Origin of the sequence: Chitinophaga vietnamensis, from assembly GCF_902167635.1 — a bacterium.
GTDB classification, from domain to species: Bacteria; Bacteroidota; Bacteroidia; order Chitinophagales; family Chitinophagaceae; genus Chitinophaga; species Chitinophaga vietnamensis.
Window position 1 is genome coordinate 461,372 of the sequence record NZ_CABHMS010000001.1, and the last position, 115,343, is coordinate 576,714.

The window sequence follows — 115,343 nt, forward strand, 5'->3', positions numbered from 1 at the left end:
ATCGGTCTCGTAGAACTGGGCGTGGGCCTCATTCCCGGCGGTGGCGGCACCAAAGAGATGACACTGCGCGCCAGCAATGAATTTAAAGAAGGTCGTATTGAAGAAGAACCGCTGAAAGACTACTTCATGGCCGTAGCCACCGCCAAAGTGGCCACTTCCGGCTTTGAAGGTTTTGATATGGGCGTGTTGCGTAAAGGGCATGATGAGATCACGATGAATAACAGCCGTTTGATCGCCGACGCCAAACGCAGCGTGATCGCTATGGCCGATGAAGGCTATACCCGTCCTGTAGAACGTACCGACATCAAAGTGTTGGGTCGCAGCGCACTCGGCGCCCTGCTGGCGGGCATCTACGCTATGAAGTTCGGTAACTACATCTCTGAACATGATCAGAAAGTAGCTAACAAACTCGCCTATGTGATGTGCGGTGGCGATCTCACCGAACCCTCGCTCGTTAGTGAACAATACCTCCTCGACCTGGAACGTGAGGCATTCCTCAGCCTTTGTGGCGAACGCAAAACGCTGGAAAGGCTGCAAAGCGTGATCAAAACCGGGAAACCGGTGAGGAACTAGGACTCATGGCTCGCTTCGCTCGCGTTAATTTTGGCTCAGGATTTAATGATTGAAAGGATTAGCAGGATTTTTTATCAGGATTAATAAGGATTTGCGAAGATATCCGCGTAAGAAGCCCTTGAAGCGTTAGGAGCGCTTCAAGGGCTGAACCGAGATAATCTTCGTAATCTTTTTTTAATCTTTATTAATTCTGATGAAAAATCCTGCTAATCCTTTCAATCATTAAATCCTGAGCAAGACAACCTTCGCATCATACTAAATTTTTCCTATGTCTATTCTCTCCCTGCACAACATTTCCAAAAGCTATGGCGCCGTGCAAGCCTTGTCGGACGTGAGTTTCGAGGTGCCGCGCGGCAGTGTGTTCGGCGTGCTTGGGCCTAACGGTAGCGGCAAAACGACGTTGTTGGGTATCGTTACTGATGTGCTCAAAGCCGACAGTGGCCATTTCCGGCTATTTGATCAGCCAGCTGGCGGAGCACAGCGCCGCCAGATAGGGACGCTGCTGGAAACGCCTAATTTTTATCATTATCTCAGCGGCCACAAAAACCTGGAAATATCTGCCAGCGTGAAACAGCATGGCCACGGCGATATCGGCCGTGTGCTGGACCTGGTGGGCCTCAGCGCCCGGCAGCACTCCGCTTTCAAAACCTATTCATTGGGGATGAAGCAACGCCTCGCCATCGGGGCAGCGCTGCTAGGTGATCCGGATGTGCTCATCCTCGATGAGCCTACCAACGGGCTGGATGCCGCTGGCATCGCGGAAGTGCGGCAACTGGTGCGTGAGCTGGCGCAAGGAGGTAAAACCATTATACTGGCCAGCCACCTGCTCGATGAAGTAGAAAAAGTATGTACGCACGTGGCGATATTGAGAGCCGGAAAGCTGCTACTGTCGGGCGCTGTAGACGAAGTGATCCCGCGAAGTGATTTTTTGGAACTTGCTGCGAATAATAATGAAGCGCTGGCAGACCTGCTGCGGCAATATCCTGGCTGTACCAGCGCCAATCTGCGGGATGGCCATGTAGTAGCGCTGTTCAGCCAACAGCCCGATGCTGCTGCCATCAACAGTTATTGCGCCGGAAAAGGCATCTGGCTCAAACGACTGCAGCTGCGCAAGAAAAGCCTGGAAACCGCATTCCTGGAAATCACTAATCCCTGAGTATCATGAAACAAATTATTTATACCGAGTGGCTGAAAGTGAAGAGCTACCGTACCTTTTGGGCAATGCTGGCATTGGCCGTGATCATACCTGTGGCCGGCAATTATGTGATCGCCTATAATTTGAATAATAACCTGAAGGCCGCCGCCAGGTTCATCGGCGAGCCTTTCAGTTTTCCGGAAGTTTGGCTTACTACGGCCAGCATCAGTAGTTATATTTCGTCGTTGTATGGCCTGTTGCTGATCATCCTGGTGACCAACGAATTTACTTTCCGCACGCACCGCCAGAATATTATTGATGGCTGGGAGCGGCGGCAGTTTGTGTTTTCCAAATTGTTCTGGCTGGTGGTTCTGGCGCTCCTTTCTTTGCTGGTGGCCACTTTGACGGGGTTGATCATAGGGAGCGTTTATGGAACGAAATCATTCAGCCTGGAGGGTTACGACAAGGTGCTGATATATTTTATGCAAATGGTGATGATGCTGTGTATTGCACTGGTGGTAGCTATCTTTGCCAGGCGCGCGGGTATTGGCATCGTGATCTTCCTGGCATATACGATGATGCTGGAACAGTTGCTGGTGGTGATCCTGCAAAAGAATTTCGGAAAGATAGGCGGCCTGTTACCCATGCAAACCGGCGATGAGCTGCTGCCTTTTCCGGTGTTCGGCAAACTGGCGCATATGGGTGAGCAATATGTGGATGGCGTTTATATCACCGTGATGCTGGCCTGGATCGCATTGGCCATCTTCATCGTGTTCAGGAAGGTATTGCGCTCAGATCTATAAGAAATACTATATATTTTACATTCTTTTAAAGCAGAATGTTTGGCAGACAACTTATTTTTGTTGTATCAAGTTAAACCGGGAAACATGGCAAAACAGGAGCGATTAATATTAGTAACGAATGATGACGGCATAACAGCACCAGGCATCAAGGCATTGATAGAGGCTGTGAGGCCATTGGGAAAAGTAGTGGTGGTGGCGCCAGACAGTCCGCAGTCCGGCAAAGGGCACGCCATTACGATCGGTATACCGCTCCGTTTGAACCAGGTGGAACTGTTCGAAGATGTGGAAGCCTGGCAGTGCTCCGGCACGCCGGTGGATTGCGTGAAGCTCGCGCGCGACAAAATACTGCACCGCAAGCCGGATATCTGTGTAAGCGGTATCAACCATGGCGCCAACCATTCCATCAACGTGATTTATTCCGGCACAATGTCTGCGGCAATGGAAGCAGCCATTGAAGGCATTCCTTCCGTTGGTTTTTCATTTTTAGAATATAGCTTTGATGCAGATTTTTCACTGCCGGTAAAAGTGGCGCGGGAAGTAACGCAGCGCATGCTGGAAAGCGACCTGCCCGCAGGTACCTTGTTCAATGTGAATATCCCGATAGTAGCAGAAAAGGATTTCAGAGGCGTGAAGATTTGTCGCCAGGCCGACGCCAAATGGGTAGAAGAATTTGATGAACGCCGCGACCCGCACGGGAAAAAATACTACTGGCTTACCGGTGAATTTAAAAACCGCGACACCGGTGAAGATACCGATGTATGGGCGCTTGAAAACAACTATGCATCACTGGTGCCTGTGCAATTCGATCTCACCAACTATGGGCTGAAGAAGCAGCTGGAAGAAGAATGGAAGGAATTGTGAGATACAAACCGGTAATCGTTATATCGCCATTATAAATTTCGTATGCTCAAAAAAGACAATCTTTCATTAGGGATTTTGCTCGGGCTTTTTACGCCCATATTTGCATTTTTCCTGTATTACCTGCTGGTGATGGCGCCTAATCATGTAGCATTCTGGAAATTCATGGATGAATTGAAAGAGAACCGCCACCTGATCCCTAAACTCACCAGTATTTGCCTGCTGCTGAATGGCCTGGTGTTCTATCTTTACACCCGTAACCGAAGGGATATTACCGCCAAAGGAATATTTCTCGTAACCATGCTGTATGCTATTGCCATACTGCTAATGAAACTGATCAGATAATACAGATACTTTGAAATATTACATTATTGCAGGAGAAGCCTCGGGAGATCTGCATGGAAGCAACCTTGTGAAACAATTGAAACAGCTGGATCCCGCTGCTGATATACGCAGCTGGGGCGGCGACCTGATGCAACAGGCAGGAGCCACCGTAGTAAAGCATTACAAGGAACTCGCCTTTATGGGATTTGTGGAAGTGCTGGCCAACCTGCGCACCATCCTGCGCAACCTCGATTTTTGCAAACAGGATATCAAATCCTTCCAGCCCGATGTGCTCGTGCTCGTAGACTACCCCGGCTTTAACCTCCGCATTGCCGAATGGGGAAAACAGCAAGGATTCAAGATCGTTTACTATATCTCTCCCCAGGTATGGGCCTGGAAAGAGAACCGCGTGAAAAAAATTCGCCAGTGTGTAGATAAAATGCTCTGCATCCTGCCCTTCGAGAAAGCGTTCTACCACAAATGGAACTATGAAGTGGAATATGTTGGCCATCCGCTGGTAGGAGTGATAAAGGCGGCGAAAGAAAAACCTGCCGACCCGCCACTGGCCGATAAGCCCATCATCGCCGTTTTGCCCGGCAGCCGCAAACAGGAAGTAAGCGTGAAATTGCCCATCATGCTCACCATGGCCAGGCACTTTCCAGACTACCAGTTTGTAGTGGCACAGGCCCCCAGCCTGGACGATCATTTCCTGCAAAGCCTCATCGGACAGCATTCCAATGTATCGATGGTGAAAAATAATACCTATGCATTGCTGCGCCAGGCAAAGGCAGCACTGGTTACTTCCGGCACCGCCACACTGGAAACAGCGCTCTTCGGCGTCCCCGAAGTAGTGTGCTACAAAGGCAATCCGCTATCTTATTTTCTCGCTAAAAAACTCATCAAAGTGAAATATATCTCACTGGTCAATCTCGTTATGGATAAACCAGTGGTGACAGAACTCATCCAACACGACCTCACGGAAGACAAGCTGCTGAAAGAACTCAGCGCCCTGTTGCAGGAAAATGGGAAACGCCAACAGGTGATGGCTGACTATGCCGACCTATGGCATAAACTGGGAGAGAAAGATGCATCCCGCCGCGCAGCGGAAGTGATCTATGATTACGCTGTTAATGGTGCCTGATCAATTTCACGATCAAAATAACCAACGCAATCAGGAACAACAGGATGGAAATACGGTTCATCCCGTGCATCATCGCTACAAACGTGGTTTTCGGCGCATTCGGATCTTTCTTTCCGATATACAGGTAGCGTAATATTTGTTGCCAGATACTTTTCATCTTACAAAGATCGTAAAATCTATTGCTCCCCAAAATCGGGGAGCAATGCTTATTTTTGGACCCACCGAAAAGGAAAGTCATGAAATATTTACTACCAGGTCGCGCGCTCGTTGTGATCTTTTTTTTAACGTGTATCACTAAATCGATTTATGCGCAGACCGATACCCTCAATAAGGGCTGGGAGTTTTCCCGTACCGATGAAAATAACTGGCGCAGCGCCACCGTACCCGGCACAGTACACACCGACCTGATGGCGCATCAGCTTATTCCAGATCCTTTCATCGGCACCAACGAAAAAGCCGTGCAATGGGTAGATAAAAAAGACTGGCAATACCGCCGCACGTTGCATATCAACGCCGCACAACTGCAACAGGATGTAGTGGAGCTCGACTTTCTCGGCCTGGATACTTACGCTAAAATTTATGTGAACAACCGCCTCGCTGCACAAGCAGCGAACATGTTCACCGAACATATCATCAATATCAAATCCTTGCTGAAAGCGGGCGACAACGAACTGCGCATCGTGTTCGAAAGCCCTGTCAAACATGATATGCCGCTGTTCCTCCGCGACAGCCTGATCTATCCCGCAGGTAATGATGCCAGCGATATTCCACTGAGCATCTATGCCCGCAAGGCGCCTTATCACTATGGCTGGGATTGGGGCCCGCGGCTCGTTACGTCCGGTATCTGGCGCCCGGTGATCCTGCGTGCCTGGAGCAAAGCCATGATGCGCAACATCTGGATCCAACAGCAGCAACTGGATGACAGCATTGCAAAAATGAATGCCGCCCTTACCATAGAAGCCACCACAGCAGGCACTTACAACGTGAATATCGACGTGATCGATCCCTGGGGCCTCCATAACAAGATAACGACAACGGCTACACTGAAACCCGGTAACAATCATATCGATGTGCCTTTCAAAATTGAGCATCCTGTACGTTGGTGGCCCCGCGGAATGGGCCAGCAGAACGGCTATCGCGTGAATGTGGAACTTGCGCAAAACAATGAAGCGCTTGCTGTGGGCGGCTATAAAGTAGGACTGCGTACCATAGAAGTGGTGAACAAACCAGATAGTGCAGGAGAAAGTTTTTATGTGAAAGTGAATGGCCAACCGGTGTTCATGAAAGGCGCCAACTACATTCCGCAGGATAATTTCCTGCCACGCGTAACCCGCCACACTTACCAGCAGCTGTTTGATGATATGGAGGAATCCAATTTCAACATGGTGCGCGTATGGGGCGGTGGCATCTACGAAGACAATGATTTCTATTCCCTTGCCGATCAGAAAGGTATCCTTGTTTGGCAGGATTTTATGTTTGCCTGCACGCTCTATCCCTGGGATAGCAGCTTCCTGCAAAATGTAAAGGCAGAAGCGGAGTACAATATCCGCCGCCTGCGCAATCACCCTTCGCTGGCGCTGTGGTGCGGCAATAACGAGATTGCCGTGGCCATCAAAAACTGGGGCTGGCAAAACGGTTACGCCTATACGGAAACACAATGGCAAAGCATGTTGCAGGGCTATGATAAACTGTTCAAAGAGCTATTGCCACAAGCCGTTACCAGCAATGATCCCGGACGTTTTTACTTTCATTCATCACCCATCAGCAACTGGGGAAAGAAAGAGGATTTCACTAAAGGCGATAACCATTACTGGGGCGTGTGGCATGGTATGGAATGGTTTGAAGCATTTAATACACATATTCCGCGGTTCATGAGCGAGTATGGCTTCCAGTCGTTTCCCGATATGGAAACCATCCGCCGTTTTGCCACGCCGGCGGATGAGGATATCTTTTCCAATGTGATGCAGGCCCACCAGAAAAGCCCTGCCAAAGGCAATACGGCTATCAAAACATACCTGCTGCATTACTATAAGGAACCAAAAGATTTTTCATCTTTTGTATATATGAGCCAGGTGTTACAGGCAGAGGGCATGAAAATGGCCATAGAAGCGCATCGCAGGGCCATGCCTTATTGCATGGGCACCTTGTACTGGCAGCTGAACGATTGCTGGCCGGGACCGTCCTGGTCGGGCCGCGATTATTTTGGTCATTGGAAAGCCCTGCAATACTATGTGAAGAAGGCTTTCCAGCCGGTGATCCTCTCCAACATCATCGAAGCTGATCATCTCAAAACATACATTATCTCGGATACTATCTTGCCCATACCCACTTTCAAAAAGCCGGTCAATACCCTGGTGTTGAAGGCCATGGACCTCAGCGGAAAAGTATTCTGGAAGAAAGAACTGAAAGATATCGACGTAAAAAGCAACCGTAGCGAGGTGTTTAGCAGCATCCCCGTAAAAGAGATTTTACAGGGAAGAAACCCCGCAACGGTAATATTCTACACACAATTGTCAAACGACAATAAGGAAACTGACCGGAAACTCTTTTACTTTGCCCATGCGAAAGAGATGCAGCTGGCGCAACCCAGGCTGGTACTGAATGTGAATGCGGTGGATGCATCAACGGTGGAAGTGACCATCAGTACAGACAAGTTTGCACGCAATGTTTGTTTGTCTTTAGACAAAACTTTATCCGGAGAACATTTTGAAGACAATTATTTCGATCTGTTGCCAGGGGAGAAGAGAACGGTGAGATTATCCACCGGCCGCTCCGCAGCAGCCGTCAAAAAGGGGTTGAAAGTAACCTCTTTGGTAGATGCTTATAAACGTTAACTATGAGAAAATTATTAATGGCTGCCGCCGTAGTGTTGATGGGCATCAACGCTGCACACGCGCAAAATGAAGAACCGCCCTACGTACCTGAAACCGACAAGGCGGTAGTGCAGAAGCTCGATGAATGGCAAGACTGGAAGTTTGGTCTGCTTATGCACTGGGGCCCTTACTCACAATGGGGAGTGGTGGAATCCTGGAGTATTTGCCCGGAAGATGAAGGCTGGACGCAGCGCAAGCCTACCGGCATTCCTTACTACGACTATCTGAAAAAATATGAAGCGCTGGGGAAATCATTCAACCCGGTGAAGTTCAATCCTGAGCATTGGGCCAAAGCCGCCAGGGATGCAGGTATGAAGTACCTCGTATTTACTACCAAGCACCACGATGGTTACTGCATGTTCGATACCAAACAAACCGATTACCGCGTAACCGCGCCGGACGTAGCTTTCAGCAAGAACCCGCGCGCCAACATCGCCAAAGAAGTATTTGAAGCCTTCCGCAAAGAAGGTATCCATGCAGGCGCATATTTCTCCAAGCCCGACTGGCACACGGAATACTACTGGTGGAGCTATTTTCCGCCGAAAGACAGGAATGTGAACTACGACCTGAAAAAATATCCGGAGAGATGGGAGCAATTCAAACAGTACACTTATAACCAGATTGAAGAGCTGATGACCGGTTACGGCAAGCTCGATATCCTTTGGCTGGATGGCGGCTGGGTGCGCCCGCTGAAGCAGCAGACCAAGGAATCGCTTTCCTGGAACCAGACCATGCCGCAGGATCAGGATATAGATATGGGCAAGATCGCGAAGATGGCGCGAAGCCATCAGCCTGGCCTGATCGTGGTAGACCGTAGTGTGCATGGCCCTTATGAAAACTACCGTACCCCTGAGCAGCAGATCCCCGACAAGCCGCTGAGCTATCCCTGGGAAACCTGCATGACCATGGCTAATTCCTGGTCTTATGTGCCGGACGATAAATACAAATCCGTTACGGTGATCATTCACAACCTGGTGGATATTGTGGCCAAGGGCGGTAACTACCTGCTGAACGTAGGTCCTGGTCCTGATGGAGAGCTGCACGAGGCTGCCTATACCACGATGAAGGGCATCGGAGAGTGGATGCATGTAAACGGCGATGCGATCTATGGCACCCGTGCGGTGGCGCCTTATAAAGATGGCAAGGTTTGTTTTACACAGAAGAAAGATGGCAGCGTGTATGCGATCTACCTGCTGGATGAAAATGAGCAGCTGCCTGCCAGTATCTCTTTCAAGGGTATGAAGCCTGCCAAAGGTGCAAAACTGCAACTGTTAGAAACTGCTTCGAAGCTGGTGTGGAAAACCACGGGCGACCTTACCGAAGTAAAGGTGCCTGAAATCCTGCGCCAGAAAGGATTTAAGCACGCCGTGGCTATACGTATTTCTGCTGTGGAAAAGCTGTGAATTGATGTGATTTAACTGTGTATAAAACAAAAAAGAGGCTTCACTACCCCGTGAAGCCTCTTTTTTTTGTTTTTAAAGCAGCGTTAGAAATAACAACACGACCATGTTTAGCTGAATAACAATTGAATAACCATTGATTAACTGATCCCGACTGGAATTTTACCAATCTTGCGAAATCTTAAACGAGAAAACGGAATTAATCATTAAGCACGAATAACTTATATCAGTAATCTGTATTCACTGACTGACAGATGAATAAGAATCCTAGAATTTTATTGGTAGAGGACGACAAGATCTTCGGGAGCGTCGTCAGGAAGCATCTGGAAGAAACCGGGTACCGGGTGGAGCACTGCATAAACGGAAAAGATGCCTGGGAGCAATTTCAGAAAACACGCTTTGATGTTTGTCTGCTCGATATTGTAGTGCCGGGAATGAACGGTTTTCAGCTGGCTAAGCACATCCGGGAGAAGAACACGCTGGTGCCGATCATCTTCTTTTCTTCCGAAAAAACGGAAGAGAAAGACCGTATTGAATGTTTCGATATTGGTGCGGATGCCTATCTTACCAAGCCTTTCAGCATCATGGAGCTGTTGCGGCGCATCCGTGTGTTCCTGAAATACTCGCGGCCCCTCCGCTCGGAGCTGCTGATCGCCCATAATATCGGTAACCTGACCTTCCATTACCGGAAGCTCAAAATAATTGATAATGCGGAAAAGATCACGGTGGGTAAGCTATCGCCGCTGGAAGCCCGCGTGATGCGCTATTTCTTCTCAAGGCCCAATACCGTTATCCGGCGGGAAGAGCTGCTGGTGAAGGTTTGGGGCAAGGTCGATTTTTCCAACGGCCGCAGCATGGACGTATTTGTGACCAAGCTACGCAAGCAGGTGAGGACCCACGTGCCTCAGATAGAGCTGGAAACCTTGCACAACATGGGTTTGCGCCTGAAAGTACCAGATGGCGTGGTGATCGAGAAGGTTACCGTGCCCTTGCAGAACGTCATTAAATAATTCCCCGGAAGGCAGGGCTTTGCCGCTTTCCTGCTTCTGCTCTTCTTTCAGATTATATTTAATCGTAACTTTAAGCCAATGGAAACAGTGGCAGTTCAAAAATATAATTTAGACGAAGAGCAGGAAAAGAAAGAGATCGTACGTCATTACCGTGCTTTGCTAAGGGCGCTGAAACCGCGTTTGAAAAAGGGCGACAGGGAATTGGTACGCACTGCTTTTGAAATGGCAGCAGATGCACATAAGGAGATGAGGCGCAAATCTGGCGAACCCTATATCCTGCACCCGCTGGCAGTGGCACAGATATGCGTGGAAGAGATCGGCCTCGGCGTACGCTCCGCCATCTGCGCACTGCTGCACGATACCGTGGAAGATACAGAGGTGACCCTGGAAGATGTGGAACGTGAATTTGGCACCGAGATCGCCCACATCGTTGACGGTCTCACCAAAATCAGCACCGTCATCGATTCCAGCACCAGCACCGCACAAGCCGAAAATTTCAAAAAGATCCTGCTTACCCTCGCAGACGATCCCCGGGTGATCCTCATCAAGCTGGCCGACAGGCTGCATAACATGCGTACGCTCGACAGCATGAGCCGGGAAAAGCAATTGAAGATATCTTCGGAAACCGTATTCATCTACGCCCCGCTGGCCCACCGTCTTGGCTTGTATAACATCAAGTCCGAGATGGAAGACCTGGCCATGAAATACACCGAACAACAGACCTACCGCGATATCGCACGCCGCCTCAAAGAAACGAAGCGCGAACGTACCCGCTATATCAACGAGTTCATCAAGCCTATCAAGGAAGTATTACAGGAAGAAGGCTTCCACTTTGAAATATTCGGCAGGCCCAAATCCATCCACTCGATCCACAACAAGATCAAAACCAAAGGCGTAGCCTTCGAAGAAGTGTATGATCTCTTCGCGATCCGTATCATCCTGGACTCCCCGCTGGAAAAGGAAAAGGCCGATTGCTGGAAAGTATATTCCATCATCACCGATTTCTATCATCCCAGCCCCGAGCGTACGCGCGACTGGCTCAGCAACCCCAAATCCAATGGCTATGAGGCTTTGCACGTAACCGTGATGGGCCCGCAAGGTAAATGGGTGGAAGTGCAGATACGCTCCAAACGCATGAACGACTACGCCGAAAAAGGCGTGGCCGCTCACTGGCGTTACAAGGAAGGCGCCCAGAACCCGCAACAGGAGTCGAAATTCGATCAGTGGTTCACGCAGATCCGGGAGATATTGAGCAATCCGGATTCCAATACACTCGACTTCCTCGCCGATTTCAAAAGTAACCTCTTCACCGAAGAGATATACGTATACACGCCAAAAGGCGACCTGAAAATATTGCCGGTCAACTCCACCGCACTGGATTTCGCTTACTCCATCCACAGCGCCGTGGGCAACAAATGTATCGGCGCAAAGGTGAACTACAAACTGGTGCCGCTCAGTCACAAGCTGCGCAGCGGCGACCAGGTGGAGATCATCACATCCAACAAGCAGAAGCCATCGGAAGACTGGCTCAATTTCGTGCTCACCGCCAAGGCCAAATCCAAGATCAAGGATGCGCTGAAAGAAGAGAAACGCAAAGTGGCCATGGACGGCAAAGCTGCGCTGGAACGCAAGCTCGATCATATGAAAGTGCCTGCCAGTCAGCATAACATCGCCGAACTGGTGCAGTTTTACAAGCAGCCATCCCCGCTCGATCTGTACTACCAGATCGCGGTGAAGAATATCGACCTGAAAGAGCTGAAGGAGTTTTCACTGTTGGGCGATAAACTGGAGCCACCCAAGCCGGTGAAAGCGCCGGAACATGTGCCGGAGGAAGCAGTGAAGCATCATGTCACCTCCAAGAAAGATGCAGAGCTCATCATCTTCGGCGAAAGCTCCGACCGTATTGCCTATAAACTTGCCAACTGCTGCCGGCCCATCCCTGGCGATGACGTATTTGGTTTCATCACAGCCAGTGAAGGGCTGAAGATACATCGCACCAACTGTCCCAACGCAGCCCAGCTGCTGGCCAATTACGGCCATCGCGTGGTGAAAACCAAGTGGGTGAAGAACCGCGAGATATCCTTCCTCACCGGCTTGCGTATCATAGGTATGGACGATGTTGGCGTGATCCACAAAATCACCAATATTATCTCCGGCGAGCTGAAAGTGAATATCTCCGCCCTCAGCATCGAATCCAAAGAGGGCCTGTTCGAAGGCCTGATCAAGGTGTACGTGCACGACAAAGAAGAGCTGGACGAGCTGGTAGACCGGCTCAAAAAGCTGGATGGTATTCAATCTGTACAACGACTCGAAGAATCCTGATAAAAATTTTTTGATTTATGGATTTACGGATTTATGGATTGTATTGTGTTTTATGATCAACAAAACACAATACAATCCATAAATCCGTAAATCCATAAATTCAAAAATTTCAATTATTCGCCTTAATTTTGCGTCTTCTTTTAAAGCAACAACCTCCGATAATTAATTAAATCATTATGGTAGACGTTTTGTTAGGCCTGCAATGGGGCGACGAAGGTAAAGGTAAAATTGTGGACTATTTTGCCGGCAAGTACGACGTGATCGCCCGTTTCCAGGGCGGCCCGAACGCTGGTCACACATTGTATGTGAACGGACAGAAAGTAGTATTGCGTACTATTCCTTCCGGTGTATTCCATGAAAATACCGTTAACCTGATCGGTAACGGCGTGGTGCTCGACCCCGTAGCTTTCAAAAAAGAAAGTGAAGACATCGCGGCACTGGGCATTGACCTGACAAAAAATCTTTTTATAGCAGAAAAAACGCATATCATTGTTCCTACGCATCGTGCGCTGGACAAGGCTTCCGAGCTGTCGAAAGGCACCGAGAAGATCGGTTCTACGCTGAAAGGCATCGGGCCTGCCTATATGGACAAAACCGGCAGAAATGGTTTGCGCGTAGGTGATGTGCTGTCTGCCAATTTCGAAGAACTTTACAGTAAGCTGAAACAGAAGCACCTGCAGCTGCTTTCGCACTACGATGTTACTGAGCTGAATGAAGATATTGCCAACTGGGAAGTTGAATTTTTCGACGCTGTGAAATTCCTCCGCACCATGAACGTGGTGAGCGGTGAATACTTCATCAACGAGAAACTGAAAGCCGGCAAGAAGATCCTGGCAGAAGGCGCTCAGGGCAGCATGCTGGACGTGGATTTCGGTACTTATCCTTTCGTTACTTCTTCCAACACTATATCTGCAGGGGTATGCACCGGTTTGGGTATCTCTCCTAAATGGATCAATGAAGTGATCGGTGTTACCAAAGCGTATTGCACCCGCGTGGGCAGCGGTCCTTTTCCTACCGAACTGCACGATGCTACAGGTGAAAAACTGCGCGCTGCAGGTCACGAATTTGGCGCTGTTACCGGCCGCCCGCGCCGTTGTGGCTGGATCGACCTGGTAGCCCTTAATTATACCTGCATGCTCAGCGGCGTTACCCAGCTGGTAATGACCAAGAGCGATGTGCTCGATGAGTTTGATGAAGTGCTGGCATGTACCGCCTACGAAATCGATGGAAAACAAACCAAAGAAATGCCATTCAATATTTGCAGCGCGAACATTACACCGGTATGGGAAACCTTCAAAGGATGGAGCGATAAAACTTCTACCTGCAAGCAGTTCAATGAGTTACCGTCTGAGATGAAAGCATTCGTTTCAGCTGTAGATAATTATCTGGGCGTTCCCGTGAAATTCGTTTCCAACGGCCCGGGACGTGATCAGATACTCGAAAAGTAAATCCAAAAAATTACGGAAAAAAAACGGCAAAAAAAATTTGGCGAATAAAAAAAACTATTAAAACTTTACGGCAAAGAAATAAGTGAACCTATTATGAAATCAAAATCTGATAAAGAGAAAGAGACCAAAAAAACTACTTCTCCTAAGACTGAAAAAGACGCTCCCAAAGCTGCAGGCAAGCCTAAGAAAGAGGTGGATGAGGATGATGAAGATGGGGATGATGAGGAAGAAACAACTTCCAAATCTACCGCTAAAAAATCAGATAAATCTTCTTCCAAATCCAAGCGTAAGGATGACGATGAAGATGATGACGATGAGGATGATTTCGAAGATGAAGAAGATGCATGGGAGAAAGGAGATGAAGAGGATTACGATCCAGACTTTGAAGAATTTGATATGCCCAAGTCTAAAGGTAAACGTGGCCGCCCTGCTGGCAGCGGCGGTAAAAAAACCGATGACGACGACGATCTGGGCTTTGACGATGAATTCAAAGATATGGATCTCTTTAACGATCGTTTCGACGACGACGATGATGATTTTTAAGCATTAAAACGATTATTATCAGGATATTTCACACATTCCCGGTTGATGATCAAAAAATATTTAAACAGCAAATGTTGAATTGGTGTTCCCAGTTCAACATTTGTTGTTTAATGGACAATAATAACTATCCCTCCCCTTATCATCAATACGAAGCTATTCTCGCAGCAGATGCAGTAGCCAACCTCGAAATGCCGGCCGGTAAAGCATTTCCTGCCTTGCAGCAGTTTTACGATCTACACCGCGACTGGTTGTTCGGACACCTGTCCTATGATCTCAAGAACGAGACGGCGCCAGGACTGTACTCCCGTCATCGCGATGGCATCGGCTTCCCTGACCTGTATTTCTTCCAGCCACGTTATGTGCTGCTGCTGGAAGCGGGGCGGGTAAGTATCGGCGGACTGGCGCTCACACGGGCTGCCGCCAGCGAAATTTACCAGACCTGTTTACGTATGCCCGTTACCGTTAGTGAGGCGGTAATTGCGCCGCAGCCTTTGCAGTCGCGCCTCGGTCACAGCGACTATATCGCAGCCGTAAAAGCCTTGCAGGCGCATATCCTGCGGGGCGATTGCTATGAAGTGAACTTCTGCCGCGAGAGCTATCTCGAAGGGGTGAGCGTAGACCCTGCAGCACTGTTCAAACGGCTCAATGCCTTGTCGCCCGCGCCTTTCGCGGCCTACTACCGCCTGCATCACCGGCATATGGCCTGCTCCAGCCCGGAACGATTCCTGCACAAGAACGGTCAGCAGCTGATATCACAGCCGATCAAAGGCACCAGCCGGAAAGATACTGACCCCGCTACCGACCGGCAGTTACAGGAATTGCTGCGCAACAATCCCAAGGAGCGTGCAGAGAATATCATGGTGGTAGATCTCGTACGTAACGACCTTTCACACACCGCCGTACGCGGCAGCGTGCAGGTGGCGGAGCTCTGCGGCATCTATTCATTTGCGCATGTACATCATATGATCTCCACGGTAACAGCCGAATTGTCGCCACAGCAACCGCTGTCGGCCGCCATCAGCCAGGCTTTCCCGATGGGCTCCATGACAGGCGCCCCCAAAATACGCGTCATGGAACTGATTGAAACATACGAGCAAACCCGCCGTGGGCTTTACTCCGGCGCCGTTGGCTACATCACGCCCGAAGGCAATTTCGATTTCAATGTAGTGATCCGCAGTATCCTGTACAACGCTGCCAGCCAATACCTCTCCTTCCAAACCGGCTCGGCCATCACCTTCTACAGCGATCCCGAAAAAGAATGGGAAGAATGCCTGCTCAAAGCAGACGCGCTGAAACGCGCGTTGCTCGCTTCGCTCGCGTAATTTGGGCTCAGGATTATAATGATTGAAAGGATTACCAGGATTTTTTTTACAGGATTAATAAAGATTAAAGGAGATTGGCGGGAAGATATTTGCGACGATAGCCCTTGAAGCGCTCAAAGCGCTTCAAGGGCTGAAACCTCGTTAATCTCCTCCATCAATCTCCTTTAATCTTTATTAATCCTGTAAAAAAAATCCTGGTAATCCTTTCAATCATTATAATCCTGAGCCCAAATTACGCGAGCGAAGCGAGCATCACGAGCATCACGAGCTTTGGCGGGGAAATAATTGTTCCATCGCCTCGTCAATAGTGGGGTAAGAGAAGAGGAAGCCGGTGTCTTGTATTTTTTGGGAAGATACTTTCACGCTTTTGAGCACTTCCACGCTCATCTCGCCCATGGCGGCTTTCAGGAGGAAGGCCGGTACATAGGTGGTGATGAAACTGCCTCCTTTGGCGGCGCGGGCCATGCTCAGGATGAGTTCACGGTTGGTAACGGGGTAGGGCGCTACGGCATTGTAGATGCCTTCCAGTCGGTCGTTGACGATGGCATTGAAGTAAAGGCGCACCAGGTCCTGCAGGTGTATCCAGCTGATGTATTGATCGCCGGAACCGAGGATGGTGGCCAGTCCGAAGCGGAGCGGCTTATAAAATTCTTTCAGGGCGCCGCCATCCCTGCTCAGGGCAAGGCCTGTACGAAATATGACCAGCTTCTTATCCAGCGTGGTTACCTGGCTGATACTGTCTTCCCAGTTACGGGTGATAGTGCCGAGATAATCAGTAGCGGCGGGATCTGTTTCAGTAAAGGTATGACCTGTAAAAGCGCCATAGTAGCCAGTTGCAGAGGCGCTGATCACTTTTTTTACCTTGTTGGGGGTGGTAGCCAGCGTTTTCACCAGCAGCTCGCTGCTACGGGTACGGCTCTTTTCCAGTTCTTCTTTGCGGGCGGCAGTCCAGCGTTTGTCGGCCACATTGGCGCCTGCCAGGTGTACAATATAATCGGCCTGCTGCAAGGCAGCAGTGTCAATGGTCTGGTTATTAATGTCCCATCGGGCGTAAGTTACCTGCTCGTTGTTGCCTTTCTCCGGCCTCCTGGTGAGGATGATCACCTTGTAACCCCGCTCCAGCAGGAGCCGGGTCAAAGCCGTGCCTACCAGCCCGGTTCCACCGGTAATGATAACGGTCTCCATTCAGTATTGTCTGCTTTTAAAATATTTTAATAAAATTACACAATAAATCATCCCTTTTGGTATTAATGTAGTCAGGAACACTTGTGTATCAGATATGTAAATTGCCATCTTATTTTCTAAATTTTAATGTAAGTTTGAAACTCACACCGTCAAACATTTGAAATATCCAAGAAGCATGCATACGCTATCCCGCATTCAACTTTTACTACTGCTGCTGCTTTTCGCCGGCACCACAGCAATGGCGCAGAAAATATCCTATTCGGAACCTGAAAAGGACGACTATAAAAGCACCGAGTTTGAAATCATTGGTAAAGTGGCTGGCAATATTCTCGTATACAAAACAGATCGTGGCGACTATGCCGTTTCCGTATACGATAATACCATGCAGCTGAAAGAAAGGGTGAAACTGGATTTCCTGCCCAGGAAAGTGATCAGCATGGACTTTGTAGCCTATCCCAACAAAGTACTGATGATATACCAGTTCCAGCGGAAAGACGCCGTGTACAGCTTCTGCGCCACCATGACCCCGGATGCGAAATTCCTCGATGCCCCCGTCATGATCGACTCCACCCGCATCGGCATGTATTCCAAGGAAAATAAAGTGTATTCGATGGAAGTGTCGGAAGATAAAAATCGTATCATGATCTACAAGATCAACCAGGACAAGGAAGATAACAACGTGTTCTATACTTTCCTGTACGACAGCACCATGGCGCTGGTGAACAACAGCCGCCTCTCGCTGCCCATGCATAACAAGAAATTCTTCCTCAGTAATTTCAACCTCACCAACGACGGCGATTTTATCTTCAATAAGCTGGAACGTACCAACAACCGCGATTACGTAGTGAGCGGCAACATGATCGTGAAACGCGCGCAGATAGACAGTTTCGATGTAACGCCCATGCAGTTCAGCAACCAGCTGCTTGATGAGGTGAAGATGAAACTCGATAACAACCACAATACTGCGCTGGTCACAGCTTTCTATTACAAACAGAAAAGAGGGAACGTAGAAGGAGTATACCTCTACAAATATGATTTCAAGAAGAACGAGAAATTATATGAGAAGACGATGGTCTTCTCCAACGACCTTAAACTGAACGCCCGCGGGGAATCCAGTACCAATGCGGCTTTCAACGATTACTTTATCCGCAAGATCATCAATACGGCGAATGGCGGTTTTCTGCTCACAGCAGAATCTTTTTCCACCTCTTCCCGCTACCAGCCCTGGAACCGCTGGAACTACATGTACGGCAGCCCGTACAGCGGCATCTATTCTCCCTATTATTTCTCTCCCTATTCTCCATGGTATTATAATCCCTGGTATTGGAACAATTCACAGGGCCTCCGTTATCATTATGATGATATCGTGATCCTCGCCTTCGATGAGGAAGGCAACCCGCAATGGAATAACCTGGTGCGCAAAAGCCAGTATGATGATAACGCCGATCTGTACCTCTCTTACCTGATGGTGAATGTGGGCAGTGAACTGCGCTTCCTCTATAATGAGCTGGACAGAAGGAACTATATCCTCACCGACAACAGCCTGGCGCCCGGCGGCAAGGTAAACCGCCTGCCCACGCTGCGCAATCTGGATAAGGGTTTTACCTTTATGCCCCGTTACGGTAAGCAGATCAGTGCACGCACTGTAGTAATACCATGCATATACAGGAATTATATTTGCTTTGCTAAAATTGACTTTTAATCACACCTTTGCACTGTGATAAGATTTTTCCGTTCAGGCAATCCGCTTACGGTATTGCTGTTGTTGATATACACGCTGATCATCAAGTTTTTTTACCTGATCCATCCGAAAACGTTTGTGGCAGATGGATCGGAAGGACTATTGTACGGACTGCTGACCCGCTGGCTGCATAGCCTGGTGGGCGATAGTCCTCTCTTTTTCACATCTGTTACGGTGCTGGTTTTATTGCTGCAATCGCTGCTGTTCACCCGCATCATCAATCACCATCGCCTGTTTGCCAAGCCTACCTATCTGCCGGCGATGTGTTTCCTGTTGTTTACTTCCATGTTGGAGTCGTGGAACGTGTTTTCGCCGGCCTTGCTGGTGAATATGATCATGCTCTGGGTATTTTCCAGTATAACGGAGCTGTATACACGTACTTCCGCCCGTGATGTGGTGTTCAATATTGGTTTTGCATTGGGTATCTGCGGCTTGTTCTATTTTCCGGCCATTATCTTTTGTGTGTTGCTGCTGGTGAGTATGCTGATCATGCGGGCTTTCCGGCTGGCGGAGTGGATCATTGCGCTGCTGGGGTTGATCTGTCCTTTGTACTTGCTGGGCACTTATCTGTTTTTGACGGGGCAGATGACGTTGCTGCGCAAGATCCCGAACATCGGCTTTTCCCTGCCGATGATCACTGATTATAAGGTATGGGGCGCCATGGTGGCTTGTTTGCTGTTCTTTGTGATTGGCTGGCTGCTGTTGCAGCGTCCTTTGAAGAAGATGCTGATACAGGTGCGCAAGATATGGGCGGCATTGATCATTTATGTGCTGGTGGCGGTGCTGGTGCCGTTTTTCAATGTGCATTTCTCTCCGGCCTACTGGGTGCTGGCAGTATTGCCGATATCCATGTTTGCCGGCAACGTGTTCTGGTCTGTTACCAATGAAACCTTCGCGAATATCATCCATTTTATTACGCTGGCCTATGTGATCGTGATGCAATACTTTAGCCGGTAGCATCATTTTAAAATACTGATTTACAGTAATTTGTTAAAACGGGACGAGCGGCACTGGAAAATTGCGAATGGCGAAGTAATTTTGTGCTTTCCAGGTATTTTTGTCATGATAGATAATTGTGATATGAAACGCCGGGAAGCGAATCATTTTTAAGCATTTTTTACTACATAAACACAAAACATTTTCAGATGAAATTTGGTGTTGTCACCTTTCCGGGTTCTAACTGTGATCATGATATGATTGATTCCCTGCGCTACGATCTGGGTCAGGAAGTTATAGAGCTGTGGCACAAGGATAAAGACCTGAGCGCATTTAGCACAAAAGATTGTATCGTATTGCCAGGCGGTTTCTCTTATGGGGATTACCTGCGTTGCGGCGCTATTGCGAGGTTCAGCCCGATGATGCAGAGCGTGATCGAGTTTGCCAATAAAGGTGGCCGTGTGATCGGCGTATGTAATGGTTTCCAGGTGCTGTGCGAAGCGGGCCTGCTGCCAGGCGTACTGCTGCAGAACCGTAACCAGCAGTTCATCTGCAAAAATATCTATCTGAAAAGCGAAAATACCACCGCTTCCCTCACTAAAGATGTAACCGGCCGCCCGCTGATGATACCCATCGCCCATGGCGAAGGACGTTTCTATGCTGATGAAGCAACGATCGACAGCCTTTTCAAAAATAACCAGGTACTCTTCCGCTATTGCGATGAGTTTGGCAATATCATTGATGAAGCCAACTACAATGGCGCGATCCATAATATCGCAGGCATCTGCAACAAAGAGAGAAATGTATTTGGAATGATGCCTCACCCGGAAAGAGCCACCAGCGCGATCTTAGGTAATACCGACGGTCAGCTGATCTTCCAGAGCTTAATCAACAACAACTGATAAAATCAACCAACCAACCAATTAAAAAGAAAAGCATGAAAAAATTATTAACAGTACTGGCTTTGTTTGCGCTGCCCATTCTGGCGAGCGCACAGATCGAGAACCCGGTGAAATGGAACTTCTCTTCCAAGAAAGTAAACGCCACTACCTACGAAGTGCACATGACCGCCAACATCGACGCTGGCTGGCACCTGTACGCACAGGAAGCAGGTGAAGGCCCGGTTCCTACCTCTTTCAAATTCACTAAAAACCCGCTGGCAGCTACCACCGGTAAAGTGAAAGAAAGCGGTAAACTGCACAAGGCTTTTGACAAAAACTTCAACTCCGAACTGAAATACTACGAAAACTCCGTGGATTTCGTTCAAACAGTAACCGTGAAAGGTAAAGCTGCCACCAAAGTAAAAGGTTCCGTGGAATTTATGGTATGCGATGACCACCAGTGCCTGCCTCCAAAAGAACTGGAATTTACGGTGAGTGTGGGAGGAAAATAAATTGCACCCGGTCATTACAGATAAAAATGATTATTCAAACGAGTTCCTCCATCAGGGAACTCGTTTGTAGTTTTCTTTCACCTATATTATTTAAAGCCTATTGACTTTATGAAGCACCTGCTTTCATTACTGATAATACCTGTTCTCGCTGTTTTTGCCTTGTCCGCAAAAGCGCAGGAACAGGGGCCTAAGCCTGTGAAATGGCAATACTCCGCAGAAAAAAAGAGCGACCAGGAATATGTGCTGCACCTGAAAGGCGCCATAGAAAAGGGTTGGCAGCTCTTTTCCACTACCATGGGTAACGATGATCCTAATACAAGGGTAGTGCTGGACAGCGCCACAGGCGCCATTACCGGCATCACGGAAAAGGGTATGCTTGAAAATAAGAAAGAACCACTCTTCGATAACCTCGAAGTAAAATACTTTGAAAACGAAGTGGAACTGCTGGCCGACGTGAAGCTGAAAGGCGCGACCGACAAGCTCTCCGGCACAATCAACTACATGGCGCTCAAAGGCCAGGATGCCATACCTGAAGAAGAAAAATTCAGCGTGGAGATACCCAAAGGCGCTACTGATGCTACTACTGCCGCTACTGCGCCAAAAAATGATATAGCGGAAGATGATGCTTCCAACAAATCGCTGTGGTGGATCTTCCTCGCCAGTTTTGGTGGTGGCTTCATTGCGCTGATCACGCCTTGCGTGTTCTCCATGATCCCGATCACGGTGAGCTTCTTCACCAAACGTAGCAAAACAAGGGCAGAAGGTATCAAAAATGCATTTACCTATTCCCTGTCTATCATTTTGATTTATACGTTCCTGGGTTTCCTGATCACCAGAATATTCGGCGCCAGCGCCCTGAACAGCCTTGCCAGCAACGGGGTCGCGAACATGATCTTCTTCGTGATCTTCCTCTTGTTCGGCTTTTCTTTCCTGGGTGCATTCGAGATTTCACTGCCGAGTTCCTGGGCAAGCGTATCGGATTCCAAAGCAGGCATGGGCAGCATGGTGGGCATCTTCTTTATGGCGCTTACACTGGCGATTGTATCTTTCTCCTGTACTGGTCCTATTCTCGGCAACCTGTTGGTGCTGGCGGCGAAAGGCGGTAACACCGGCCCGCTGGTAGGGATGTTTGGCTTCTCGCTGGCCCTGGCCATTCCGTTCTCGTTGTTTGCATTGTTCCCCAGTTTGTTGAACAAGATCGGCAAATCAGGTGGATGGCTCAACGCAGTGAAAGTGGTGCTGGGCTTCCTGGAACTGGCCCTGGCATTGAAGTTCCTGTCGAACGTAGATATGGCTTATCACTGGAACATGCTGGACCGCGAGATTTTCCTCGCATTGTGGATCGCCATCTTCAGCCTCCTGGGATTGTACCTGATTGGTAAGATAAAACTGAGCCACGACAGCGACGTGCCTTTCCTGACGGTTACCCGCCTGTGTTTCGCGATCATTACTTTCACCTTTGTGGTGTACATGCTCCCGGGCATGTGGGGCGCGCCTTTGAAAGGTATCAGCGGATTTTTGCCACATGAAGGTTCACAGGATTTTAATCTGAACAGATCATTGGTAGATATACAGGCAGCACTGGAAAGTGGTGCTGGTGGCGGATCTGGTAATAATAACGCCAATACCATCAAACCTAAAAAACTGGTGGGTATCCTGCATTCCGAAATTCCGGGTGTGGAAAATGTTTTCTTTGACTACGATGAAGCGCTGGCAGCAGCAAAGGCCGCTAACAAGCCACTGATGCTGGATTTCACGGGTCATACCTGTGTGAATTGCCGCAAATTCGAGAAGTCGGTGCTTTCCAATCCTAAAGTGATGAAAGTGCTCCGCAACGAATTTATCGTGGCATCACTGTATACAGATGAAAAAACATCATTGCCTGAAAACGAGCAATTTGTTTCAAAATTTGATGGAACAAAAGTGCAGAATGTAGGTCAGCGCAATCTCGACCTGGAAGCGATGCACTTCAACCGTAATTCGCAGCCATACTACATTCCCGTGGATCTGGAAGGTAAGGCCCTGGTGAACAAAGGTTATGGCTATGATCCGAAGGAAGATGTGGAAGAGTTTTTAAAATACCTCGACGCTGCCAAAGCAGAATTTGCTAAACGCACTGGTAAATAATCAATAAAAAACCCCGCGAAGAGCGGGGTTTTTTATTTTATGTTAGAATTGATAAGACGATAGACTATCTGCCGAAACCTTCTCCTGCTGGCCTGTTTGCAGGTTCTTCACACTGAGCATATTTTCCTGCAGCTCAGATTCTCCGATGATCACTACATAAGGGATGCCTCGTTTGTCGGCATACTTCATTTGTTTATCCATCTTGGCATTTTCGTGGAACAGTTCCGCTGCGATGCCTTTGGCGCGCAATGTGCCGAGGTGCCTGAAAGCCGCTCGGGTACTGGCTTCGCCAAGATTGAGAAATAATACTCGGGTAGATTGCTGTGCAGTTTCAGGGAAGAGTTGCAGTTCTTCCAGCACATCATAAATACGGTCTACACCGAAGGAGATGCCTACGCCGGAGATACCTTTGAGACCGAATAATCCGGTGAGGTCATCATAACGGCCACCGCCTCCGATGCTGCCCATTTTCACGGTGGGCGGTGCTTTCACTTCTACGATCATGCCGGTGTAGTAGTTGAGGCCGCGTGCAAGGGTGACATCGATGATGGGTGTAGTATTGAAATCCGTATAGCCTGCGTTGATCACGAAAGAAAGCTCTTCAATGCCTTTGAGGCCGGTGGGAGAGGCTTGCAGCAGGGTGCTGAGCTGTGCGAGTTTTTCATCGCTGCTGCCGGAGATGGCGAGGAACTTTTCGATGGTAGCGATGTCGCTGTCGCTAAGGCCTCGTTCCTGTAATTCTTTTCTCACGCCATCAGCCCCGATCTTATCCAATTTATCGATGGCGATGGTGATATCGGTGAGCAGGTCTTGTTTGCCGATCACTTCAGCGAGGCCGCTCAATATTTTACGGTTGTTGATGCGCAGTTCATAGCCTTGCAGGCCGAGTTTGGTGAATACGGTATCGTAAATCAGCAGTAATTCAATTTCATTGATGAGGGAATTGCTGCCTACCACATCGGCGTCGCATTGATAGAACTCGCGGTAGCGGCCTCTTTGCGGGTTATCTGCACGCCATACGGGCTGCATCTGGTAGCGTTTGAAAGGGAGCGCCAGTTCATTTTGGTTCATCACTACATAGCGTGCGAAGGGAATGGTGAGATCATAGCGCAAAGCTTTTTCACTGATGGCAGCTACCAGTTCGCGGGTATTGGTTGCCTTTTGTGCTTTGGGAAATATTTCGCCATTATTCAGCACTTTGAACATGAGTTTATCGCCTTCTTCGCCGTATTTACCGGTGAGGGTGGACATGTTCTCCATGGCGGGCGTTTCCAGCGGCTGGAAGCCGAATACCTCAAAGGTTTCGCGGATGGTCTGGAAAATATAGTTACGCTTTCTCACGATCACCGGGCCAAAATCACGGGTGCCTTTAGGAATGCCGGGTTTTATCATCTCAAAAAAATTAAAGTTTTATTGTTCATTGTTTACAATCCTTTCGCAGGCTTTGTAGATCATGTTATACACAGGTGCGAAGAGCGCATCATCGTACCAGGGGTCTGGCACTTCCTGTTGCGCTTCCAGCAGGAAATGGACTTTGGCTTTGTCGGCCTCATTGCGTGCTTTGCGCAGTACGTCTGTATAATTGCTGCGGTCCATCACATAGATGCGGTCGAAGTGATCGAAGTCGGCCTGCTGGAATTGCCGTCCTCTCAGGCCGGAGATATCGATGCCATGTCTGCGGGCTTCTTTCACGGAGCGGTGATCGGGCGGATCGCCTACGTGCCAGCCGCCGGTGCCGGCCGAATCAATTTCCCAGGAGGGATGCTGCTTTGCTGCCAGATGCCTCATGATCCCTTCTGCCAGTGGCGACCGGCAGATGTTTCCGAGGCATACCATCAAGATCTTCATGCGAAAAAATATGTTAATATCAGCCCGCAAACCTACAAGATATTATGGAAATGTTTACTCATTTGCATCTTGGTTTAAAGATTATCATAAAAAGTTATGATAAAATATAATGGGAAGATGGAGCAGATAAAAGGCTCGCCAGCAAGGGTTTAACAGTGATTTGTCTTTAATTTGCATATATATCCTGATTTTTATCTGTAAAAAAACTGCGAGATGAAAAAAGCTTCAAACAGCGGCTGGGGTTGCAAATGAGCGGGTCTTGAAAGGTTTTTTTTAACAATCTTCTAAACTTTTGAATGCCTGATTAAAAAATATTTTTTTGTATACTTGTAAATCGCAATCATGGAAATGCAGGACGAACAAACAAACAGACGCATCGAAAATAAATATCGGCCTTTGGGCGAATTGATCAGGGGTTTATTCTTTATTCTCTTTGGTCTGTTCGCAATATTTGCAGAGAAGCTGGGCTTGGGAGAGTTTCGATTATCTCCAACCTGGATGACTATTATCGGAGTAGTATTATTACTGTATGGTCTTTTCAGGATGTATAATGGAGCAAGAAAACTTTTTTTTAACAGGAACTAAGCGACTGGAGGAGCGTAATATGTTTTTCAGCTTTACAAAAACGAAAGCCGTATATTTAGCGTCAGTGGCGATGTTAATGGCGGCCTGCAGTAACCCGAATGCGAAGAAACTGGATACTGCGACGGAAGGGACGATCAAGATCAGTGTGGATGAGACTTACAAGCCTTTGCTTGATTCGGAAATCAAAGTATTTGAGTCCTTATATCCGAAGGCGCACGTTATTCCGACGTATAAGCCGGAGGCAGAATGTTTCAAAGATCTTTTAGACGATAGTGCCCGCCTGGTGATCGTTACCCGCGATTTCAACAGCCAGGAGAAAGATTACTTCAAGCAGATCAACATTACGCCAAGGAGCCTGTTGGTAGCCTGGGATGCGTTGGCGCTGGTAGTGAATCATGCAAATCCTGATTCCATCCTTACGATGGACCAGGTACGGGCGATCATGGCAGGGAATCCTGCTGCTGAAGACAGAAAATGGCAACTGGTGTTTGACAATGCCAACTCAAGCACCGTACGTTATATAAAGGATTCCATCAACCAGGGAAAACCTTTGCCAGCCAACACCATGGCGGCGAAAACAAATCCTGAAGTGATAGATTACGTAGCCAAGAACAAAGATGCTTTGGGTGTGATAGGTGTAAGCTGGATCTCCGACCCCGCTGATTCCCTGTCTTTATCTTTTACGAACAAGGTCACCGTAGTAAAGCTGCGTGCAGATGGTGGCTCGGAATTTGTTAGGCCGTATCAGGCTTATATCGGTATCGGTTCCTATCCATTGAAACGTGGGTTCTATTATTGTCTGAAAGAACCCTATCAGGGATTAGGTTCCGGCTTCGCCTCTTTCCTGGGCAGTTATGAAGGACAGCTTGTGATCAAGCAGTTCGGGCTATATCCGGCGAGATTGAATGTGGTTTTCAGGGAAGCCAATATCAAGTAAAAAAACAACACAACTAAAACTAAAATCAGATTGCAAATGAACAGAAGGACAAGCTTAATCGTAGCTCTGCTGTGCGCTTCCTCAGGTAGTGTGATGGCCCAATCTGTAGAGGATGGTTTGAAAGACCTGTATTATGGTAAAAACCTTTCTGCAAAACAGACCTTTGAGAAAGTAGTAGCTGCGAAACCTACTGACGACAAAGCCTATTACTACATGGGTATAGCGCAACTTGCCCTGGAAGACCAGGCTGCTGCTGCGGCCACTTTCCAGAAAGGGTTGCAGGCCGTTCCTACTTCTGCTTTACTGCAGGCAGGTATGGGCCGTATCGATCTGCTCAATGGTAATGCTGCTGCTGCCAAACAAAAATTTGAAGCTGCCAGCGCCGCTACACAGGGCCGTGATGGCGATGTTGCCCGCGCGATCGCTGATGCCAACACAGAAGTGAAAGGCGGTGACCGCGGTTACGCGCTCTCTGTGATGGAAAAACTCCTCAACAACGAAGGCCGCAAGAAAAAAGAACAATACACACCTACTGCTGCTGACTATATCGAGCTGGGTGATGCTTATCGTTACCTTGGCGGTGAAAACGGTGGTAAGGCGATCTCCACTTATGAGAAAGCGCTCGAGCTGGATCCCAAGAACGCCGAAGCCGTGATGAAAGAAGGGCTCGTAAACTACAACGCCCGCCTGAAAGCTGAAGCGGTGGCTGATTTCACCAAAGCTACCGAAATGGATCCCAACTATGCCCCCGCTTTCCACGAACTGTTCCTCTTCTACACCACACAGAAGAGAGACCAGCTGGACTGGAACAGGGCTGCTGACTATCTCCAGAAATACATGGCGGTAGCTGATCCTGCAGATAAACTGAAAAATGACTACTACGCTGCTTCTATCTCTTTCTTCAAGAAAGATTATGACGCTGCGATCGCTAAAGGCAAAGCCGCCCTTGCCGGTGCTGATGCTGCCTACAAAGGTAAATTCAGCCGCCTGATCGGCGACTCTTACCTCCAGAAAGGCGACTCCCTCAACGCTAAAAAAGTAATGGACGATTACGCAAAAAGCGTTGGCGACAGCAAACTGGGACCACTGGATTACAAACTGCTCAGCGAGATCTATGGCCGCGTGCGCGTATCTGACTCCGCTCAGGCTGCCGCTAACGATGCACTGGCTTCTACCTATCTCGAAAAATACGCCGCTTCCGATACCACTAAAGATGCTGATCTTTACCGTAACGTAGCGGAATCTTTCAAAAAGCTGCACGACTTCAAACGTTCTGCTGAATGGTATGGCAAACTGGTGAACGATTTCGATGAGAAAGCCAACACCAACAAGATCCAGGACTATTTCTGGAAAGGTACCATGGAAATGTATGCGCACGATTACAGCGCTGCTGATTCTACCTTCGGTTCCTTCATCTCCAAATATCCTGAACAGGAAGCATTTGGATTGTACTGGAGAGGCCGCGCCAACATGGCCCGCGACGCTGATGCAAAACAAGGACTGGCAGTGCCTTACTTCCAGAAATTCTTTGAAATAGATGGCCCTGAGAAAGCTAAGCTGAACAAGCCTTCCCAGCTCATGTACCCTTACCAGTACATGATGATCTACTACTATAACAAAGAAGACAAGGCTAACCTCCAGACTTACATGGACAAAGTACTGGCGATCGATCCTAACAACCCAACGGTTAAACAGATCAAAGATGTACAGCAGTCCAGCAACGCTAAACCAGCGGTGAAACCTGCTAAATCCAACAACCAGAACAAGAAATAAATTGCTTGTCTACATATTGAAAAGCGCTACTGTTAGTTCAGTAGCGCTTTTTTTGTAATATATAATTTGCAAAGAAAACCGCCGGGACACGGACAGGCTTCGGGGTTTCCGGTTGGTGAAAAAATATAATATTTTACTGCTTTATAGATTTGAATTTTGGTTTACTTGCAGTATTTTTGCGCATTCGGACATTTTTTTTATCGGGAAGCTTATGTACACAGACACTGTATTAATGTCAGCGACGACTACGCCCTTCAGCTATTTCCCTATCGTACTGCAATTAATTGCTGCTGTAGGTTTCGTTGGAATAACCATGCTTGCTACTCACTTTTTGGGGCCAAAGCGCAAAACAAGCGATAAGCTTATTAACTTTGAGAGTGGAATTGAACAGAAGGGAAATGCCCGCCAGCCAGTAGCCATCAAATACTTTCTTACCGCTATTCTCTTTGTGTTATTTGATGTGGAGGTGATCTTTTTCTACCCGTATGCTGTTAATTTCAAAGACCTTGGCTGGGAAGGCTTTACAGCTGTGCTGATGTTTGTTGGTTTCTTCCTGTGTGGTTTCATTTACATTGTGAAGAAAGGTGCATTGAAATGGGAAGACTAATTTTAAATTTAAAATCTTAAATAATGGCTCGTCCGGTTCAATATAATACAAAGGTGAAAGTGGTGGAGATCCCGGAGGGATATTCAGGAGAGGGGTTTTATGCTACTTCTTTTGATAAGGCGATTGGTTTGGCGCGCAAGAACTCTATCTGGCCGCTGCCTTTTGCTACTTCCTGCTGTGGTATTGAGTTTATGGCTACCATGGCTGCCACTTATGATTTGGCGCGCTTCGGCGCAGAGCGTATGGCTTTCACACCGCGCCAATGCGATCTGCTGATGGTAATGGGTACGATCTCCAAAAAAATGGGACCCATCGTACGCCAGGTATACCTGCAGATGGCAGAGCCCCGCTGGGTAATGGCCGTAGGCGCCTGCGCCAGCAGTGGTGGTATATTTGATACTTATTCCGTATTACAAGGCATCGACCAGGTAATACCGGTGGATGTATATGTACCTGGATGTCCTCCCAGGCCGGAAGGTATTATCGACGGCTTCATGAGGATACAGGACCTGGTAGGCAACGAAAGTTTGCGCCGCCGCAATTCAGACCGTTACAAGGAACTGATGGAATCCTACGGTATCAAGTAATCCGGTGAACAGTGATCGGAAAGTGTGAATGGTCCATCCATTATTTAATGTGTATCGTCGTCCTGCATTCTGATCCTATATCCGACAATTCGTAAATCCGAAATTTTTGTTAATGTCTTTAACAAACGAACGCATACAGCAACGCCTCACGGAGAAGTTTGGAGATGTGCTTACCGGCTTCGAAGAGCCGTTTGGCCTGCTCACCTTTACCGCTCAGAAGGACTATAACCTGAAAGTAATGCAATTCCTGTTTGATGACGAGGAGTTGCGTTTTCGTTTTCTGACGGATATCACCGCCGTACACTATCCTGAAAGAAAAGGAGAAGAACTGGCAGTGGTATATCACCTGCATAATTTCATTGATAATATAAGGCTTCGCCTGAAAGTGTTTGCACCCGTGGCTTCCCCGCAGGTGTTCACCGCCACCAGCCTTTACGAATCCGCAAACTGGATGGAGCGCGAAACCTATGATTTCTTCGGAATCAACTTTGTTGGGCATCCTAACCTTAAACGTATCCTGAACGTGGACGAAATGACCTATTTCCCCATGCGTAAGGAATTTCCGCTGGAAGACTCCATGCGTATTGATAAAGACGACGAGATGTTTGGTCGGGGTGGACACATTTAATACTACAAGGATATGTTAGAGCAGAAACAACATATAAAGCTGCCGGAAGGCTCCATAGAAAAAACAACCACCACGCTGAACCTGGGTCCTACGCATCCTGCCACCCACGGCGTGTTTCAGAATATTCTGGAAATCGATGGCGAACGCATTGTGAGCGCCGAATCCACGGTAGGTTATATCCACCGTGCATTTGAGAAGATCGCAGAACGCCGTCCTTACTACCAGATCACTCCTCTTACTGATCGTCTGAACTATTGCTCTTCTCCCATCAACAACATGGGATGGCATCTCACCGTAGAAAAACTGCTGGGCATCGAAACGCCCAAGCGTGTGGACTACCTGCGTGTGATCATCATGGAGCTGGCGCGCGTAGCAGATCACCTGATCTGTAACGCAGTAATTGGCGTGGACACCGGCGCGTTAACAGGTTTCGTATACCTGATGACCTACCGTGAACTCATATACGAAATTTACGAAGAGATATGCGGTTCCCGCCTGACGACCAACATCGGCCGTATTGGCGGATTTGAAAGGAATTTCAGCGATGCCGCCTTCCAGAAAATAGAACGTTTCCTGGAAGAATATCCGAAAGCGCTGAAAGAGTTTGAAACACTGCTGACCCGCAACCGCATCTTCATCGACCGTACGCAAGGAGTAGGAGGCATCAGCGCCGAAAGAGCCATGAGCTATGGTTTCACCGGACCTAACCTCCGTGCGGCCGGCATCGATTACGATGTGCGCGTAGCTAATCCTTACAGCTCTTACCAGGATTTCGATTTCACTATCCCGGTAGGTACTACCGGCGATTGCTACGACCGTTACCTGGTGCGCAATGCCGAAATGTGGGAAAGTATCAGCATCATCCGTCAGGCGATGGATAAACTGAAAGATCTGCCGAAAGATATCTATCACGCAGATGTACCAGCTTATTATCTCCCCGATAAAAAGGACGTATATACGAAAATGGAAGCGCTCATCTATCACTTCAAGATCGTGATGGGTGAAACAGAAATTTTACCGGGCGAAGTTTACAATGCCGTAGAAGGCGCTAACGGCGAGCTGGGCTTCTACCTCATCAGTGATGGCGGCCGTAGCCCGTACAGGCTGCATTTCCGTCGTCCTTGCTTCATCTATTACCAGGCCTATGCAGAAATGGTGAAAGGGGCAATGCTGAGCGATGCGATCATCTGTATGAGTAGTCTCAACCTGATTGCAGGTGAACTGGATGCCTAAAGGTATCCGGCAATTTTATTGAAGATAAAAGCTGATTAAAATAATGGCTGTGGTTCAATTTTCTGAAGAGAAACTGAATAAAGTAAAAGAGATCATCGCACGCTATCCGGAAGGAAAGCAGAAAAGTGCGTTGATACCTGTGCTGCACCTGGCACAGGAAACATTTGGCGGATGGCTGAGTGCAGAAACGATGGACTATGTAGCTAGCTTGCTGCAACTGGAGCCTATCGAAGTATATGAAGTAGCCACTTTCTACAGCATGTTCAATCTGAAACCGGTAGGTACTTATCTCTTCGAGGTATGCCAAACCGGGCCCTGCATGGTGAGCGGGTCAGACCAGATCATTGAATATATCAAAAACAAACTGGGCATCGGCGTGGGTGAAACCACCGCTGATGGTATGTTTACCCTGAAAACCGTGGAATGCCTCGGCGCCTGCGGTTATGCACCGATGATGCAGCTGGGCAAACATTACCGTGAACACCTGACACCGGCAAAAGTAGATGAGATCATCGCTGAATGCCGCGCAAAAGCAAATTGATGCATCGCATAAATTATATACCCATGCGTATACTCGAAATCTGTCAGAGAAATAAATTGATGATACTGGAAGCCATTCTGCTCGTGGGCACGCTCACCGTATTATGGCGCATTGACAATGTGCTGGTTTCTTTTGTTTGCGGCATCAGCTCCGGTTGGTTATTTTACCGCCTGGGCGAGCGCATTGCAAAGCACGGGATCCGCAATGCATGAGCTGGTGGCCCATTGCGGCCATCGGAATATATACATCACAAATCTGTTGATGGCCATCGACATCCGATAAGCCATTAAACCATAAGGAAGAAAATGGGACGCAAATTATTGTTAGACAAAGCACATATTGAAGGTATCCGGTACTACGACACTTACCGGGCCAATGGCGGTTATGCGGCGGCAGAGAAGGCGCTGAAGACCATGTCTCCGGAAGCTGTAGTGGAAGAGGTGAAGAAGAGCGGCCTGAGAGGCCGTGGTGGCGCAGGTTTCCCTACCGGCATGAAATGGAGCTTCATCGCCAAACCAGAAGGCGTGCCCCGCTACCTCGTGTGCAATGCCGATGAATCTGAGCCTGGTACCTTCAAAGACCGCTACCTCATGGAGTTCATCCCGCACCTGCTCATTGAAGGGTTGATCATCTCCAGCTTTGCGCTGGGCGCCAATAGTGCTTACATCTACATCCGTGGCGAATATGCCTGGATCCCCGATATCCTCGAACAGGCCATTGCTGAAGCTAAAAATAAAGGCTGGCTCGGCAAAAATATCCTCGGCACCGGTTACAATCTTGAAATATATGTTCAACGTGGCGCCGGCGCTTATATCTGCGGAGAAGAAACGGCCCTGATAGAATCGCTGGAAGGTAAACGCGGTAACCCGCGCATCAAGCCGCCATTCCCTGCTGTAAAGGGTTTGTGGCAATGCCCCACCGTGGTGAACAACGTAGAAACGCTTGCCGCTGTGGTGCCTATCATCAACATCGGCGGTGATGAATATATCAAATATGGCACCGGTAAATCTACCGGTACCAAACTGATCTCTGCCTGCGGCAATATCAACAAGCCTGGCGTATATGAGATCGAAATGAATATCTCTGTAGAAGAATTTATTTTTTCTGATGAATACTGCGGTGGCATCAAAAATGGCAAACGCCTGAAAGCCTGCATCCCCGGCGGTTCTTCCGTACCGGTGCTGCCAGCTAACCTGCTGCTGAAAACAGCGAAAGGCGAAACCCGTATGATGACCTACGAAAGTCTTGCTGATGGCGGTTTCGCTACAGGCTCTATGCTGGGCTCCGGCGGTTTCATCGTGATGGACGAAGACCAGTGCATTGTGCGTAACACGCTCACCTTTGCGCGCTTCTACCACCACGAAAGCTGCGGCCAGTGCAGCCCTTGCCGTGAAGGTACCGGCTGGATGAAAAAAGTATTGCACAATATCGAATATGGTAAAGGCAAGATGAGCGACATCGATCTGCTCTGGGATATACAGCGCAAGATCGAAGGTAATACCATCTGCCCGCTGGGCGATGCCGCCGCATGGCCGGTAGCCGCAGCGATCCGTCACTTCCGTGATGAATTTGAATGGCATGTGAAAAATCCTGATGAGGCCACCAAGCGCAACTTCGGGCTGGCGCACTATGCCGACCCGCTGCCCTTACCGGAAGTAGCGGCCGTGTGATCAAGGAACAATCTTTATAAATTATAAACTTTGCTTCTTTGCTTCCTCCGGAAGCGCTGCGAGCAAAAAACAGAATACAATGGCGGAGGAAAAAAAATTATTCAAGGTTAAGATCGACAATATCTCCGTAGAGGTCGAACCTGGAACAACGATACTCAATGCGGCCCGGTTGATCGGTGGAGATGTGGTGCCGCCGGCTATGTGCTACTATTCAAAGCTGCAGGGCAGCGGGGGTAAATGCCGTACCTGCCTCGTGAAAGTGACGAAAGGCTCTGAAGCAGATCCGCGCCCTATGCCCAAACTCGTGGCCAGCTGCCGTACTACCGTGATGGATGGTATGGAAGTAGCCAATATCACTTCTCCTGAAGTGATCGAAGCCCGCAAAGGCGTAGTAGAATTCCTGCTGCTCAATCACCCCCTCGATTGCCCCGTGTGCGACCAGGCCGGTGAATGCCACCTGCAGGACCTGAGCTATGAACATGGCGCCGACAGCACTCGCTACGAATTTAAACGCAGAACTTTTGACAAGGTAGACCTGGGCGATAAGATCAAACTGCACATGACGCGCTGCATCCTTTGCTACCGCTGCGTGTTCACCGCCGACCAGCTCACCGAGAAACGCGAACACGGCATCCTTGGCCGTGGCGACGCTTCCGAGATCAGCACCTATATCAAACAATCGCTCGATAACGATTTTATCGGTAACGTGATCGATGTTTGCCCGGTAGGCGCCCTCACAGACCAGACCTTCCGTTTCAAAAACCGTGTATGGTTCCTCAAACCGGTAGATGCACACCGTAATTGCGATAACCCGAAATGCTGCGGTAAAACTGTGCTCTGGATGCGTGGTGATGAGATCTTCCGTGTAACTGCCCGTAAAGATAAATACGGCGAAGTAGAAGCATTCATCTGCGATTCCTGTCGCTTTGATAAAAAAGATATTAAAGACTGGACCATCGAAGGACCCCGCAAGATCGACCGCCACAGCGTGATCTCACAGGGACACTACGTGAATACCGTGAAACCGAAAGATCCACTGGTAGAAGTACTCGACGGCAGAAAACCAAAACTGCTGTTTGATATACATACTACCAGCGAAGTGAACAGACCGGGCATAGACCTATCCAAGATAGACGGACCGGCACATTCCGATGACTTTGACCGCGTGAATCGTAATTCTTAATTCGTAATTAGATAAAATGACTTTATTAAGCATAGATTGGTTTTTTCTGATCGAAAAGATACTGCTGATATCAGGCGTATTGGTGCTTTCACTGGTAGTGGCCATGTACTCTACCTGGGGTGAGAGAAAGGTGGCAGCGTGGATACAGGACCGCCTGGGCCCTAACCGCGCGGGCCCGATGGGTTTATTGCAGCCGCTGGCCGATGGTGGTAAGCTCTTCTTCAAAGAAGAAATTATCCCGACCAATTCTAACAGATTCCTCTTTATTCTCGGCCCTTCCATCGCAATGATGGTGGCCTGTATGACAAGCGCCGTTATCCCCTGGGGCGATACCCTCACGATTGGCGGTCGCACTATTTCCTTGCAGGTGGCCGATGTGAACATCGGTATCCTCTTCATCTTCGGTGTAGTGAGCATGGGCGTTTATGGTATCATGATCGGCGGTTGGGCATCCAACAACAAATACTCGCTGCTGGCCTCTGTTCGTGCGGCTTCGCAGATCATCTCCTACGAGCTGCCGATGGGCCTTGCGCTGATCGCGCTGCTGATGCTCACCGGTACCTTGTCGCTGAAAGAGATCGTGGAGCAGCAACGTCATGGCTATTGGAACTTCGTATACCAGCCGCTTGGTTTCTTCATCTTCCTGGTATGTGCTTTCGCAGAGTGTAACCGTGCGCCTTTCGATCTTCCCGAAGCAGAAAACGAATTGAATGGCGGTTATCACCTGGAATATTCTTCCATGAAACTGGGTTTCTTCCTGTTTGCGGAATATATCAACATGTTCATCAGCTCTGCGCTGATGGCCACCATGTATTTTGGCGGTTATGCGTTCCCGTATATGGATCAACTGGGCCTTAGCCCGAATACCCTGACCCTGCTGGGTTTCCTGGCATTGTTCATCAAAACGCTGCTGTTCATATTCTTCTTTATGTGGGTGCGCTGGACCGTTCCGAGATTCCGTTACGACCAGCTGATGCGCCTGGGCTGGAGGATCATGATCCCGCTGGCATTGGCCAATATGCTGATCACCGGTGCGATCGTATTGTGGCGTCATCACTAATATCTGATTAAAAAATTCACCTGCTGTGTAACAACAGCATGGATCAAATAAGCATTCATTATGCAAGCATTAACTAACAGGTCGAAAGCGGTAGACCGCAGGCCGATGACTTTGATAGAGAAGATGTATATCCCAGCGATTGCCAGAGGGATGGGCATCACCTTCAAGCACATCTTCCAGCGCAAGGCTACGGTGAGCTTCCCCGACAAAAAACGTGCATTCAGCCCGGTATTCCGTGGCCTGCATGTACTGAACCGTGATGAAGAAGGGCGCGAAAGATGCACTGCGTGTGGATTATGCGCGGTAGCTTGTCCGGCGGAAGCGATCACCATGGAAGCAGCGGAAAGAAAACCGGGTGAAGAACATCTGTACCGTGAAGAGAAATATGCAGCACGTTACGAGATCAATATGTTGCGTTGTATCTTCTGCGGATTCTGTGAAGAAGCCTGCCCGAAAGATGCGGTGTATATGTCTGAAACCTTTGCTCCGGCTGCCTATGAGCGTAAAGGTTTTATCTATGGAAAAGATGATCTGCTGATCCCTCATCCAAAAGATAAACAATAATCCAATCATCAACACAGCTAAAAATACATAGTCAAACATAGCAGAGATGGGAATGAGTATACAACAAATAATTTTCATGGTGCTTTCGTTCGTTGCGCTGGTATCAGCGCTGGGCGTGGTATTGAGCAAAAATCCTGTGACGAGCGTATTGTGTCTGATCATCACTTTCTTTACGATCGCCGGTCACTACATCATGCTGAATGCCCAGTTCCTGGCGGTGGTACATATCATCGTATATGCGGGAGCTATCATGGTATTGTTCCTTTACGTGATGATGCTGATGAACCTGAATGCTGAAGTGGAACCTCAGAAACGTAACTGGCTCAAATATGCCGGCGCTATCAGCGGCGGCGCCTTGCTGGTAGTACTGGTAGCAGCCCTCCGCGATGCCAGCATGCCTGCACTGGGAACTGCCGCCACTGAGATCGGTTTGATCCACAACCTGGGCAAACTGCTCTTCACACAATATGTAGTGCCTTTTGAAGTGAGCAGTATCCTGTTCCTCAGCGCCATGGTAGGCGCCGTGGTGATCGGCAGGAAAGACTAAATCAATCAATACAGAAATAGTAAATCTCAAAATATTGTTATGCCTGTTCAATATTACATATTCCTGAGTATCGCCTTGTTCTGCATAGGTGTTATGGGAGTGCTGATGCGCAGAAACGCGATCATCATCTTTATGTGCATAGAGCTGATGCTGAATGCGGTAAACCTGCTGCTGGTGGCCTTCTCCAAGATGTGGGCGGACGCCGGAAAAGTGGATGCAGGATCAGCGCAGCTGTTTGTATTCTTTATTATGGTGGTGGCAGCTGCGGAAGTAGCAGTGGGCCTGGCTATCATTACAATGGTCTACAGAAATACACACTCGGTAGATATTAACATTCTTAACAGGCTGAAAAATTAATATCGCTATTAATTATTTCGACGTCGTAAATAGAATTGATAAATGATTAATCTAGTTTGGCTGGTTCCATTTTTACCTTTATTGGGTTTCCTCGTGAATGGGTTGGGACGCAGATTTTTATCCAAGTCCCTCGTAGGGTTGATAGGAAGCGGTACGGTGTTGGCTGCCTTTGTGGTGAGCTTGTTGATTTTCTTCCAGGTGAAAACACCCGGGTTTGCTGCACAAACAGTAAACCTCTTTGATTTTATTACTGTAGGTTCCCTGCATATTCCTTTTGCCTTCCAGGTAGATCAGCTGAGCGCCTTGTTCCTGCTGATCATCACCGGTGTAGGTACCCTGATCCACATTTACTCTACTTCTTACATGCATGATGAGAGCGATGAGAGCTTCGCGAGATATTTTGCATATCTCAACCTCTTCGTATTCTCCATGCTGATACTCGTACTGGGCGCCAACTATGTGATGATGTTCATCGGATGGGAAGGCGTGGGCCTTTGCTCTTACCTGCTCATCGGCTTCTGGTTCAAGAATACCAGCTATAACAACGCCGCCAAGAAAGCATTTATCATGAACCGTATCGGCGACCTCGGTTTCCTGCTCGGCATCTTTTTCATGATCATGCAGTTTGGCACTGTTACCTTCCCGGATGTTTTTGCGAAAGCGGCATCGCTGGGCATGAACAATGGCGTGATCACCGCGATAGCAATGTTGTTGTTTGTGGGAGCGATGGGTAAATCCGCACAGATACCTTTGTACACCTGGCTGCCTGATGCGATGGCCGGTCCTACGCCGGTATCCGCGCTGATCCACGCTGCTACGATGGTGACTGCCGGTATCTATATGATCGCACGCAGCAACGTGTTGTATACGCTGGCGCCGCACATCCAGACGGTAGTGGCGGTGATCGGCCTTGCTACTGCGCTGTTTGCGGCTTCTATCGCACTGAAACAAAATGATATCAAAAAAGTGCTGGCTTATTCTACAGTGAGCCAGCTGGGTTATATGTTCCTCGCATTGGGCGTGGGCGCTTACTCTGCCGCCGTTTTCCATGTGATGACGCACGCTTTCTTCAAAGCGCTGCTGTTCCTCGGTTCCGGCTCCGTGATCCACGCGATGGGCGGCGAACAGGATATCCGCAAGATGGGTGGATTGAAAAAATATATGCCTACCACCAACTGGACTTTCCTCGTAGGATGCCTGGCTATCGCCGGTATCCCGGGCCTGTCGGGCTTTTTCTCCAAAGATGAAATCCTGGCCAGCGCCTTTGGCGTGAATATCAGCTATTATGTGTTAGGTCTCCTTGGTGCATTGATGACGGCTTTCTATATGTTCCGTTTGTACTACATCACTTTCTGTGGCGAGTTCCGCGGCACACATGAACAGGAGCACCATCTGCACGAAAGTCCTGCCGCCATGACTGTTCCGCTGGTAGTACTGGCAGTGCTGTCGATCTTCGGCGGTTATGTAGGTATGCCGGAAGTATTTGGTACCAAGAACTTACTGGCGGAATATCTCGAACCTGTACTCGCGCCTTCTGCGCCTTTTGCAGTAGTGCATCACCTCGAACACAGCACAGAATGGCTGTTGATGGGGCTGAGCAGCGTGCTGGTGATCGTGTTCATCCTGCTGGCACGTCAGCGTTTCATCTCCTACCAGGATAAGGGTGAGAACACCGGTTTTGCAAAAGTGCTGGAAAACAAATGGTATGTTGACGAACTGTATGATGCCATCATCGTGAAACCGCTGCAGGAGCTTTCCCGTTTCTTCCGCGATACGATTGAGAAAGCGGGTATCGACAGGCTGGTGAACGGCGTAGGCCGCAGCGTGAAGTGGGGCAGCCAGCAGATTCGTCTCGTACAGAATGGCCAGGTAGGATTTTACATCTTTGCCATGGTGATCGGTATGATCGTATTATTTGTGATCGGATTCTTATTATAAACCAATAGCAGAAGTTACAAGCGCAGATAAATTATGTTGACAGTTTTATTAATATTGATTCCTTTCATAGCAGGCCTTATTGCTTTTGGCCTGAAAGGATCCGGGCCAAAGATGCTGGCGATGATTTCATCCCTGGCAACGGTGGCTACAGCAATCGGCGCGTGGTGCCGCTTTGGTACTGCCCGCGAAAGTTTAAGCCTGGTGGCCAACTGGATCCCGCAGCTGGGAAGTCAATTCAGTGTAGGGTTGGATGGAATGGGCATGATGCTGTGTTTATTGACAGCCCTGGCTTTTCTGCTGGTGTTCATCACCATCAATAACCGTGAGTTCGACCGTCCGGGCAGCTTCTACGGTTTGATGTTATTGTCGCAGGCAGGCCTCACAGGCGTGTTCACCGCCTTTGACGCTTTACAGTTCTACATCTTCTGGGAGCTGGCGCTGATACCTGTATATTTCCTCTGCTCCATGTGGGGCGGCGAAAAACGTATAGCCGTTACCTTTAAATTCTTTGTATATACTTTCGTTGGCTCGCTGTTGATGCTGGTAGGTATTATCTACCTGTATACCCAGAGCCCCGATCATTCTTTCAGCTGGAACTCCTTCACACATCTGCCTTTGAGCGGAGAACAGCAGAACTGGCTCTTCTGGCTCTTCTTTGTAGCTTTCGCTATCAAGATGCCGGTATTTCCTTTCCATACCTGGCAGCCGGATACTTATGAGCAATCGCCTACGCCGGCTACTATGATCCTGTCTGGCGTGATGGTGAAGATGGGTCTCTTCGGCCTCATACGCTGGCTGCTGCCGGTATTGCCGCAAGGCGCCCAGCTGTGGACAGATGTAGCCATCGTATTATCTATCATCGGTATCATCTATGCTTCCTGCATCGCGATGGTACAGAGTGACCTGAAACGTCTGATCGCCTATTCTTCCATTGCGCACATTGGTTTGATGAGCGCTGCGATCTTCTCCAGAACGGAACAGGGCCTGCAAGGTGCGCTGCTTCAGATGTTCAACCATGGGGTGAACATCATCGGGTTGTGGATTATCGTGGAGATCATTCAGCAACGCCTGAAAGTGAAGAATATGGACGAGTTGGGCGGCATTGCCCAGAAAGCGCCGCGCATGGCCATCTTCCTGGTGATCATCAGTCTGGCCAACATCGGCCTGCCGCTCACCAACGGCTTCATTGGCGAGTTCCTCATGTTCAGTGGCTTGTTCCAGTACAATCACTGGTTTATGGCGATAGCCGGTTTGGGTATCATCCTGGCGGCAGTATATACGCTGAATATGATCCAGAAAGTGATCTTCGGTAATTCAAACACTTTAACAGATACTACCACCGACCTGCAACCCGGCGAAGCGCTGGCACTCAGCCTGGTGGTGATCATCATCCTGGTACTGGGCCTCTATCCGAAACCCATGCTGGACCTGGTGAGCAGCACAACTGATCTGTTATTGAAAGCATAAAAATTTGAGGATTTTCGATTTGAGGATTTTCGAATGGATCAAATGCTCACATCAAAAAATCTTCAAATCCAAAAATTTTAAAGGGGTTTGTAACGCAAAAATATGAATGCACTAATTTCTACTGCTTTATCGGGCGTTGTTCTGATGTTTGTTGGTTTATTTGTACGCAATAAGCAGCACATTAAATTTTTTGCCATAGCGGCCATTATAATAGCATTTATAGCTAACCTGGTACAGTATCCGTCTGTTGAGCTGGGAAGCTATGTTATGTTTGGCATGATCGAAGTATCCAAATTCGGTATATTGTTCAATGCGGTGGCATTAGGCGCTACCTTGCTGTATTTCCTTTTGTCGGGCAGCGAGTTTGAAAAAGTGGGAGACCATGTAGCAGATTATTTCGCGCTGATATTTTTTATTCTCTCCGGTATCACGCTGGCATCTTCGTTCAGCAACCTGCTGATGTTGTTCCTGGCGATCGAGATCATGTCTATCCCGCAGTATATCCTGGCGGGCAGCGATAAAAAGAACCTGAAAAGTAATGAGGCAGCCCTGAAATATTTCCTGATGGGCTCTTTCTCTACCGGTATCCTGCTGATGGGCATCGCCCTGATCTATGGTGCTGCCGGTACTTTCAATATCACAGAGCTCGGCATCGGCGTAGAAAACGTACATCCGTTAGCGTTATGCGGTATCATCCTGCTGGCTTTTGCGCTGGCTTTCAAGGTATCCGCAGTGCCTTTCCATTTCTGGACGCCGGATGTATATGATGGTTCTCCTACCGTGTTCACCTCTTTCATGGCTACGGTGGTGAAAGCGGGCGGTTTCATCGCTTTCCTGCGCATGTTCCATGTGAGCTTTGCGGGTGGCGCTATCAGCCAGCACTGGACGCTGATCCTTTCCATCATCACAGCGCTCACGCTGGTGGTGGGTAACTTCACCGCTGTGTTCCAACAGAGCGTTAAGCGCATGTTGGCTTATTCCAGTATTGCGCAGGCGGGCTTCATGCTGTTTGCTGTGATCGCGATGAACCAGCTGGCTGCACAGGGCATTGTATTGTATGCCGCGGCTTATAGCGTAGCTACCATCGGTGTTTTCGCGGTGTTGCTGCGTTTGAAAGATTATACTTTTGAAGGCTTTAACGGCCTTGCCCGCAAAGAGCCTTTCCTGGCGCTGGCGGTAACGATCTTCTTGTTTTCGCTGGCCGGTATCCCGGTTACAGCGGGCTTCTTCGCTAAATATTTCGTGCTGGCTGCCGCTATCCAACACGGCCACCTGCTGTGGCTCGTGATCCTGGCGGTACTGTGTGCAGCGATCAGCGTATACTATTATTTCCGTGTGATCATCGCCATGTACTTCAAACAAGGCAATCCCGAAGTAGAGCCGGTTTCCGGCGGCTTCAAGGCAGCGCTGATACTGGCGATCATCATCGTGCTCGCACTGGGTATCTTCCCCAACCTGTTAATAGGCTGTTTGTAAGCAATAATGAATTTCGCAATACGGCCTCCCGCAGTGCGCGGGAGGCCGTATTGCTTTTGGGCCGCTCATCCCAAATTGCCTCGGTTTGCATACTTTATTATATTAACTTTACTATTAACCCATAGTTATGCAATCACGAGATATTTTTTCCCTGGCATACCGTTCTGTAAGTGGCAACAGGCTGCGTGCCGGCCTCACCATTGCCATTATCGCCGTAGGTATCACACTGCTGGTATGTATCATGACAGTAATCGCCAGTATGAAAGACAGTATCTACAGCAGCTTTGCTATGATGGGCGCCAACAGTTTCTCCATCCGCAACCGCGATATACAGGTGCGCATCGGCGATGATAGCGGCGACAAAGCATCCAAGGGAAACAAGAATATCAAGAAAGTAAAAAAATCCAATAGTAATAAAATGATCAGTTACCGGGAAGCAGTGGCCTTCAAAGAACGCTACCATTTCCCGGCTACCGTGAGCGTTTCTTTCCGCGCCTCCGGCATCGCCACAGTGTATAAGGATGATAAAAAAACAAACCCCAATGTGAACGTGATCGGCGGGGATGAAAACTATCTCGATATCTCCAACTATACCATCTCACAAGGCCGTAACTTCAATCCCCTGGATGTTTCTTCAGGCCGCAACGTGGCCATCCTTGGTACCGATGTGGCAGTGAAGCTCTTCGGTAAGAAAATGAAGAATGTGATCAATAACACGATCCGCGTGGGCGATGTGCGCTACCGTGTGATCGGCGTGCTCTCTTCCAAAGGCAGCAGCAAGATGATGAGCGCCGACAATGTAGTGATCACTACGGTGAACAATACACGAAGAATTTTCGACCGCCCCAATGCCTCTTACCAGGTAGGCGTGGCCGTGAAAGATATCAAACAAATGGAAGCAGCACAGGGAGAGGCCATCGGCGTATTCCGCGTGATACGCGGCCTCGCCGTAAATGAAGCGGATAACTTCGTGATCAGCAAAAGCGACAGCATCGCCGAAATGCTCTTTTCCAGTCTGAGCAAGGTAAACCTCTTTGCGATCGCAATAGGCGTCATCACCTTATTTGGTTCCGCCATCGGCCTGATGAACATCATGCTGGTAGCCGTAGCGGAGCGTACCCGCGAAATAGGCGTTACCAAAGCATTGGGCGCCACCCGCAAAGTGATCCGCCAGCAATTCCTCTATGAAGCTGTGATCATCAGCGTTACCGGCGGTTTGATCGGCGTAATATGCGGTATGCTGTTCGGTAATGTGGTGTCTATGATCTTCGGTACTCCTTTTGTCATCCCCTGGTTCTGGATATTTACCGGCGTTACCCTCTGCGCAGGCGTAGGCCTGGTTTCCGGCATCTACCCGGCTTATAAGGCTTCCAAACTCGATCCCATCATCGCATTACGCTACGAGTAGTTTTTTCTCGCAGAGACGCAAAGCAGCAGAGCAGCAAAGGGCGCGCTTCGCGCGCAAGTTTTATAAGAATTGCAGCGAATAGACAGATTAGAGCCGTTTTTACTCTTTCGATGCTAAAAATCTTATCAATCCTTTCCTCTTGCGCGCGAAGCGCGCCCTTTGCTGCTCTGCTGCTTTGCGTCTCTGCGAGAAAAGAAATCTTTGCGAGAAAAAATATATCTTGTTTGCAGCCAAAATTACACGTTATGCCGCTGCTCGTTGTTATAGCTGCTATTCTCCTGTTGGTCATCCTGGTAACCTGGTGCCGACTCAATACTTTTATCTCTTTTATTATCGTATCGCTGTTGATGGGCCTCGCGCTCCATATGAAGATCGGCGATATTACGCAGTCCATACAAACCGGTATCGGCAAAACATTAGGCTCCTTGATCGTTGTGATCGTATTTGGCGCGATGTTAGGAAAGCTGGTGGCGGAAAGTGGCGCTGCGCAAAGGATTGCGGGTGGCCTGATGAATTTGTTAGGCCCCAAGTATATACAATGGTCGCTGATGATCACCGGTTTTATTGTTGGCATTCCGCTGTTTTATAATATCGGCTTTGTATTGATGGTGCCGCTGATCTTTACTGTAGCGGCACGTACCAAATTACCGGTGGTATACCTGGGTATCCCGATGCTGGCTTCCTTATCAGTTACACATGGTTACCTGCCGCCGCATCCTTCTCCTACAGCGCTGGTAGAAAAGTATCATGCTAATATTGGCATGACGCTGGTGCTGGGATTTATGTTGGCCATTCCGGCTATCATCCTTGCAGGGCCGGTGTTTTCACGCTTTCTGAAACATTATACCACACCGCCTGCCAGCATGTTTGTAGCCGAGGCGATGCCGGATGAGCAGCTGCCCGGCATGGGCGCCAGCTTGCTCGCCGCCCTCTTGCCCGTACTGCTGCTGGCATTGACAGCATTGGCGAAATTGTGGATACCGCAGGATAATATCTTCTACGAAGTAAGTACCTGGCTGGGCGATCCCCTGATCGTGATGCTGCTGGCCGTTTTAAACGGTATCTACCTGCTTGGCCTCAGAAGAAAAATACCGATGAAAAAAGTGATGGGCATCATGGACGATGCTGTGCGCGATGTAGCGGTGATCATCCTCATCATCGGCGGATCGGGCGCCTTAACGCAACTGCTGCAAGATAGTAAGGTGAATCTATACGTAGCCACCGCCTTGCAAGAGATGCACCTGCATCCGCTGTTGCTCGCATGGAGCATTGCAGCGATCATCCGCGTATGCATAGGATCAGCTACCGTAGCGGGTTTGACTACCGCCGGCATTGTAGCGCCACTGATCGCCTCTTCCGGTGTAAACCCCAACCTGATGGTGCTGGCCACCGGCGCGGGCAGCCTTATGTTCTCGCATATCAACGACGCCGGTTTCTGGATGTTCAAGGAATATTTTAACTTGTCAGTAAAAGATACCATTAAAACCTGGTCGGTGATGGAAACCATCGTATCAGTCACCGGCCTTGTCGGTAGCTTGCTCCTTAGTTTGATTGTATAACATAAACGGATAAACGAAAATGACGCCCACTGAAAATTTCAAGGCCCTTGGCCTCCATCTCCCGCCAGCACCTGCTCCGCTTGGCGTATACAAACCTCTCCTCGTTGATGGTAAATATGTATACGTTTCCGGTCATGGTACTGTGAAGGACGATAAAAGCCTGATCATCGGCCGCATCGGCGAAGATATGGACATAGAAGCCGGCAAACTGGCTGCCCGCCAGGTAGGACTGGCCATCCTTTCCACACTGGTGACCAACCTCGGCAGTCTTGATAAAATCAAAAGAGTGATCAAAGTGCTTGGCATGGTGAACTGTACGCCGGATTTCCAGCGTCATCCTTATGTGATCAATGGCGCCAGTGAATTATTCGCGAAGGTGTGGGGAGAAGAGAATGGCATTGGCGTGAGAAGCGCCGTGGGCATGGGTTCCCTGCCAGACAACATCCCGGTGGAAATAGAAGCGCTCTTTGAACTGCATTAAATCAACCGCATATGGAATGGTACCAGCTTGCCAATGCCGCGCAGATCGATTCCCCCGCGATACTGGTGTATAAAGAGCGGATAAAAGAGAATATACATCTTGTAAAAGAGATGATAGATGATGTGCAACGCCTGCGCCCTCATATCAAAACCAATAAGATGGCGGAAGTCGTGCAACTCATGCTGGATGCAGGTATCGCTCGCTTCAAATGCGCTACCATTGCGGAAGCGGAGCTGCTGGGCATCACGGGCGCCCCTGATGCGCTGCTGGCTTATCAGCCGGTAGGTCCAAAGGTGCACAGATTGCTGGAACTGGTGAAGAAATATCCCGCTACTACTTTCTCCTGCCTCGTAGATAACAAGGAAAGCGCTGCTTTTATCAGCAGGGTATTTGCTGATGACGGCAAACGTATCAATGTTTATATCGATCTCAATGTGGGCATGAACCGCACTGGTATTCATCCGGATGCCACTGCGCTGGAACTGTATCAATACCTGCATACGCTTCCTGGCGTGCAGCCTCTTGGCCTGCATGCCTACGATGGCCACCTGCATGATACGGACATGGCTATACGAAAACAACGTTGCGATACAGCCTTTGCACCTGTTGCAGCCTTGCGGCAGCAAATCCTCGACAGCGGCCTGCCACAGCCGGTGATCGTAGCCGGTGGCTCGCCCACTTTCCCTATTCACGGCAAGCGCCCGCATATCGAATGTTCACCGGGCACTTTCATATTCTGGGACTGGGGCTACGGCCGCAACCTGCCCGAACAACCATTCCAGTGGGCCGCGCTGCTGCTGACCCGTGTGATCTCCATCATCGATGAAAACCTGCTGTGCGTGGACCTAGGCCATAAATCGGTAGCTGCTGAAAACCCGCAGCCACGGGTGTTTTTCCTGAACGCGCCAACGGCGCAGCCAATATCGCAAAGTGAGGAGCACCTGGTGCTGAAAGTGGCCGATACCGCGCAATATCCTGTTGGTACTGTGTTGTACGGCGTGCCTTTGCATATCTGCCCTACGGTGGCCTTGTATGAAAAGGCTTATGTAGTAGAAAACAATACCGCTAATACAAGCTGGCGCATCATTGCGCGCGACCGGCAAATTTTTGTCTGACCATAATTTTATCTGATGTTTACGATAGATGCTCACCTCGATCTCAGCATGAACGCCATGGAGTGGAACCGTAACTTACGTTTAGGGGTACACGAAATAAGAGAAAGGGAGAAAGGAATGAACGATAAACCAGACCGCGCAAAAGGTACGGTATCCTTACCATCTTTGCGGGAAGGTAATATTGGACTGGTGGTGGCTACGCAGATCGCGCGTTTCGTAGCGCCCGACAACCCGCTTCCCGGCTGGTTCTCGCCGGAGCAGGCCTGGGCGCAAACGCAGGGACAGCTGGCATGGTATAAAGCGATGGAAGAAGCCGGGGAGATGACACAGATCACCGACCTGCCTTCACTCGAAAAACATTTACAGCTGTGGAATAACGGCGACGTACCTACGAAAAAGCCGGTGGGCTATATCCTCAGTCTTGAAGGCGCTGATTCTATCGTGGATACAGGCTACCTCGAACGTGCCTGGCAGGGCGGCCTTCGTGCTCTCGGGCCGGCGCACTACGGCCCCGGTAGATACGCACAAGGCACCGATGCCACCGGCCCGCTCACGCCCGCAGGCCGCGAGCTGCTGAAAGCCATGGAGAAGCTGAATATCATCCTCGATGCCACGCATCTCTGTGACGATAGTTTCTGGGAGGCGCTGGACCTCTTCCATGGCCATGTGTGGGCCAGTCACAACAACTGCCGCGCCTTGGTGAACCACAACCGCCAGTTCAGCGATGAGCAGATCAAAGCCCTGATAACCCGCGGCGCCGTGATCGGCGGCGCCCTCGACGCCTGGATGATGGTACCCGGCTGGGTAAGGGGCGTATCCGACCCCAGGCAAATGAATGTTTCTCTCGATACTATGATCGATCATATGGATCACATTTGCCAGATCGCTGGAAATGCCCGCCACATCGGCATCGGCTCCGATCTCGATGGCGCCTTTGGTAAAGAGCAATGCCCCTATGACCTCGAAACGATCGCCGATTTGCAGAGCATCCCTCAACGTTTAGCGAAGCGTGGCTACTCCGCCACCGACATCGAAGGAGTGATGCACGGCAACTGGCTACGATTTTTGCGCAATGCATGGAATAAATAGTTAAATTTATATATGGCCGCGGGCCGCGCCCATGGCCATATATAAAAAACTTACTCCCCATGCGTAACATTCCTTCCCGTATCAAAAAATTCAACGAAGGCCGCCTGCCCGACATGTTGCGGATCAAATATGCCGCTATGCGCGAGAATGCCTTTCGTTTTTACAGAGGTACCTGCCACCTGTTCTATGAAGATTTTCCGCGTAAGAGCGCGCTGCTGAAGTCGCCCAACACCTGGCTTTGCGGCGATCTGCACCTGGAAAATTTCGGCAGCTTCAAAGGAGATAACCACATCCCTTATTTTGATATCAACGATTTTGATGAGTCGATACTGGGGCCTTGTCTGCTCGATCCCGCCCGCTTGATGTGCAGCGTACTGGTAGCCTCCGAAGTGTTGGGGATCAATACAGGGCAGGCATCGCAGCTGTTCCGTTTGTTCATCGATGAATACGCCGGCACATTGTCCATGGGCTATATCCGGCCATTGGAGCGGGAAACTGCCACCGGCATCGTCAGGGATTTCCTGGATGCCGTACGTAACCGCAAGCATAAACCTTTTATGGAAAAGCGAATGCAGTACAAGGGTAAAAGCCCGCGTCTCATTATTGACGGTGTCAAAACACTTAAAGTTCCTAAAGAAGAAAAGGAGAAGGTAAAGGAAGCGATACACAAATGGGCCGCGAAAAGGCCCGATGCCGCTGCATTCCGCGTGGAAGACGTTGCCTATCGTATAGCCGGTACCGGTAGTTTGGGCGTAGAACGTTATGTGGCCCTGGTAGCTGGCAAGGGAGGGGCCTACGGTAACTATCTGATCGATCTCAAATTCTCGCCGCCTGCCTGCATATTGGCCTATCACAAATTTCCGCAACCGGTATGGAGCAGTGATGCCGCCCGCGTAACAGAAGTGCAGAAACGCATGGAAGCGGCCTCGCCCGCATTGCTTACGCATATTGACATCGGCGGCAAAGACTTTATCCTGCGGGCATTGCAACCGATGGAGGATAAACTCGATTATCAATTGTTCTCCGGCAAAACAAAAAAGCTGGAAGAGATACTTATCTGTATGGCGCAGATATGCGCCTGGGATAACCTCCGCAGCAGCGGCCGCCAGGGCTCAGCCATCGCAGATGAATTGATTGCTTTCGGCAGTGATGTGAAACGCTGGAAGGATCCACTGTTCGAATATTCCCGCGATTATGCCTTGCAAGTGAAGAAAGATTTCAAAGAATATGCAAAAGCATATGATAAAGGCGAAATGAAGATATAAAGCGAATATTGTCTTTGCTCAGGATTATAATGATTAAAAGGATTACCATGATTTTTTTATCAGGATTTTAAAGGATTCGCGAAGATTATTTCGATTTGATCTTCGCGAATCCTTTAAAATCCTGATAAAAAAATCATGGTAATCCTTTTAATCATTATAATCCTGAGCAAAGACAACATTCGCTCATCACCTTCAGGTTATCCATCTCTCCCTTAAATCCATTCGCTTTGTCTCCGATCGTCTCCAGCGGGAATACTAAAGTTTGCACTTTATTCATCTTGTCTTTGGTATTCGGAAAAGATATTTTTGCACCTTCCAGTTTCTCCACCAACTGATGATTTACATACAGGGACGTACCGGTATGATTGCCACGGATCTCAATGTGCGTCCATGTTTCAACAGGTATGGTGTAGTTGAAGTGGTAATCATAACCTTCACGGGAGAAGCCCAGTTTACCTGTTTGTTGTTGTAATAATTTTACAACAGCGTTGGGAGAAGAGAAGAGCACCGCGTTGGCTTTGTTATTTGCAGCGGGTTTGATGTCGAAGCTCACCACATAATTATAGCCGATCTCTCTTACCGGTGTGGTAACATAACTGCTGCCGCCCGCCAGCACCAAGGTTTTGCCGCTATGCGCATGGTGCAGCGAAACAACATTTCTGCCATTACCACTTTTATCAGTGATGGTACTGTTGTTGAAATCATAGAAGAGCGCAACGGAGTCTTTGCTCTTCAGCTTGGCGCGCATATTCAGCCCCGGGCCTTCACCGATATTTTTGCTCAGTGAGTCGAAGGCAGCATAATTGCTTTGCGCGGTATGGCCATTCCACATTTTTTCTGACAACACTTGCATCGCAGGAAACACGCGGTCGTGCACATCTTTCTCGGTGATGCCGTTGCCGGTATGATCATTCCACACGGCAAAGGAGCCGCCTCTTATCTGCGGGTGGCCTTGTGGAAACACCGCATCTCCGATCATGTTAGGTTCCCATTTGTTATAGAGTTCGCTCCTGTTGAGATAATCATAGTAGTAGCCTGCTGCGGGTACAATGTACAGCCATCCATCGGGTGTGCTGATGAGGTCATAGCCGAGGCGCATCATCTCTTTGGGATCGGCGTAACCGTTGTACCAGGCGTTCATTGTTACGCCTTCAGCTTTCACAGGCGTAGCGCCTTGGGCATGTGTGAGCGAGCCCCACATGCGCACCTGTTTGCCATAGCTTTCTACATAACGGATCAGGTGATCGGCAAAGGCCCGGAATTTCTCTGCTTCTTTTTTTGCATACTCATCGGTGCCGATGTGCACTTCTTTGCCTTTGAATACGGGGTCCGGGCCTTGCAGGTATTCTTTGAATATATTGTCTACAAGTGTGTAAGAGGCGCTGTCGAGATTGAGATGGTCACGGCCATATTTCGTGCTGGCGGCTTCCGGCGCCACTTTCGTGAAGGCCAGTGAATGTGCCGGTACATCTATTTCCGGAATGATACTGACTGCATACTGATCGCCGAGTGATTGCAACGCGATGAATTCTTTTTTGGAGTAGGCGCCGTCTTTGGCCGTCAAACCCGGATAGGTGGCGTTTTCCAGCCGGAAGGACGAATAGGTGCTATCCCAATTTTTATTAAAGAACTGTACAAAACCATTATCATTCAGATGAATGTGAAAATCATTCATCTTATAGTAAGACATGAATTTCACATAGTGCCGCAGGAAATCCATGGTAAAGAATTTTCTGCCCACATCCAGTACAAAGCCACGCACGGCGTATTTGGGATAATCGCGGGCCATCCCCTGCGGGATCGTTTTGTTTTGTTCCAGCAATTGCAGGATGGTGCGGGTAGCCCAGAACGCGCCCTGGGTATGCGTTGCCGCGATGTTGATATGATCGCCGATCTGCATCAGGTAACCTTCTTCGCCGATGCTGGTATCTCCGCACTGTAGCGTTAGGAAGATATCACCTTTGCCCGGCTTCCCGCTTCTGGTGCGGAGTTGGGAGATGCCCGTTTGTGTGCGGAGATCCTGGACAAAGGTGGCTGCAATGCCGGATAACTGTGACGCATATACGGGATCTATTACCACGCCGCTGCCGGCAGAGAACTGGTAATCGCCTTTTCCGCCATGCCACTCGCGCAGGGCGGGAATCACCAATGGCGCCTTGTTGCCGCCTGTAGCGTATTTGCCGGGAACGGTCACTGTGCGGGCAACATCCACGCTGGCATGATCCTGCGTGCGTTCCAGCAGGAAGTAGAGGTGTACTGTGGCATCGGTGAGCGGCGTGTGGATATGTCCTTCACGGTCTATCACGGGCAGACGGTCGCTGCCCCGCAATTTGAGCTGATAGCCTGCGGGCGCCGCTGGCAGGGATAGTTGCTGGTCGCCTTGCCGGATAGTGATGTTGGAGGCGATGGCGGCGGCGGCATTCGCAAGTACCGCAGAATCAGCAGGGGTCTGCGCTTGTGCATGGCCTATAGCAAGCAATGCCACGGCTGCCATTGTTGGAAGATGGTTCAAGTATCTCATTGTTCACTGGTTGCATCAATAAAAAACCCTTCACGATAAAGTGAAGGGTAAGCTCTACAAAATAGACAATATTTTATCAATAATATAGTTGAGATAATACGTTGGTGTCGTCGAATGTTTTAGGCTTCAGTTCCGTAAATGTGGCATACTGGCTGGAAGTGAACAGGGGCTTGAGTTTGGCTTGCAGGCCGTTTTGCATGCTGTTCAATTTTGTCTTGTAAGCCTTTTCGTTGCTGTTGATCAAGGGTTGTATGTTGATCTTCTGCCGGAGATAAGCGGTAACGATGGCCAGCAGTTTAGGCTTCTGTTTTTCTGTCAGCGACAGTGATTTATCCAGTTTGCTCACAATAGAGGCGGCGGTGCCTTCTACGTCCATCACAGGCGCCTGGGCCATTGCAAGCGATCCGGAGAATAGCAAAAATATTACGAAGAGCAGCTTTTTCATGCAGGGTAAATTTTAATTTTATTGCATCACCAGCTTCACATAATTGGCCTGTGTATTACCATCTTCATTGATGGTGATATATTCACAAAGAATTGTTTTGTCGTTCACCCATTTCACGGAAGAGGGGCCCCAGTCTTCCAGGTTTTCTTCGCCCACGTAAGTGATCTTGCCATTATCCAGAGAGAACAGCTGGAAGCCATTCGGCACGAAAGCCGCTACCAGATCGAGTGAGGCGCAGAGCAGGTATTTTTTATCGGGAGAGAGGATAGGGGCGGACCAGGTGTGCAGCGTATCGCCGTTGTCGGGATTCACCAGCAGGAAATCGTTGGATTCGTTATAGGTCACATATACGCCTTTCCTTTTGATCTGGGGAAGATTGGCGATATAACTGTAAGAGGTGAAACCTTCCTCATCACTGGTATTGTTGGTAAGTGTAAGTTCCTTGCCATTGGCGAGGCGGAAGCTCAGTTTTTCACCATTGCGTTTTACGGTAGAATCTTTTTTGAGCGCGTCCTGTTCGCTGGAATCCAGCATGGCAGGCTGCGGATATTTTTCGAAAGTAACGGAGTCGATGTTATATACGAAGAAGGTTTTATTGCCCAGTGTTACGGTATCGATCGGGGTAGCCGAAGTAGCGGGGATATCGCCGGCGGCGGTTGTTTTATCTTTTCCTGCGCGGTTACCGCAGCTCCAGAGCAGGCAGGGGATAGCACAAATCAGCAACAGGTTCTTGAACATATTATACATTTTCATTTTTTTGTAGTGTGCAAAAGTAAATAATTCTGATATGGTGAGATGATTACCCGGGAAGGCGTTTACCATCTGCTTTTGTGAGTGTAAAATACAAAACATATCCACAGATGATACCACTAATAAATCCGGCGAAGTGTGAGGCATTGTCGATACCTCCTGAAAAGCCCGCCACGATGAAGTTCATAGCGGCGAACAGTCCTATGAATACCAGGTAATTTTTTCTTTTGACCGGATGAAACAAGTTGGTGGTGAGCAAGGCCAGGAATACGCCATAGATGCCAAAGATGGCGCCTGAAGCTCCTACGTCCACAGCGCTGCGGTGATACCAGATGCTTACATAGTCGGCAATGAGTCCGGTGAGCACATATACAACGCTGAATCTGATACTCCGCAATACAGGTTCCAGGAAAATGCCGGCAATAAAGAGCCCCAGCATATTGGTGACCAGGTGCCACATGCCCGCATGCAGGAACATGCTTGAAAACAGCCGCCAGTACTGGTGTTCCGTGATAGTCAGGGGCCAGTAGTTAGCGCCCCAGTGCAGCAGCTGGTCGCCGTTGCCCCACCATATATCCATGCCCCTTATACCCATGATCAGGAAGATCAGCAGGTTCGCGGCAATGATACCACCGGTGACCGGCATTGTTTTCAGTTGAGCCACTGTTTGCATTCACTAAAAGTTACGGATATTTCGTGAATTAAACAGCGGCCGCTAACTACTCGTAAGTATAGTCTATATTGGCTTGCGCATCAGTGCCTTGCCCGGTAAACCCTTGTGAATGCAGGTGTACGCGCGCACTTTTCGGATAGCCGTTGCTGTTATAGGCATAAAAATATTGAATGGTAGTGGAACGCTTGCATTGTGTAACCACATGTTCGAGTGTAGTCTTTTGTTTTTCCTCTATCTTGATCAACGCCGGATTGTTGGTGCTCACATGTAACAGGAGCTGGCAGATGCTGGGCAAAGGCATCATGGGCTGTGATGGCGATAGCTCCGAAGCCAGCAGCAGCTGGTTGATCAGGGGCTTCAGGGGATTGATGGAGTCGTCCCATTCGTAATTGGCCTTGGTAAAAAATACGGTAGTATCCTGCTCTTTCCCCTTGATGGAATCAGCAGCAATATTTTTCCAGTCGGGGTTGCCGTTCTTGTAGCTCCAGCTGGTGGCGTGGCGGTTGCCGGCATATTTGAGCGACAGCGGCAGGTCCTGTTGCCACTGGATGGTAGCGGATTGCTGTAGGGTGTCAGTCGCATCGAAATAGTCAATCGACAGGATATTACCACGGCGATCCCATTTTTTTACGGTAGCGCGCTGAAGGAGCTGATCGCCATTATTATCATGGTGGTAGCATTCCATGCCTTGCAGGCGGTGTTGCTGATCGTAGGAAAACCGGGTGGTATTGGTATCGTTGGAGAAATTATAACGTACCAGTTCGGTCATGCGGCCGGCCTGATCGTATTTGAAGGCATACTGCGGTACTGTTTCCCCATGAATGGTGATGGCCTGCAGGCGTGGCAGTACAAACTTCGCTTTGTTAGTGCTGCATGCGGTGATGAGCACCGGGATCATAATACAGTAGAGATATTTAAGCATACTTACGGCGGATAAGTGTGCATGAATGTACTAATAAGATTTGAGTTTTTCAGCAGTGTTACGGCTGAGGTGGTGGAAGGAGCGGATGACGTAGTCTTTCAGAGGATGATCGCCATGCAGCATAATGGAAGCATAGAGCTCCATATCCGGTGAAAGGATGGACGTGTTGTGTTTTTCCAGGTGCGGAATTTTATTGATACGGCACCATCGCTCAAAGAGCCTCATCCGGCTAATTCCACGTTTGTCAACGCTGTCGCACACGAAGAATAGCGCTTTGTCAGTATGCTTATATAGAAAGTCACTGATCAATTGTATAATCGTGCAACGTATCAGGATATCATCCGGATGCGGGCCTGCATGAACAGATATTCTGTCGAATCCAAACGTAAATACATCTTCACAAAATTCAGGATAATCGGAAAAATAGGCTTTCCCATTCCCAAAATAAACTGAATACACAACATGATGATGTGTTGTGAATTCATAGATGCCCGTCTTTATTTCGGTAACATTATAGCGGTTGAACAAACTTGATGCCTTTAGATTTTAATTCAGATAAATCACGACCATTCGTAATGTATTCATGAATTAATTTCTTATCAGCTATCATCTTTTTGAGCATAGCGATCACCTTGGGATGTACGTCCCGTTGTACAGATGTTGTTATGTTTTCCTGCTGCTTCATAATGATACATTACAAATATACCGTAAAATACTTCTTCCAGCAGCATCAAACCTTTACCAGACCTTAACATTATCATCCCGATAAAAAAAATCCCGGACTGCTTACACAGCCCGGGAAATTTCTTTTTCCAAACAAGTTGGAATATTACTCCGCTACTACTTCGAATTCCATTTCGGTATCGTTGCCTTTACCAAAATCGAGGCGAGCTTTGTATGTACCTAATTCTTTCACATCATCGATGATGTGGATACGGCGACGGTCAATTTCGTAACCTTTCTGCTCTTTAATCGCACGGGCGATCTGAACACCGGTAACGCTACCGAAGATCTTGCCGGAAGTACCGGTTTTAGCGCCGATCTTAACAGGAGAAGCTTTCAGTACTTCCACCACTTTAGCAATTTCTGCCAGCAGTTTCTCTTCTTTCACTTTCTGTACTTTCAGGCGCTCCTGCAGTTGTTTCAGGTTAGAAGGACTAGCTTCTACCGCAAACTTCTGCGGGATCAGGAAGTTCCTGGCGTAACCATTCTTTACGTTAACCAGTTCATTCTTCTGACCCAGGTTATCTACGTCTTGTATTAAGATAATTTGCATAACTTCTTACTTTAAAAGGTCAGTAACATAAGGCAATAAAGCCATTTGACGAGCTTTCTTAATAGCCTGGGCTACTTTACGCTGAAATTTCAGAGAGTTACCTGTAATACGGCGAGGCAACATTTTGCCCTGATCGTTCAGAAATTTCTTCAAAAACTCCGCGTCTTTGTAATCCACATACTTAATGCCCATTTTCTTGAAACGGCAGTATTTTTTCTGACGTTTCTCGGTCTTTACGGCGGTTAAGTATTTGATCTCTTGTTTCGGTTTAACTGCCATAATTTTAAGCTTCAGTGGTTTTAGATTCAGCATTTACACCCAGGTTCTTGCGGTTGTTATACGCTACAGCGTATTTGTCCAGCGCAGTCACCATGTGGCGCAATACATTTTCATCGCGGTTAAGCTGAATTTTCAGCTTCTCATTGAGGTCGGATGGCGCAGTGTATTCCAGAACCAGGTACATTCCTGTAGTCTTTTTCCGGATAGGATACGCCAGTGATCTTAATCCCCAGGGATTTTCGTGCGTTACTTGTCCGCCATTATCTTTAATGATATCAGCGAATTTCTTCTGAGCCGCTTTGTAATCGTCTTCAGAAAGCACAGGGGTAAAGATCACCATCAATTCGTAGTTCATAATTCCCTGTTTTTAAAAAGGTTTAATAAAAAAATTTGGACCGCAAAGATACTGAACTATTCCTAATTTACACAGATTACCGGCAGGAAATCAGGAAATATCTTCGCTTTTCTGCCAAATATCTATATATCAATTATCTATACAGATGAAAAAACCGTCCCGGATATCCCCGGGACGGCCACCTGATTACATGGTTTTGTCAAAAAAGATCAGCGGTTAACAAGGATCCTCGTTACCTGTACCTGCTCGCCAGACTGTACCCGCAGGAAGTAAAGCCCGGACGGCAGATCGCCGATATCGATCATTCGGTAATTCCTGCCTTTCATCAGGTCCGTCTTGCCCTGATAACGGATCCTGCCCTGAAGGTCTACCAGCTGCACACCCGCCGGACCGCTCCTGTCCCAGTCTACCCAATATTGCAGCTGTCTGCCAAGGATACACCAGAGGATATCAAGCCAGCGGTCCTTGCCAGTCATAATTACTGTCCGCAAAGGACTGTATTTCACCGTGCCATCGAGGCCGGTCTGCTTCAGGCGGTAATGCGCGATGCCCGGCCATGGATGCTCGTCATAAGCCAGGTAGCTCACAGGCGAGCCGTAAGTGCCATGCGCGGCCACCGTATCTACCGCCTCAAAAGTGCGGCTGTTACGGGAGCGCTCAATCACAAAATTAGCGCTGTTGATCTCATACGGCGTATTCCATGTCAGCAGCACCTTGCCGCCATCTGCCCTGGCGTCAAAGCCATTCAAAGGTAAAGGGTTGGCCAGTATATTCAGGTTGTAACGGCTCAACACCGGGTAGTGATCGGTAGTGGTAGTGCCATAACTCGCCACCAGCCTGGCCACCTGCGTCTGTATCCGCGCAGAACCCGGCAAATAGGCCACGCCCACCTCGTCAGAGGAAATCACATTGTCAATCACAGAGGCAAAGCTCACCGTGGAACGATCGCCCTCCAGGCTCAAAGGCAGCGTCAGTGGGCGATAATGCACACTGTCACTCATGAAATCGATATAAGAGGTGGTCGTATCCGGCGCCAGCTCGGTTGTAATTGTTTTGGAGAGATCATCATTAAAATCTCCCAACATAATAATATTGCTCAAGGGGTACTGCGCATCCAGCGTATCTTTCAGCTCTTTGTTCCCATCTTTCCGGCGATGCCAGGCCGTGATCTTCTCAGCCTTGGTGCCCGTATTGGCCTTGGCGTGCAACAGCACAAATTGCAGGCGGGCGGAATCATTGTTCAGCGTAGCCTCTGCCTCCATGAGATAAGGGAAGCGACCGGATGACCAGTTATAGTAAGCATTGCTGCTGCCGCCCTGCCGCAATACGCCATAGGTGCGCACTTTGCGGATCACGGAGTTTTTATAAACGAAAGCGAGTTTCTGTGCGCTTGCATAATCCACATCGGTGATGCTGTCGGCATAAGAACCGAAATCAGACAGCACATAGCTGTATCCCGGCAACTGCGCCACCACGGCCCGGAAGCGGGCAGTGTCCACCACTTCGGCCAGCGCAAATACATCGGCATCGAGCTTTTGCAGGATGGTGGTAACATTGGCCTGTTGCAGACTGTCGTTCACCGGGCCTTGTACGGGGCTGCCAAACCATTCGATGTTCCAGTTCACTACTTTCAGTGAGCGCAGCGAAGTACCGCTCAAGGTAATATGGTTATCGGTGAAGCCTGGCGCGCTGAAAGCAAGCGCGCTGCTGTAAGCCTGGTTGCTGGCGCCAGGTGCAAAGCGCACCCAGATGCGTTGCGGGCCGGCATTCAGCTCTGCCTGTGTAAAGCTCACGCTGCCGCTAAAGCTGCTGCTGTCGCGCGATACCTGGAATCCGCTGCCAGCGCTGATATTGGCGTTTCCGGTAAAATCGTTGGCCCAGAAATCAACCGCCTGCGCGGCCGAGGTCTGGCCGGCTTTCACATAGTCAAAATCCAGTGAGGCCGGGCTGTAGTTCAAAGTAGGCGCAGGCGCAGCGCTGGTGTCGGCAATGCCCACATCGTCGATGGTCCACCGGGCTGCACCTGCCGCCGGCGAAGAAGTATATACAAAGGCGATGTACACGCTGTTTTGTTTGAATGCAGCGAGATTGATACCGGCAGACAAAGTCCATACATCGCTGCCTCCCGCCGGGAAACGGCCGTTCACCCTGGTCCAGGTGGCTGTACGCGGATCGCTGCTGCCGTCATAATCTGTAGATACTTTTAATGTCAGCCCCGGCCCGGTAAAGGCAGTCCGGCTGCTGAAATGCAATAAGGGATACTGGAAGGCGCTGAAGTCGAAGGCCGGAGATATCAGCCAGTCTTCATTCTCCACCGCTCCACCGCTGTAGCCATTGATCTGTACGCCATTACTGTTGTTCTGCCCGAAGGTGGTACAGCCCCAGAACTGTGCGCCGCTAACGCTGTACTGGCGGAACCCTCCGCTGAGCAGGCCGCTGCCGCCGGGCGTGCAGTCGTTGAAGTTAAAGCTCAGCGCCTGGTCGCCGGTGGCAAAATGCCACTGGGTGCTATCGCTGATGCCGGCGAAATCGTTGCCCGACAAGTCTTTCACCACGCCGCTATCGGCAGTGATGTAATAATCGCGGTGCGGTTTCAGCACTGTTCTCAGGGTAAGGATATTGTTGATAAGCTGCACACTGGCGCTGTTCACAGCAAACGATTGTGTTGTGCCATTGCTGTGCAGGACGATATTTCCGGCGCCTGCCTGAATATTTTCGCTGAATGTAATACTGATGGGTGTCACCGGAGATACGCCGGTAGCGGCATTCGCCGGATTGAGGGCGCTCACGGCAGGCGGTGTAAAATCGCCGCCGGTGCCCTTGGCGGAAAAGTTATCCACCGCAAAGCTGGGGCGGGAGCCGCCACCGCTGATCTGGCGGTTCACCCAGCGGAGTTCTACTACTGGCTGGTTGTTACAAGCGGGTGGCAGCACCACCTGCCTGTTAACACTGTTCTGCGGTATGGTAATACCAGCGCCGGTTTGCGTGGTAGTGTTGTTTTGGTATTCCGTTCCGCTGATATTGGTGAAACTACCGCTTACGCCTATACGATATTGTAACACTACTTCGTTGATACGTGTATTGGCACTGCCGTCATAAGGATTCCTGATGGTCATTACGTCATAGCTCACAGTGATGTTGTTGTCGCCGCTGGTATTGATGGCCACCACCAGGCTGTTGTCGACGCTGCCGCTGTTGAGGAAGCCGAGCTTGCCGGCATAATTCCAGACGCCATTGGCGGTGCTGGAGGCGCTGCCATTGGGCGCCAGGGCCTTGTCGGCCGCCGCAGGCGCTGTATTGAAATTGCCGGAAGGAGCGCCGCTCAAGGTCCAGCCCAGCCAGCCGGCAGGGTAAGTATTGGCCGCCGCGGGCAGCGCATCAAAATCCTGCTGATAGGGCAGGGGCTGCGCTACAGGGTCTGTTTGAGCCATCGCCAGCCGATTGAATAAAATACATGACAGGAAAAAAATAGTGCGTAGAGATTTGTTCATAGATTGATTTTAGGTTCGGGGGAATACAGTACTTTGGTTTGATAGATAAATTTACCATTTTGATCAAGAATCTAATATGATTATTTTGTTAATTAGAGAAGATAATTAATATATCTTGTCAACTTGTCAGCCAGATATCTGCTGGCATAACCTTTGACTCTACCCGCAAAAAAATCAGTTAGCCACATGCAAAAAGGAGCAATACGTGTTCAGACGGAAAATATCTTTCCGATCATAAAAAAATTCCTCTATTCAGACCATGAAATCTTTATCCGCGAACTGGTAAGTAATGCGGTGGATGCCACACAGAAACTGAAGACCCTGGCCAGCGTAGGCGAATTTAAAGGCGACCTGGGTAACATCGACATAGAAGTAAAACTCGACAAAGAAAAGAAAACCATCACCATCGCCGACCATGGTATTGGTATGACCGCCGAAGAAGTGGATAAATATATCAACCAGGTAGCATTTTCCGGCGCGGAAGAATTTCTGAAAAAATATAAAGGACAAGAGAATGGTACCAACATCATCGGTCATTTTGGCCTCGGTTTCTACTCTTCCTTCATGGTGAGCAGCAAAGTGGAAATATTCACCAAATCCTGGAAAGACGGTGCAGCCGCCGTACGCTGGGAATGCGATGGCAGCCCGGAATACGAACTGGAAGAAGTGAGCAAGGAAGAAAGAGGCACCGAAATCGTGATGCACATCAACGAAGAAAGTGAAGAGTTCCTCGATGAAACCCGCATCCGCTCTATCCTTGAGAAGTTCTGTAAGTTCCTGCCCGTTCCGGTGAAATTCGAAGGACAACAGATCAATAACACCCATCCCGCCTGGACTAAAAAGCCTAGCGAACTCACTACCGAAGATTATCAGAATTTCTATAAAGAATTATATCCTTTCGCAGAAGCGCCGCTGTTCTGGATACACCTGAATGTAGACTATCCGTTCAATCTCACCGGTATCCTGTATTTCCCGAAGATTACCAAGAGCTACGAAATTCAGAAAGACAAGATCAACCTGTATTCCAATCAGGTGTATGTAACCGACGAGGTGAAAGATATCGTGCCCGAATTTCTCATGCTGCTGCATGGTGTGATCGATAGCCCGGATATCCCGCTGAACGTGAGCCGCAGCTATTTGCAAGGCGATCCCAATGTGAAAAAAATCAATGCGCACATTACCAAAAAAGTAGCCGATAAACTCGATGAAATTTTCCGTAACGACCGCCAGGACTTTGAAAGCAAATGGGAGTCCATCGGCTTGTTTGTGAAATATGGTATGATGACCGACGACAAATTCCTCGACAAGGCTAATAAATTCTTGTTGATGGAAGATGTAGCAGGTGGTAAATTCTACACACAGGAAGAATACCGCGCCGAAGCCGCAGCACTGCAAACCAACAAGGAAAATAAATTGGTGATATTGTATGCTACCAATCCTGTGCAACAGGATAGTTATGTACAAGCCGCCAGGAACAAGGGTTTCAAGGTAGTGAAGATGGAGACGATGGTAGACGCTGCCTTCATCAACAACATCGAAATGAAATGGGATAATGTGCAGTTCACCCGCGTGGATGCCGATATTGCTGATAACCTGATCGATAAAGACGAAAATGCAGCTACCGTATTATCACAGGAGCAGGAAGGCACGTTGAAAGAACTTTTCGGCAAACAGGTTACACAACCTAATATCAAAGTGGAAATGAAAGGCCTGAGCGGAGAAGCGCAGCCGGTGATCGTTACACGCCCTGAGTTCATGCGCCGTATGAAAGACATGGCAGCCATGGGCGGCGGCGGTATGAACTGGTATGCTGCGATGCCCGATGAGATCAATATGACGGTGAATGCGAATCACCCGGTTTATCTGCAGATCCTCGCGGAAAACAATGCCGCCTTGCAGGAAAAACAGATCAGGAACCTGGCCGACCTCGCGCTGCTGTCGCAGAACCTGTTGACTGGCGCAGATCTTACCGCGTTTGTAAACAGAAGTGTGGAGTTGATGAGCAACAAATAAAATAAATCATTCCGATTTCCGTTTTTGCAGAAAGAAGATTGTAAAACCTGGTCCCGGCGATAAGCCGGGACCTTTTTCGTTTATAGCAGTTATATGAAAAAAAGAACAATTAAAATTTTAAGCCATGTCTTTGTGTTGAGCATGCTCGCACTTTTCTCCTGTTCGAAGAAGTCGGAACCCGCGCCCGACAAGCAACCTACGCCACCGCCACACGAAGATGTGTTCCCGCCGCAGACTCCCGGCATCACTGCGCATAAACTGGACAATCCTTCCTGGAATATCAGCAATTACCTGCTGTATATTCCCGATGGCTACAATGAAAGAAAGGATTATAAGTGGCCTGTCGTGATCTTTCTGCATGGGATAGGGGAAATAGGCAACAATGTGGAGGTATTACGCAACGTTGGCCTACCCAAAGTAGTGGCCGGCAAGCCTTTTGTGATGGTGGCGCCGCAATGCCTTAGCACCTGGTGGAACCGGGATGCATTGAACAGTTTTTATAAAGAAGTGATTGGCAAATACCATACAGACAGTACCCGCGTATATCTCACTGGTCTTAGTATGGGCGGTTTTGCCACCTGGGACTGGGCCGTTTTCAATCCGGAGAAATTCGCGGCCATCGTACCTATCTGCGGTGTTGGTGATCCCGCGATGATGGAGAAGCTGAAAAGCATGCCGGTATGGGCTTTTCATTGTGCAGATGATCCTACTGTGAATGTAAGCGGATCAAGAAATGCGGTGAATGCATTGAAAGCGCTTGGAGGTAATGTACAATACACAGAATATCCTACCGGCGGCCATGATGCCTGGACGCGCGCTTACGCCACACCAGATTTATATACCTGGTTGCTCAAACAACATCAATAGTTATCTGATATCAATCACTTTTAATTGCAGGCTGGTATGGCCGTTCCATTCATTTTCATCTACCGTGAAAACCATATCAAACGGGCGTTTGCTGGAAACGATCGGAAATTTTTCTGACATATAAAATCCTATCCCCGACATGGTAGGTCCCGTGCGGCCCTGCTTCACTGAAAATTTGATATGCTCTTCTTTTACGAGCCTGGAAAATCCTGTGTCAACCAGGTTGCGTGCAAGAAAAACAGGCCGCAGATTGTCTGGCCCTAAAGGCTCGAATTGTTTGAGGATATTGAAGAAAGGCGTAGTGATGTCATTGAAGAAGATTTCTGTATCGATCACGATCTCCGGCACCAGCTGATCCGGCTGAATTGTATTGGCCACCACTTCTTCGAATTTTTCCTGGAAAGCCTTTACGTTCTCGGGTTTGAGCGTCATGCCGGCGGCGTAGAAATGTCCGCCATAATTTTCAAGAAGGTCTTTGCATTGATGGATGGCTTCGTATACATTGAATCCCATCACGGATCTTGCAGACCCGGCTACTTTATCGTTGGATTGGGTGAGGATGATGGTAGGGCGATAATAATATTTATCGATCAGTCTCGACGCTACGATGCCTACTACTCCTTTGTGCCAGTGTGCCTGGTACAATACGGTAGATTTTTTTTCGGCCAGTGAAGCATCATTCTGGATGAGGTTTATGGCTTCTTGCGTGATCGTGTTGTCGATCTCCTTACGGTCGAAATTATCTGCGTGCAATACTTCTGCGATAGCGAGCGCTTTATCGGGATCATCTTCTATAAAGAGATTCACTGCTTTCCTGGCATCATCCATTCGGCCTGCGGCATTCACGCGTGGCGCGATTACAAACACGAGATTGGAGATGGTGAGTTTTTCTTTCAGCGCGCTGAGTGTGATCAGCGCTTTGATGCCGGGGAGCGGATCTTCATTTACTTTTTTGAGTCCGTGAAAAGCGAGTATCCTGTTTTCGCCGGTCATAGGTACGATATCCGCTGCGATGCTGGTGGCAACGAGGTCGAGATACTTGTTGGCCGCGGTTTCCGGCAGGCCTCTCTTTTGTGCGAAGGCGCTAACGAGTTTATATCCGATACCGCATCCGCTCAGTTCTTTATAAGGATAGGGGCAGTCGTATTGTTTAGGATTGAGAATGGCTACAGCGGGCGGCAATATAGCATCCGGGAGGTGGTGATCACAGATGATAAAATCGATGCCTTGTTCTTTTGCATACGTAATATGTTCTACTGATTTGATGCCGCAGTCGAGTGCAATGATCAGGCTGAAATCGTTCTCCCTGGCGTAAGTGATGCCTTGCATGGAAATACCGTATCCTTCGCGGTAGCGGTGCGGGATATAAAATTCGATATTATTATACAGCTCATGAAGAAATGCGTATACGGTTGCAACGGCAGTGGTGCCATCTACATCATAATCGCCATAGATCAGTATTTTCTCATGACGGAAAAAGGCCAGCTCGATGCGGGAGATGGCTTTGTCCATGTCTTTCATGAGCCATGGATCATGCAGGTCTGTCAGAGCAGGGCGAAAAAACTGCCGGGCCGCTTCGTAGGTATGGACGTTTCGCTGTACCAGCAGCCGGCATAGCAAGGGATGTATGCGTAACGACGACTGCAGCAGCTGTTCCTGTTTTGGTTGATATGCTTTTACTGTCCAGCGCTTTTGCATTATACGTTCAAATATCTTTTAAAGCAGCATTTTACATTTATTATTTTACATTTTCTGATTTTTCTTTTTAGAAAGTTCTGTCGGTAGTAAAGCGGACAAGCGATTCCAGGCCGTTCCTGATCTCGCTTTCCGGGAAGCGGTGGAGTATTTCCAGTGCTTCGTCGCGGTACTGGAGCATTTTCTGGCGGGTGTAGTCGATGCCGCCGGAAGCCTTTACCAGCTGGATTACTTCATCTACGCGTTCTTTATCCGTGTTCTGATTTTTGACGATATAGATAATGCGTCTGCGGGTTTCGGGAGAGGCGTGTTGTAAAGTATAGATGAGTGGCAGCGTCATTTTTTTCTCCCGGATATCAATGCCGGTAGGTTTGCCAATTTTAGCAGATCCGTAATCAAAGAGGTCATCTTTGATCTGAAAGGCGATGCCTATCTTTTCACCGAAGAGGCGCATCTGGGAGGTGGTATGTTCATCGTTGGTGGTGCTCCATGCGCCGGCAGCGCAGGCGGAGGCGAGCAGTGATGCGGTTTTGCAGCGGATGATTTCGAAGTAGATATCTTCTTTAATATTGAGCTTGCGTGTTTTTTCTATTTGCAGGAGTTCGCCCTCGCTCATATCTTTTACTGCTTCAGAAAGTATTTGCAATGTTCTGAAGTCATTATTATTGAGGGAGAGGAGCAGTCCTTTGGAAAGGAGATAATCGCCCACGAGTACGGCGATCTTGTTTTTCCAGAGGGCGTTGATGGAGAAGAGGCCGCGGCGTTGGTTGGCATCGTCTACCACATCGTCGTGAACGAGCGTGGCAGTGTGCAGCAGCTCTACGAGTGCGGCGGCGCGGTAGGTGCTTTCCTGGATATCGTTGCTGAAAAGTCTGGCAGACAGTAATACGAACATGGGTCTGATCTGCTTTCCCTTGCGCTTTACGATGTAGTGCATAATGCGGTCGAGCAGTGGCACATGACTTTTTACCGAATCAGCAAACTTATTTTCAAAATCTTGTAATTCCTTACCTATCAGGTGTTTAATATCATCCATGGACTAAATAAAAAGGTTTGCTAAGCTAGGTTTAAAATGTCAGATTTTAACATTTTGGCCTTTAATTTGTATAAGGAGTATAACATTCTCTTAACAGGAGATATACTTTTCGTTAACACCGTGAATGTGACAATCAAAATTGCCGTATAAAAAAGGTATACAAATAGTTTCAATTAAGTACTAGTATTGAAGCACTTATCAATGAAAATAATATTGCAAGAAAAATTTGTATATTCATTTATGATTTTTACCTTTGCTTGGTAAAAAACGGGTTATTAGTAAATTTTTAACAGTTTTTAAATAAAAAACAATTATGGCAAGCAAAAAGTACTTATTACTGGCAGGCGCAGCGAGTTTACTGGCGGTGTCTACTAGTTTTGCACAGGTTCAACCTACCGGCTACGATGCGCTGGATTCCTCCAAAGTGGGAGGTAAAAGGTTGGTGCAGCAAAACGCCTTCCTGAACCATCAGTCTAACTTCCCGGCAAAACCAAGGGATATGTGGGAACTGGGTCTCCATGGAGGTCTCCACCTGATCGACGGTACGGTACCTGCAAGACCAGGTTTCGGTGGTGGTATCTCCCTGAGAAAAGCACTGGGTCATACATTCTCTTTAAGAGCTGAGTATACCGGTTCTTTTGACTATGGTCAGGATTACAAACTCCGTCCTGCTCCTCCTACTGCTCCTGGTGAACCTAATCCTTGGGCTAAGACTGCTGCCCTGAACGGCGGTATGATCATCCCGAACTACAAATCAGCTAACCACCAGCTGTCTTTGGACGTTCTGGCTTCTCTGAGCAACATCCTGTTCTACAGAGCAGAACCTAAAGTTAACTGGTATGTACTCGCTGGTTACTCTATCGTACTGGCTGACGTAGACGTTGACGCTGTTGACGGTAATGGCAATGGTTATCAATATGACCCAGCCAGACTGAATGGCAAACGTTCTGATATCAGAAGCTACATCAAGAGCATCCAGGACAAAAAATACGAATCTAATGCTCCTTCTCAGGGCAACAGAATCGCTATTGGCCGTCATGACAACAACCAACTGCTGCGTCACGCACTGGACGTAGGTACTGGTGTTGCCTTCAAAGTTTCCAAACGCTTCAACATCGGTCTGGAAGAAAAACTGACCATGCCGTTTGATGCTTACCTGGATGGTTATCCTGGTCCTGGTGGTTCCTCTAAAGATTTCTATTCTTACACCAACGTTCGTTTCAACTTCAACCTGGGTAACGCTAACAAACGCGTTCAGCCTCTGTGGTGGATCAACCCGCTGGAATACGCTTACAGCGAGCTGTCCAACCCTCGTCACATGAAACTGCCTACTCCTGTTCTGCCTGATGCAGATGGCGATGGCGTTACTGATCAGTTCGACCGCGAACCTAACACTCCTGCCGGTGCACCTGTTGATTCTCACGGTGTAGCTAAGGATACTGATGGTGACGGTGTTCCTGATTACAAAGACAAACAGCTGATCACTCCAACTTACTGCCAGCCAGTTGACGCTGATGGTGTTGGTAAATGCCCAGATCCTGAATGCTGCAAAAACATTAAACCAGAAGCAACTTGCTCTAGCCTGGTACTGCCTAGCGTATCCTTCAAAGGCAGCGCTACTAAAGTTTCCAAAGAACAAGAAGCTATCCTGTCTAGCGTAGCATCTACCCTGAAAGCTAATCCTTCTTGCAACGTACTGGTTACCGGCCACGCTGGCGCCAAAGGCAAGAAAGGTGGTGTGGACCTGAGCAGCCGTCGCGTTGATTCAGTTATCGACTACCTGGCTGACAAACAAGGTATCGATCGCGGTCGCTTCATCAAACAAAACACTCCTGGTGAATCCGGTACTGTTGACTTAGCTCCTGCTAACTAATATGTATCACTCACTGAGATGATAATTTTAAAAGTCCTCCGTCCTCAAGACGGAGGACTTTTAGTTTCTTCACATTGGAACAGCCGAGCCCGTTCGGCGCCTGTAGCAGAACTTTGTTCGGTATATCAAAAAAGCCTAATTTTGATGGCTTTTTTAATCAATTTTTAATTACGTGGGAATAAACATTAACAGGGTATCCCTGGCAGGTTTAGTAGTAGCGCTGGGTATTATATACGGCGACATCGGAACCTCTCCGCTCTATGTTTTTAAAGCCATCGTAGGAGGTAACCCCATCAGCGACCTTCTTGTTATCGGCGGCATTTCCTGTATCATCTGGACACTGACGCTCCAAACCACCATTAAATACGTTATTCTGACGCTGCGGGCCGACAATAAGGGAGAAGGCGGTATCTTCTCGCTATATGCGCTCGTAAGGCGACATGCCAAGTGGACCGTTATCTTCGGCATGATCGGTGGCGCGGCACTCCTGGCCGACGGCATCATCACACCACCTATCACTGTTACCTCTGCCATCGAAGGGCTGCGCACATTGGAGGTATTTAAAGACCTCAGCCAGCTAACCATCGTCAAGATCGTACTCACCATCATTACCGGGTTGTTTATCATGCAGCAGTTCGGAACCGTATCCATTGGCCGCCTTTTCGGGCCTATCATGGTATTGTGGTTCTCTATGCTGGGCATACTGGGTATCTCCCACGTAGCCGACGACCTCAGTATTTTCAAGGCTTTCAGCCCGCATTATGCGATAGAATTACTCACCACCTATCCGAAAGGATTTCTGATACTGGGCGCCGTGTTCCTCTGTACTACAGGGGCAGAGGCGCTCTACTCCGATCTTGGGCACTGCGGCCGTGGCAACATCCGTATTTCCTGGATATTTGTCAAGGCCTGCCTGATCCTCAACTACCTCGGCCAGGGCGCGTGGTTGCTCACACAGAAAGGACAGATACTGCCCAAAGACCAGAACCCGTTCTTCACCATCATGCCGGAATGGTTCATCATATTCGGGGTGCTCATCGCCACTATGGCCTCTATCATCGCCAGTCAGGCCCTGATATCCGGCTCGTTTACGCTGATAGCAGAAGCCATGAGGCTGAACCTTTGGCCCAAAATGAAAGTGAACTATCCCACTGAAGAACGCGGACAGCTCTATATTCCAGGCATCAATACCATGTTGTTTGTAGGCTGCGCCACCATCGTGCTCCTGTTCCAGGAATCATCGCATATGGAGGCGGCATACGGCTTATCGATCACCATCTGTATGCTCATGACATCTTGTCTTTTTGCCTTCTATCTATATACCCGAAGGGTTTGGATCGGGTGGATATTACTTTACCTGGTCGTCTATTTTACGATCGAGTTTTCCTTCCTCTTTGCGAACCTAGTGAAGTTCATGCACGGCGGTTATGTAACGGTAATAGTGGCCGGTGGCCTTTTCCTCGTAATGATCGTATGGTTCCGTTCCAGGAAGATCAAAAACCGCTATGTGGAATTTGTACGACTGGAAGATTATCTGCCTATCATACAGGAACTCAGCAATGATACTTCTATCCCGAAATACGCCACCCATCTCGTTTATATGAGCAGTGCCGATAATCCCAAAGAGATCGAGCACAAGATCATCTACTCGATATTGAATAAAAAACCGAAGCGTGCAGATATCTACTGGTTTGTGCACGTGGATGTAGTGGATGAACCTTATCTGAGTGAATACTCTGTGCAAACGATCATTCCCAATGAGGTGATCCGCGTGGAATTCAGGCTGGGATTCAAAGTGGAACAACGTATCAACCTGATGTTCAGGATGGTGGTGGAAGATATGGTACGTAACAAGGAAGTGAATATCACCAGCCGTTATGAGTCGTTGAGCAAGAACAATGTGGTGGGCGACTTCCAGTTCATCGTGATGGAAAAATTCCTCTCTCATGATAATGATCTGCCGCTGTATGAGCGCATGATCATGAAAATGTATTTCTTCCTTAAGAAGATTAGTTTGTCGGAAGAAAAGGGCTTTGGCCTCGATTCCAGCTATGTGACCATCGAGAAATATCCGCTGGTAGTAGCGCCTGTGACAAATTTGCAATTACGTAGAATCGTTCACTGATGTGAGGGGTTTCGGATTTTTTGATTTTCGGATTTACTTCTCTCTCTGAAAAACAAAAATTTTTATAGATATTGAGGTTTGCTTTAAATCCAAAAATCAAAAAATCCGAAAATTCTTAAATACTGATATGGTGAACAAATTTTTTGGCATGCTGGTATTACTGGCATTGCAACAAAACGTATGGGCGCAATCGGCCGCCATCAAGGATTACAAGGAGTTGCCGGACCCCCGGCCCGTTAACCAGGCTTCCTGGAATGCTATTACAGATCAGCAATTACATGTTGCATTCGGCACAGCCGATACCCGTTATGAAAAACGTAACGCACCTGATGCTGCCACACTCAGCGATAGCTGGACCGGCAAGGCATGGAAAGGAGAGCGCATCCACACCCAATTGCTGCTGTGGAGCAAGCAACCCGCACAAGCAGTGAGCATACAGGCGTCTGACTTACAAGACGGCAAAGGCAACAAAATACCCGCCAGCGCGATTACCACCGGCTTTGTGCGTTATGTGATCACTGATGAACTGAATAAAGACGGCACCGGCTGCGGCTATCGCAAAGCAAAAGATTTCGATTCTTCTCTCGTGGCCGATGGCATTGACATCATCGCGCAGCGTAATATTCCCGCCAATACCACACAGCCGGTATGGCTGAGCATACAAGTGCCGGGAGCCACGCTGGCAGGCACTTACAAAGGAACTATACGCGTAAAGTCAGGCAACAAAGTAAGCACACTGCCTTACCAGGTGGAAGTAGTGAACCACACGTTGCCAGCGCCGAAAGACTGGAAATTCCATCTCGATCTCTGGCAAAGTCCGGACGCTATCGCTCGCGTATATAACGTGAAACCCTGGAGTGACGCGCATCTCAAGGCGATGCGACCATACATGAAAATGCTCGCTGATGCCGGTCAGAAAGTGATCACTGCTACCATCATTTACGATCCCTGGAATGCACAGACCGAAGATGTTTACAGCACCATGGTAAAGTGGACCAAAAAGAAAGACGGCAGCTGGGCGTATGATTATACCATCTTCGATAAATGGGTGCAGTTCATGATGGACCTGGGCATCCGCAAGGAGATCAACTGCTACAGCATGATCCCCTGGAACCTGAAATTTTATTACTATGATGAAGCCAGTCGCAGAGACACTTTCATTGTGGCCAAGCCCGGCAGCGCCGAATACACGGCACATTGGCAGCCCATGCTCAATGATTTCGTGAAACATCTGAAAGCAAAAGGCTGGTTCAACATTACTGCCATCGCGATGGACGAAAGGCCCATGGATGCGATGCAACAGGCCCTGACAGTGATCAGGAAGGCCGACAAGGACTTCAAAATTTCACTTGCAGGCAGTTACCATGCGCCGCTTGCCTACGACATTTACGACTATTGTATTGCCTCCGCAGAACTGTTTCCGGATGATGTGATGAAAACACGCATCGGAAAGGGATGGCCTACTACTTTTTATACGTACTGCCATGAGGGTTATCCTAACACCTTTACGTTCTCTCCGCCCGCAGAGGCGGCGTGGATGGGCTGGTATGCTGCTCACAAAGGCTATAACGGTTACCTGCGCTGGGCCTATAACAGCTGGGTGAAAGATCCCTTGCTGGATTCCCGTTTCCGTTCCTGGGCTGCCGGCGATACTTATTTCGTATATCCGGGACCGAGATCTTCCATCCGTTTTGAGCGCCTGCTGGAAGGGGTGCAGGATTATGAGAAGATCAGGATATTGAGAGAAGAATTTAAGAAGACGGGTAATACGGCTGCTGCGGCGCAACTGGAAGCGGCGCTGGAGCCTTTTCAGCTGGAAGCGTTGAAAACTGCGCCAGCGGCGGATATGCTGAATAAGGCGAAAACAATTTTGAACAGCTTGTAATAAAGAAAAATCCTCCGGGGAACCGGAGGATTTTTTTAACACAACTAAAAAACAATCAAATGTCCGAAAGAAATTTTGCTATGCTCATCAATCGGGCTTTTTCCCATCTAAAAAGGTATTGATAGTATTAATTTCTGTTGGATTATTCTGGCTCTGGTCGCCGCTTACAGTGTAGTTGGAATAGAAATGTTCGGCGGAGCCGGCACCATTATCCAGGTTTACGTTTCGGCGCAGATAAGCAGGCACATTTTCAATTTCCGCGTTATTATCCATGTTCTTCACATTGAAGCTGATGCTGCGTAATTTGGCTACTCTTTCGGCCTGTTTGCGTTTTTGTTCTTCCAGGTCCTCGTAGCTGTTATGCATGGGAACTTCCGGTGGCAGCGGTGTGTGATTGTTCTCACCTTCCTCTTCTTTATACACCATTTTCATTTCCTGCGGTGGGTTGGCAGCACCTTCCACATAGATATGAGCGGGCCTGTTGAGGTATCCGCCGGCGCCAGCTACGGGTTGTGGCTGGATCACGTTCACGTTGTTATTCACGTTCACCTGCTGCATTTGTGGCATCTGCTGTACAGGCTGTTGTTGTATCGGTTGTTGCGGCATCGGCTGCTGCTGCATCGGCTGTTGCTGAACCGGTTGCATGGGCTGTTCCTGCGCTTGCGGCTGTGCGGCTGGTACCTGCTGGATATTGAGCACATAGTTCTGACGTGCAGGAGCGATCGGCGCCTGTTGCTGTACCGGTTGCGGAGCGGGCGGCGTATAGGCCATTACCGGCTCAGGTTGTGGTGCAACGGGCTCCATGAGGCGTGGCGCCATCAGGTCTTGCGGTTCCTGGAACAGCAGGCCCTGGCTCTGTTGCGTGTTCATTTTTTTCTCGTCGCCATCTCTGCCGAGTTGCATTACGATCTTGGGTTCGGTGCGCTCGGGATTAGCGGGCGCCATCTTCATCTGCTGTATCGGTTTCTGTTCGAAGCCGGTGGCGATGATGGTTACACCGAGTTTTCTATCGAGCACCTGATCGTAGCCAACACCAAGGATCACATCGCAATCCTCGCCGGCCTGGCTTTGTACGTAGGCCTGGATGATATCCATTTCATCGAGGGTGTGTTCAAATTCACCTTCGGAAGAGGAGATGTTGATGAGTATCCATTTAGCGCCGCGGATATCATTATCGTTGAGCAATGGAGAGGTAAGCGCCTCTTCGATGGCTCTCTGGGCGCGGTTTTCGCCTTCTGCCACGGCGGCGCCGAGGATGGCTACGCCACCATTGCGCATAACGGTGCATACATCGGCAAAGTCCACGTTGATCTGACCGGTGGAGTTGATCACATCGGTGATACATTTGGCTGCGGTAGCGAGCACGTTATCCGCTTTTTCGAAAGCGGCCTTGAATTTCAGGTCGCCGAATTTCTGGCGGAGTTTATCATTGGAGATGATGAGCAGGGTATCCACGTATTCTTTCAGTCGGGAAACGCCTTCATCAGCTTGCAGCATTCTCTTTTTTCCTTCGTAAGAAAACGGGGTGGTAACAATACCAACGGTGAGGATACCCAGTTCTTTACATATCCGTGCGATGATAGGCGCGCCACCGGTGCCGGTACCGCCGCCCATACCAGCAGTGATGAATGCCATTTTGGTATTCACCTCCAGTATCTTTTTGATTTCTTCAAAGGATTCTTCTGTGGCCTGCTTACCAATTTCGGGGTTGGCGCCGGCTCCAAGTCCTTGCGTGAGGTGCGGCCCCAGCTGGATCTTGTTGGGCACGGGGCTGTTTGCGATAGCCTGGGCATCGGTATTACAGATAATAAAATTCACTCCTTCAATGCGCTGGCTATACATATGATTCACCGCATTGCTTCCGCCACCACCAATCCCGATGACCTTGATGATAGAAGATTTTTCCTTAGGAAGATCAAAATGTATCATGACTCTATCTCTTTTATGGGTTAGTACGATTAATTAATAATGAGCTTATATGGTTCAAGCGCTTTTGTATTATGTTGTTACTGTGGTTCATCTGTCTTTCATTATTAATTATCGTTCGTAATACTTATTTATATTAAACGTTTGCTGGTTACAACAATTGCGCCACTTACAGATTTACAGTTTTGCATCTTCTTCTTCTGTAAACATGTCGATGATCTTTGTTTTCATTTTATCGAGGAAGTTCTTCAATGAGGCATTCCTCTCTTTTGCTTTCCTGTCTTGTATTTCCTGGCTGCTGGGTGTATTTTCTTCTTCCCATTCCTCTTGTGTTGCGTATGATTGTGCGGCCTGTTCTTTCGCGAGGTAGCTGGTATTAATTTTTATATAATTTTCTTCCAGTGCCTTGCGATCGTTTTCGTAATCGTTGTAGCCTTTGAGTATCAGCCCTACGCAGGTGGCGTACATGGGTTTGGTGAGTTCATCGATATGACCACTGGCGAGGTGTTCATTCGGGAACCCGATGCGTGCGCTGGCGCCGGTGGTATATTCCGTGAGCTGGATCAGGTGCTTCAGCTGGGAGCCGCCACCAGTAAGGATAATACCGCCATTCAGCATTTTGTTGTCCATGCCGATCTGTTTGAGATGATACACTACGAAGTCGAGTATTTCACTCATACGGGCCTGGATGATATGGGCCAGATTTTTTACAGATATCTCTTTCGGGCTTTGTCCGCGCAGGCCGGGAATAGTAATGTAGGCATTGCTTTTCGCTTCATCGGCGAGTGCATAACCGAACTGTACTTTCATCTGCTCTGCCTGTGTTTTCAACACACCGAGGCCGTTTTTGATATCGTTGGTGATGTTCTCGCCACCGTAAGGAATCACGGCTGTGTGTTTGAGGATGCCTTCGTAGAACACGGCGAGATCGGTGGTACCACCGCCGATATCCACGATTGCAACGCCTGCTTCAAAATCCATATCGCACATCACCGCTGCAGCAGAAGCCAGTGGCTGAAGTACCAGGTCGCGGATCTTGAGGCCTGATTTTTCCACGCTGCGGTTGATATTGCGGATAGCGTTCTTGTCGCCGGTGATGATGTGGAAATTGGCGCCCACTTTCACACCCGACATCCCGATGGGATAGGTGATATTCTGGAGGCTATCCACAATATATTGTTGAGGGATCACATCGATGATCTGATCGCTGGCAGGGATAACGGTCTTGTACTGGTCATTGATCAGCTGATCGATATCTTTCTGGGATATTTCCGCATCGGTATCTGAGCGGACGATATCGCCACGGGTTTGCAAACTTTTGATATGATGACCGGCGATGCCTACGTATACTTCGTTAATCTCCAGGTTGGGGTTGGATGCATAACAATTTTCCAGGGCTTGCCTGATTGCCTTGATCGTTTGATCGATGTTGAGCACCATACCGTGCTGTACACCGAACGATGTGGCTTTACCGAATCCCAGGATTTCCAGTTTCCCGTATTCATTCTTCCGTCCTGCAATGGCAGCAATCTTCGTAGTACCTATATCGAGGCCTACAATGATAGGAGCTTCCTGATTCATGGCGTGTGTTGTTTTTTTGATGTGTTAACAGATTTATTCCCTGGCTTATACACTGCTTTGGGTTGTGGCTTGTGCGCTGCTGCTTTTTCTTTTTCTCTTTCCTTTTTCACAGGTGCTTTGTGCGCGGGCGCCTTCGGTTTCGATTTGGCTTCCGGAGCGGGTTTATGCACTGGTTTGGCCACTACAGGATGTTCCGGTTTTTTGTCGGCCACATGCTGTGATGAATCTGCCATATCCGAGATGGGCGCCTCATCGGGGCCGGATATTTTCAGGCTGTCCCTGAATACCGGCTGTAGCGGCGCTACGCCATCCTTGCGGGTGCACACCACTTCGTTTTCGAAAGCGATGTTAATGCGTGAATAATTATTCCATCCTACTTTATTCAATCCTTCCTTGTAAAAAGCCAGCAGTTTGGTAAATTTTTTATCGATATCGTTTCCTTCGCCGAAAGCGATCACGTGATCACCGAGTTTGGGGATGAACTCAAACTTGCGGTCGGGCGTGATCATCAGTTGTTCTACCTGCGCCATCCAGAAGGGCGATTGCAGGATGTAGCTGCCCATGTCCACCACTTGCGCGGAGAGCAGGCTATCTGCTTTCTGCAACTTCTCAGCATCAGTAGGGAAACCCGTGAAAACCGGTACCCTGGCGGCATAGCGGGAAGACACCGGAATCCTTTCGCCCGCCTCATCCAGGTAAAAACTGTTACCGGAGAAAGTGAATACACGGGCAACCGGTTCGCGTTGTGTGACTTTGATATTCAGCTGACGCTGGTTATCAAAATACAGTTCGGCATTTTTCACCCAGGGATCGGTGCTGATGATATTTTCCAGCTGCCGGATGTCGATGCTGCCGATCGGTTTGCCTACAGGATTCAGGTTCTTGTCTTTGGTGAGCAAGGCCTTGATATCTTTTGCTTCGATGAAGAAATTATCATCGCGGCCATTGAATTTCACCTGTATGCTTTTACACTTGCTTTCGTCTTTTACTTTGTTGGCGGCTACCAGCAATACTACAAAGCCGGTGAGCGCGCCGCCCCAGAGGGCCGCGATGCCGAGCTTTTTCAGTATGTTGGTAGCTTTGGACATTTAGTGATTTATTGATTTACGGATTTGTGAATTGTATGGGTGTTTTGTTGTTTATTTTTTTATTTGTTTGATTTGATCTTTTAGTTGATCGATGTCGCCTGCGCCGGCAGTGATCAGTAATGGCGTTTCGTGATCTTTCAGCCAGTTGAGCGCTTCTTCTTTCTGCATGATCTTCACCGCTGCGGTCATCTTCTCTGCGATCATCTCGCTGGTAACGCCCGGTATGGGCAGTTCACGTGCGGGATAGATGGGGAGCAGTATCACTTCATCCGCGAGGGAGAGGCTCGCTGCGAACCCGTCTGCCAGATCGCGCGTGCGCGAGAACAGGTGCGGCTGGAAGATCACCGTGCATTGCTTTCCGGGGAACAGCGCTTTGGCGCTGGTGATGAGCGCCCGCAGCTCTTCCGGATGATGTGCATAGTCATCGATATATACCTGACGATCATTTTTGATCACATATTCAAACCTGCGTTTGATACCTTTGAAAGAGGCGAGCGCCGTCCTGATCTTATCTGCATCAATACCCAGCAGGTGTGCCACGGTAATGGCTACCACTGCGTTTTCCACATTGTGCATACCACCGATGTGCAGTTGCAGCTTGTCGATCATCCAGTCTTTCTGCATCACATCAAACTCATAACCGCCGTTCACCATGCGGATATTGGCGGCATAAGCATCGGCAACATCATTCTGCAAGCTGTACAACAGTTTGTTATCTGCCCGCAGCTCTTTATCGCGATGAAGGCCGAAACGCGCAATCAGCGTGCCTTTGGGCTTGATGTTGTGCGTATATTGGATAAAGGCGTCTTCCATGGCTTCCGGTGTACCGTAGATATCCAGATGGTCTGCATCCATCGCGGTGAGCACGGCGATATCCGGATTTAATTTCAGGAAAGAGCGATCGTACTCATCTGCTTCTATCACGGCTACCGCTTTATCACTGCTCCAGAAATTCTTGTCATAATTCACGCTGATGCCCCCCAGGAAAGCATTGCAGCCATATCCGCTGTTGGTGAGCAGGTGTGCGATCATGGTAGACACGGTGGTTTTACCATGCGTGCCTGCTACGGTGATGGCGAACAGGGAGCGGGTGATCTCCTGTAGTACATCGCTGCGTTTCACTACTTCATAATGGTGATCACGGTACCATTGCAGCTCTGTATGTGCGGCAGGTATCGCCGGCGTGTATACGACGAGGTTAGCGTCCTTGTCTAACAGCTGGATATCGTCAGTGTAATGGATCTGCATACCTTCGGCCTCCAGTTGCCTGGTGAGTGCGGTAGCGGTGCGGTCGTAGCCACTTACGTGCACGCCTTTTTCATTGAAAAAGCGCGCAATGGCACTCATCCCGATACCACCGATGCCGATGAAATAAACCCTTTGTATGTTGTTCAAATCCATATTTCTCCTAGTTCCTTATTATACTCAATGCTTCTTTTGCGATTACCATATCAGCGTTGGGATTGCCCAGCGTGCCGATATTTTTTTCCAGTTGCTCCATCAGGGCTTTGTTCTGAAGGAGACTGAATAATACATCACCCAGTTTGTTCCTTACTTCATCATCTTTGATGATCATGCCGGCGTTTTTGTTGACCAGGTTCATGGCGTTGGAAGTCTGATGATCTTCTGCGGCGAAAGGATAAGGCACAAATATCACGGGCTTCTTCACTACGCAGAGCTCTGCGATGGCGAGCGCGCCGGCGCGTGATAATACTACGTCTGCTGCTTTGTAGGCAAAGTCCATCACGTTGATGAACTCATACACTTTCACGTTGGCCGCGTAAGGCGCTGCGGCGGCAACAGCAGTTTGATAAAACGGTTTACCGGTCTGCCATATCAACTGGATATTTTTCTCCTTCAGCGCCGGCAGCAGGGGCTGCAAGGCTTCGTTGATAGATTTGGCGCCCAGACTGCCGCCTACGGCGAACACTGTTTTCTTTGCCGGGTCCAGCTGGAAGTACTGCAAGGCGTCTTCTTTGGTGACGGCCGACTGTGTAATATTATTTCGTACAGGGTTGCCCGTTAGTACGAGCTTTTCTGCCGGGAAAAACTTTTCCATACCATCGTAGGCCACACAGATCTTTGCGGCTTTGCGGCCCAGTATCTTGTTGGACTTGCCGGCAAAGGAGTTCTGTTCCTGTATCAGCGAGGGGATGCCTCTTTTCTGCGCTGCCCGCAGGATAGGGAAGCTGGCGTATCCTCCCACGCCGATCACTACATCGGGCTGGAACCTTTTCAGGATGGCCTTTGCCTGTCCGAGGCTTTTCAGGATCTTGAAAGGCAGCAGGATATTTTTGAAGATATTGCTGCGGTTAAAACCAGCGATCTCCAATCCTTCGATAGGATAGCCAGCCCGCGGCACTTTCTCCATTTCCATTTTTCCTTTGGCGCCTACGAAGAGGATGTCAATGTCCGGTTGAATTTTTTTCAACGCATTCGCAATAGCGATTGCCGGGAAGATATGTCCTCCGGTACCACCACCTGCTATGATCACTTTGCGTTGCATATTGTTTTTTATACGATTGATTTTAAATAGATACGAATTATGCTACTACTTCGTTTTGTTGTGCCATCACCCTTTCGAGCCTTTCTTTCTCTGCCTGTTTACCTTCCATCTCTTCCACATTCCTCGCCACACTCAGAATAATGCCTATAGCGAAACTGGTAAACAATACCGAAGAACCACCCATGCTCACCAATGGCAGCGTAACCCCTGTAACCGGGAACAGGTGCACGTTTACAGCCATATTGGTCAGCGCCTGTATCACCAGTGTAACGCTAAGCCCCACTGCGAGGAAGGCGCCAAAAGCGTAGGGGCATTTCCGGTAGATGCGTATGCTCCGCAACAGCAGCACCATATACGCAGCCAGTATGAGGAAAGCGCCGAACATCCCGTATTCCTCTATGATGGTAGCATAGATATAATCGGAATAGGCATGCGGTAAAAAGTTACGTTGTGTACTGTTACCGGGGCCTTTGCCCATGAAGCCGCCGCCAGCGATGGCGATATTGGCCTGTTGTACCTGGTACGGCGTTTCGGTATGATCGTCGTGCATGAAACTTTCAATACGTTTAGACCATGTTTCCGTACGCATTTTCATACCGGATACTTTGGCTACAAAGAACATCAGCAATACCAGTACCACGCCTGCCGCCACCATGGAAGCCAGGAACCTGACCGGCACCCTGCCGATGAAGCACAGCAGCATACAGCTGGCGCCCAGTAGCAAAGCGGTACTCATGTTGGCCGGCATGATCAGGATGCAGATCACGCCTACAGGGATAATGATCGGCAGAAATCCTTTTTTGAAATCATTGATCACATGTTGCCTGCGTGATAACTGCCTGCTTACATACATGAAGATGGCGAGTTTGGCCACGTCCGATGTCTGGAAGGTGAGGTTGATGATCGGCAGGCGTATCCACCTGCTGGCATCGTTGATGTGCGAACCGAAAGCCAGTGTGTACACCAGCAAGGGGATCGACAACAGGAAGCCTATCTGCGCCACGCGCGAGTAAATCGTATAATTCACACGGTGAGCGAAATAGATGATCAGCAGCCCCATGACCAATACCGTGAGTTGTTTGAGGAGATAATATTCGGTATGACCGCCTCTTTCACGATAAGCCAGTGAACCGGTAGCGCTATATACAGCCAATAAGCTCACCAGCGACAGGAAAACCACTATCGTCCAGATAACTTTATCGCCTTTAGTTCTATATAGCAAACCGTTCATTTATTTAGGTATTTCGGTATTTTTTGATTTATTTATTGTATTGGTGTTTTGTTGTTTATTGATGTTTTTGTTGTTTGTTTTTTTGTTGATGAATTATTTTGATGACAACCTTTTACCATTTACCCATTATAGTTCTTTTACTGCCTCTTTGAACTGGCGGCCGCGGTCTTCATAATTTTTGAAGAGGTCGAAGCTGGCGCAGGCAGGGGAGAGCAGTACTACGTCGCCTTTGTTGGCGAGGCGTAGTGCGGCTTGTACCGCGTCGCGCATATTGCTGGTATTGACCATGGTGGCGGTGTCTTTGGACAAGGCCTCCTGTATGGGGCGGTTGTCTACGCCGAGGCAGATGATCGCTTTTACTTTTTCTCTCACAAGATCGCGGATGGCGCCGTAGTCGTTGCCTTTATCAACGCCGCCCATGATGAGCACGATCGGTTTCTCGATGCTTTCCAGTGCAAACCATACGGAGTTGACGTTGGTGGCTTTACTGTCGTTGATAAAGTCCACCCCGCGGATAGAAGCCACATACTCCATTCTATGCTCGAGGCTTTTGAATGAGGTAAGGCTTTCGCGGATCTTTTCATTCCGGATATCCATGGTTTTGCCTGCGATTCCTGCTGCCATCGAATTATATAAATTGTGTTTTCCTTTAAGTGCCAGGTCGTATATGGATACGATGACCGGGTCTTCATCTACCTTCAGGTGCATCTGGCCCTTGTCGACAAAGCCGCCTGCTTTCAGTGGTTTCATGATGGTAAAAGGTATTGATGTTGAATAAATGGGTTGCTGCGACAGATGCTGCATGATCTCCGGATCATCCATGCAGTACACGAAATAATCTTCTTTCGTCTGGTTCATGGCGATCCTGAATTTGGAGGCTACATAGTTTTCCATTTTGTACTCGTAGCGGTCCAGGTGATCAGGCGTAATGTTCAGCAGGATAGCTACATCGGGTTTGAATTCCCGGATGTCATCCAGCTGGAAGCTGCTAACTTCAATCACATAATACTCCGCTGGTGCGGTCGCCACCTGCCGGGCATAGCTGACGCCAATATTGCCTACCATGGCCACATCCAGGCCAGCGGTCTTGAAGATGTGGTAGGTGAGGGCCGTAGTGGTGCTCTTGCCGTTGCTGCCGGTGATGGCAATGATCTTTTTACCTTTCGAGAAACGGTAGGCCAGCTCTATCTCCGAGATCACAGGTATGCCTTTTTCGCGCACCTTTTTCATCAGTTCCGATTTTTCAGGGATGCCAGGGCTTTTCACGATCTCGTCTGAGCCCAGTATGATATCCCAGGAATGATGTCCCTCTTCAAAAGATATCTGGTTTACCGCCAGTTCCTGTTTGTAATTGTCTTTGATTGTTCCTCCGTCTGATACAAAAACTTCATACCCCTGCTGCTTTCCCAGCAAGGCTGCACCAATTCCGCTTTCTCCAGCTCCTAATATGATCAGTTTATGTGCCATTACGTTTAGTCTTCTCCGTTAGTTTTATATCGATAATTCAGTTTATCTCATTTTCAGTGTTGCGATGGCAGATACCACGCACATGATGGTAACGATCCAGAAACGCACAGATATCTTGCTCTCGTGGTAACCCAGTTTCTGGTAGTGGTGATGCAGTGGCGACATCTTCAGGATACGCCTGCCTTCACCGTATTTCTTCTTGGTGTATTTAAAGTAAGATACCTGTAACATTACCGACAGCAGCTCTACCAGGAACACGCCGCAGAAGATGGGTATCAGCAGTTCCTTGCGCACGATGAAGGCCAGTGAGGCAATGATGCCGCCCAGTGCCAGCGAGCCGGTATCGCCCATGAACACCTGCGCCGGATAAGCATTGTACCAGAGGAAGCCCACGCAGGCCCCCACAAATGCCGCAATGAATATCGACAGCTCGCCAAGGTTGGGGATATACATCACGTTGAGGTATTCTGCAAACTGGATATTACCGGATACATAGGCGAAGATGCCAAGTCCTACGCCGATGATCGCTGAAACGCCCGTTGCCAGGCCATCCAGGCCATCTGTGATATTGGCCCCGTTGGATACCGCCGTGATGATAAACGTTACGATGAGGATATAGATCACGAACGTATATTTCTCTGCGCCGGGAATCCAGGAGATCAGTTTGGAATAACTGAACTCATGGTTTTTTACGAAGGGGATGGTGGTGATCGGCGTTTTCACATCCACGAAACGGTGCCCGTCTTTAGTGACGCGCTCCGGATGGTTCACCAGCTGCCTTTCATAGGGCGCGAGTTTTTTGGCGCCCACGAGCTCGCGGGATACTACTACATCATTGTTGAAATACAGGGTGGTGCCTACGATGAGGCCCAGTCCTACCTGGCCTACGATCTTGAAACGACCGGCCAGTCCTTCTTTATTTTTCTTGAATACTTTGATATAATCGTCGAGGAAGCCGATGAGGCCCAGCCATACGGTGCTGAGGAGCACTAACCAGATGTATACATTGGCTACCTGTGCGAAAAGCAGGGTAGGTATTACGATGGCAGAAAGTATGATAAGGCCGCCCATGGTAGGAGTGCCCTTCTTGGTGTTTTCACCCTGAAGGCCCAGCTCACGGATGGTTTCACCGATCTGTTTGCGTTGCAGGAATCTGATGATGCGTTTACCCAAAAGCAAAGAGATCACGAGCGACAACAGCAAGGCCATTGTTACCCTGAACGTGATGAACTGGAACATCCCGCCACCGATCACGCTGATCTTAAATTCTGATTTCAGATAATTTAAAAAATAGTATAACATATGTTTTAGTCGTAGCTCTCCAGCGGCCACTATGGCGGGCTGTGAGCTGTTAAGTCATTGAGTTATTAAAATCCGGATGTGGTATTGTTTTTATTTCTCCATCATCTTCATCATCTCCAATACCACTTGTTTATCGTCAAAAGGATGTTTCACGCCTTGTATCTCCTGGTATTTTTCATGGCCTTTGCCTGCCACCAGGATGATATCGTCTTTGCTTGCCAGTGTAACCGCTGTTTTGATCGCCTCTTTACGGTCGGTGATCGATAGCACTCTTTTTTTGAGATGCACGGGGATGCCGGCTTCCATTTCATGGATGATGGCAACGGGATCTTCCGAACGCGGATTATCAGAAGTGAGGATCACACGGTCGCTGTTCTCTGCCGCTACATCGGCCATCACCGGGCGTTTGGCGGTATCTCTGTCGCCGCCGCAACCTACTACGGTGATCACCTGTTCGTTGCCTTTACGCAGGTTTTTGATGGTGGCCAGTACATTTTTCAATGCATCCGGCGTATGTGCGTAATCCACGATCGCGATGATCTGGTCTTTATCGGAAACGATATAGTCGAACCGGCCTTCTGCGCCCTGGATACCGCTGAGCGCCTGTAACACTTCGGATTTATCTTTTCCGAGGAGTACGGCGGCGCCATAAACGGCGAGCAGGTTATAGGCATTGAACTCGCCGATGAGGCGGAAATGTACTTCCGTATCAGCCACGAGCATAATGAGGCCGGTGAGGTTGTTCTCTAATATCTTTCCTTTGAAATCCGCCAGGGTACGGAGGCTGTAGGTGGCCTTCCGGGCTTTGGTATTTTGCAGCATCACGTTGCCTCGTTTGTCGTCGAGGTTGGTGAGGGCAAACGCTGTAGCGGGCAGGTTATCAAAGAACGATTTTTTCACACGGATATACTCGTCGAATGTTTTATGATAGTCGAGATGATCATGTGTGATATTACTGAAGATGCCACCAGCGAATTTCAGTCCGGCAATGCGTTGCTGATGGATGGCATGTGAACTCACTTCCATGAAGGCATAGTTACATCCGTCCGCTACCATCTTTGCCAGGAGGGCATTGAGGTTGATGGGATCGGGAGTGGTATGCGTTGCTGGTATGATGTTGTTGCCGATCTGGTTTTGTACGGTAGACAACAATCCGCAGTGGTAGCCCAGCTGGGTGAACAAACGGAACAGCAGGGTAGCGATGGTGGTTTTGCCATTGGTGCCTGTAACGCCCACCAGTTGCAGATGTTGGGAGGGGTTATCATAGTAGTTGCCTGCCATGATACCGCTGGCGAGTGCGCTGTTGTTCACCTGCACGTAGCAGATATTGGGTTGCAGTTGTTCCGGCAATGTTTCGCAGATGATGGCGGCGGCGCCCTGTGCGATGGCTTTGTCGATATATTGGTGGCCATCTACGTGTACGCCTTTCACGGCAATGAAAGCATCGTCTTTCCCGATCGCTCTGGAATCAATAGCCAATGCGTTCACGGTAATATCGTTATTACCATGAACGGCGATTATGCTTACATTGTACAATATGTCGCGCAGCGTCTTCATCTAGCTCAGTTCTATTACGATAGTTTGTTCATTACTGATTTTAGTCCCTCCGGGGAGCGACTGTGTTTTCACTTTTCCGGCGCCTTTCACTACTACGCGGAGGCCTGCATTTTCGAGCAGGTAGAGGGCATCCTTGAGGCCCATTCCGGTAACGTCGGGTACGGCGCCTTTCGGCTGTGGTACTGACTCGAAGGCGATCTTGCGGTCGGTCACTTTAGCGCTTACCCAGCTGTTGTTGGCTACGTTGCCATTCCAGGGGAGTTGCAGGGTACCGAGGATCTGTTTCCATTCGTTGCCTTTGCCGGTTTTCAATGCGAGCGCGGTATCCAGCTGTACGTTGGCTCGCAAGGGCTGTTGTTTTTCCACGGCCATCGCATAGAGTTTGTCAGCTACTTCGCGGAATACCGGGCCGGCAACGTTAGCGCCGTAAAACCGCAATGCATGCGGTTTGTTTTTGATCACTACCACGCAGGTGTACTGCGGATCATTGGCCGGGAAATAGCCGGCGAATGAGGCCTGGTAGATCTTGTCGGCATAGCCTCTGGCGCCGTTGGCCACGAGGGCGGTACCGGTTTTGCCGGCGAAGGAGTAGGAGTCGGTACGCAATTTTTTAGCGGTACCATCTGTTACTACGCCTGCCAGCATTTGTCTGAGCTGTGCCAGTGTGGTTTTGGAGCAGATGCTGTCCATCACTACAGTGGGCTCAAACTGTTTAACTACCTGGCCATATTCCATGACGGAATTGACGAGGTAGGGCTTCATCATTTTACCGTTGTTTGCCACTGCATTGTACAGCATGCACGTTTGCAGCGGGCTGATAAGCACTTCATACCCGAAAGCCATCCAGGGCAGGGTAGTGGCGCTCCAGGTGCGGGAAGCGGTGGATTTGATCACCGGTCTGCCTTCACCTACGAGGTCGATGCCTGTGTTTTGATCGAGTTTGAGTTTTTTCAGGTGCGCCACAAAGTTGTTGGGCTGCTTGCTGTAGTACTGCATGGCGAGTTTAGCCATGCCTACATTGGAACTCAGCTCGAATGCATGTTTCACGGTCACCAGCTGTGGGCCGGGATGCGGTTCTGAATCGAATACCGTCCTGCGTCCTACCTGCCAGCGGCCATTATCCATGTTCACCATGGTGTTCATGGTGGCGTATTTATCTTCCAGCACGGAGATGACGGTGGCCAGTTTAAAGGTGGAACCGGGTTCACCTACCATCAGTGCATAGTTCATATCTTCCCAATAGTTGCCATCTGGTTGGCGGCCAAGATTGGCGATGGCTTTGATTTTGCCTGTTTTCACTTCCATGAGGATGCAGGTGCCGTGTTCTGCTTCGTTGCCTACCATCATGTTCATGAGGGCATTTTCCACGATATCCTGCATGTTCACATCGATAGTGGTAACGATATCGTGTCCGTTTTCCGGTTCGATATCATAGCCTTCTACAGGAACATAAGTGCCTCCTGCGATGCGTCGCATGAGGCGTTTACCGGTTACCCCTTTCAGGTAATCATTGTAGGTCCTTTCGAGTCCTACGCTCTGCGAGTTTTCGCGGGCGAGGCCGATGGTTCTGTTGGCCAGCAGTTTGAAGGGGTTGATGCGTTTACTTTTTGTTTCCGCGATCATGCCGCCTTTGTTTTTCCCGAGCCGGAACATGGGCAGGGTGCGCAGCTGCTGGTATTCGTTAAAGGGCACATCTCTTTTCAGGAGAAAATAGCGGTCCTTTGTTTTATATCCTTCCTGCAGGAGTTGTTTGTATTCGTTCCTGCTGCGGTCATTGAAAAGCCCTGCCAGTGCGATGGACAGGGAATCAAGATTTTCTTTGAATACTTTCCCGTTTTTGTCGCGCAGGCCGTCGGCGGCGAAATCTATGCGGATGTCGAAATACGGGATGGAGGTCGACAGCATCCTGCCTTCCTCCGAATAGATGGTGCCTCTGTCGGCATCCAGTGCCACATACCGCGTTTGCAGGCTGTCGGCCATGTTACGCCAGTATTGACCTTGTACTTGCTGGATGTAGAATACCTTGATCAGGATGGCGACGCCAAAGAGCGCCATGCCGATCAGGCACAGATACACTCGCCACAATATGTCTTTTTTTACATCCACTTTTTTTATTTAGAAGATACCTGACACTGGCGGCTTTTATATGAGATGCTTGCCATGTGATGAATTTGCCAGCATCCCCGTCCTTCGCTGCAGGATAGGGCGGGCAGCGTCAGGTATCAATGTTATGTTCATTTATCCGTTGCTTGTTTCAGCAAGATCTTTTGCGGCGGGCTGCTGAGTGTTTTGAGTCCCAGCGGTTCTACCGATTTGCTGACTTCACTCATTTTGGAACGGAACATCAGTTCACTTTTCACGTTGATATATTCCCACTTGAGTTCCTTGATCTCTTTACTGAGTTGATTGATGCGCCGGATCTTTTTTTCAGCAAGGTGGCTGTTAGCGATATAGATAAGCGCCAGTACAGAAAGGAAGAGGATATAAGGCATGTTTTGTACGAGCACCCGGTAATTGATGCGTAAACGCCATTCCCTCTTCGGTTCACGGGAGATAATGTTGTCGTCATCGCCCGGCATTTCCTGGTTTTTATCTATAACTTCTTCCTCTGACACGCGCTATGCTTTTAAAAATTTGACTTAATAAATTGATCGCTAAACACAATCAACAATTGAAAGCAAATCACAACAGATGTGTTAGGATAGGATTGGATAGGATGATATCGCCGGTTAAATGCCGGATCATACTTTTTCGGCTACACGGAGTTTTGCGCTTCTTGACCTGCTGTTATTTTTCAGTTCTGCATCACTGGCGGTAACCGGTTTTTTCGTGATTAATCTGAACAATTTAGGGGCTGTTGCCGTACCGAATGGATTGTCGTCCTGTGCTTCCTCGAAACTGCCTGTCTTCATAAAGTTCTTTACCATTCTGTCTTCCAGCGAGTGGAAGGTGATGATGGCGAGCCGGCCTCCGGGTTTCAGTACCTGTGCGCTTTGTGACAATAATTCTTTCAGTGCGCCCAGTTCATCGTTAACGGCTATACGTAAAGCCTGGAATACTTGCGCCAGGTATTTTTGCGGGTTGCCTTTTACGATGGGCTGTATCACGGATTTAAACTCCGTGATGGTACGCATGGGGTGTGTTTTTCTTTGCTTCACAATTGTTTGCGCCAATGTTCTGGCATTGGTGACTTCACCATATTCCTGGAAGATCAGTTGTAACCTTGCTTCCGACCAGGTGGCCAGGATTTGTGCGGCGGTAAATTCACTTCTGGTGTCCATCCGCATATCCAGGTCGCCGTCGAAGCGGATACTGAATCCTCTTTCGGCCGTATCAAACTGGTGCGATGAAACGCCCAGATCGGCCAGTATTCCGTCTACCTGATCTGCTTTATGTAATTTGAGAAAGCGTTGCAGGTGCCTGAAATTTTGTTGTACAAATGTTACGCGCTCGTCGGTAATGCGGTTGCGGTAAGCATCTTCGTCCTGATCAAATACTATCAGTTTTCCTTTTTCACCCAGTTTTTCCAGGATGGCTCTCGAATGTCCGCCGCCTCCGAACGTGGCGTCTACATAGGTCCCTTCCGGGCGGATATGCAAAAGCTCCGTTGTTTCCTGCAGCAGAACGGGTAAGTGGTATTGCTGTTCGCCCATATGCCACAGTTTAAATTATCATGTTGTTATCTCCTCCGCCCATTACCTGTTGAGCCAGATCGCTGAAGGCTCCTGGTGAGAAATTTTCAAAGAACTCCTGGTATTTACCTTTATCCCAGATCTCGATTTTATTGGATGCTGCTGCCAGCACGATATCTTTTTCCATATTGGCGTAAGACAACAGGTTTTTCGGTACCAGCAGTCTTCCTGCACTATCTAATTCCAGTATGGTGGCCCCGTTGAGGAAGTAACGCCTGAATTCTCTTACCTTCGGATCAAAATCATTCAGCTTGCTGATACGCTCAAAAATGGGTTGCCACTCGTTCATCGGATACAGGGACAAACATTTCTCAAATCCACGGTTGATCACAAACTGTCCCCCGGCACTCTCCGATAACTGCTTCTTGAATCCGGCAGGTAACAGAAAGCGCCCTTTTGCGTCCAGCGTTGCTTCATATTCACCGAGAAAACCAGTCATACCATGGGGCAAAAGTCCTTGAAATCCATTTTCTAACACAAAATAACACTTTTTCCCACTTTTTAACGAAAAAATACTTTATAAATTTTTTCCACAGAAAAGAATGCCCTTATATATTGACTTTCACCTGGCTTTATTCACTTGTCGTGTGTATATCTTGTTAATATATGTGGATAATGTGTTGATATAAGTTGAAATAGTGTTTATAACCCTTGGGCACAGCCGCCGGGCTACCACGACCGCAACGCATGCTGGTGGGAATTTTTTACGCGGATCGCCTTACGTGTGTATAAATATTTTAATTTGTCTACTGGCTTTATACTGGCTTTATACTGCCTTGAAACCGGCTTTATCCCGGGAGTATCCCTTTTTGTCGACTTAATTGCCTCTTTTACAAAATTTTAACAGCTACGAAAAACTTCCGGCCTTACATTTACATTTAATTCTTAATTTTGCCACTCTTTTATGCGGAAATTTTTATTGTACATCAGTGCCCTTATGCTGATCATCGCCACCTCCTGTAACAACGAACTCAGAAGGATCGAGAAAAGCAACAACTTTGAAAAGAAGCTGGCATATGCCGATAAGTTGTATCAAAAGAAAAAATACAACACGGCCCAGCAGCTTTATACTGACCTGTTGCAGGTATACAAGGGTACCGATAAATTCGAAGGACTTTACTACAATTACGCATATTGCTCCTACTATGTGAAGGACTATGTTCAGGCAGCTTTCCATTTCAAGAACTACCTCGACATCTTCCCCAACAGCCCCCGCGCCGTGGAGATAGACTACATGCAGGCTTATTGCTATTATAAACAATCGCCCAAAGTATCGCTCGATCAAAGCAATACCATCAAAGCGATTGCCGCCATGCAAACCTTCATCAACAACTATCCCCAGGCAGAAAAAGTAGCCGAAGCCAACCTCGTAATCGAGTTGTGCCGCCGCAAACTGGAGAAAAAAGAATTTAACGCCGCAGAACTGTACTACAACCTGGGCTATTATAAAGCCGCCGGTATTGCCTTCAAGAACCTGATGCGCAATTACCCCGACTCCGACAAGAGCGACGGATACAAAATGATGGCCATCAGGGCGTATTACAACTATGCGAAAAACAGCATCCCGGATAAACAAAAAGAACGCTACGAAACGGTATTGACCGAATACCTCGACTTCGCAGACCACTATCCGTCCAGCAAATTGAAGCCGGATGCCGAAAAATTTTATACCTTAGCACAAAACAATATAAAATCACTGGAAAATGAGCAAAATAAAGCGAAGTCTAACCAGTAGCCTTAATCCCTGGGTAGAAACTAAAAATACTACCGATATTAAGAACAGAACTGGTAATTTATATGAGTCTATTGCCGTGATAGCCAAACGCGCCAATCAGATCAATATTTCCGTGAAAGAGGAGCTCCATTCCAAGCTGGAAGAGTTTGCCAGCCATACCGACAACCTCGAGGAAGTTCACGAAAATAAAGAGCAGATAGAGATCTCCCGCTTCTACGAAAGAATGGCGAACCCTGCTATCCAGGCCACACAGGAATTCCTGGATAACAAGATCTACTTCCGCAAAAACGACGATGATCTATTTAGTTGATGATCTATTCAGGTAATTTGGGGATGTAAGAATGTGAGAATTTAGAGATTGAGGGATTTATCAAATCAACAAATCCAAAAATCCCAAAATCCCAAAATCCGTAAATTCAAAAATCCATAAATCAAATAACAAAATCTCCAAATAACCAAATAAATAAATAATTTCATGGCGGCAGAATAAATTTCTGCCGCTTTTGTTTTTATATATGTCCATGGACAATACCAAGATGTTACAAGGAAAGAAAATCCTGCTCGGCGTATCTGGCAGCATCGCCGCATACAAGGCCGCTACACTTACCCGCCTGCTGGTAAAAGAAGGCGCTATCGTGAAAGTAGTGATGACAGCCGCCGCAGCGGATTTTATCACCCCGCTCACCCTGGCTACCCTCTCCAAAAATGAAGTGCCGCTCAACATCAGCGATCATAACAGCTGGAATAACCACGTGGCTTTAGGCCGCTGGGCCGATGTGATGCTCATCGCACCAGCATCTGCCAATACCCTGGCCAAGATGGCCAATGGGCTGTGCGACAATCTCCTGCTGGCCTGCTATCTCTCCGCTGCCTGCCCGGTGCTTTTTGCACCTGCTATGGATGAGGATATGTGGCATCATCCCGCTACCCGCGGCAACATAGAAAAACTGCTAGCCTATGGCCATCATCAGATACCGGTAGCTACCGGCGAACTGGCCTCCGGCCTGTTCGGCGAAGGCCGCATGGCAGAGCCGGAGGCCATCGTAGCCTACCTGCGCCATCATTTCAGCACCGCCGCCGGCGCGCCCAAACCACTGCATGGTAAGATGGCCGTAGTCACCGCCGGACCTACCATTGAGCATATCGACCCGGTACGTTATATCACCAACCACTCCAGCGGTAAAATGGGTATCGCCGTAGCAGAAGCGCTGGCCGACGCCGGCGCGCAAGTGAAGCTGATACTGGGGCCTACAAACCTCAGCACTTCCCATACCGGCATCGAGATCACGCATGTACAATCCGCAGCCGATATGTTCAATGCCGTGATCGCCGCCTATCCGCTGTCGGATATCGTGGTGGCCGCCGCTGCTGTAGCGGATTACCGCCCGGTAGAAGTGGCCGATAAAAAGATCAAGAAAGGCGAAGCACAGCTGAACATCGCGCTGGAAAAAACACATGATATCCTGCGCACGCTGGGCAATAACAAAGGGCCGCAGCAAATGCTGGTAGGCTTCTCCCTGGAAACCAACAACGAAAAGGAATATGCGTTGAAGAAACTGCGCGAAAAGCATCTCGATCTCATCGTGATGAACTCACTCGCTGATGCCGGCGCCGGCTTCAACTACGATACCAACAAGATCACCTTGTTCGACCGGAAAGGCCGGGAGCGCAGCTTCCCGCTGAAATCCAAACAAGAGGTGGCACAGGACATTGTTTCCGCTATAATTGAACTGCAACATGCATAAACATTTTTCCGCTGTGGCGCTGTTTGTCGCCACACTGATATCCCTGGCAACCCGCCCTGCGCAAGCGCAGGAGATCCGCGCCAATATTACCGTGGTGGCCAACCAGATCACCGGTGTGGACAAAAAAGTGTTCACCACGCTGCAAAGCGCGCTCAAGGAATTTGTGAATAACCGCCACTGGAGCGATGATGCCTACACGCCGGCGGAAAGGATAGAATGTAATTTCATGCTCAACGTGACCGCGGAAACCGGCTCCAACAGCTATCGCGCCACCCTTACTATACAAGCGACAAGGCCGGTGTACAATGCCAGCTACGTGACCAGCCTGCTCAATACGCAGGACAATAACGTCGTGTTCCGTTATGCAGAATTTCAGCCGCTGGAATTCAGCGATACGCGCGTAACGGGCAATGATCCGCTGGCTTCCAATCTCACCGCGGTAATGGCCTATTATGTGTATGTGATCCTCGGCCTGGATGCGGATTCCTTCTCTCCCCGCGGCGGCGATGCCTTCTTCAAAAAAGCGCTCAACATCGTCAATAATGCGCCGGATGGCAAGGATATCGGCGGCTGGAAAGCCTTTGAAGGCCAGCGTAACCGCTACTGGCTCACCGATAATCTCCTCAATGTGAAGTTCAGCAGCTTCCATGATGTGATGTATCAATACCATCGTCAGGGCCTCGATATCATGTATGACGATATGAACAAAGGCCGCTCGAATATCATGAACTGCCTTAATCTCCTGTACGGCATCCATCAGGATATTCCCAACTCCATGTTGCTGCAAACTTTTTACAATGCCAAATCAGATGAGCTGTTGAAAATATTTTCCAAGGCCATGCCGCAGGAAAAGACGCGCGCTGCAGAACTGCTGGCGCAGATGGATGTGCCCAATGCACAGAAATATCAGCAGCTGAGATAATCACCGCGTGTTATAATCTCGGTAAATGTTGATAGTTTTACGCTTTGGCGTGAGCCGTTTTATAAAAGAAAGATGAAGTATATACAAAAGCTCAGTATGATTGCCGGAATGGCGCTGCTCTTCGCTTGCGGTGATGGCGACAAGGTGCCCAAAGGCATCATTCCCCAGGACGAGATGAGCAAAATTTTGAGAGATATGTCGCTGGCAGATGCCTATGGAAATGATATGAGCGTGGCCAATGCACCTCTCACTGATTCGGCGCGCCAGCAACGTGTGAAGATACTGGCCCGGCAGGTGCTGGACCTGCACGGCGTAAGCGTTTCCGGGTTTATGAAGAGTTACCAGTATTATGAAGCGCATGCAGATAAATACCAGGATGTGATGAATAAAGTACAGGCAGATATAACCGCGCGCAAGAACAAGTTGCCCGACCTGATGGAAGAGAATGCGCCCTTACAACACCGCCTGCGTATCATTTTCCCTTATGCAGAAAAAGTAATGCTGCTGCCGAAAGGCGATACCCTGAAGCCTTTCATCAAGCATCAGCAGTAATCATAAAACACCAAAACATGAACAAAGTAGTAGCAAATGCAGATGAGGCCATACAGGATATCAAGGATGGCGCTGTGCTCATGCTGGGCGGATTTGGTTTGTGTGGTATCCCTGAAAACTGTATCTCGGCGCTGGTGCGCAAAGGCGTGAAAGCGCTCACCTGTATCTCCAACAATGCAGGGGTAGATGATTTCGGCCTGGGCCTCTTGCTGAAAACAAGGCAGATCAAAAAGATGATGTCGTCGTATGTAGGCGAAAATGCTGAATTTGAAAGGCAGCTGCTGGCCGGAGAACTGGAAGTGGACCTCATTCCGCAGGGCACCCTGGCCACGCGCATCCAGATGGCAGGCATGGGTATTCCCGCATTTTTTACGCCGGCGGGTTATGGCACCGAGATCGCAGAAGGCAAGGAAGTACGCGCCTTCAACGGCAAGCAATACCTGATGGAAATGGCGCTGCACGCGGATTACGCTATCGTAAAAGCCTGGAAAGGCGATACCATGGGCAACCTGGTGTTTTGCAAAACCACCCGCAATTTCAGTACTTCCATGGCTAAAGCCGGCAACATCACCATTGCCGAAGTAGAGCACCTCGTACAGCCTGGTGAGCTGGACCCTGATCAGATCCATATTCCGGGCATCTATGTGCACCGCATCTTCCAGGGCCGCGATTATGAAAAACGGATAGAACGAAAAACTGTAAAGATCTAGGAAGATCATCTCCACGTTCATCTTCTCTATTCTATTATCTGCAAAACTCAAATCTGATATTATGCCCCTCGATAAATATGGCATCGCCAAGAGAATAGCACAAGAGCTGCGGGACGGTATGTATGTAAACCTTGGCATCGGTATTCCCACGCTGGTTTCCAACTACATCCCCGCAGGTATTTCTATCATGTTGCAATCAGAAAATGGTATGCTCGGCATGGGCCCGTATCCGGCGGAAGAAGATATGGACGCGGACCTCATCAATGCCGGCAAGGAAACGGTTACCTTGCTGCCCGGCGGCAGCTTCTTCGATTCTGCCGAGAGCTTCGGTATGATACGTGCCGGTAAGGTAGACCTCACCGTACTTGGCGCTATGGAAGTATCCGATAAAGGCGATATCGCCAACTGGAAAATTCCCGGCAAAATGGTGAAAGGCATGGGCGGCGCGATGGACCTGGTAGCATCTGCCAAGCATATCATCGTGGCGATGATGCACACTAATCCAAAAGGAGAAAGCAAACTGTTACCTGCCTGTACATTACCACTCACCGGTGTGAACTGCGTGAAAAAAATTGTAACAGAACTCGCTGTGCTGGATGTAACCGCAGATGGTTTCAAACTGCTGGAACGCGCGCCCGGCGTGAGTGTGGAGGAGATCAAGTCCAAAACGGCCGGTAAGCTGGTGGTGGAAGGAGAGATTCCGGAGATGAAGATATAGTATAACGTGAATGGGTATACGAAAATAATTTCCGATTTAGTTAATCCCTTATTTGAATATTTTTTTTCAGTAAGATGTTCAGGCAGAAGATCGATAAAAAACCAATATTACGGGATCGCTAAATCGGAAATTATGGGTAACTTACAACTTGTTAAAAGTGTCCGAAGTGCAAGTTGGTTATCTTTGTTATAACGGTAAATACATACCTGGAGGTGATCCTATTTTTACGGCCGACAACCGTTCGTTCCGCTACGGAGATGGATGTTTTGAAACGCTGAAGGTGTACCAGGGAACTGTACTGTTCGCAGACCTTCATTTTGAGCGCTTACTGGCCAGTCTGCACCTCCTGCATTTTGATATCCCCACTTATTTCACCAAAGATTTTTTTGTAAAGGCCATCCTTGATCTCTGCCATAAGAATAATGTGGCGGCACTGGCCAGGGTACGCTTCGCTGTGTTCCGCTCTGATGGCGGGTTATACGACCCCGTCAATAATCTTCCCAATTATGTGATACAATCCTGGGAACTGGGTAAATCCGTATTGGAACTGAATGAAACAGGGCTGGTAGTAGATGTGTACCCGGATGTGCATAAAAGTTGCGACAAGCTCTCTTCCATTAAGTCCAACAATTGCCTGCCTTATGTGATGGCAGCCATGTATGCGCGTCAGCACCGCCTTAACGAGGCGATATTGCTGAACCAGTATGGCCGCGTGGCAGATAGCACCATTGCGAATGTATTTGTGGTACATCACAAGCAGATATATACGCCGCCGCTCACAGAAGGCGGTGTTTGCGGTGTGATGCGCAAGCATCTCCTGCAAACTGAGTTGCCTTTCAAGATAACAGAAAAACCACTCACGATAGAAGACCTGGAAACAGCGGATGAGGTGTTCCTCACCAATGCGATCTACGGCCTGCGCTGGGTGGGCGTTTTCCGTGATACCAGCTACGGTAACGCTACCGCGGCGATCCTGCACGAAATATTATATGAAGCCACCTTGTAGTGGTAAATAAGAAACAACACGGGCCACACAGCGTGTGGCCCGTGTTGTTTCTTATTTACGTAGCTGCTCTGCCGCCGCCATCAGGGCGTCAACGGCTGCCTTGCCTTCCTGGCCCAGGTCAAGGCTGAAATCATTTACATACAGATCGATATGTTGCCGCATCACCTGTTCATCCATTTCCTGTGCATGTGATTTCACATAATCAGAAAGTTGCGGATAATGCTGATAGGCGTGTTGCAGGCTGTCGTGGATCAATGTATCCAGCTGGGCGCGGGTTTCGGCGGGAACATCCTTACGGATGAAGATGCCGCCGAGTGGTATCGGGTTGCCGGTGGTGCGTTCCCAGTATTCGCCCATGTCCATCAATTTCACGAGACCTTTGAGTTGATAGGTGAAACGGTTTTCGTGTATGATCACGCCGGCATCTACATCGCCATTGAGTACGGCGTTTTCGATTTCGGAGAAGAGCATCACCTGCTTGTTTTTTGCTTCCGGAAAAGCGATGGAGAAGAGGAGATTGGCGGTAGTATTTTCGCCGGGGATGGCGATGCGGAGGTTTTTAATCTCTTCCAGCGGAATATCTTTTCTGGCGATGAGCAGTGGGCCGCAGCCGCGGCCCAGGGCGCTGCCGCTGTTGAGCAGATCGTACTGATCTTTTACTTTCAGGTATACGGCGAAGCTCAGTTTAGTGATAGCCAGTTTGCCCTGTAATGCCCAGTTGTTCAGTGTTTCCACGTCTTCCAGCTGGGTGTCGAAGCTAAAGCCTTTCGTATCGACCTTGTTATTGACCATAGCGTCGAAGATGAAGGTATCGTTCGGGCATGGTGAGAAACCGAGTGAAAATTGCATATGCTAAAGTTTTTTATGTGCGGTAGAGACGCGTGCAGTCAGTGTTTCCACGGTTTGCACGAGCGTTTCGTTGAGTGATTTCACGGCCAGGGGTATCTTCCATTTGCTTTTGTCGCGGATCTCCACATAATTGGAGAGGCTGCGCAATTGCAGGAATGGCACCTGTTCCATGAGGCAGGCATAATGAAAGGCGGCGCCTTCCATGCTTTCTACGTCGGGCCGGTATTTATGTTCCAGCCGTGCGATGGTGGCGGCGCTGCCGCTGACCATATTCACGCTCACACTGGTTGTTTTTTGCAAGTGTGGCAGGAAAGGCAGGCCGGCAAAGGAGTTCACCAGGGCGTCGTTGGTGAAGGGCGGTTGTGAGGGCTGCCAGAGCTGTATATCAAATAAATCTTTAAACTGATGGTTGTCTTCCGCGCCGAGGTCGGCCAGGTACTCCTTTTCCACCATCACTACGCTGCCTAGTTCCCAATGGTGGCCGAAGCAGCCGCCGATGCCCGCCTGCAGGGCGATTTCAGGGCGATGGGCCGCCAGGTAGCGCCCCAGGCTGAAGGCGGTGTGCATCATGCCGATACCGGCAATAAGGATATCGATCTCACAATGGGCGATCCGGAAACGCTGTGCTGATACGGGTTGGCTTTCGTGGGCCAGCCACTGTAAAAATGGCTGGATTTCCAGTGTGGTAGCCGCAGTAACCAAGATTTTCATGGCGTGAAATTACATCAAAATTGATTGCTGCCCGTGTAAAACAATTGACAGGAAAAACGGGAAATTGGATTGGGTCGCAGAATAGTGGTATTTTTGCCGAAAATTTTTTGCAATAATGATTTATTTAACGCGAGTTGAGAACTTCAATGCAGCGCATAAGTTGTCCAACCCGAACTGGAGCAAAGAAAAGAACGAAGAGGTATTTGGAAAATGTGCCAATGATAACTGGCATGGTCATAATTACGAACTGCACGTTACCATCAAAGGTAATCCCGATCCTGAAACGGGCTTTGTATTCAATGCCAAAACATTAGGTGTGATCATCAAAGATGTGATCATTGAAAAGATAGACCACCGCAACCTCAACCTGGATGTGGATTTCATGGCAGGCAAATTTACCTCTGCCGAAAATCTCGCCATCGCCATCTCGGATGAATTAACCAAACATCTCCCCGCAGACGTGCAATTACATTGTATCAAGCTGTATGAAACACCGCGCATATACGTAGAGTATTACGGCGGTAAATAAACACCAGCGGCGGTGCAGCGCCCTGATAACCTGATTTAATTTATAAAATCATATTAGGATGGCGTATAACAAGATTGAAAGTTATGACGAGAAGACCACGCAGGGTCTGATCGCGAATTACAAGGAATGCCTGGAATTGTTGGGAGAAGACAGTGAGCGGGAAGGCTTGTTGAAAACCCCGGAGCGGATGGCAAAGGCCATGCAATTCCTCACGCAGGGCTACCAGCAGGATGCCAAAGCCATTCTTCAAGGCGCTAAATTTACAGAGGCTTACAGCGAAATGGTGATCGTGAAAGATATAGAACTTTATTCTATGTGTGAGCACCATATGCTGCCATTCTTCGGGAAAGCCCATGTGGCCTATATTCCCAACGGTTATATCACAGGCTTGAGCAAGATTGCACGTGTGGTGGATGTATTTGCCCGCCGCCTGCAGGTACAGGAGCGTCTGACGCACCAGATCGTAGATGCCATCCAGGAAACATTGGAACCGGAAGGCGTAGCGGTAGTGATAGAAGCGCAGCACCTTTGCATGATGATGCGGGGCGTACAGAAACAGAACTCCATCACCACCACTTCCGCTTTCAGCGGGCAGTTCAGCGATGGCCGCACCCGTGCCGAGTTCCTCAAACTCATCAGCAAATAATTATAGTTTACACGCAGATCAGCCCTTGCAGTGCTTTCAGCGCTGCAAGGGCTTTTTTCCAGCTAATTAGTATATTTGAAATATTTTTTATTTGATACCAACATTACAACTATAACCAAAATGAAGCATGCTTACGTATTCCCCGGACAAGGATCCCAGTTCCCGGGTATGGGCAAAAACCTGTATGAGACCAATCCTGAAGCAAAGGCGCTGTTTGAGAAAGCCAACGAGATCTTAGGTTTCCGCATTTCTGATATCATGTTCACCGGTACGGATGAAGACCTGAAGCAGACGAAAGTAACGCAGCCGGCGGTGTTCCTGCATGCCGTGATCGCATTTCTCTGCACGGAGCACTCACAACCTGAAATGGTGGCGGGCCATTCCCTGGGCGAGTTTTCCGCGCTGGTGGCCAATGGCAGCCTGTCTTTCGAAGAGGCTTTGCGCCTGGTAGCTATCAGGGCGAATGCCATGCAGAAGGCCTGTGAGCTGCAACCCTCTACCATGGCGGCTGTGCTGGCACTGGATGATGCGAAGGTAGAAGAGATCTGTGCCGCTGTTACCGCCGAAACCGGCGAGATCGTAGTGCCTGCGAACTATAACTGTCCTGGCCAGCTGGTGATCTCCGGCACGGTTAAAGGTGTGGAAATCGCTTGCGAGCGCATGAAAGCCGCTGGCGCCAAAAGAGCCATGGTACTGCCTGTAGGCGGCGCCTTCCACTCTCCGCTGATGGCTCCTGCCAAAGAAGAGCTGAAAGCCGCTATCGAAAAAGCTACTTTCAATACTCCTAAATGCCCTGTATACCAGAACGTAGCCGCTGCGGCGGTGACCGAGCCCGCGCAGATCAAACAAAACCTGATCGATCAACTTACCGGCGCTGTAAAATGGACACAGTCCGTACAGGCCATGATCGCAGACGGTGGCCACGAGTTCACGGAAGTAGGCCCTGGTAAAGTATTACAGGGACTTGTACAAAAGATCAACAAAGAAACCGTAGTGAACGGCATCAGCTAGATATTTGAGGATTTTTTGATTTACGAATTTTTTGATTTACGGATTTCTTGATTTATGGCGGACTTCAGATTTGCCATAAATCCAGAAATCCGTAAATCAAAAAATTCTCAAATATTTATCGCCATTTCGTATTGCGTGAGGTATTGTGGCATGCCGGCTTGTTCGAGGAAGGCGCTGATCCCGGGGTGGCCGGCATCGATGTTGATGAGCGTGAAAGGCCCGCCCAGTAAGGATGCTGCCTGTTGCAGCAAGGCGCTGCCGATGCCCCGTCGGCGGAAAGCCGGGCTCACCGCGATATTGCGGATGCGGCGTGTGGGTTGATGTATACTGATATAACCAGCGGTTTGTCCATCAACGGTAGCGGTCCAGGTAGCGGTAGAAGGATGCTCTCGTTGAATAGTAGCAGGAATATTGGACCAGGTAGGTTGCATATCCATGAAAGTGGCCAGCAGCGCCCAGTTTGGCGTTTCCTGCAATTGAATAGCTACCGCAGGCGCTGTTTTTTTCAACTGTATCTCTCCCTTATGACAGATGAGTTTGCGGGTTTTGGTAAAGCCGCTGTTCGTATAGGCCTTGATGGCAGGCAGGTTGGTACTGATCACTTCCAGGTAAATGGTGTGGATACCTTGCTGCTGATATAAGGGAATAAATTTGTCGTACATCTTTTGCACGAGGTGCTGCCCACGGAAGGCCGGAACTACGCCAGTGCCGCCGTTATACAGTACACGTGGTTGCTGATCATTGTCGATGCCATGCAGTACAAAAGCACAGAGCTCATCGCCATTGAAGGCGCCCATGGAAAATTCCCTTTTCAGGTTTTCGCCTTTCATCTTGTTTTCCAGCAGAGCGGGCGTTAATTGCAGGGGTACGATATAATCGCTGAATGCGGCATTGAAAGCCTGGGCAATGTTTTCCGTTGGTAAATTTTGAAGATCGCGGTAATCGTTCGTAAAAATCATGGTAGAATGATATGTTACCAATATTACCGATGATAGTGGAATAATCGACGCTGATTTATATGAACGGAAAGATCATTTTAGTTCGATGCTCACATTGATCCACTCAGGATCAAATTTCGTCTGGTATTTTTTGTAGAAGTTGATGGCCGGTTCATTCCATTCCAGCACCTGGAAGGTGATACCGGAGAAGTCCTTTTCCCTGGCTTCCGCGAAGAGCTGATCAAAGAGCAGTTTTCCTACTTTTTTCCCGCGCCATTTTTCGGTGACGATAATATCTTCGAGGTACATACGGCAACCTTTCCAGGTAGAGTAGCGTACATAGTACAAGGCAAAGCCGATGATCAATTCCTGCCCGTTTTCAGTGGTAGTGGCTACAAAGGCCTTCCATACCGGCTTCGGGCCGAAGCCGGCGGTTTCGAAATGTTCCAGCGTAACGGTCACTTCCTGTGGTGCGTTTTCATATTCTGCCAGCTCGCGGATGAGTTCCAGCAAGCGCGGGCAATCTTCTTTTCGTGCAACCCTTAACGTTATATCCTGCATATGTGAAGTAATATTAAAGTGTGTAGGGCAAGCCCCCGGTGCAAAATAATCAAACAAATTGATCAACAATATGTAATTTGGTTCAATGATTGCCATGGGCGCGATAATAACCGGAATCTTACATGAAAGAGCTACTCCTTCAATACGTTACTTATAACCACTGGGCCAATCAACAACTGGCGCCCGTGTTGCTGAAGCTGGGCAACGAACAGCTGGATCGTGAGCTGGGCGGCGGTTTCGGCACGGTGCGGCAAACGGTTTATCATATCTGGTATGGAGAAAGCCTCTGGTACCAGCGTTTACAGCTGGCCGAGAAACCGGTAGACCCTACGGCAGGTTTTGACGACAACTTTGAAGCGGCGTGCGCAGCCTGGATACAGCAGTCTGTCAAACTGGAGGCCTGGGTACAACAGGCTACACCGGCACGGCTGGATCACACGATCGCATACACGCAACAGAAGAATGAGCATTACAAGCTGCCCGTACAGGCGGCATTGATGCAGGTTTGTAACAACGGCGCCTTTTACAGGGGGCAGCTCGTATATATGCTGAAACAACTGGGTGTAACGAAAGTCCCGTCTGTCGACTTCACGCGTTTCAAAACCAGAAAATAGCGGGAGTTCGCCTGCATTATGTTATTTTTACTGACGTTTTTTTGTTAAAAGTCCTTTATGAATCCGGCGTCTTTTTATTCCAAGGTCACCAAACACCTGGTGGCAGTAGATTGTATCATTTTTGGTTTTGATGAAGGCCGCCTCAAACTGTTGGTGATGAAGCGTAAAGTGGCGCCTATGGCGGGCGAATGGTCGCTGGTAGGAGGCTTCGTGCAGGCGGATGAAAGTACCGACGATGCGGCTGCGCGCGTGCTGAAACTCACTACCGGCCTGGAAAACATCTACATGGACCAGCTGCATTGCTATGGCGATGTGGCCCGCGATTCCGGCGCCCGCGTAATATCCGTGGCCTACTACGCCCTGATCCGCATCAAAGACCACGACCGCCCGCTGGCCCAGGAACATGGCGCCCACTGGCTGGAGCTGCATGAGATCCCCGCGCTCATTTTCGACCACAATAAAATGATCCAGGACGCCCTGGTGAAACTGCGCGACAACGCCCAGTTCCATCCGATCGGCTTTGAACTGTTACCGGAAAAATTCACCCTCTCACAACTGAGATGCCTGTACGAAGAAATTTACGGGCGCACGCTTGATAAACGCAATTTTCGCAAAAAAATACTTTCACTGGATGTGATGGAAAAGCTGGAAGAGAAAGATAAAACCTCCTCCAAAAAGGGAGCGCACCTCTACCGCTTCGATTCGCTGAAATATGAACTGTTAAAGAAGAAGGGACTGGTTTTCGAGATTTAAGATTTGATCTGCGAAATATCAATTCCCATTTTAGTCAATCCTTTTTCGCCGGCAGGTGTGAGGTAATAGTGTTTGTTGCTGTCGGGATCTCTCGCTATCCACCCCTTTTCGATAAAGTTGTCGATGAGCAAGCTGCCTAATTTGCCGCCAATATGGCTATAGCAGAGTTTTACAGGCTTTACAGACGCTTTATCCGCTGACATAACAATTTATTTACGGAAATGTAAAACAAAAATGAACAAAAAGGAATCGTGTAGTTCGGTCAATTTTGATTATTTTATGGTGTCTTATCTTATGTTTTGCTGATGCTACTGTTACCATATCTGCGGAGGACTGGCCTTGTGCTGATCTTTACCATGATAACTGTTGTACTGCGGGCGCAGATCAGCGACATACAACGTCTGAAAGCCGCGCTCCCGGCCGCGAGGGATAGTATGGAGTATACAGACATGCTGAACAGGTTGGCGGTACTTTACCAGGCATGCCAACTCGATAGCTGTGGCGTGTATGCCCACCAGGCGCTGGATATGGCTACCCGGCTGGAATACCGCCAGGGCAGAGGGGCTGCCCTCCGGGCCATGGCCAGTTATTATGCCTTCAAACCCAATCGTTATCTATCCTACCTTTTCTATAATGATGCGCTCACCGAAAGCCGCCATGCCGGCGACTCTGCCAGCGTTGCGCTGGTGCTCATGAACATCGGGATATACTACAATTACGAACGCCGGAAAGACCTCGCATGGGCCTATACCGACGAGGCGCTGGCCATCAGCCGTCAACTGCAAAATGATTCTTTACAGGCATTGATACTCGCCAATTATTACAGCGTGCATGCCGATGATACCTCCACTTCTCTCAAAGCCGCTGCTGCCGAAGCACTCAGCGATGCCGCCGCTATGGCGCACCGTTATCACGATCATCGCGAAGAACTCTATATACGCCTGTTCCAGGCACATGAGCAACTGAAGCATGGCGACAATCAAGGCGCCGTAAAGGCGGTGCAAAGTGTGATAGATACCGCGTCTATTCTCGGTTTGCGCTACCTCGCACTGTATGGCTGTTTGCAGATGGCAGGATATAAAACCTATCTCCGGCAACCCGATACCATCCGGTATTACCGCCAGGGGATGCAGATCGCCATGGACGGCGGCTATACCGGTTTGATGCTGCCCACCGCAGTAAAACTGTACGAATACAGTACTAACATACACGACTATACGAAATCACAGGAATACCTCAATCTTATGCGTCATATCATGATGCAACAAGAGGAAGACAGGAAAAACGGCGGCATCAGCTACCTGGATTACGCCCGCCAGGACCGCCTGCTGGACTCTTTACAGCTGCAACACCTTTACCAGGAAAAGCTGCTGGCGCGCAAGAGCACTGAAAGCCTTTACTGGCGCTATCTGCTGATATTCCTGACCGTATTGCTGCTACTCATTTTCTCTTTGCTGTTGCACCTGTTTTATGCCAACAAAGCATCGGCGGCTAACAGAAGGCAGCTGACCTATATGCAGCGCGAGATCAACCAACGCACGGCGCAATTGCAGGTGAATGATGATTTCAAGAACAAACTTATATCATTGATTGCGCATGATTTCCGCAGTCCCCTGAATAATATAATCGGCATCACTTCATTTGTAGAGCAGGATGCATTAACGGTAGATGATGCCGCTTCGCTGATCATCCGGATAGAATCCACTGCCACGGCTACCTTGCAGGTATTTGAGGCGATCCTCCGCTGGATGCGCACACAGCTGAGCGGCTTTGTATACCGGCCGCAATGCCTGTCAATAAAGGAATTGGTGGCAGAGGCAGAAAAAACGGTAGCGCATATCCTCGCAGAGAAATCCTTGCGCGCGGTCATTAACATACCAGATGGTATGTTGGTGAAGGCAGATTATGAAATGCTGCAATTCATTCACCGTAATTTTTTGCACAACGCGGCCAAGTTTTCACCTGCAAATGGCGTGATAACGGTATCGGCTATACGAATAGAAGAAATGATCACGGTGTCCTTTACCGATGAAGGTACCGGCATGGATGCGGAAACTCTGGCGGGACTGTTCACCTGTCATCAGCCGGGTGGCAAATCCAGGACTGGCAAGGGTGCGGGCATCGCGCTGATCATCTGTAAAGACTTTACCGAAAAGATGAACGGAAAGATATGGGCAGAGAACAATCCCGGCAAAGGCGCCACTTTTTACTACAGCCTGCCAGCGGGAGAAGAGGAGGATAGCGTATGATAACTACGTATATTCGAGAACGTTATAAACTGGTTTTCCTGCTGCTGGTTTGCCTGGCAGCGATGCGGCCATCGTATGCCAAGCAGACGCCCTCCAGGATTGATTCCTTGTCGGATCAATATGACTATTACCTGTCTATACGCGACGATGCCGCCGCAGCGGCCACTGCCCGCGAGATATGGCTGCTGGCGCGTGAACAGCGGCCGGGGGGCAACGACAGCATCAATTACATTACCTATTTTGTGAAGGCCCGCGAACGTGAAGCCCTGGCGATGAAGAACCGGGTGCAGGAAGAGCAGATCATACAGCGCAACCTGGAAAAGCGCAATACGCAATTATTATTTACCGGCATGATCAGCATTGTGGCCTTGCTGCTGATATGGCTGATCGTGCGTTATTACCACTACCGCCGTTCGAAGCAACAGGAGCGGGAGCTGGCCATCGGCTATGCCGCCATTGCAGAGAAAAATGCCGCGCTGCGGGCCGCCGATGAGTTCAAGAATAAGCTGATCACCATCATTGCCAATGATTTCCGGGCGCCGCTGCATCACATCATAGAAGTGGCCGGCGTGTTGCAACACAGCACTATGGATAAGGAGGAGATGATCCAGGTGATGAAACATATTGCTGCATCTTCACAAAAAACGCTGGCGGTGTTCGATAATATCCTGCGCTGGATAAAATTGCAATTGTCGGGCTTCGTCTTCAAACCGGTGACCTGCCAGGTACAGGAACAGATGGCGCTCGCAACAGAGATGGTGAAAGAAGCTGCCAATGCCCGCGGGATGGCCATTGTAGACCGTATCCCTGCCAATGTAAAAGTAGCTGCCGACCCGGAGATGTTGCAATTTGTGAACCGTCATTTCCTGTTGACGGCTATAAAATATGCGGTAACAGATGGCCTGATCATCATAGATGCCTGGCCGGAAGAAGAAGTGGTGCGCGTGAATATCGCTATCGATAGCGGCACTGAAGCCGCAGATATTGTGAATGGCCTCTTTGCCTGGCAGGAAGATACTTATGCCCTGGGAATGGCTATCAGCAAGGATTTCATTGAAAAGATGGAGGGAGAAGCGATCGCAGAGGAGAGTGGCGGCAGGTATCTTACCTTGACCTATTTGCTTAAAAGCCGATAATTTTTATCTCCCCTGCCAGCGGCAGGGGAGATAAAAAAAATTACTTGCCTACTTTATCACCATCATAGGCCCATTTGATGTAGCTGGAGCCCCAGGTGAAACCGCCGCCGAAGGCGGCCATGATCAGGTTATCGCCTTTCTTCAATTGTTTTTCGTAGTCCCAGAGGCAGAGTGGAATAGTGCCTGCGGTGGTGTTGCCATAACGGTGGATGTTCATCATCACTTTTTCGTCGGGCAGTTCGATGTATTGGGAAGTGGCGGCAATGATACGTTTGTTGGCCTGGTGAGGCACGAGCCATGCGATGTCGCTGGCGTGGAGGTGATTGCGTTCCATCACGGTTTTCGCGGCTTCGGCCATGTTGGCTACGGCGTATTTGAACACCATTTTACCTTCCTGGTACACAAAATGTTCGCGGTTGGTAACGGTTTCGATGGAGGCAGGTTTCACGGAACCTCCTGCTTTCATGTGGAGGTATTCGCGGCCATGGCCGTCGCTTTTGAGGATGCTGTCGATCAGGCCATATCCTTCTGTATTGGGTTCCAGCAGTACGCCGCCGGCGCCGTCGCCGAAGATGATGCAGGTGCTTCTGTCGGTATAGTCGATGATGGAGCTCATTTTATCTGCGCCGATCACCATTACTTTCTGGTAGCGGCCACTTTCGATGAAGCGTGCACCGGTATCCAGTGCATAGAGGAAGCCGGAGCAGGCGGCGCTGATATCAAAGCCGAATGCATTACGAGCGCCTATCTTGTCGGTAACAACGTTGGCAGTGGCCGGGAATGTCATGTCCGGCGTAACAGTGGCTACAATCAGCAGGTCGATGTCTTCCGGTGTGATACCTCTCTTCTTGCAGATCTCAAGGGCAACCGGCACGCACAGATCGGAAGTACCTTTCCCTTCTCCCTTCAATATTCTTCTCTCAGAAATGCCCGTACGGGTTAATATCCACTCGTCAGTCGTATCTACTAATTTCTCTAGTTCCTGGTTCGTGAGCACGTAGTCGGGAACATAGCCACCCACCGCTGTAATAGCGGCCGTTATTTTATTCATATGTAAGTAAATATGTGTTTAAATCGAGGCGTAAAAATACGATATAAACGAATATTTCCTAAAAAAGTCGAATATGAACCTGTTCAGGGGGTTGACAATCCGCTAAAAGTTAGCATCTTTGCCGGTATTACCGGAAATTCAATTTCATCAATTTCCGTAAGTTTGATTAAATTACCGAACCTTTTCCTGTATGATCGCTTATTTGAATGGAAAACTGGCTTATAAGTCACCTGCGCTTGTTCACATCGATGTAAACGGGATAGGATACGAGGTCCAGATCAGCTTGAATACTTATTCCCGTATTCAGGATATGGATACCTGCAAGTTGTTAACTTTCCTGCACATCAAGGAAGATGCGCATACCCTGTACGGATTTTTTGAAGAAGCAGAGAGGAGCCTGTTCCTGCTGCTGATCAGTGTTTCCGGGATTGGTGCGGCCACGGCCCGGATGATGTTATCTTCTCTTCAACCGGAAGATATAGAACGCGCTATTATGATGGAGAATGAAAAGATGCTGGAAAGTGTGAAAGGCATCGGCGCGAAAACAGCCAAACGTGTGATACTTGAGCTGAAAGACAAAATCAAGAAAGGAAAGGATACCGGCACACATTTATCGCTGCCTGTGAACAATACTATTCACGAAGATGCGTTAAATGCACTGGTGACTCTGGGGATAGCCCGGAATATGGCGGAATCGGCCATTGCCAGAGTTATGAAGAACGAACCACTATTGCAAAACTTGGAAGAGCTGATAAAGAAAGCCCTGAAGAGTTTATAATTTATGTAGACCTCTATAAAAACCTATTTTTCTTGGCAAGAAAGACTTACTATGGTGCTTTTGCAGTAATAGGAATTGTATCTTTTATCATTGTTGACACTGCCGCCAGGGACCGTTCAGGAAGATTGAAATCGAGATTGTTGGAGAGAGCTGAGAGCTGGAAAGTGGATACCGTTATTCCCGGTAACACGACCCCGCCAGATTCGAGCAGAAAAGATACCTTGAAATATCCCTTGCAGGACAGACGAGGCCCCAGCATCACGGACCCATCGTCCAGGAATGCTATGGACCTGAAAGACCCCGCAAATATCAACAAAACAGTAGAGTACGATCCCGTTACCAAACAATATACTGTTACCGAAAAAGTAGGTAACCAATATTACCGTAACCCAACGTATCTCAACTTCGATGAATTTTACAAACTCCAATCCAGCCAGAGTGAACAAAACTACTGGCAGAAAAGAGCCAGCGCCCTCGGTAACCTGAACCAGCGCGGTAATGGCCCCAGCCTCTATATGGGCAATAACCTCTTTGACCGCATCTTCGGCGGCAGCAAAGTGGATATCCGCCCGCAAGGTAGCCTGGACCTCACTTTCGGCTACCAGGGCCAGAATATCAAAAATCCCGTATTGGTGGAACAAGCCCGCAGAAACGGCGGCTTCAACTTCGATATGGGCATCAACATGAACGTTACCGGCAAGATCGGCGACAAACTTAAACTGATCACCAACTACAATACCCAGTCCACCTTTGATTTCGAAAACCAGATCAAACTGGAATATACCGGCTACAACGACGAGATCATTAAAAAGATTGAAGCGGGTAACGTGAGCTTCCCGCTGCGCAGCTCTCTCATCTCCGGTATACAATCGCTCTTCGGGGTGAAAACACAATTGCAGTTCGGCCGCCTCACCGTTACCAGCGTGCTTTCCAACCAGAAGTCGCAGAAGCAGAACCTGATGCTCAAAGGCGGTACCATGGTGCAGGATTATAATATCCGGGCAGATGAATATGAAGACAACCGTCACTTCCTGCTGGCGCAATTCTTCCGTGATACCTTCAACTACGCCATGTCCAACCTGCCGATCATCCGTTCCTTATCCAATATCAACAGGATTGAGGTATGGGTGACCAACAAAACCGGCGCCACCACGCAAACGCGTGACATCGTAGGTTTGATGGACCTTGGTGAAACAAACCCGTATAACAAAACAGCGGTAAAGCCGCTCACCACTTCGCCCTTGCCCGACCGCGGCGCGAATGATCTCTTTCAAAACCTCATCAGGGACCCCGCCAGCCGCAACACCGGAACGGTCGTGAGCCGGCTCCTGGCATTGGGGCTGCAGCCCGTTTCGGAATTTGAAAAGACCTTCGCCCGCAAGCTCGACTCTACCGAATATACGGTGAACAAACAGCTGGGATTCATCTCCCTGAATCAACAACTACAACCCGATGAAGTACTGGCAGTAGCCTATCAATATACGTACAATGGCCGCACCTACCAGGTTGGTGAATTTTCGCAGGATGTGCCGCCAGATCAGAACAACAGCGCCAACTCGCCCGTGCTGTTCCTGAAATTGCTGAAGGCTACATCCGCCAGGCCTACCTTGCCCATCTGGAAGCTGATGATGAAAAACATCTACAGCACCGGCGCTTTCGGCGTTACTAAAGAAGATTTTAAACTGGACGTATTCTATAAAGATCCCGGCGCTGAAGGCAGGCCACCCAGCGATAAACGCTACCTGCCCGACGCCAAAGGCGAATTCGCCGGCGCGCCCATCATCACGGTGCTTAACCTCGATCGTCTCAACAACCAGCTCGATCCACAACCGGATGGCGTGTTCGACTACGTGGAAGGCTATACGATCAATTCGCTCAATGGTAAAGTAATGTTCCCCATGCTGGAACCCTTTGCCGGCGGCCTCAAGAAGGCCTTCGGCGGAGATGTTACGCTGGAAAAACAATATCTCTATAATGTACTGTACGACTCCATCAAAGTAGTGGCCCAACAGTTCCCGCAACTGAACCGCTATGTGATCCGCGGATCGTATAAGTCGGCCAACTCCTCCGAGATACTACTCGGCGCCGGTACCATCCCACCGGGATCGGTAACGGTAACCGCCGGCGGACAGATGCTCCGCGAAAACGTGGACTACGTCATCGATTACAACCTGGGCAGGCTCAAGATCATCAATGGCGGTATCCTTAACTCCGGCGTGCCTATCAATGTGCAGTTTGAAAACAATGCGCTCTTCGGACAACAGGTACGTAACTACTTCGGTACCCGCCTCGATTATCTGGTGAATGATAAACTGAGCATCGGCGGTACCATCGTGCGCATGAGTGAAAGGCCCTACTATCAGAAAGTGAACTACGGTGAAGACCCCATCAAAAACACCATGGTAGGTCTCGACGTGAACTATAACTCGCAATGGAAAGGGCTGAACCGCTTCCTCGACAAGCTGCCCAATTACAAGCCTACTTCGCCTTCCAATATCCTTTTCACCGGTGAGGTGGCGCGCTTGTTCCCAGGTCACAGTAAACTGATCAATGAACCTGGCAGCCGTTCCGGTACTTCTTATATCGACGATTTTGAAGGCGTGAAAAGTGGTTATGATCTCAAGTTCCCTGCTACTTCATGGGCACTGGCCTCTACGCCGAAAGGCGCTACTGATGCCAGCGGGCGCGTGCTCTTCCCCGAAGCGGAATTGAGCAACAACCTCGACTATGGTAAGAACAGGGCTAAACTGGCCTGGTATATCATTGAGCCTACCTTGCAGATACCCAAGTCGCCAGGCCTGCCTAACGGTATCTCTGTAGATGATCAGTCGGACCCGCGCGTAAGGTTGGTATACCAGAAGGAAGTGTTCAAGAACAGGTCTACCGACTTCGGACAGAGCCAGCTCAGCACCCTTGACCTCGCGTATTATCCCACAGAGCGCGGCCCTTACAACTTTACCAGCAGCCCCATAGCGATGGACCGCAATGGCCGTCTGGCGCGCCCGCAGGGCAAATGGGGCGGTATCATGCGCGCCATTGACAACAGCGATTTCGAAACAGCCAATATCGAATACATCGAATTCTGGATACAGGATCCGTTTATCAAACAGCCCACCAGCAGCGGCGGTTCGCTGTACTTCAACCTGGGTAATGTATCGGAAGATATCCTGAAAGACTCGAAGAAATTCTTCGAGAATGGTATGCCCGATCCTACACAGGACCCGAACAAGATCGATTCGTCCAAATGGGGCCGCCAGCCTAAGTTCCAGCAGCAGATCACCCAGGCCTTCGATAATGATCCTAACATCCGCGCCTACCAGGACGTAGGTTATGATGGTTTGAGATCCGCTGATGAACAATTCTTCTTCAAGTCTTATCTCGACTCCCTGCGCATGAACTTCGGTAACGGCGCACCGGTTGTAACGCAGGCACAGATGGACCCCGCCAACGATGACTACCGCCACTACCGCAATGGCGATTATGATGCGCATGGCACCAAAATACTGGGTCGCTATAAAAGCTATAGCAACCCGGAAGGCAACTCGCCGGTATCTGATCCGAAATCAACTTACTCCACCGCCGCTACCAATATCCCCGAATCAGAAGACCTGAACAGGGATAACACCATGAACGAAACGGAAGAATATTTCCAATACCGCGTAGACCTGAAACCCGGTATGCAGGTGGGTTCCAACTTCATCGTAGATAAAATAGATGCCGCAGTAGACCTGCCTAACGGTCAGCATACCACTGAAACCTGGTACCAGTTCAAAGTACCGCTGAACCAGTTCAATGCGAAAGTGGGTAACATCCCCGACTTCAAGTCGATACGTTTCATGCGTATGTTCCTCACCAACTTCAGCGACTCTGTGGTGCTGCGTTTCGCTAAACTGGAGCTGGTGCGTAATCAATGGCGCCGTTACATGTACGAGCTGAAACCCGGTGATCCAGTGCCTTTGGACAACAGCACTACTTTCAATTCTTCTGCGGTGAACATCGAAGAGAACTCTTCCCGCACGCCCATACCGTATGTGCTGCCTCCCGGCGTTGTGCGCCAGAACACCATCAGCACCAACAACACCACCTTGCAGCTGAATGAGCAATCGCTTTCGGTGCAGGTGTGTAACCTGAAAGATGGCGAGGTGCGCGCGCTGTACAAGACGCTCAACATGGACCTCCGTCAGTATAAGAAGATGCAGATGTATATCCACGCAGAAGCAGTGGAAAATGCCAATGCACTGAAAGATGGACAGATACAGGCTGTGATCCGTGTGGGTAGCGACTTTGTAAGCAACTATTACGAATACCGCATACCGCTGAAAGTGACCGATTGGAATGGTCCTAAAACTGCGCTTGACATCTGGCCGGAGCGTAACAATATGGAGTTGATCATGCAGCGATTCAGTCAGCTGAAACAGAAACGCAATATGTGCGATTCCTGTACGCCGCTGTTGCCCTATCCTGCTACGCCGCAAGCCGATGAATTTGGTAACTACATGACGGTAGTTGGTAACCCCAGCCTCGGTGATGCCCGTACCATGATGATCGGTATCCTGAACCCGAAAGATGATGGTTTGCCGCATTGCGCAGAAGTATGGCTCGATGAATTAAGATTGACCGACTTCGATGAAAAAGGCGGCTACGCAGCCCTCGCCAGGATGGACATTCAGCTGTCCGACCTTGGAACGATATCCGTTTCGGGAAATATGCACACCGCAGGATTTGGTAATATCGACCAACGAGTGAATGAACGTTTCCGCGATAACTTCCTGCAATACGATGCTGCCGCTAACCTCGATCTGGGCAAGCTCCTGCCCAGGCGTGCGGGCATGTCTATCCCTGTGTATGCCGGTTATTCGCAATCGGTCAGCAATCCGGAATATGATCCCTATGATCTCGATATCAAGTTGAAAGATAAATTGCTGCTGGCGCGGAACCGCACCGAGCGCGATTCCATACGGAAGAATGCGCAGGATTTTCAGTCCATCACCAGCCTTAACTTCACGAATGTGCGTAAGCTGTCGATGAACAAGAAGAAGCATCATCTATGGGATATTGAGAACTTTGATATCAGTTATTCTTTCTCGCAGATATTGCGTCATAATCCGCTCATTCAAAACGACGTGCTCACGAAACACCGTGGGGGCCTGGGTTACAACTATGCCGGACAACCACATTTTATTGAGCCGTTCAAGAACCTGATCAAAACAAAAACGCATTGGCTGGATCTCATCCGCGATTTCAACATCAACTATGTGCCGTCGATCATCAGTTTCAGAGCGGATATTTCCCGGCAGTTTGGCGCTACCCGTGTGCGTAACGTGGGCGGCGATATGAAATACCAGTTGCCGGAAACATACAACAAGTACTTTACGTTCGACCGTTATTATACATTGAAATGGGATCTTACCCACAGCTTCAACCTGGAGTTCAACGCGGTGAACAATGCCCGTATCGATGAGCCGAATGGCCGCATCAACACCTCTGCGAAGAGAGATACGGTATGGGGCAATTTCTGGAAGGGAGGACGCAATACCAACTACATGCAGAATGTGAACTTCACGTACACCTTGCCTACGGCGAAGTTCCCGGCATTGAGCTGGACCAACATCGCGGTGGCCTACCGTACGGAATACCGCTGGAATGGCGCCTCACTGCTGGCATTGTACCTGGGTAACGCCATCGAAAATACGCAGCAGAAAACGCTCACCGCAGAGTTTAAATTTACGGAGCTGTATAACAAGTCCAAGTTCCTGCGTGCGATCAATATGCGCAAACAGCAGAACAATAACAGCAACGCACAGAATAATAAGAATGGCCAGCAGCAAGGCAAGAACCAGGCCCCGCAGCCTACTGCCGACGATATCTCCCCATGGGTGAAAGCTGTGCTCAAGCCGTTGATGATGATCAAACGTATCGGCTTTAACTACAATGAAAATGCCGGCACACGTTTACCTGGTTATCTCGACAGTACCAAAATACTTGGTATGAACTGGGCTTCCATGGCGCCAGGCATCAAGTTCGTAATGGGTTACCAGCCAGATAGAAAATGGATGGATAATTTTGCGAAGAAAGGATTGATCACACCGGATACCTTGTTCAACATCCAGTTCCAGCAACAGTTCACCCAGCGTTGGGATGCACAGGCGCAGCTGGAGCCATTCAACGATCTGCGTATCGATCTGAGCATGACCAAGTCGTTTACCAAAACGCATACTGAACTGTTCAAGACAATTAGCGATACCACCGGGTTCCAGCACCTGAGCCCTTATGATGCCGGTGGCTTCGAGATCACGTATATCGCCATCCAGACGATGTTTGGACAGATCACAACGAAAGATGGTATCTCTGAAACATTCCGGAGATTCGAAGCATATCGTAACGAGATATCGCAACGCCTCGGCGCCTCTAACCCGTACAACAAAGATCCGAGCGTACCTTACTATGATCCCAAAGATCCGACTTACCGTTACGGCTATACGAGATATGCGCAGGATGTGCTGATACCGGCCTTCCTGGCGGCTTACACAGGTAAGAGCCCCGACAGGATCGGCCTGCTCAAACAAGGTAACGACAACGTAAGGAGTAACCCGTTCAGTAATTTCTTCCCGAAACCTAACTGGCGGGTAACGTATAATGGCCTTACCAAACTGGAGCCGTTCAAGAGCTTCCTCACGAACTTCACCATCACGCATGCCTATACCGGTACGCTGAGCATGAACTCGTACAATACTTCCATGTACTTCGAAGATCCGCGGCTGGCGGGCTACCCGGCGTTCAGGGATACCGTGTCAGGTAACTACTATCCGTACTTCCTGGTGCCGAACCTCACGCTCACAGAGGCCTTTGCGCCACTCATCGGTATCGATGTTACGTTTACAAACAGCCTCAATGCCCGTTTCGAGTTCCGTAAGAGCAGGTCGCTCAGTCTCAGCCTGATCGACTACCAGCTCACCGAATTGCGCTCCAGCGAGATCATCATGGGCGCCGGCTACCGTGTACGCGGCCTCGCCCTGCCCTTCGCGGTGAACAAGAGCGGCGCCAGGAAATTGAACAACGACCTGAACTTCAGGCTGGACCTCAGTTTCAGGGATGATAAAACCGCTAACAACCGCCTCGATGCCGATATCGTGATACCTACCAGCGGCCAGAAAGTGATCGGTATCGCGCCTTCTATCGATTATGTAGTGAATAATCGTTTGAACCTGCGCTTCTTCTACGACCGCAGACAAACCATCCCCGTGATCTCTACGGCTTACCCGATCACAACTACACGTGGTGGTATTACCTTCCGGTTTGTATTATCACAATAAATAATTAATAATTAAAAAGCCCTTGAAGCGCTCAAAGCGCTTCAAGGGCTTCTAGCCTTGTATGCTTCAAATGTTTTCAATAGTTTGCCTATTGCGGTTTCCGGCCCTTGAAGCGCTCAAAGCGCTTCAAGGGCTTTTTAATTATTAATTTGTTTTTTCTCCTATCTTTGCGGCGAAATGAAATACCTGCTCATCATATGTATCTTCGTAGGGCTATTGCTGGAGAATTTCAGCAAAGGCCTGATCGTGATGCAGTATTGGGCCAACGAAACCTTCATTGCACAGAACCTTTGCGAAAACAGGGATAAACCACAGCTGCATTGTAATGGTAAATGTCACCTGAAGAAACAGCTCGACAGGGATTCCCGGCAAGACAAAGAAAGCAACAACGGCAAAGAACGTTTTGAAGTAATGTATGTAGATGTGTTGCAACAGTTCCATCTGCAACCCGCTACCAGCGAGATTTCCAAGACATCTTCCTATAGAGACCCCGCTATCAGCGCTCCTGTATTTGCCATTTTCCATCCCCCTCAGTGGCAGCTCAGTTAATCCATCCTTTCTATCTACCTAATTAACCAATCTGGTGGCGCACGCGCCTGGCCAGGCCATTATTGCATTTCATGAAACAATGTTGTTTACTCATCATTGCATGCATGAGTATGTGCTATGCACATGCGCAAAGCATGCAAGGGCGTATTGCGGACGCACAAACCCGCGAAGCCTTGCCCGGGGCCAGCATCCGCCTGCTGCATTCCTCCCAGGGCAGCACAACCGATGCACAGGGAAAATTTTCGCTTGACAGCAACGGCGATTCCGTTCAGGTATCCTGTACCGGGTATCATACCCGTCAGCTGAAAGCCGCTGCCATCGCATCTTCCAGCGTGATTTACCTGGAACCGGCAGCTACCAGTTTGAACGAGATCATTGTATCGTCCTCGCGCGACAAACAGCGCCGTACCGATGCGCCGGTGGCGATCAGCACCATCTCAGCGCAAACATTACAGGAAACCAAAGCCACCACCCTCGATAAAGTGCTGAATAAAGTAAGCGGCGTGTACATGGTGGACCTTGGCAACGAACAACACACGATGGCTATCCGTCAGCCAATAGGCTACAAGAGCCTGTTCCTTTACCTCGAAGACGGTATCCCGATCCGCACGGTGGGCGATTTCAATCATAATGCCTTGATCGAGGTGAATATGGCGGCA

General features: G+C 49.0%; 101 protein-coding genes (2 of these 101 running past the window's edge). 65 read left to right on the forward strand and 36 right to left on the reverse strand.

Annotation, left to right across the window (positions count from 1 at the left end):
• The 6 genes from FPG75_RS01975 to lpxB all read left to right on the forward strand — a co-directional run.
• Window positions 1-573, forward strand: partial view of a 3-hydroxyacyl-CoA dehydrogenase/enoyl-CoA hydratase family protein gene (locus FPG75_RS01975; protein ID WP_143304853.1) — the 3' portion only. Its footprint begins 1,827 nt before the window's first position; only the last 573 of its 2,400 coding nucleotides appear in the window; its start codon lies off the left edge, out of view; the stop codon is at window positions 571-573.
• A 268-nt stretch (window positions 574-841) separates the two neighbouring features.
• Window positions 842-1,729, forward strand: coding sequence for an ABC transporter ATP-binding protein (locus FPG75_RS01980; RefSeq protein WP_143304854.1), 888 nt, complete (start codon window positions 842-844; stop codon window positions 1,727-1,729).
• 5 nt (window positions 1,730-1,734) lie between these two features.
• A complete protein-coding gene (locus FPG75_RS01985; protein ID WP_143304855.1) occupies window positions 1,735-2,511 on the forward strand; it encodes an ABC transporter permease in 777 nt (258 codons plus the stop codon).
• Between the two features lie 84 nt (window positions 2,512-2,595).
• The gene (gene surE / locus FPG75_RS01990; protein ID WP_143304856.1) at window positions 2,596-3,372 is read left to right on the forward strand and encodes a 5'/3'-nucleotidase SurE; all 777 of its coding nucleotides are present in this window, start codon (window positions 2,596-2,598) and stop codon (window positions 3,370-3,372) included.
• 42 nt (window positions 3,373-3,414) lie between these two features.
• Window positions 3,415-3,714, forward strand: a complete 300-nt coding sequence (locus FPG75_RS01995) for a hypothetical protein (RefSeq protein WP_143304857.1) — start codon at window positions 3,415-3,417, stop codon at window positions 3,712-3,714.
• 10 nt (window positions 3,715-3,724) lie between these two features.
• Entirely contained in the window at window positions 3,725-4,834 is a 1,110-nt protein-coding gene (gene lpxB, locus FPG75_RS02000) for a lipid-A-disaccharide synthase (protein ID WP_143304859.1), read from the forward strand.
• Here the strand turns inward: lpxB and FPG75_RS26120 are convergent.
• A complete protein-coding gene (locus FPG75_RS26120) occupies window positions 4,821-4,991 on the reverse strand; it encodes a DUF6728 family protein (protein WP_201747867.1) in 171 nt (56 codons plus the stop codon). The genes lpxB and FPG75_RS26120 overlap by 14 nt on opposite strands.
• 79 nt (window positions 4,992-5,070) lie before the next feature.
• On the opposite strand from FPG75_RS26120, the gene FPG75_RS02005 reads away from it, so the two are divergent.
• The 7 genes from FPG75_RS02005 to FPG75_RS02035 all read left to right on the forward strand — a co-directional run bounded on the left by FPG75_RS02005 (window position 5,071) and on the right by FPG75_RS02035 (window position 15,752).
• Window positions 5,071-7,668 (forward strand): beta-mannosidase, encoded by a 2,598-nt coding sequence (locus tag FPG75_RS02005; protein WP_143304860.1) that lies wholly within the window; start codon window positions 5,071-5,073, stop codon window positions 7,666-7,668.
• Between the two features lie 2 nt (window positions 7,669-7,670).
• Window positions 7,671-9,110: an alpha-L-fucosidase gene (locus tag FPG75_RS02010; RefSeq protein WP_143304862.1), complete on the forward strand. Its 1,440-nt coding sequence runs from the start codon at window positions 7,671-7,673 to the stop codon at window positions 9,108-9,110.
• A gap of 251 nt (window positions 9,111-9,361) precedes the next feature.
• On the forward strand, window positions 9,362-10,117 hold the full coding sequence (locus FPG75_RS02015) for a response regulator transcription factor (protein ID WP_143304863.1): 756 nt from the start codon (window positions 9,362-9,364) through the stop codon (window positions 10,115-10,117).
• 78 nt (window positions 10,118-10,195) lie between these two features.
• On the forward strand, window positions 10,196-12,439 hold the full coding sequence (locus FPG75_RS02020) for a RelA/SpoT family protein (protein WP_143304864.1): 2,244 nt from the start codon (window positions 10,196-10,198) through the stop codon (window positions 12,437-12,439).
• 176 nt (window positions 12,440-12,615) lie between these two features.
• A complete protein-coding gene (locus tag FPG75_RS02025) occupies window positions 12,616-13,887 on the forward strand; it encodes an adenylosuccinate synthase (protein ID WP_143304866.1) in 1,272 nt (423 codons plus the stop codon).
• A 93-nt stretch (window positions 13,888-13,980) separates the two neighbouring features.
• Entirely contained in the window at window positions 13,981-14,430 is a 450-nt protein-coding gene (locus FPG75_RS25915; RefSeq protein ID WP_161596630.1) for a hypothetical protein, read from the forward strand.
• Window positions 14,431-14,540: 110 nt separating this feature from the next.
• Window positions 14,541-15,752, forward strand: coding sequence for an anthranilate synthase component I family protein (locus FPG75_RS02035; protein WP_236652699.1), 1,212 nt, complete (start codon window positions 14,541-14,543; stop codon window positions 15,750-15,752).
• A 261-nt stretch (window positions 15,753-16,013) separates the two neighbouring features.
• On the opposite strand, the gene FPG75_RS02040 is transcribed toward FPG75_RS02035, so the two are convergent.
• The gene (locus FPG75_RS02040; RefSeq protein ID WP_143304868.1) at window positions 16,014-16,937 is read right to left on the reverse strand and encodes a TIGR01777 family oxidoreductase; all 924 of its coding nucleotides are present in this window, start codon (window positions 16,935-16,937) and stop codon (window positions 16,014-16,016) included.
• Window positions 16,938-17,112: 175 nt separating this feature from the next.
• On the opposite strand from FPG75_RS02040, the gene FPG75_RS02045 reads away from it, so the two are divergent.
• The 5 genes from FPG75_RS02045 to FPG75_RS02065 all read left to right on the forward strand — a co-directional run bounded on the left by FPG75_RS02045 (window position 17,113) and on the right by FPG75_RS02065 (window position 23,134).
• Window positions 17,113-18,639 (forward strand): hypothetical protein, encoded by a 1,527-nt coding sequence (locus tag FPG75_RS02045; RefSeq protein ID WP_143304870.1) that lies wholly within the window; start codon window positions 17,113-17,115, stop codon window positions 18,637-18,639.
• 15 nt (window positions 18,640-18,654) lie between these two features.
• Window positions 18,655-19,635: a hypothetical protein gene (locus FPG75_RS02050; RefSeq protein WP_143304871.1), complete on the forward strand. Its 981-nt coding sequence runs from the start codon at window positions 18,655-18,657 to the stop codon at window positions 19,633-19,635.
• Between the two features lie 188 nt (window positions 19,636-19,823).
• Window positions 19,824-20,516 (forward strand): phosphoribosylformylglycinamidine synthase subunit PurQ, encoded by a 693-nt coding sequence (gene purQ, locus FPG75_RS02055; protein WP_143304872.1) that lies wholly within the window; start codon window positions 19,824-19,826, stop codon window positions 20,514-20,516.
• Between the two features lie 35 nt (window positions 20,517-20,551).
• Window positions 20,552-21,007 (forward strand): protein-disulfide reductase DsbD domain-containing protein, encoded by a 456-nt coding sequence (locus FPG75_RS02060; RefSeq protein ID WP_143304873.1) that lies wholly within the window; start codon window positions 20,552-20,554, stop codon window positions 21,005-21,007.
• Between the two features lie 108 nt (window positions 21,008-21,115).
• On the forward strand, window positions 21,116-23,134 hold the full coding sequence (locus FPG75_RS02065; RefSeq protein ID WP_143304874.1) for a protein-disulfide reductase DsbD family protein: 2,019 nt from the start codon (window positions 21,116-21,118) through the stop codon (window positions 23,132-23,134).
• A gap of 42 nt (window positions 23,135-23,176) precedes the next feature.
• Here the strand turns inward: FPG75_RS02065 and hisS are convergent, their stop codons facing one another.
• Window positions 23,177-24,526, reverse strand: a complete 1,350-nt coding sequence (gene hisS / locus FPG75_RS02070) for a histidine--tRNA ligase (RefSeq protein ID WP_143304876.1) — start codon at window positions 24,524-24,526, stop codon at window positions 23,177-23,179.
• 18 nt (window positions 24,527-24,544) lie between these two features.
• A complete protein-coding gene (locus FPG75_RS02075) occupies window positions 24,545-24,982 on the reverse strand; it encodes a low molecular weight protein-tyrosine-phosphatase (RefSeq protein WP_236652700.1) in 438 nt (145 codons plus the stop codon).
• Window positions 24,983-25,637: 655 nt separating this feature from the next.
• On the opposite strand from FPG75_RS02075, the gene FPG75_RS02080 reads away from it, so the two are divergent.
• The 23 genes from FPG75_RS02080 (at window position 25,638) to FPG75_RS02190 (ending at window position 49,052) form a co-directional block, all read left to right on the forward strand.
• Window positions 25,638-26,504 carry a substrate-binding domain-containing protein gene (locus tag FPG75_RS02080; RefSeq protein WP_236652904.1) on the forward strand — a complete coding sequence of 289 codons (867 nt, stop codon included), beginning with the start codon at window positions 25,638-25,640 and terminating at the stop codon, window positions 26,502-26,504.
• A 36-nt stretch (window positions 26,505-26,540) separates the two neighbouring features.
• Window positions 26,541-28,277 (forward strand): tetratricopeptide repeat protein, encoded by a 1,737-nt coding sequence (locus FPG75_RS02085; protein WP_143304878.1) that lies wholly within the window; start codon window positions 26,541-26,543, stop codon window positions 28,275-28,277.
• Between the two features lie 211 nt (window positions 28,278-28,488).
• On the forward strand, window positions 28,489-28,884 hold the full coding sequence (locus FPG75_RS02090) for an NADH-quinone oxidoreductase subunit A (protein ID WP_143304880.1): 396 nt from the start codon (window positions 28,489-28,491) through the stop codon (window positions 28,882-28,884).
• Between the two features lie 23 nt (window positions 28,885-28,907).
• On the forward strand, window positions 28,908-29,471 hold the full coding sequence (locus tag FPG75_RS02095) for an NADH-quinone oxidoreductase subunit B (protein ID WP_143304882.1): 564 nt from the start codon (window positions 28,908-28,910) through the stop codon (window positions 29,469-29,471).
• Window positions 29,472-29,583: 112 nt separating this feature from the next.
• Window positions 29,584-30,099 (forward strand): NADH-quinone oxidoreductase subunit C, encoded by a 516-nt coding sequence (locus FPG75_RS02100; RefSeq protein WP_143304883.1) that lies wholly within the window; start codon window positions 29,584-29,586, stop codon window positions 30,097-30,099.
• 12 nt (window positions 30,100-30,111) lie between these two features.
• Window positions 30,112-31,332: an NADH-quinone oxidoreductase subunit D gene (locus FPG75_RS02105; protein ID WP_143304884.1), complete on the forward strand. Its 1,221-nt coding sequence runs from the start codon at window positions 30,112-30,114 to the stop codon at window positions 31,330-31,332.
• Between the two features lie 43 nt (window positions 31,333-31,375).
• Window positions 31,376-31,873, forward strand: coding sequence for an NADH-quinone oxidoreductase subunit NuoE family protein (locus FPG75_RS02110; RefSeq protein WP_143304886.1), 498 nt, complete (start codon window positions 31,376-31,378; stop codon window positions 31,871-31,873).
• Window positions 31,874-31,896: 23 nt separating this feature from the next.
• Window positions 31,897-32,085 (forward strand): hypothetical protein, encoded by a 189-nt coding sequence (locus FPG75_RS02115; RefSeq protein WP_143304887.1) that lies wholly within the window; start codon window positions 31,897-31,899, stop codon window positions 32,083-32,085.
• Window positions 32,086-32,178: 93 nt separating this feature from the next.
• A complete protein-coding gene (gene nuoF / locus FPG75_RS02120; RefSeq protein ID WP_143304889.1) occupies window positions 32,179-33,543 on the forward strand; it encodes an NADH-quinone oxidoreductase subunit NuoF in 1,365 nt (454 codons plus the stop codon).
• A 79-nt stretch (window positions 33,544-33,622) separates the two neighbouring features.
• Window positions 33,623-34,726 carry a 2Fe-2S iron-sulfur cluster-binding protein gene (locus tag FPG75_RS02125; protein ID WP_143304891.1) on the forward strand — a complete coding sequence of 368 codons (1,104 nt, stop codon included), beginning with the start codon at window positions 33,623-33,625 and terminating at the stop codon, window positions 34,724-34,726.
• Window positions 34,727-34,742: 16 nt separating this feature from the next.
• Window positions 34,743-35,786, forward strand: coding sequence for an NADH-quinone oxidoreductase subunit NuoH (gene nuoH / locus FPG75_RS02130; protein WP_201747869.1), 1,044 nt, complete (start codon window positions 34,743-34,745; stop codon window positions 35,784-35,786).
• A 60-nt stretch (window positions 35,787-35,846) separates the two neighbouring features.
• Window positions 35,847-36,350 (forward strand): NADH-quinone oxidoreductase subunit NuoI, encoded by a 504-nt coding sequence (nuoI, locus tag FPG75_RS02135; protein WP_143304893.1) that lies wholly within the window; start codon window positions 35,847-35,849, stop codon window positions 36,348-36,350.
• Window positions 36,351-36,426: 76 nt separating this feature from the next.
• Complete coding sequence (locus FPG75_RS02140) at window positions 36,427-36,897, forward strand: NADH-quinone oxidoreductase subunit J family protein (RefSeq protein WP_236652701.1); 471 nt, start codon at window positions 36,427-36,429, stop codon at window positions 36,895-36,897.
• Window positions 36,898-36,936: 39 nt separating this feature from the next.
• Window positions 36,937-37,254 carry an NADH-quinone oxidoreductase subunit NuoK gene (nuoK, locus tag FPG75_RS02145; RefSeq protein WP_073077731.1) on the forward strand — a complete coding sequence of 106 codons (318 nt, stop codon included), beginning with the start codon at window positions 36,937-36,939 and terminating at the stop codon, window positions 37,252-37,254.
• A 42-nt stretch (window positions 37,255-37,296) separates the two neighbouring features.
• A complete protein-coding gene (gene nuoL, locus FPG75_RS02150) occupies window positions 37,297-39,192 on the forward strand; it encodes an NADH-quinone oxidoreductase subunit L (RefSeq protein ID WP_143304894.1) in 1,896 nt (631 codons plus the stop codon).
• A gap of 33 nt (window positions 39,193-39,225) precedes the next feature.
• Window positions 39,226-40,659, forward strand: a complete 1,434-nt coding sequence (locus tag FPG75_RS02155; RefSeq protein ID WP_143304896.1) for a complex I subunit 4 family protein — start codon at window positions 39,226-39,228, stop codon at window positions 40,657-40,659.
• Window positions 40,660-40,761: 102 nt separating this feature from the next.
• Window positions 40,762-42,135: an NADH-quinone oxidoreductase subunit N gene (locus tag FPG75_RS02160; protein ID WP_143304898.1), complete on the forward strand. Its 1,374-nt coding sequence runs from the start codon at window positions 40,762-40,764 to the stop codon at window positions 42,133-42,135.
• A gap of 127 nt (window positions 42,136-42,262) precedes the next feature.
• Window positions 42,263-43,543, forward strand: coding sequence for an ABC transporter permease (locus tag FPG75_RS02165; protein ID WP_143304900.1), 1,281 nt, complete (start codon window positions 42,263-42,265; stop codon window positions 43,541-43,543).
• Window positions 43,544-43,788: 245 nt separating this feature from the next.
• Window positions 43,789-45,102 carry a gluconate:H+ symporter gene (locus FPG75_RS02170; protein WP_143304901.1) on the forward strand — a complete coding sequence of 438 codons (1,314 nt, stop codon included), beginning with the start codon at window positions 43,789-43,791 and terminating at the stop codon, window positions 45,100-45,102.
• A gap of 19 nt (window positions 45,103-45,121) precedes the next feature.
• Entirely contained in the window at window positions 45,122-45,583 is a 462-nt protein-coding gene (locus tag FPG75_RS02175) for a RidA family protein (protein ID WP_143304903.1), read from the forward strand.
• Between the two features lie 11 nt (window positions 45,584-45,594).
• Entirely contained in the window at window positions 45,595-46,698 is a 1,104-nt protein-coding gene (locus FPG75_RS02180; RefSeq protein ID WP_143304904.1) for a D-TA family PLP-dependent enzyme, read from the forward strand.
• A 15-nt stretch (window positions 46,699-46,713) separates the two neighbouring features.
• On the forward strand, window positions 46,714-47,787 hold the full coding sequence (locus tag FPG75_RS02185; protein WP_143304906.1) for a dipeptidase: 1,074 nt from the start codon (window positions 46,714-46,716) through the stop codon (window positions 47,785-47,787).
• Window positions 47,788-47,846: 59 nt separating this feature from the next.
• The gene (locus tag FPG75_RS02190) at window positions 47,847-49,052 is read left to right on the forward strand and encodes a DUF2252 domain-containing protein (RefSeq protein WP_143304907.1); all 1,206 of its coding nucleotides are present in this window, start codon (window positions 47,847-47,849) and stop codon (window positions 49,050-49,052) included.
• A 154-nt stretch (window positions 49,053-49,206) separates the two neighbouring features.
• Here FPG75_RS02190 and FPG75_RS02195 read toward each other — a convergent pair whose 3' ends face one another.
• The 11 genes from FPG75_RS02195 to FPG75_RS02240 form a co-directional block, all read right to left on the reverse strand.
• Window positions 49,207-51,573 carry a family 20 glycosylhydrolase gene (locus FPG75_RS02195; protein WP_201747870.1) on the reverse strand — a complete coding sequence of 789 codons (2,367 nt, stop codon included), beginning with the start codon at window positions 51,571-51,573 and terminating at the stop codon, window positions 49,207-49,209.
• A 76-nt stretch (window positions 51,574-51,649) separates the two neighbouring features.
• Window positions 51,650-52,018 carry a hypothetical protein gene (locus FPG75_RS02200; protein WP_143304909.1) on the reverse strand — a complete coding sequence of 123 codons (369 nt, stop codon included), beginning with the start codon at window positions 52,016-52,018 and terminating at the stop codon, window positions 51,650-51,652.
• 18 nt (window positions 52,019-52,036) lie between these two features.
• The gene (locus tag FPG75_RS02205) at window positions 52,037-52,756 is read right to left on the reverse strand and encodes a hypothetical protein (protein ID WP_143304911.1); all 720 of its coding nucleotides are present in this window, start codon (window positions 52,754-52,756) and stop codon (window positions 52,037-52,039) included.
• A 61-nt stretch (window positions 52,757-52,817) separates the two neighbouring features.
• Window positions 52,818-53,441, reverse strand: a complete 624-nt coding sequence (locus FPG75_RS02210; RefSeq protein WP_143304912.1) for a rhomboid family intramembrane serine protease — start codon at window positions 53,439-53,441, stop codon at window positions 52,818-52,820.
• A gap of 46 nt (window positions 53,442-53,487) precedes the next feature.
• A complete protein-coding gene (locus FPG75_RS02215) occupies window positions 53,488-54,363 on the reverse strand; it encodes a hypothetical protein (RefSeq protein WP_143304914.1) in 876 nt (291 codons plus the stop codon).
• Window positions 54,364-54,393: 30 nt separating this feature from the next.
• On the reverse strand, window positions 54,394-54,822 hold the full coding sequence (locus tag FPG75_RS26190; RefSeq protein ID WP_236652702.1) for a DUF6169 family protein: 429 nt from the start codon (window positions 54,820-54,822) through the stop codon (window positions 54,394-54,396).
• A gap of 52 nt (window positions 54,823-54,874) precedes the next feature.
• Complete coding sequence (locus tag FPG75_RS25920; RefSeq protein ID WP_161596632.1) at window positions 54,875-55,048, reverse strand: hypothetical protein; 174 nt, start codon at window positions 55,046-55,048, stop codon at window positions 54,875-54,877.
• Between the two features lie 144 nt (window positions 55,049-55,192).
• Entirely contained in the window at window positions 55,193-55,639 is a 447-nt protein-coding gene (rplI, locus tag FPG75_RS02225) for a 50S ribosomal protein L9 (protein WP_143304918.1), read from the reverse strand.
• Window positions 55,640-55,645: 6 nt separating this feature from the next.
• Window positions 55,646-55,918 (reverse strand): 30S ribosomal protein S18, encoded by a 273-nt coding sequence (gene rpsR, locus FPG75_RS02230; RefSeq protein WP_073077706.1) that lies wholly within the window; start codon window positions 55,916-55,918, stop codon window positions 55,646-55,648.
• A 4-nt stretch (window positions 55,919-55,922) separates the two neighbouring features.
• Entirely contained in the window at window positions 55,923-56,273 is a 351-nt protein-coding gene (gene rpsF, locus FPG75_RS02235; RefSeq protein ID WP_236652703.1) for a 30S ribosomal protein S6, read from the reverse strand.
• A gap of 209 nt (window positions 56,274-56,482) precedes the next feature.
• Complete coding sequence (locus FPG75_RS02240; protein ID WP_161596633.1) at window positions 56,483-59,704, reverse strand: Ig-like domain-containing protein; 3,222 nt, start codon at window positions 59,702-59,704, stop codon at window positions 56,483-56,485.
• A gap of 246 nt (window positions 59,705-59,950) precedes the next feature.
• Between FPG75_RS02240 and htpG the strand changes: the two genes are divergently transcribed.
• Both htpG and FPG75_RS02250 read left to right on the forward strand, forming a co-directional pair.
• Window positions 59,951-61,777 carry a molecular chaperone HtpG gene (htpG, locus tag FPG75_RS02245; RefSeq protein ID WP_143304922.1) on the forward strand — a complete coding sequence of 609 codons (1,827 nt, stop codon included), beginning with the start codon at window positions 59,951-59,953 and terminating at the stop codon, window positions 61,775-61,777.
• 93 nt (window positions 61,778-61,870) lie between these two features.
• On the forward strand, window positions 61,871-62,644 hold the full coding sequence (locus FPG75_RS02250; protein ID WP_143304924.1) for a carboxylesterase family protein: 774 nt from the start codon (window positions 61,871-61,873) through the stop codon (window positions 62,642-62,644).
• Here FPG75_RS02250 and recJ read toward each other — a convergent pair whose 3' ends face one another.
• Entirely contained in the window at window positions 62,645-64,342 is a 1,698-nt protein-coding gene (gene recJ / locus FPG75_RS02255; RefSeq protein ID WP_143304926.1) for a single-stranded-DNA-specific exonuclease RecJ, read from the reverse strand.
• A gap of 67 nt (window positions 64,343-64,409) precedes the next feature.
• Window positions 64,410-65,375 carry a polyprenyl synthetase family protein gene (locus FPG75_RS02260; RefSeq protein ID WP_143304928.1) on the reverse strand — a complete coding sequence of 322 codons (966 nt, stop codon included), beginning with the start codon at window positions 65,373-65,375 and terminating at the stop codon, window positions 64,410-64,412.
• 313 nt (window positions 65,376-65,688) lie between these two features.
• Between FPG75_RS02260 and FPG75_RS02265 the strand changes: the two genes are divergently transcribed.
• The 3 genes from FPG75_RS02265 to FPG75_RS02275 all read left to right on the forward strand — a co-directional run bounded on the left by FPG75_RS02265 (window position 65,689) and on the right by FPG75_RS02275 (window position 71,258).
• A complete protein-coding gene (locus tag FPG75_RS02265; protein ID WP_143304930.1) occupies window positions 65,689-67,248 on the forward strand; it encodes an OmpA family protein in 1,560 nt (519 codons plus the stop codon).
• A gap of 172 nt (window positions 67,249-67,420) precedes the next feature.
• The gene (locus tag FPG75_RS02270; RefSeq protein ID WP_143304932.1) at window positions 67,421-69,373 is read left to right on the forward strand and encodes a KUP/HAK/KT family potassium transporter; all 1,953 of its coding nucleotides are present in this window, start codon (window positions 67,421-67,423) and stop codon (window positions 69,371-69,373) included.
• Window positions 69,374-69,500: 127 nt separating this feature from the next.
• Complete coding sequence (locus tag FPG75_RS02275) at window positions 69,501-71,258, forward strand: DUF4091 domain-containing protein (RefSeq protein WP_143304933.1); 1,758 nt, start codon at window positions 69,501-69,503, stop codon at window positions 71,256-71,258.
• A gap of 87 nt (window positions 71,259-71,345) precedes the next feature.
• Here FPG75_RS02275 and ftsZ read toward each other — a convergent pair whose 3' ends face one another.
• The 13 genes from ftsZ to mraZ all read right to left on the reverse strand — a co-directional run bounded on the left by ftsZ (window position 71,346) and on the right by mraZ (window position 88,047).
• The gene (gene ftsZ, locus FPG75_RS02280) at window positions 71,346-73,187 is read right to left on the reverse strand and encodes a cell division protein FtsZ (protein ID WP_143304935.1); all 1,842 of its coding nucleotides are present in this window, start codon (window positions 73,185-73,187) and stop codon (window positions 71,346-71,348) included.
• 174 nt (window positions 73,188-73,361) lie between these two features.
• Window positions 73,362-74,765 carry a cell division protein FtsA gene (ftsA, locus tag FPG75_RS02285; protein WP_143304937.1) on the reverse strand — a complete coding sequence of 468 codons (1,404 nt, stop codon included), beginning with the start codon at window positions 74,763-74,765 and terminating at the stop codon, window positions 73,362-73,364.
• Window positions 74,762-75,853 carry a cell division protein FtsQ/DivIB gene (locus FPG75_RS02290; protein WP_143304939.1) on the reverse strand — a complete coding sequence of 364 codons (1,092 nt, stop codon included), beginning with the start codon at window positions 75,851-75,853 and terminating at the stop codon, window positions 74,762-74,764. The genes ftsA and FPG75_RS02290 overlap by 4 nt, the downstream gene beginning before the upstream one ends.
• Before the next feature lie 51 nt (window positions 75,854-75,904).
• Window positions 75,905-77,254, reverse strand: coding sequence for a UDP-N-acetylmuramate--L-alanine ligase (murC, locus tag FPG75_RS02295; protein ID WP_143304940.1), 1,350 nt, complete (start codon window positions 77,252-77,254; stop codon window positions 75,905-75,907).
• Between the two features lie 7 nt (window positions 77,255-77,261).
• Window positions 77,262-78,359 (reverse strand): undecaprenyldiphospho-muramoylpentapeptide beta-N-acetylglucosaminyltransferase, encoded by a 1,098-nt coding sequence (gene murG, locus FPG75_RS02300; protein WP_143304941.1) that lies wholly within the window; start codon window positions 78,357-78,359, stop codon window positions 77,262-77,264.
• Between the two features lie 37 nt (window positions 78,360-78,396).
• On the reverse strand, window positions 78,397-79,590 hold the full coding sequence (locus FPG75_RS02305) for an FtsW/RodA/SpoVE family cell cycle protein (protein WP_143304942.1): 1,194 nt from the start codon (window positions 79,588-79,590) through the stop codon (window positions 78,397-78,399).
• 126 nt (window positions 79,591-79,716) lie between these two features.
• On the reverse strand, window positions 79,717-81,057 hold the full coding sequence (murD, locus tag FPG75_RS02310) for a UDP-N-acetylmuramoyl-L-alanine--D-glutamate ligase (RefSeq protein ID WP_143304943.1): 1,341 nt from the start codon (window positions 81,055-81,057) through the stop codon (window positions 79,717-79,719).
• Window positions 81,058-81,099: 42 nt separating this feature from the next.
• On the reverse strand, window positions 81,100-82,359 hold the full coding sequence (mraY, locus tag FPG75_RS02315; RefSeq protein ID WP_143304944.1) for a phospho-N-acetylmuramoyl-pentapeptide-transferase: 1,260 nt from the start codon (window positions 82,357-82,359) through the stop codon (window positions 81,100-81,102).
• A gap of 90 nt (window positions 82,360-82,449) precedes the next feature.
• On the reverse strand, window positions 82,450-83,916 hold the full coding sequence (locus FPG75_RS02320; protein WP_143304945.1) for a UDP-N-acetylmuramoyl-L-alanyl-D-glutamate--2,6-diaminopimelate ligase: 1,467 nt from the start codon (window positions 83,914-83,916) through the stop codon (window positions 82,450-82,452).
• A complete protein-coding gene (locus FPG75_RS02325) occupies window positions 83,917-85,992 on the reverse strand; it encodes a penicillin-binding protein (protein WP_236652905.1) in 2,076 nt (691 codons plus the stop codon).
• 158 nt (window positions 85,993-86,150) lie between these two features.
• A complete protein-coding gene (locus FPG75_RS02330) occupies window positions 86,151-86,531 on the reverse strand; it encodes an FtsL-like putative cell division protein (RefSeq protein WP_143304947.1) in 381 nt (126 codons plus the stop codon).
• A 126-nt stretch (window positions 86,532-86,657) separates the two neighbouring features.
• Window positions 86,658-87,569, reverse strand: a complete 912-nt coding sequence (gene rsmH / locus FPG75_RS02335; protein ID WP_143304948.1) for a 16S rRNA (cytosine(1402)-N(4))-methyltransferase RsmH — start codon at window positions 87,567-87,569, stop codon at window positions 86,658-86,660.
• A 10-nt stretch (window positions 87,570-87,579) separates the two neighbouring features.
• Entirely contained in the window at window positions 87,580-88,047 is a 468-nt protein-coding gene (gene mraZ / locus FPG75_RS02340) for a division/cell wall cluster transcriptional repressor MraZ (RefSeq protein WP_143304949.1), read from the reverse strand.
• Between the two features lie 465 nt (window positions 88,048-88,512).
• On the opposite strand from mraZ, the gene FPG75_RS02345 reads away from it, so the two are divergent.
• The 8 genes from FPG75_RS02345 (at window position 88,513) to FPG75_RS02380 (ending at window position 94,996) form a co-directional block, all read left to right on the forward strand.
• Window positions 88,513-89,343, forward strand: a complete 831-nt coding sequence (locus FPG75_RS02345) for an outer membrane protein assembly factor BamD (protein WP_143304950.1) — start codon at window positions 88,513-88,515, stop codon at window positions 89,341-89,343.
• Window positions 89,312-89,653: a DNA-directed RNA polymerase subunit omega gene (locus tag FPG75_RS02350; protein ID WP_111595172.1), complete on the forward strand. Its 342-nt coding sequence runs from the start codon at window positions 89,312-89,314 to the stop codon at window positions 89,651-89,653. The genes FPG75_RS02345 and FPG75_RS02350 overlap by 32 nt, the downstream gene beginning before the upstream one ends.
• A 211-nt stretch (window positions 89,654-89,864) precedes the next feature.
• Window positions 89,865-91,088 carry a bifunctional phosphopantothenoylcysteine decarboxylase/phosphopantothenate--cysteine ligase CoaBC gene (gene coaBC, locus FPG75_RS02355; protein ID WP_236652704.1) on the forward strand — a complete coding sequence of 408 codons (1,224 nt, stop codon included), beginning with the start codon at window positions 89,865-89,867 and terminating at the stop codon, window positions 91,086-91,088.
• On the forward strand, window positions 91,081-92,010 hold the full coding sequence (gene porD / locus FPG75_RS02360) for a type IX secretion system protein PorD (RefSeq protein ID WP_143304951.1): 930 nt from the start codon (window positions 91,081-91,083) through the stop codon (window positions 92,008-92,010). Before coaBC ends, porD begins: the two co-directional genes overlap by 8 nt.
• A gap of 72 nt (window positions 92,011-92,082) precedes the next feature.
• Window positions 92,083-92,562, forward strand: a complete 480-nt coding sequence (locus tag FPG75_RS02365; RefSeq protein WP_143304952.1) for a DUF4296 domain-containing protein — start codon at window positions 92,083-92,085, stop codon at window positions 92,560-92,562.
• Between the two features lie 17 nt (window positions 92,563-92,579).
• A complete protein-coding gene (locus FPG75_RS02370; protein WP_143304953.1) occupies window positions 92,580-93,272 on the forward strand; it encodes a CoA transferase subunit A in 693 nt (230 codons plus the stop codon).
• A 61-nt stretch (window positions 93,273-93,333) separates the two neighbouring features.
• Window positions 93,334-93,990 (forward strand): 3-oxoacid CoA-transferase subunit B, encoded by a 657-nt coding sequence (locus tag FPG75_RS02375; protein WP_143304954.1) that lies wholly within the window; start codon window positions 93,334-93,336, stop codon window positions 93,988-93,990.
• Window positions 93,991-94,147: 157 nt separating this feature from the next.
• Complete coding sequence (locus tag FPG75_RS02380) at window positions 94,148-94,996, forward strand: aminotransferase class IV (RefSeq protein WP_161596634.1); 849 nt, start codon at window positions 94,148-94,150, stop codon at window positions 94,994-94,996.
• Window positions 94,997-95,047: 51 nt separating this feature from the next.
• On the opposite strand, the gene FPG75_RS02385 is transcribed toward FPG75_RS02380, so the two are convergent.
• Together FPG75_RS02385 and mqnB are read right to left on the reverse strand one after the other, a co-directional pair.
• Window positions 95,048-95,845 carry a 1,4-dihydroxy-6-naphthoate synthase gene (locus FPG75_RS02385; protein ID WP_143304956.1) on the reverse strand — a complete coding sequence of 266 codons (798 nt, stop codon included), beginning with the start codon at window positions 95,843-95,845 and terminating at the stop codon, window positions 95,048-95,050.
• 3 nt (window positions 95,846-95,848) lie between these two features.
• Window positions 95,849-96,556: a futalosine hydrolase gene (gene mqnB, locus FPG75_RS02390; RefSeq protein WP_143304957.1), complete on the reverse strand. Its 708-nt coding sequence runs from the start codon at window positions 96,554-96,556 to the stop codon at window positions 95,849-95,851.
• 115 nt (window positions 96,557-96,671) lie between these two features.
• Between mqnB and FPG75_RS02395 the strand changes: the two genes are divergently transcribed.
• From FPG75_RS02395 to fabD, 3 genes are all read left to right on the forward strand, one after another.
• Window positions 96,672-97,085, forward strand: a complete 414-nt coding sequence (locus FPG75_RS02395; RefSeq protein WP_143304958.1) for a 6-pyruvoyl trahydropterin synthase family protein — start codon at window positions 96,672-96,674, stop codon at window positions 97,083-97,085.
• Window positions 97,086-97,143: 58 nt separating this feature from the next.
• Window positions 97,144-97,731 carry a GTP cyclohydrolase I FolE gene (folE, locus tag FPG75_RS02400; protein WP_143304959.1) on the forward strand — a complete coding sequence of 196 codons (588 nt, stop codon included), beginning with the start codon at window positions 97,144-97,146 and terminating at the stop codon, window positions 97,729-97,731.
• A 120-nt stretch (window positions 97,732-97,851) separates the two neighbouring features.
• Entirely contained in the window at window positions 97,852-98,742 is an 891-nt protein-coding gene (gene fabD / locus FPG75_RS02405; RefSeq protein ID WP_143304960.1) for an ACP S-malonyltransferase, read from the forward strand.
• Between the two features lie 107 nt (window positions 98,743-98,849).
• Here the strand turns inward: fabD and FPG75_RS02410 are convergent, their stop codons facing one another.
• Together FPG75_RS02410 and FPG75_RS02415 are read right to left on the reverse strand one after the other, a co-directional pair.
• Entirely contained in the window at window positions 98,850-99,701 is an 852-nt protein-coding gene (locus tag FPG75_RS02410; RefSeq protein WP_143304961.1) for a GNAT family N-acetyltransferase, read from the reverse strand.
• A 72-nt stretch (window positions 99,702-99,773) separates the two neighbouring features.
• Window positions 99,774-100,241, reverse strand: a complete 468-nt coding sequence (locus FPG75_RS02415; protein ID WP_143304962.1) for a GNAT family N-acetyltransferase — start codon at window positions 100,239-100,241, stop codon at window positions 99,774-99,776.
• A gap of 122 nt (window positions 100,242-100,363) precedes the next feature.
• Between FPG75_RS02415 and FPG75_RS02420 the strand changes: the two genes are divergently transcribed.
• Together FPG75_RS02420 and FPG75_RS02425 are read left to right on the forward strand one after the other, a co-directional pair.
• Window positions 100,364-100,855 (forward strand): DinB family protein, encoded by a 492-nt coding sequence (locus FPG75_RS02420; protein WP_143304963.1) that lies wholly within the window; start codon window positions 100,364-100,366, stop codon window positions 100,853-100,855.
• 57 nt (window positions 100,856-100,912) lie between these two features.
• Window positions 100,913-101,608: an NUDIX hydrolase gene (locus FPG75_RS02425; RefSeq protein ID WP_143304964.1), complete on the forward strand. Its 696-nt coding sequence runs from the start codon at window positions 100,913-100,915 to the stop codon at window positions 101,606-101,608.
• Here FPG75_RS02425 and FPG75_RS02430 read toward each other — a convergent pair.
• Window positions 101,605-101,811 carry an ArsR family transcriptional regulator gene (locus FPG75_RS02430; protein WP_143304965.1) on the reverse strand — a complete coding sequence of 69 codons (207 nt, stop codon included), beginning with the start codon at window positions 101,809-101,811 and terminating at the stop codon, window positions 101,605-101,607. The genes FPG75_RS02425 and FPG75_RS02430 overlap by 4 nt on opposite strands.
• Window positions 101,812-101,964: 153 nt before the next feature.
• Here FPG75_RS02430 and FPG75_RS02435 point away from each other — a divergent pair, with 153 nt between their 5' ends.
• Both FPG75_RS02435 and FPG75_RS02440 read left to right on the forward strand, forming a co-directional pair.
• Window positions 101,965-103,857, forward strand: a complete 1,893-nt coding sequence (locus FPG75_RS02435; protein WP_161596635.1) for a sensor histidine kinase — start codon at window positions 101,965-101,967, stop codon at window positions 103,855-103,857.
• The gene (locus FPG75_RS02440; RefSeq protein ID WP_143304967.1) at window positions 103,854-104,993 is read left to right on the forward strand and encodes a sensor histidine kinase; all 1,140 of its coding nucleotides are present in this window, start codon (window positions 103,854-103,856) and stop codon (window positions 104,991-104,993) included. The genes FPG75_RS02435 and FPG75_RS02440 overlap by 4 nt, the downstream gene beginning before the upstream one ends.
• A gap of 40 nt (window positions 104,994-105,033) precedes the next feature.
• Here the strand turns inward: FPG75_RS02440 and FPG75_RS02445 are convergent, their stop codons facing one another.
• The gene (locus tag FPG75_RS02445) at window positions 105,034-106,044 is read right to left on the reverse strand and encodes a beta-ketoacyl-ACP synthase III (RefSeq protein WP_143304968.1); all 1,011 of its coding nucleotides are present in this window, start codon (window positions 106,042-106,044) and stop codon (window positions 105,034-105,036) included.
• 190 nt (window positions 106,045-106,234) lie between these two features.
• On the opposite strand from FPG75_RS02445, the gene ruvA reads away from it, so the two are divergent.
• The 4 genes from ruvA to FPG75_RS02465 form a co-directional block, all read left to right on the forward strand.
• Entirely contained in the window at window positions 106,235-106,822 is a 588-nt protein-coding gene (gene ruvA, locus FPG75_RS02450) for a Holliday junction branch migration protein RuvA (RefSeq protein WP_143304969.1), read from the forward strand.
• 32 nt (window positions 106,823-106,854) lie between these two features.
• The gene (gene sov, locus FPG75_RS02455) at window positions 106,855-114,135 is read left to right on the forward strand and encodes a T9SS outer membrane translocon Sov/SprA (RefSeq protein WP_143304970.1); all 7,281 of its coding nucleotides are present in this window, start codon (window positions 106,855-106,857) and stop codon (window positions 114,133-114,135) included.
• A 177-nt stretch (window positions 114,136-114,312) separates the two neighbouring features.
• The gene (locus FPG75_RS02460) at window positions 114,313-114,684 is read left to right on the forward strand and encodes a hypothetical protein (RefSeq protein WP_143304971.1); all 372 of its coding nucleotides are present in this window, start codon (window positions 114,313-114,315) and stop codon (window positions 114,682-114,684) included.
• Window positions 114,685-114,788: 104 nt separating this feature from the next.
• Window positions 114,789-115,343: the 5' end (the start) of a TonB-dependent receptor gene (locus FPG75_RS02465; protein ID WP_236652705.1), read on the forward strand. It continues 1,692 nt past the right edge of the window; 555 of the gene's 2,247 nt are visible here — the first part of the coding sequence; the start codon lies at window positions 114,789-114,791; the stop codon falls past the right edge of the window.

Bases quoted from the DNA above. Each gene is read 5' to 3' on its own strand.
- FPG75_RS02060 (WP_143304873.1), top strand. From the start codon at position 20,552: ATGAAAAAATTATTAACAGTACTGGCTTTGTTTGCGCTGCCCATTCTG.
- nuoH (WP_201747869.1), top strand. From the start codon at position 34,743: ATGACTTTATTAAGCATAGATTGGTTTTTTCTGATCGAAAAGATACTG.
- rpsR (WP_073077706.1), bottom strand. From the start codon at position 55,918: ATGGCAGTTAAACCGAAACAAGAGATCAAATACTTAACCGCCGTAAAG.
- FPG75_RS02205 (WP_143304911.1), bottom strand. From the start codon at position 52,756: ATGTTCAAGAACCTGTTGCTGATTTGTGCTATCCCCTGCCTGCTCTGG.
- FPG75_RS02240 (WP_161596633.1), bottom strand. From the start codon at position 59,704: ATGGCTCAAACAGACCCTGTAGCGCAGCCCCTGCCCTATCAGCAGGAT.
- murC (WP_143304940.1), bottom strand. From the start codon at position 77,254: ATGGATTTGAACAACATACAAAGGGTTTATTTCATCGGCATCGGTGGT.
- FPG75_RS01995 (WP_143304857.1), top strand. From the start codon at position 3,415: ATGCTCAAAAAAGACAATCTTTCATTAGGGATTTTGCTCGGGCTTTTT.
- FPG75_RS02395 (WP_143304958.1), top strand. From the start codon at position 96,672: ATGATTTATTTAACGCGAGTTGAGAACTTCAATGCAGCGCATAAGTTG.
- mraZ (WP_143304949.1), bottom strand. From the start codon at position 88,047: ATGACTGGTTTTCTCGGTGAATATGAAGCAACGCTGGACGCAAAAGGG.
- FPG75_RS02370 (WP_143304953.1), top strand. From the start codon at position 92,580: ATGAACAAAGTAGTAGCAAATGCAGATGAGGCCATACAGGATATCAAG.
- FPG75_RS02320 (WP_143304945.1), bottom strand. From the start codon at position 83,916: ATGAAGACGCTGCGCGACATATTGTACAATGTAAGCATAATCGCCGTT.
- FPG75_RS02090 (WP_143304880.1), top strand. From the start codon at position 28,489: ATGTACACAGACACTGTATTAATGTCAGCGACGACTACGCCCTTCAGC.
- murD (WP_143304943.1), bottom strand. From the start codon at position 81,057: ATGGCACATAAACTGATCATATTAGGAGCTGGAGAAAGCGGAATTGGT.
- FPG75_RS02045 (WP_143304870.1), top strand. From the start codon at position 17,113: ATGCATACGCTATCCCGCATTCAACTTTTACTACTGCTGCTGCTTTTC.
- FPG75_RS02250 (WP_143304924.1), top strand. From the start codon at position 61,871: ATGAAAAAAAGAACAATTAAAATTTTAAGCCATGTCTTTGTGTTGAGC.
- nuoI (WP_143304893.1), top strand. From the start codon at position 35,847: ATGCAAGCATTAACTAACAGGTCGAAAGCGGTAGACCGCAGGCCGATG.
- FPG75_RS02200 (WP_143304909.1), bottom strand. From the start codon at position 52,018: ATGAAAAAGCTGCTCTTCGTAATATTTTTGCTATTCTCCGGATCGCTT.
- FPG75_RS02175 (WP_143304903.1), top strand. From the start codon at position 45,122: ATGACGCCCACTGAAAATTTCAAGGCCCTTGGCCTCCATCTCCCGCCA.
- FPG75_RS02095 (WP_143304882.1), top strand. From the start codon at position 28,908: ATGGCTCGTCCGGTTCAATATAATACAAAGGTGAAAGTGGTGGAGATC.
- FPG75_RS02165 (WP_143304900.1), top strand. From the start codon at position 42,263: ATGCAATCACGAGATATTTTTTCCCTGGCATACCGTTCTGTAAGTGGC.
- FPG75_RS26120 (WP_201747867.1), bottom strand. From the start codon at position 4,991: ATGAAAAGTATCTGGCAACAAATATTACGCTACCTGTATATCGGAAAG.
- FPG75_RS25920 (WP_161596632.1), bottom strand. From the start codon at position 55,048: ATGAAGCAGCAGGAAAACATAACAACATCTGTACAACGGGACGTACAT.
- nuoF (WP_143304889.1), top strand. From the start codon at position 32,179: ATGGGACGCAAATTATTGTTAGACAAAGCACATATTGAAGGTATCCGG.
- FPG75_RS02195 (WP_201747870.1), bottom strand. From the start codon at position 51,573: ATGAGATACTTGAACCATCTTCCAACAATGGCAGCCGTGGCATTGCTT.
- FPG75_RS02435 (WP_161596635.1), top strand. From the start codon at position 101,965: ATGATAACTGTTGTACTGCGGGCGCAGATCAGCGACATACAACGTCTG.
- FPG75_RS02160 (WP_143304898.1), top strand. From the start codon at position 40,762: ATGAATGCACTAATTTCTACTGCTTTATCGGGCGTTGTTCTGATGTTT.
- porD (WP_143304951.1), top strand. From the start codon at position 91,081: ATGCATAAACATTTTTCCGCTGTGGCGCTGTTTGTCGCCACACTGATA.
- FPG75_RS02375 (WP_143304954.1), top strand. From the start codon at position 93,334: ATGCCCCTCGATAAATATGGCATCGCCAAGAGAATAGCACAAGAGCTG.
- coaBC (WP_236652704.1), top strand. From the start codon at position 89,865: ATGGACAATACCAAGATGTTACAAGGAAAGAAAATCCTGCTCGGCGTA.
- FPG75_RS02290 (WP_143304939.1), bottom strand. From the start codon at position 75,853: ATGTCCAAAGCTACCAACATACTGAAAAAGCTCGGCATCGCGGCCCTC.
- murG (WP_143304941.1), bottom strand. From the start codon at position 78,359: ATGCAACGCAAAGTGATCATAGCAGGTGGTGGTACCGGAGGACATATC.
- FPG75_RS02025 (WP_143304866.1), top strand. From the start codon at position 12,616: ATGGTAGACGTTTTGTTAGGCCTGCAATGGGGCGACGAAGGTAAAGGT.
- FPG75_RS02430 (WP_143304965.1), bottom strand. From the start codon at position 101,811: ATGTCAGCGGATAAAGCGTCTGTAAAGCCTGTAAAACTCTGCTATAGC.
- FPG75_RS25915 (WP_161596630.1), top strand. From the start codon at position 13,981: ATGAAATCAAAATCTGATAAAGAGAAAGAGACCAAAAAAACTACTTCT.
- FPG75_RS02115 (WP_143304887.1), top strand. From the start codon at position 31,897: ATGCGTATACTCGAAATCTGTCAGAGAAATAAATTGATGATACTGGAA.
- ftsA (WP_143304937.1), bottom strand. From the start codon at position 74,765: ATGAATCAGGAAGCTCCTATCATTGTAGGCCTCGATATAGGTACTACG.
- FPG75_RS02005 (WP_143304860.1), top strand. From the start codon at position 5,071: ATGAAATATTTACTACCAGGTCGCGCGCTCGTTGTGATCTTTTTTTTA.
- FPG75_RS02350 (WP_111595172.1), top strand. From the start codon at position 89,312: ATGAGCAAAATAAAGCGAAGTCTAACCAGTAGCCTTAATCCCTGGGTA.
- FPG75_RS02180 (WP_143304904.1), top strand. From the start codon at position 45,595: ATGGAATGGTACCAGCTTGCCAATGCCGCGCAGATCGATTCCCCCGCG.
- FPG75_RS02075 (WP_236652700.1), bottom strand. From the start codon at position 24,982: ATGAAGATCTTGATGGTATGCCTCGGAAACATCTGCCGGTCGCCACTG.
- FPG75_RS02425 (WP_143304964.1), top strand. From the start codon at position 100,913: ATGAATCCGGCGTCTTTTTATTCCAAGGTCACCAAACACCTGGTGGCA.
- rsmH (WP_143304948.1), bottom strand. From the start codon at position 87,569: ATGGGCGAACAGCAATACCACTTACCCGTTCTGCTGCAGGAAACAACG.
- FPG75_RS02140 (WP_236652701.1), top strand. From the start codon at position 36,427: ATGGTGCTTTCGTTCGTTGCGCTGGTATCAGCGCTGGGCGTGGTATTG.
- ftsZ (WP_143304935.1), bottom strand. From the start codon at position 73,187: ATGATACATTTTGATCTTCCTAAGGAAAAATCTTCTATCATCAAGGTC.
- FPG75_RS02015 (WP_143304863.1), top strand. From the start codon at position 9,362: ATGAATAAGAATCCTAGAATTTTATTGGTAGAGGACGACAAGATCTTC.
- FPG75_RS02110 (WP_143304886.1), top strand. From the start codon at position 31,376: ATGGCTGTGGTTCAATTTTCTGAAGAGAAACTGAATAAAGTAAAAGAG.
- rpsF (WP_236652703.1), bottom strand. From the start codon at position 56,273: ATGAACTACGAATTGATGGTGATCTTTACCCCTGTGCTTTCTGAAGAC.
- FPG75_RS02155 (WP_143304896.1), top strand. From the start codon at position 39,226: ATGTTGACAGTTTTATTAATATTGATTCCTTTCATAGCAGGCCTTATT.
- FPG75_RS02415 (WP_143304962.1), bottom strand. From the start codon at position 100,241: ATGCAGGATATAACGTTAAGGGTTGCACGAAAAGAAGATTGCCCGCGC.
- recJ (WP_143304926.1), bottom strand. From the start codon at position 64,342: ATGCAAAAGCGCTGGACAGTAAAAGCATATCAACCAAAACAGGAACAG.
- FPG75_RS01980 (WP_143304854.1), top strand. From the start codon at position 842: ATGTCTATTCTCTCCCTGCACAACATTTCCAAAAGCTATGGCGCCGTG.
- fabD (WP_143304960.1), top strand. From the start codon at position 97,852: ATGAAGCATGCTTACGTATTCCCCGGACAAGGATCCCAGTTCCCGGGT.
- FPG75_RS01985 (WP_143304855.1), top strand. From the start codon at position 1,735: ATGAAACAAATTATTTATACCGAGTGGCTGAAAGTGAAGAGCTACCGT.
- FPG75_RS02105 (WP_143304884.1), top strand. From the start codon at position 30,112: ATGTTAGAGCAGAAACAACATATAAAGCTGCCGGAAGGCTCCATAGAA.
- FPG75_RS02125 (WP_143304891.1), top strand. From the start codon at position 33,623: ATGGCGGAGGAAAAAAAATTATTCAAGGTTAAGATCGACAATATCTCC.
- rplI (WP_143304918.1), bottom strand. From the start codon at position 55,639: ATGCAAATTATCTTAATACAAGACGTAGATAACCTGGGTCAGAAGAAT.
- FPG75_RS02035 (WP_236652699.1), top strand. From the start codon at position 14,541: ATGGACAATAATAACTATCCCTCCCCTTATCATCAATACGAAGCTATT.
- FPG75_RS02040 (WP_143304868.1), bottom strand. From the start codon at position 16,937: ATGGAGACCGTTATCATTACCGGTGGAACCGGGCTGGTAGGCACGGCT.
- FPG75_RS02185 (WP_143304906.1), top strand. From the start codon at position 46,714: ATGTTTACGATAGATGCTCACCTCGATCTCAGCATGAACGCCATGGAG.
- folE (WP_143304959.1), top strand. From the start codon at position 97,144: ATGGCGTATAACAAGATTGAAAGTTATGACGAGAAGACCACGCAGGGT.
- FPG75_RS02365 (WP_143304952.1), top strand. From the start codon at position 92,083: ATGAAGTATATACAAAAGCTCAGTATGATTGCCGGAATGGCGCTGCTC.
- FPG75_RS02260 (WP_143304928.1), bottom strand. From the start codon at position 65,375: ATGGATGATATTAAACACCTGATAGGTAAGGAATTACAAGATTTTGAA.
- FPG75_RS02190 (WP_143304907.1), top strand. From the start codon at position 47,847: ATGCGTAACATTCCTTCCCGTATCAAAAAATTCAACGAAGGCCGCCTG.
- FPG75_RS02215 (WP_143304914.1), bottom strand. From the start codon at position 54,363: ATGCTTAAATATCTCTACTGTATTATGATCCCGGTGCTCATCACCGCA.
- FPG75_RS02440 (WP_143304967.1), top strand. From the start codon at position 103,854: ATGATAACTACGTATATTCGAGAACGTTATAAACTGGTTTTCCTGCTG.
- nuoL (WP_143304894.1), top strand. From the start codon at position 37,297: ATGATTAATCTAGTTTGGCTGGTTCCATTTTTACCTTTATTGGGTTTC.
- FPG75_RS02065 (WP_143304874.1), top strand. From the start codon at position 21,116: ATGAAGCACCTGCTTTCATTACTGATAATACCTGTTCTCGCTGTTTTT.
- FPG75_RS02460 (WP_143304971.1), top strand. From the start codon at position 114,313: ATGAAATACCTGCTCATCATATGTATCTTCGTAGGGCTATTGCTGGAG.
- purQ (WP_143304872.1), top strand. From the start codon at position 19,824: ATGAAATTTGGTGTTGTCACCTTTCCGGGTTCTAACTGTGATCATGAT.
- FPG75_RS02275 (WP_143304933.1), top strand. From the start codon at position 69,501: ATGGTGAACAAATTTTTTGGCATGCTGGTATTACTGGCATTGCAACAA.
- FPG75_RS02305 (WP_143304942.1), bottom strand. From the start codon at position 79,590: ATGAACGGTTTGCTATATAGAACTAAAGGCGATAAAGTTATCTGGACG.
- FPG75_RS02410 (WP_143304961.1), bottom strand. From the start codon at position 99,701: ATGATTTTTACGAACGATTACCGCGATCTTCAAAATTTACCAACGGAA.
- FPG75_RS02420 (WP_143304963.1), top strand. From the start codon at position 100,364: ATGAAAGAGCTACTCCTTCAATACGTTACTTATAACCACTGGGCCAAT.
- hisS (WP_143304876.1), bottom strand. From the start codon at position 24,526: ATGATAAAACCCGGCATTCCTAAAGGCACCCGTGATTTTGGCCCGGTG.
- htpG (WP_143304922.1), top strand. From the start codon at position 59,951: ATGCAAAAAGGAGCAATACGTGTTCAGACGGAAAATATCTTTCCGATC.
- FPG75_RS02385 (WP_143304956.1), bottom strand. From the start codon at position 95,845: ATGCAATTTTCACTCGGTTTCTCACCATGCCCGAACGATACCTTCATC.
- mqnB (WP_143304957.1), bottom strand. From the start codon at position 96,556: ATGAAAATCTTGGTTACTGCGGCTACCACACTGGAAATCCAGCCATTT.
- FPG75_RS02170 (WP_143304901.1), top strand. From the start codon at position 43,789: ATGCCGCTGCTCGTTGTTATAGCTGCTATTCTCCTGTTGGTCATCCTG.
- nuoK (WP_073077731.1), top strand. From the start codon at position 36,937: ATGCCTGTTCAATATTACATATTCCTGAGTATCGCCTTGTTCTGCATA.
- mraY (WP_143304944.1), bottom strand. From the start codon at position 82,359: ATGTTATACTATTTTTTAAATTATCTGAAATCAGAATTTAAGATCAGC.
- ruvA (WP_143304969.1), top strand. From the start codon at position 106,235: ATGATCGCTTATTTGAATGGAAAACTGGCTTATAAGTCACCTGCGCTT.
- FPG75_RS02210 (WP_143304912.1), bottom strand. From the start codon at position 53,441: ATGCAAACAGTGGCTCAACTGAAAACAATGCCGGTCACCGGTGGTATC.
- surE (WP_143304856.1), top strand. From the start codon at position 2,596: ATGGCAAAACAGGAGCGATTAATATTAGTAACGAATGATGACGGCATA.
- FPG75_RS02265 (WP_143304930.1), top strand. From the start codon at position 65,689: ATGGCAAGCAAAAAGTACTTATTACTGGCAGGCGCAGCGAGTTTACTG.
- FPG75_RS02345 (WP_143304950.1), top strand. From the start codon at position 88,513: ATGCGGAAATTTTTATTGTACATCAGTGCCCTTATGCTGATCATCGCC.
- FPG75_RS02445 (WP_143304968.1), bottom strand. From the start codon at position 106,044: ATGAATAAAATAACGGCCGCTATTACAGCGGTGGGTGGCTATGTTCCC.
- FPG75_RS02085 (WP_143304878.1), top strand. From the start codon at position 26,541: ATGAACAGAAGGACAAGCTTAATCGTAGCTCTGCTGTGCGCTTCCTCA.
- FPG75_RS02080 (WP_236652904.1), top strand. From the start codon at position 25,638: ATGTTAATGGCGGCCTGCAGTAACCCGAATGCGAAGAAACTGGATACT.
- FPG75_RS02100 (WP_143304883.1), top strand. From the start codon at position 29,584: ATGTCTTTAACAAACGAACGCATACAGCAACGCCTCACGGAGAAGTTT.
- FPG75_RS02020 (WP_143304864.1), top strand. From the start codon at position 10,196: ATGGAAACAGTGGCAGTTCAAAAATATAATTTAGACGAAGAGCAGGAA.
- FPG75_RS02010 (WP_143304862.1), top strand. From the start codon at position 7,671: ATGAGAAAATTATTAATGGCTGCCGCCGTAGTGTTGATGGGCATCAAC.